The 89,361-nt window shown below is 70.5% G+C and carries 74 protein-coding genes; 35 read left to right on the top strand and 39 right to left on the bottom strand.

Annotation, left to right across the window (positions count from 1 at the left end):
* A partial coding sequence (locus tag CU044_RS15610) for a sensor histidine kinase (protein WP_129769184.1) occupies positions 1-1,478 on the top strand: 1,478 nt, incomplete at its 5' end.
* 4 nt (positions 1,479-1,482) lie between these two features.
* On the opposite strand, the gene CU044_RS15605 is transcribed toward CU044_RS15610, so the two are convergent.
* Together CU044_RS15605 and glgP are read right to left on the bottom strand one after the other, a co-directional pair.
* Positions 1,483-2,718, bottom strand: a complete 1,236-nt coding sequence (locus tag CU044_RS15605) for an alginate lyase family protein (protein ID WP_129769183.1) — start codon at positions 2,716-2,718, stop codon at positions 1,483-1,485.
* A gap of 224 nt (positions 2,719-2,942) precedes the next feature.
* Positions 2,943-5,540: an alpha-glucan family phosphorylase gene (gene glgP, locus CU044_RS15600; protein ID WP_193563979.1), complete on the bottom strand. Its 2,598-nt coding sequence runs from the start codon at positions 5,538-5,540 to the stop codon at positions 2,943-2,945.
* Positions 5,541-6,161: 621 nt separating this feature from the next.
* Here glgP and CU044_RS15595 point away from each other — a divergent pair.
* From CU044_RS15595 to glgB, 4 genes are all read left to right on the top strand, one after another.
* Positions 6,162-8,159: an alpha-1,4-glucan--maltose-1-phosphate maltosyltransferase gene (locus CU044_RS15595; protein WP_129769190.1), complete on the top strand. Its 1,998-nt coding sequence runs from the start codon at positions 6,162-6,164 to the stop codon at positions 8,157-8,159.
* Complete coding sequence (treS, locus tag CU044_RS15590; protein ID WP_129769181.1) at positions 8,156-9,877, top strand: maltose alpha-D-glucosyltransferase; 1,722 nt, start codon at positions 8,156-8,158, stop codon at positions 9,875-9,877. The genes CU044_RS15595 and treS overlap by 4 nt, the downstream gene beginning before the upstream one ends.
* A gap of 247 nt (positions 9,878-10,124) precedes the next feature.
* Positions 10,125-11,630 (top strand): phosphotransferase, encoded by a 1,506-nt coding sequence (locus tag CU044_RS15585; RefSeq protein WP_129769180.1) that lies wholly within the window; start codon positions 10,125-10,127, stop codon positions 11,628-11,630.
* A gap of 164 nt (positions 11,631-11,794) precedes the next feature.
* The gene (gene glgB / locus CU044_RS15580; protein ID WP_193563978.1) at positions 11,795-14,314 is read left to right on the top strand and encodes a 1,4-alpha-glucan branching enzyme; all 2,520 of its coding nucleotides are present in this window, start codon (positions 11,795-11,797) and stop codon (positions 14,312-14,314) included.
* Positions 14,315-14,422: 108 nt separating this feature from the next.
* On the opposite strand, the gene CU044_RS15575 is transcribed toward glgB, so the two are convergent.
* From CU044_RS15575 to CU044_RS15565, 3 genes are all read right to left on the bottom strand, one after another.
* Positions 14,423-15,583, bottom strand: a complete 1,161-nt coding sequence (locus CU044_RS15575) for a glycosyltransferase (protein WP_129769179.1) — start codon at positions 15,581-15,583, stop codon at positions 14,423-14,425.
* Positions 15,584-15,674: 91 nt separating this feature from the next.
* A complete protein-coding gene (locus CU044_RS15570) occupies positions 15,675-16,289 on the bottom strand; it encodes a TetR/AcrR family transcriptional regulator (RefSeq protein ID WP_165371899.1) in 615 nt (204 codons plus the stop codon).
* Between the two features lie 136 nt (positions 16,290-16,425).
* Positions 16,426-18,708, bottom strand: a complete 2,283-nt coding sequence (locus tag CU044_RS15565; protein WP_240045623.1) for an ATP-binding domain-containing protein — start codon at positions 18,706-18,708, stop codon at positions 16,426-16,428.
* Positions 18,709-18,929: 221 nt separating this feature from the next.
* Here CU044_RS15565 and CU044_RS15560 point away from each other — a divergent pair, with 221 nt between their 5' ends.
* Entirely contained in the window at positions 18,930-19,559 is a 630-nt protein-coding gene (locus CU044_RS15560; protein WP_129769177.1) for a GntR family transcriptional regulator, read from the top strand.
* A gap of 86 nt (positions 19,560-19,645) precedes the next feature.
* On the opposite strand, the gene CU044_RS15555 is transcribed toward CU044_RS15560, so the two are convergent.
* The 3 genes from CU044_RS15555 to CU044_RS15545 all read right to left on the bottom strand — a co-directional run bounded on the left by CU044_RS15555 (position 19,646) and on the right by CU044_RS15545 (position 22,969).
* Positions 19,646-20,413: an NPP1 family protein gene (locus CU044_RS15555; RefSeq protein ID WP_129769176.1), complete on the bottom strand. Its 768-nt coding sequence runs from the start codon at positions 20,411-20,413 to the stop codon at positions 19,646-19,648.
* 253 nt (positions 20,414-20,666) lie between these two features.
* Positions 20,667-21,485 carry a carbon-nitrogen hydrolase family protein gene (locus CU044_RS15550; RefSeq protein WP_129769175.1) on the bottom strand — a complete coding sequence of 273 codons (819 nt, stop codon included), beginning with the start codon at positions 21,483-21,485 and terminating at the stop codon, positions 20,667-20,669.
* 158 nt (positions 21,486-21,643) lie between these two features.
* On the bottom strand, positions 21,644-22,969 hold the full coding sequence (locus CU044_RS15545; RefSeq protein ID WP_129769174.1) for an MFS transporter: 1,326 nt from the start codon (positions 22,967-22,969) through the stop codon (positions 21,644-21,646).
* 165 nt (positions 22,970-23,134) lie between these two features.
* On the opposite strand from CU044_RS15545, the gene CU044_RS15540 reads away from it, so the two are divergent.
* Positions 23,135-23,890, top strand: coding sequence for a DUF2848 domain-containing protein (locus CU044_RS15540; RefSeq protein ID WP_129769173.1), 756 nt, complete (start codon positions 23,135-23,137; stop codon positions 23,888-23,890).
* 88 nt (positions 23,891-23,978) lie between these two features.
* Here CU044_RS15540 and trxA read toward each other — a convergent pair whose 3' ends face one another.
* Together trxA and CU044_RS15530 are read right to left on the bottom strand one after the other, a co-directional pair.
* Complete coding sequence (gene trxA, locus CU044_RS15535) at positions 23,979-24,311, bottom strand: thioredoxin (protein WP_129769172.1); 333 nt, start codon at positions 24,309-24,311, stop codon at positions 23,979-23,981.
* The gene (locus tag CU044_RS15530; RefSeq protein WP_129769171.1) at positions 24,308-24,778 is read right to left on the bottom strand and encodes a MerR family transcriptional regulator; all 471 of its coding nucleotides are present in this window, start codon (positions 24,776-24,778) and stop codon (positions 24,308-24,310) included. The genes trxA and CU044_RS15530 overlap by 4 nt, the downstream gene beginning before the upstream one ends.
* 264 nt (positions 24,779-25,042) lie before the next feature.
* On the opposite strand from CU044_RS15530, the gene CU044_RS15525 reads away from it, so the two are divergent.
* A complete protein-coding gene (locus CU044_RS15525) occupies positions 25,043-26,446 on the top strand; it encodes a glycoside hydrolase family 16 protein (RefSeq protein ID WP_129769170.1) in 1,404 nt (467 codons plus the stop codon).
* A gap of 123 nt (positions 26,447-26,569) precedes the next feature.
* Here CU044_RS15525 and CU044_RS15520 read toward each other — a convergent pair whose 3' ends face one another.
* The gene (locus tag CU044_RS15520; protein ID WP_129769169.1) at positions 26,570-27,037 is read right to left on the bottom strand and encodes a MarR family transcriptional regulator; all 468 of its coding nucleotides are present in this window, start codon (positions 27,035-27,037) and stop codon (positions 26,570-26,572) included.
* A 76-nt stretch (positions 27,038-27,113) separates the two neighbouring features.
* On the opposite strand from CU044_RS15520, the gene CU044_RS15515 reads away from it, so the two are divergent.
* Complete coding sequence (locus tag CU044_RS15515) at positions 27,114-27,458, top strand: hypothetical protein (RefSeq protein ID WP_193563977.1); 345 nt, start codon at positions 27,114-27,116, stop codon at positions 27,456-27,458.
* A 35-nt stretch (positions 27,459-27,493) separates the two neighbouring features.
* Here the strand turns inward: CU044_RS15515 and CU044_RS15510 are convergent, their stop codons facing one another.
* Together CU044_RS15510 and CU044_RS15505 are read right to left on the bottom strand one after the other, a co-directional pair.
* Positions 27,494-27,955 (bottom strand): NUDIX domain-containing protein, encoded by a 462-nt coding sequence (locus CU044_RS15510; RefSeq protein ID WP_129769168.1) that lies wholly within the window; start codon positions 27,953-27,955, stop codon positions 27,494-27,496.
* 49 nt (positions 27,956-28,004) lie between these two features.
* Entirely contained in the window at positions 28,005-28,706 is a 702-nt protein-coding gene (locus CU044_RS15505) for a 1,4-alpha-glucan branching protein (RefSeq protein WP_129769167.1), read from the bottom strand.
* Positions 28,707-28,950: 244 nt separating this feature from the next.
* Between CU044_RS15505 and CU044_RS15500 the strand changes: the two genes are divergently transcribed.
* Positions 28,951-30,156 carry a cytochrome P450 gene (locus CU044_RS15500; protein WP_129769166.1) on the top strand — a complete coding sequence of 402 codons (1,206 nt, stop codon included), beginning with the start codon at positions 28,951-28,953 and terminating at the stop codon, positions 30,154-30,156.
* Positions 30,157-30,405: 249 nt separating this feature from the next.
* Here the strand turns inward: CU044_RS15500 and CU044_RS15495 are convergent, their stop codons facing one another.
* Entirely contained in the window at positions 30,406-31,782 is a 1,377-nt protein-coding gene (locus tag CU044_RS15495; RefSeq protein WP_129769165.1) for a cation:dicarboxylase symporter family transporter, read from the bottom strand.
* 136 nt (positions 31,783-31,918) lie between these two features.
* Here CU044_RS15495 and CU044_RS15490 point away from each other — a divergent pair, with 136 nt between their 5' ends.
* From CU044_RS15490 to CU044_RS15470, 5 genes are all read left to right on the top strand, one after another.
* Positions 31,919-33,550, top strand: a complete 1,632-nt coding sequence (locus CU044_RS15490; RefSeq protein WP_129769164.1) for a sensor histidine kinase — start codon at positions 31,919-31,921, stop codon at positions 33,548-33,550.
* A 131-nt stretch (positions 33,551-33,681) separates the two neighbouring features.
* Complete coding sequence (locus CU044_RS15485) at positions 33,682-34,353, top strand: response regulator (protein WP_129769163.1); 672 nt, start codon at positions 33,682-33,684, stop codon at positions 34,351-34,353.
* Positions 34,354-34,507: 154 nt separating this feature from the next.
* Positions 34,508-35,860, top strand: coding sequence for an ABC transporter substrate-binding protein (locus CU044_RS15480; protein ID WP_240045621.1), 1,353 nt, complete (start codon positions 34,508-34,510; stop codon positions 35,858-35,860).
* Positions 35,857-36,738, top strand: coding sequence for a sugar ABC transporter permease (locus CU044_RS15475; RefSeq protein ID WP_165371898.1), 882 nt, complete (start codon positions 35,857-35,859; stop codon positions 36,736-36,738). The genes CU044_RS15480 and CU044_RS15475 overlap by 4 nt, the downstream gene beginning before the upstream one ends.
* A 1-nt stretch (position 36,739) precedes the next feature.
* A complete protein-coding gene (locus tag CU044_RS15470) occupies positions 36,740-37,567 on the top strand; it encodes a carbohydrate ABC transporter permease (protein ID WP_129769161.1) in 828 nt (275 codons plus the stop codon).
* 73 nt (positions 37,568-37,640) lie between these two features.
* Here the strand turns inward: CU044_RS15470 and CU044_RS15465 are convergent, their stop codons facing one another.
* Positions 37,641-38,666 carry an ATP-dependent 6-phosphofructokinase gene (locus CU044_RS15465; protein WP_129769160.1) on the bottom strand — a complete coding sequence of 342 codons (1,026 nt, stop codon included), beginning with the start codon at positions 38,664-38,666 and terminating at the stop codon, positions 37,641-37,643.
* A gap of 395 nt (positions 38,667-39,061) precedes the next feature.
* Between CU044_RS15465 and pta the strand changes: the two genes are divergently transcribed.
* The 3 genes from pta to pyk all read left to right on the top strand — a co-directional run bounded on the left by pta (position 39,062) and on the right by pyk (position 43,969).
* Positions 39,062-41,137 carry a phosphate acetyltransferase gene (gene pta / locus CU044_RS15460; RefSeq protein ID WP_129769159.1) on the top strand — a complete coding sequence of 692 codons (2,076 nt, stop codon included), beginning with the start codon at positions 39,062-39,064 and terminating at the stop codon, positions 41,135-41,137.
* A 61-nt stretch (positions 41,138-41,198) separates the two neighbouring features.
* A complete protein-coding gene (locus CU044_RS15455) occupies positions 41,199-42,464 on the top strand; it encodes an acetate kinase (protein ID WP_165371897.1) in 1,266 nt (421 codons plus the stop codon).
* A gap of 74 nt (positions 42,465-42,538) precedes the next feature.
* Positions 42,539-43,969, top strand: coding sequence for a pyruvate kinase (pyk, locus tag CU044_RS15450; RefSeq protein WP_129769158.1), 1,431 nt, complete (start codon positions 42,539-42,541; stop codon positions 43,967-43,969).
* A 94-nt stretch (positions 43,970-44,063) separates the two neighbouring features.
* On the opposite strand, the gene CU044_RS15445 is transcribed toward pyk, so the two are convergent.
* From CU044_RS15445 to CU044_RS15410, 7 genes are all read right to left on the bottom strand, one after another.
* On the bottom strand, positions 44,064-44,405 hold the full coding sequence (locus CU044_RS15445) for a hypothetical protein (RefSeq protein WP_129769157.1): 342 nt from the start codon (positions 44,403-44,405) through the stop codon (positions 44,064-44,066).
* Complete coding sequence (locus CU044_RS15440; RefSeq protein WP_129769156.1) at positions 44,398-48,195, bottom strand: hypothetical protein; 3,798 nt, start codon at positions 48,193-48,195, stop codon at positions 44,398-44,400. The genes CU044_RS15445 and CU044_RS15440 overlap by 8 nt, the downstream gene beginning before the upstream one ends.
* Positions 48,196-48,307: 112 nt before the next feature.
* Positions 48,308-49,228 (bottom strand): FG-GAP-like repeat-containing protein, encoded by a 921-nt coding sequence (locus CU044_RS15435; protein WP_129769155.1) that lies wholly within the window; start codon positions 49,226-49,228, stop codon positions 48,308-48,310.
* A gap of 297 nt (positions 49,229-49,525) precedes the next feature.
* Positions 49,526-50,872, bottom strand: a complete 1,347-nt coding sequence (locus CU044_RS15430) for a hypothetical protein (RefSeq protein ID WP_129769154.1) — start codon at positions 50,870-50,872, stop codon at positions 49,526-49,528.
* On the bottom strand, positions 50,862-51,410 hold the full coding sequence (locus tag CU044_RS15425; protein WP_129769153.1) for a DUF6114 domain-containing protein: 549 nt from the start codon (positions 51,408-51,410) through the stop codon (positions 50,862-50,864). The genes CU044_RS15430 and CU044_RS15425 overlap by 11 nt, the downstream gene beginning before the upstream one ends.
* Before the next feature lie 104 nt (positions 51,411-51,514).
* A complete protein-coding gene (locus CU044_RS15420) occupies positions 51,515-52,153 on the bottom strand; it encodes a DUF6230 family protein (RefSeq protein ID WP_129769152.1) in 639 nt (212 codons plus the stop codon).
* 618 nt (positions 52,154-52,771) lie between these two features.
* A complete protein-coding gene (locus tag CU044_RS15410; protein WP_129769151.1) occupies positions 52,772-53,755 on the bottom strand; it encodes a tetratricopeptide repeat protein in 984 nt (327 codons plus the stop codon).
* A 183-nt stretch (positions 53,756-53,938) separates the two neighbouring features.
* Between CU044_RS15410 and CU044_RS15405 the strand changes: the two genes are divergently transcribed.
* Positions 53,939-54,544: a TetR/AcrR family transcriptional regulator gene (locus tag CU044_RS15405; protein ID WP_240045619.1), complete on the top strand. Its 606-nt coding sequence runs from the start codon at positions 53,939-53,941 to the stop codon at positions 54,542-54,544.
* 30 nt (positions 54,545-54,574) lie between these two features.
* On the opposite strand, the gene CU044_RS15400 is transcribed toward CU044_RS15405, so the two are convergent.
* The 7 genes from CU044_RS15400 to CU044_RS15370 all read right to left on the bottom strand — a co-directional run bounded on the left by CU044_RS15400 (position 54,575) and on the right by CU044_RS15370 (position 61,054).
* Positions 54,575-55,435 (bottom strand): ABC transporter permease, encoded by an 861-nt coding sequence (locus tag CU044_RS15400; RefSeq protein ID WP_129769149.1) that lies wholly within the window; start codon positions 55,433-55,435, stop codon positions 54,575-54,577.
* Positions 55,395-56,387 (bottom strand): ATP-binding cassette domain-containing protein, encoded by a 993-nt coding sequence (locus CU044_RS15395; RefSeq protein ID WP_129769148.1) that lies wholly within the window; start codon positions 56,385-56,387, stop codon positions 55,395-55,397. The genes CU044_RS15400 and CU044_RS15395 overlap by 41 nt, the downstream gene beginning before the upstream one ends.
* Positions 56,384-56,875 (bottom strand): MarR family transcriptional regulator, encoded by a 492-nt coding sequence (locus CU044_RS15390; protein ID WP_129769147.1) that lies wholly within the window; start codon positions 56,873-56,875, stop codon positions 56,384-56,386. The genes CU044_RS15395 and CU044_RS15390 overlap by 4 nt, the downstream gene beginning before the upstream one ends.
* Before the next feature lie 135 nt (positions 56,876-57,010).
* Positions 57,011-58,705: a methylmalonyl-CoA mutase family protein gene (locus tag CU044_RS15385; RefSeq protein WP_129769146.1), complete on the bottom strand. Its 1,695-nt coding sequence runs from the start codon at positions 58,703-58,705 to the stop codon at positions 57,011-57,013.
* 93 nt (positions 58,706-58,798) lie between these two features.
* Entirely contained in the window at positions 58,799-59,125 is a 327-nt protein-coding gene (locus tag CU044_RS15380) for a DUF3817 domain-containing protein (protein ID WP_129769145.1), read from the bottom strand.
* A 96-nt stretch (positions 59,126-59,221) separates the two neighbouring features.
* On the bottom strand, positions 59,222-59,734 hold the full coding sequence (locus CU044_RS15375; protein ID WP_129769144.1) for a MarR family transcriptional regulator: 513 nt from the start codon (positions 59,732-59,734) through the stop codon (positions 59,222-59,224).
* Positions 59,735-59,755: 21 nt separating this feature from the next.
* Positions 59,756-61,054 (bottom strand): MFS transporter, encoded by a 1,299-nt coding sequence (locus CU044_RS15370; RefSeq protein ID WP_240045618.1) that lies wholly within the window; start codon positions 61,052-61,054, stop codon positions 59,756-59,758.
* A gap of 82 nt (positions 61,055-61,136) precedes the next feature.
* On the opposite strand from CU044_RS15370, the gene CU044_RS15365 reads away from it, so the two are divergent.
* Together CU044_RS15365 and CU044_RS15360 are read left to right on the top strand one after the other, a co-directional pair.
* Positions 61,137-62,135 (top strand): DUF5937 family protein, encoded by a 999-nt coding sequence (locus CU044_RS15365; protein ID WP_129769142.1) that lies wholly within the window; start codon positions 61,137-61,139, stop codon positions 62,133-62,135.
* Positions 62,136-62,209: 74 nt separating this feature from the next.
* Positions 62,210-63,319 carry a glycoside hydrolase family 6 protein gene (locus tag CU044_RS15360; RefSeq protein WP_129769141.1) on the top strand — a complete coding sequence of 370 codons (1,110 nt, stop codon included), beginning with the start codon at positions 62,210-62,212 and terminating at the stop codon, positions 63,317-63,319.
* Positions 63,320-63,361: 42 nt separating this feature from the next.
* On the opposite strand, the gene CU044_RS15355 is transcribed toward CU044_RS15360, so the two are convergent.
* From CU044_RS15355 to CU044_RS15340, 4 genes are all read right to left on the bottom strand, one after another.
* Positions 63,362-65,341: a kelch motif-containing protein gene (locus CU044_RS15355; protein WP_129769140.1), complete on the bottom strand. Its 1,980-nt coding sequence runs from the start codon at positions 65,339-65,341 to the stop codon at positions 63,362-63,364.
* A 3-nt stretch (positions 65,342-65,344) separates the two neighbouring features.
* Positions 65,345-67,228 (bottom strand): cellulose synthase catalytic subunit, encoded by a 1,884-nt coding sequence (locus CU044_RS15350; protein ID WP_240045625.1) that lies wholly within the window; start codon positions 67,226-67,228, stop codon positions 65,345-65,347.
* Positions 67,229-67,412: 184 nt separating this feature from the next.
* On the bottom strand, positions 67,413-67,706 hold the full coding sequence (locus CU044_RS15345; protein ID WP_031091528.1) for an MTH1187 family thiamine-binding protein: 294 nt from the start codon (positions 67,704-67,706) through the stop codon (positions 67,413-67,415).
* Complete coding sequence (locus tag CU044_RS15340) at positions 67,703-68,047, bottom strand: DUF3817 domain-containing protein (protein WP_030351952.1); 345 nt, start codon at positions 68,045-68,047, stop codon at positions 67,703-67,705. Before CU044_RS15340 ends, CU044_RS15345 begins: the two co-directional genes overlap by 4 nt.
* A 214-nt stretch (positions 68,048-68,261) precedes the next feature.
* Here CU044_RS15340 and CU044_RS15335 point away from each other — a divergent pair, with 214 nt between their 5' ends.
* The 4 genes from CU044_RS15335 (at position 68,262) to CU044_RS15320 (ending at position 70,931) form a co-directional block, all read left to right on the top strand.
* Entirely contained in the window at positions 68,262-68,900 is a 639-nt protein-coding gene (locus tag CU044_RS15335) for an AIM24 family protein (RefSeq protein WP_129769139.1), read from the top strand.
* Positions 68,900-69,550 (top strand): AIM24 family protein, encoded by a 651-nt coding sequence (locus tag CU044_RS15330; protein ID WP_129769138.1) that lies wholly within the window; start codon positions 68,900-68,902, stop codon positions 69,548-69,550. The genes CU044_RS15335 and CU044_RS15330 overlap by 1 nt, the downstream gene beginning before the upstream one ends.
* Complete coding sequence (locus CU044_RS15325) at positions 69,547-70,338, top strand: AIM24 family protein (RefSeq protein WP_129769137.1); 792 nt, start codon at positions 69,547-69,549, stop codon at positions 70,336-70,338. Before CU044_RS15330 ends, CU044_RS15325 begins: the two co-directional genes overlap by 4 nt.
* 116 nt (positions 70,339-70,454) lie before the next feature.
* Positions 70,455-70,931 carry a MarR family transcriptional regulator gene (locus CU044_RS15320; RefSeq protein ID WP_129769136.1) on the top strand — a complete coding sequence of 159 codons (477 nt, stop codon included), beginning with the start codon at positions 70,455-70,457 and terminating at the stop codon, positions 70,929-70,931.
* A 67-nt stretch (positions 70,932-70,998) separates the two neighbouring features.
* On the opposite strand, the gene CU044_RS15315 is transcribed toward CU044_RS15320, so the two are convergent.
* A complete protein-coding gene (locus tag CU044_RS15315) occupies positions 70,999-72,615 on the bottom strand; it encodes a HAMP domain-containing sensor histidine kinase (protein WP_129769135.1) in 1,617 nt (538 codons plus the stop codon).
* Positions 72,612-73,274, bottom strand: a complete 663-nt coding sequence (locus CU044_RS15310) for a response regulator transcription factor (RefSeq protein ID WP_129769134.1) — start codon at positions 73,272-73,274, stop codon at positions 72,612-72,614. The genes CU044_RS15315 and CU044_RS15310 overlap by 4 nt, the downstream gene beginning before the upstream one ends.
* Positions 73,275-73,390: 116 nt before the next feature.
* Here CU044_RS15310 and CU044_RS15305 point away from each other — a divergent pair, with 116 nt between their 5' ends.
* Positions 73,391-74,185 carry a PepSY domain-containing protein gene (locus CU044_RS15305; protein ID WP_129769133.1) on the top strand — a complete coding sequence of 265 codons (795 nt, stop codon included), beginning with the start codon at positions 73,391-73,393 and terminating at the stop codon, positions 74,183-74,185.
* Positions 74,186-74,335: 150 nt separating this feature from the next.
* Here the strand turns inward: CU044_RS15305 and meaB are convergent, their stop codons facing one another.
* Both meaB and CU044_RS15295 read right to left on the bottom strand, forming a co-directional pair.
* On the bottom strand, positions 74,336-75,295 hold the full coding sequence (gene meaB / locus CU044_RS15300; RefSeq protein ID WP_129769185.1) for a methylmalonyl Co-A mutase-associated GTPase MeaB: 960 nt from the start codon (positions 75,293-75,295) through the stop codon (positions 74,336-74,338).
* A 66-nt stretch (positions 75,296-75,361) separates the two neighbouring features.
* Positions 75,362-76,561, bottom strand: coding sequence for an acetyl-CoA C-acetyltransferase (locus tag CU044_RS15295; protein WP_129769132.1), 1,200 nt, complete (start codon positions 76,559-76,561; stop codon positions 75,362-75,364).
* A gap of 145 nt (positions 76,562-76,706) precedes the next feature.
* On the opposite strand from CU044_RS15295, the gene mce reads away from it, so the two are divergent.
* The 7 genes from mce (at position 76,707) to CU044_RS15260 (ending at position 86,317) form a co-directional block, all read left to right on the top strand.
* Positions 76,707-77,135: a methylmalonyl-CoA epimerase gene (mce, locus tag CU044_RS15290; RefSeq protein ID WP_030351962.1), complete on the top strand. Its 429-nt coding sequence runs from the start codon at positions 76,707-76,709 to the stop codon at positions 77,133-77,135.
* Between the two features lie 159 nt (positions 77,136-77,294).
* Entirely contained in the window at positions 77,295-81,014 is a 3,720-nt protein-coding gene (scy, locus tag CU044_RS15285; RefSeq protein WP_129769131.1) for a polarized growth protein Scy, read from the top strand.
* Between the two features lie 152 nt (positions 81,015-81,166).
* Positions 81,167-82,105, top strand: a complete 939-nt coding sequence (locus CU044_RS15280) for a cellulose-binding protein (protein WP_030351964.1) — start codon at positions 81,167-81,169, stop codon at positions 82,103-82,105.
* A 122-nt stretch (positions 82,106-82,227) separates the two neighbouring features.
* Positions 82,228-83,232, top strand: coding sequence for an ATP-binding cassette domain-containing protein (locus CU044_RS15275; RefSeq protein WP_129769130.1), 1,005 nt, complete (start codon positions 82,228-82,230; stop codon positions 83,230-83,232).
* 1 nt (position 83,233) lies between these two features.
* A complete protein-coding gene (locus tag CU044_RS15270) occupies positions 83,234-84,013 on the top strand; it encodes an ABC transporter permease subunit (protein WP_129769129.1) in 780 nt (259 codons plus the stop codon).
* A gap of 211 nt (positions 84,014-84,224) precedes the next feature.
* A complete protein-coding gene (locus CU044_RS15265; RefSeq protein WP_129769128.1) occupies positions 84,225-85,433 on the top strand; it encodes an ABC transporter ATP-binding protein in 1,209 nt (402 codons plus the stop codon).
* Positions 85,430-86,317, top strand: coding sequence for an ABC transporter permease subunit (locus CU044_RS15260; protein WP_129769127.1), 888 nt, complete (start codon positions 85,430-85,432; stop codon positions 86,315-86,317). Before CU044_RS15265 ends, CU044_RS15260 begins: the two co-directional genes overlap by 4 nt.
* A gap of 31 nt (positions 86,318-86,348) precedes the next feature.
* Here the strand turns inward: CU044_RS15260 and CU044_RS15255 are convergent, their stop codons facing one another.
* On the bottom strand, positions 86,349-86,678 hold the full coding sequence (locus tag CU044_RS15255; protein ID WP_129769126.1) for an ATP/GTP-binding protein: 330 nt from the start codon (positions 86,676-86,678) through the stop codon (positions 86,349-86,351).
* 211 nt (positions 86,679-86,889) lie between these two features.
* Here CU044_RS15255 and CU044_RS15250 point away from each other — a divergent pair, with 211 nt between their 5' ends.
* Entirely contained in the window at positions 86,890-87,918 is a 1,029-nt protein-coding gene (locus CU044_RS15250; protein WP_129769125.1) for an LLM class flavin-dependent oxidoreductase, read from the top strand.
* A gap of 55 nt (positions 87,919-87,973) precedes the next feature.
* On the opposite strand, the gene CU044_RS15245 is transcribed toward CU044_RS15250, so the two are convergent.
* Positions 87,974-88,366: an SCO5389 family protein gene (locus CU044_RS15245; RefSeq protein WP_129769124.1), complete on the bottom strand. Its 393-nt coding sequence runs from the start codon at positions 88,364-88,366 to the stop codon at positions 87,974-87,976.
* A gap of 212 nt (positions 88,367-88,578) precedes the next feature.
* Between CU044_RS15245 and nucS the strand changes: the two genes are divergently transcribed.
* Entirely contained in the window at positions 88,579-89,250 is a 672-nt protein-coding gene (gene nucS / locus CU044_RS15240; RefSeq protein WP_193563976.1) for an endonuclease NucS, read from the top strand.
* Positions 89,251-89,361: the final 111 nt, after the last annotated feature.

Genomic DNA, 89,361 nt, shown 5'->3' with positions numbered 1-89,361 from the left:
GTCGCTCCCCCTGGTCGGTCGTCCTCGGAGTGGGGCTCCTGGGCGTCGCCGTCCTGCTCTGCCGCGCCTGGCCGCTGGTCTCGCTCGGTATCGCGGTGGCACTGAGCGCCACCGTGAACGCGGAACTGTTCACCGTCTCGTACACCATGGCGCTGGTCGTCTTCGGCTATCTGTCGGGCCGCCGTGCGGCGCGGGCCCGGCCGGCGCCGCACACCTTCGCGGCGATCGCCGCGGCCGGTCTGGTGCTGTCGTCCGTCGCCGACGACGGTCTGTGGAGCTGGTTCACCTTCCTGAGCACCCTGCTCTTCGCGGTCGTCGTGCCCTGGCTGGTGGGCCGGTACGTACGGCAGTACGCGGAACTGGTGGGCGCGGGCTGGCAGCTCGCCGACCGGATGGAGCGCGAGCAGCGGGCGGTCGCGGACCGGGAGCGGCTGCGCGAGCGGTCGCGGATCGCCGGGGACATGCATGACTCGCTGGGGCACGATCTGGCGCTGATCGCCGTACGGGCCGCCGCGCTGGAGGTCGATCCCGCGCTCGGTGACCGGCAGCAGACGGCCGCGGGGGAGGTGCGCCAGGCCGCCGCCGACGCCACCGCCCGTCTGCGGGACATCATCGGCGTCCTGCGCGCCGACGGGGAGGCGGCGCCGACCTCGCCCGCCGGTGAGTCGGTGGCCGCGCTCGTCGAACGAGCCGCGGACTCGGGGGTGGAGGTGACACTGACCGAGTCGGGGCCCCGGTCCCCGCTCGCGCCGATGACGGACCGCGCGGTGTACCGGGTGACGCAGGAGGCGCTGACCAACGCCGCCAAGCACGCACCGGGCGCGCGGGTGGCGGTACGGCTCGTACGGGACGAGGAGTCGGTCACGGTCGCCGTGGTCAACTCGCGCCCCGAGGACGGGTCGCCGGCCCCGGCCTCCGGCGGTACGGGGCTGGTGGGCCTGGACGAGCGGGTACGGCTCGTCGGCGGGACCCTCACCCACGGCCCGGCCGCCGACGGCGGTTTCGAGGTGAGCGCGCGGCTGCCGCTGGCGGCCCGCCACACACCGGTACCCGCCGCCGGGCCCGGGGCGCCCACCTCCGCGCAGGAGTTGGACCGGGCCAGACAGCGGGTACGGCGGGGACTGCGGCAGGCGATCGTGGCCCCGGTGGCGGCGGTCGCCGTCCTCGGTGTGCTGATGGTGGCCTTCGACTTCTACGCCACGTCACGCTCCGTCCTGGACCGCGAGCACTTCGACCGCCTGAGCATCGGCGACACCCGCGCCCAGGCCCGGACGCTGCTGCCCGGCTACACGGTGGACGGCCGGCCCGAAGGTGTCGGCCCCGAGCCCACCGGGGCCGGCACCTGCGAGTACTACCGGACCGAGAGGTGGGACGCGACTCCGCTGTACCGGCTGTGCTTCAAGGACGGCCGACTGTCGGACAAGGCGGTCGTCGTCGATGTCGACAACGAGGAGAACCGCCTGCCGAGCAGCCGCTAGGGCCCTAGTTGGGATTGCTCGCGTTCGTCAGCGTCTCCCAGGCCACGAACAGGTTGTTCGTCCCCGACGGCCGCTGCTGCTCCGTGAGCCGCTGGGTGTTGGTCATCGCGTAGCCCAGCCGGGTGTTGAGCGCGTTGTAGCCGACCTCGGTGATCGGCCCGAGGCCGCGCACCACACTGCCGCCGCAGAGCGAGGACGGTACGGGCTCGGCCTGGAGCTCGTACTTGGCCTGGAAGCCCAGCGCCTGCCGCAGCCGCTCGCCGACCTGCGGGAACAGGTCCTGGCCCTGGAGGCGCGCGGTCTCGTAGACATGGCCGACGGACGAGATGCCGTAGCCGGTGTGCACGAAGTCGCGGCAGGTCTCCTGGGTCAGCCCGGTGATGAACGTCCCCTGGCCCTGCCAGTAACTGACGATCTTGTCCCGGGTGTTGAGGTTCTGGCTCGGGACGGTCTTGGGCAGCGCGCCGTCGGAGGAGAGATAGATGTAGGCGGGCACGCGGACGAGGTACTTGCTGATCGCCTTGTCGTAGCTCGCGCCGTCATCGAGGAAGACGGAGATGCTGACCGCCGCCTCCATCATCGTCAGCTCCCAGTTGCCGTTGGAGTTGGAGCCGTTGATGATCTCGGGCAGGTAGACAGTGCGCAGCATCGTGCTGAACCGGCCGGCGTTCGGCCAGTTCCCGTACACATGCTTGATGATCTCGGCGGCCTTGGGCCACGAGGATCCGGCCCAGCCGGTCTGGAGCGGGGCGTTGCTGTTGGTGTGGTCCTTGATGGAGTTGGACCAGGCGTCCATGAGCTGGATCGCCTTCTGCGCGTAGCGGTCGTCGCGTGTGATGTACCAGGCGAGGGCGTCGGTGTACGCGGCGATCGCGTCCTCGCGCTCGTCGGTGCAGCCGTTGTTGGGGTTGGAGTACGAGCCGCACTCGACGACCGCGCGGGGCTTGGCCGTGCGCGAGAGGCTGGCGTACTTGCTCGCCATCATCTGGTCGTAGGCGCTCTTCCAGGGCTGCGCCCCGGCCTGCACCTTGCCGCGGATGAAGTCGAGTTGGGCGGTGTTGAGGTTCACCCCGGGGTGGGTGAAGCTGGCGGGCGCGGCGGCGACCGCGGCGGTGGCGGGCTTGGCCGGTGCGGCGTCCGGCGCCTTCTCGGCGGAGGCAGGTGCCATGAAGGCGGCGCTGAGTACGCCGGCGAGAGCGGTGGCGAGTCCGAGGACTCTCGGGATGGATCCGGGGCGCATGTGGGGGTGCCTTCCGGTCGCTGGACGTTCCCCAACTCGATTCACCCACATGAATGCGGGCTTGAGTTGTGAACCCGTTGTTGAGTGAGGAACGTAGAACCATCCCATGGACACGTCAAGGTCTGGACCATTGGACGATGCACGGCGGTGGGACACCCGCCGGCCCCGCACGGCAAGGGGCCGGACACCCGGAGATGTCCGGCCCCGGCGCGCGTACGCACACCTCACCGCATCAGCACGCCCGCGCCCTCCCCCGTCGCCTCCGTCGGCAGCGTGACCAGCCCCAGATCCGCGCTGGTGGCGAGCAGCGGATGGGCGGGCAGCACCCGGACCGTATAGCCGTACGGGCCCGTACGGTCCAGGGCGAGCGGACCCTCGTACACCCAGCGGCCGTCCAGGTCGGGCCCGCCGGCCGGCTTGAGCGGGAAGGTCTGGGCGTCCACGATCGTGTCGTCGGAGCCCACCCTCCCCGCGACCGCCTGCACGTCCACATCCTCCGGCCGCAGTTCGCCGAGGCCGACGCTCACCCGCAGCGAGAGCGTGGAGCCCAGCTCGGCGCCACCGCCCGCACCTCCGCCGCCCGCCCCGCCGCCGGCGCCGGTCGCCGCGACCGCCTCGACATGGTCGACCGACACATACGGCCAGAGCGTGCGCGTGCGGTACTTCCAGGCCGCCAGCTCCGAGGCGGTGCCGGCGTCCAGCGCGCGATGGGCGGCGGCGGCCGGGGCGTACAGCCGCTCCACATACTCACGCACCATCCGTCCCGCGAGCACCTTGGGCCCGAGGGACACCAGCGTGCGCCGGACCATCTCGATCCAGCGGTCCGGCAGTCCGCTCCCGCCGCGGTCGTAGAAGCGGGGGGCGACGCGGTCCTCGATCAGTTCGTAGAGCGCGTTCGCCTCCAGTTCGTCCCGGCGGTTCTCGTCGGCGGCCGAGCCGTCGGCGGTGGGGATGGCCCAGCCGAAGTCCGGTTCGAACCACTCGTCCCACCAGCCGTCCAGGACGGACAGGTTGAGACAGCCGTTGAGCGCGGCCTTCATTCCGCTGGTGCCGCACGCCTCCAGGGGCCGCAGCGGATTGTTCAGCCAGACATCACAGCCGGGGTAGAGCTTCTGGGCCATGCCCATCCCGTAGTCGGGCAGGAAGACGATGCGGTGCCGCACCCGCGGATCGTCGGCGAACCGCACCAGTTCCCGCACCAGCCGCTTGCCGCCGTCGTCCGCCGGATGGGCCTTGCCCGCGACGACGATCTGGACCGGCCGCTCGGGGTGGAGCAGCAGGTCCGTCAGCCGCTCGCGGTCACGCAGCATGAGCGTGAGGCGCTTGTACGAGGGGACCCGGCGGGCGAAGCCGATGGTGAGGACGTCCGGGTCGAGGACGCCGTCGATCCAGCCCAGCTCGGCGGCCTCGGCACCGCGCTGGCGCCAGGAGGCGTGCAGGCGCGTGCGCACCTCGGCCACCAACTGCTCGCGCAGGGCGCGCCGTACGGCCCAGACATCGGCGTCCGGGACACGCTCGGCGTCGCCGAGGCGGGCCATCTCGGGAGCCACCCAGGTCGGTGCGTGCACCCCGTTGGTCACGGAGGTGATGGGCACCTCCGACGGGTCGAAGCCGGGCCAGAGCCCGGCGAACATCTGACGGCTGACGGCGCCGTGCAGGGTGGAGACGCCGTTGGCGCGCTGGGCGAGCCGCAGCCCCATCGCGGCCATGTTGAAGAGGTTCGGCTCGCCGCCCGGGTAGGTCTCCGTGCCGAGTCCGAGCACGCGCTCGGCGGGCACACCGGGCAGTTCGCCGTCGTCCCCGAAGTGGCGGGCCACCAGCTCGCGGTCGAAGCGGTCGATCCCGGCGGGCACCGGGGTGTGGGTGGTGAAGACCGTGCCGGCCCGGACGGCTTCCAGGGACGCCTCGAATCCGAGGCCGGTCGCCACCAGCTCGCCGATGCGCTCCAGGCCGAGGAATCCGGCATGGCCCTCGTTGGTGTGGAACACCTCGGGCGCGGGGTGGCCGGTGAGCCGGCAGTACGTACGGACCGCCCGGACCCCGCCGATGCCGAGCAGCATCTCCTGGAGGAGGCGGTGTTCGCTGCCGCCGCCGTACAGCCGGTCGGTGACCTCGCGTTCGGCCGGCCCGTTCTCCTCGACGTCCGAGTCGAGCATCAGCAGCGGGACCCGCCCGACCTGCGCCTGCCAGACGCAGGCGCGCAGCGAGCGGCGTCCCGGCAGGGTGAGAGCGATCCGGGCGGGGGTGCCGTCCGGCTCGCGCAGCAGTGTCACCGGGAGTTCGTTGGGATCGAGGAGCGGATACTGCTCCTGCTGCCAGCCGTCCCGGGAGAGCGACTGGCGGAAGTAGCCGTGCCGGTAGAGCAGCCCGACGCCGATCAGCGGTACGCCGAGATCGCTGGCGGCCTTGAGATGGTCGCCGGCGAGGATGCCGAGGCCGCCGGAGTACTGCGGCAGGGCCGCGGTGACCCCGAACTCCGGCGAGAAATAGCCAATGGCCGCGGGCAGCTCGGCGCCCTGGCCCACCCGTTCCTGGTACCAGTGATCGCCGTGCAGATAGGTGTCGAGACCGGCCGCGGCGGCGGTCAGCCGGTCCAGGAAGGGGCGGTCCCCGGCCAGCTCGGCGAGGCGCGCGGCGGACACCGCCCCGAGCAGCCGTACGGGATCGCGGCCGGTGGCCCGCCAGCCGGCGGGGTCGGCGGATTCGAAGAGTTCACGGGTCTCTGTATGCCAGGACCAGCGCAGATTGCGGGCGAGGTCGCTGAGCGGTTGGAGTGGTTCGGGCAGGACGGGGCGGACGGTGAACCGACGGATTGCCTTCACGTGTTCCACCTTCGCAGGGGACATACGAGCCACAGGGGACGCACCACGTTGTGCGACCCGCCGTCCCTTTGACGGTAGCCCCACCTCACCCTCCGCAACCACGGCGCACACGCGCACTCACCCGGGGGTGTCCGCGCCCTGCCCCCAATTCGTGGCCTGAACCTTGCCGTTAGTAACCGTGCGCCCCGGCGGTTCTTGTACGCCCCAGGACTTAACAATCCGCCGGATTGCCCACCCGAAAAGAGTGGGAAGGCTCCACCGGTACAGCCGGCACGTACGCATGCTCATCGCACCGCACACGAGCGCGTCCCCACACAATTGAGGACGATTCCAGCGCTATTCGAGTGAACGCGGACAGGAGCGGCCATGCCCGCAGCCTCCCAGTCGTCTACCGAGCAGCTACAAAGAACATCAAAACCTCGCAAAGACAGCAGATCTTTCGAGGGAAGCAGATCCTCTGAACCCACACCACCCGATCCACTCGCACCATCAGATCCACTCGCACCCCCGGCCCCAACCGATCCACCGGTCCCACCCACCCGACCCGGTCACCCCGATCGGTCAGCTCCACCCGCCCTGCCTGTCACGCCCGCACAGCACTCAGGTGATCCAGTGAAACCGCTGATTGGTCGCATTCCCGTCCTGGACGTACACCCGCTCGTCGACTGCGGCAGACGCCCCGCGAAGGCGGTGAGCGGTGAGTCCTTCCAGGTCACCGCGACCGTCTTCCGCGAGGGCCACGACGCCGTCGCGGCGAACGTCGTCCTCATGGACCCCAGTGGCCGGCCAGGCCCCTGGACCCCGATGCGTGAACTCGCCCCCGGCACGGACCGCTGGGGCGCGGAGGTCACGCCCACCGAGGAAGGCCGCTGGACCTACACCGTCGAGGCGTGGAGCGATCCGGTCGCCACCTGGCGCCACGCCGCGAGCATCAAGATCCCGGCAGCCGCCGACGAGCACGACATCGCCCTCGTCCTCGCGGAGGGCGCCGCGCTGTACGAGCGGGCCGCCGACGGCGTGCCGAAACGTGACGGCCGGGAGGCCGTGCTCGCCGCCGCGGACACCCTGCGCGACGGGACACTGCCCGCGCGGGCCCGGCTCGACGCCGCGCTCGCCCCCGAGGTCGACGCCGTCCTCGCCCGCCATCCGCTGCGCGATCTGGTCAGCTCCTCGCGCCCCGCTCCCGTGCTGGTGGAGCGCAGGCGGGCACTCTTCGGTTCGTGGTACGAGCTGTTCCCGCGCTCGGAGGGCGCGGTCGTCAAGAACGGCGAGCCGCCGGTGAGCGGCACGTTCAGGACGGCCGCCGAACGGCTGCCCGCCGTCGCCGCGATGGGGTTCGACATCGTGTATCTCCCGCCGGTCCACCCCATCGGCACCACGCACCGCAAGGGCCCCAACAACTCCCTCACCCCCGGCGCCGGGGATGTCGGTGTGCCCTGGGCGATCGGCTCGGCCGACGGCGGCCATGACGCGATCCACCCCGGCCTGGGCACGATCGAGGACTTCGACCACTTCGTGGAGACGGCCCGCGCCCTGCGGATGGAGGTCGCCCTCGACTTCGCGCTCCAGTGCTCCCCGGACCACCCCTGGGTCACGAAGCACCCCGAATGGTTCCACCACCGCGCCGACGGCTCCATCGCCTACGCGGAGAACCCGCCGAAGAAGTACCAGGACATCTATCCGATCGCCTTCGACAGCGATCTGCGCGGTCTGGTCCGGGAGACCAGCCGGATCCTGCGCTACTGGATGACCCACGGTGTACGGATCTTCCGCGTCGACAATCCGCACACGAAGCCGGTGCTCTTCTGGGAGAAGGTCATCGCGAACATCAACCGCACCGACCCCGATGTCATCTTCCTGGCCGAGGCGTTCACCCGGCCCGCGATGATGCGCACGCTCGGCGCGATCGGCTTCCAGCAGTCGTACACGTACTTCACCTGGCGGAACACGAAGCAGGAGCTCACCGACTATCTGACGGAGCTGTCGGGTGAGTCCGCGGCGTACATGCGGCCGAATCTGTTCGTCAACACGCCCGACATCCTGCACGCCTATCTTCAGGAGGGCGGACGGCCGGCCTTCGAGGTACGGGCGGTGCTGGCCGCCACGATGGCGCCCGCCTGGGGTGTCTACGCGGGCTACGAACTCTGCGAGAACACCCCCGCGAAGCCGGGCAGCGAGGAGTACCTTGACTCGGAGAAATACCAGCTGCGGCCCCGGGACTGGGAGGCGGCCGAGCGCGAGGGCCGGACCATCGCCCCGCTGATCACCACGCTCAACCGGATCAGACGGCGGCACCCCGCCCTCCAGCAGTTGCGCGACATCCACTTCCACCACGTCGACAACGACGCGGTCATCGCGTACAGCAAACGGTCGGGCACGAACATCGTTCTGGTGGTCGTCAACCTCGACCCTCACCACACCCAGGAGGCGACGGTCTCGTTGGACATGGAGCGGCTCGGCCTCGACCGGCACGAGACCGCCCCGGTGCGCGACGAGCTCACCGGCGAGACCTATCACTGGGGCAGCTCCACCTACGTGCGCCTAGAGCCGGGCGTCACGCCCGCGCACGTCGTGGTTCTGCGACCGTCCCCGCCGATCGGAGGGTCACCCACATCATGATCGTCAATGAGCCCGTCCACGACACGTTCGAGGACACCCCGGCCAAGGACCGCGATCCCGACTGGTTCAAGCGTGCCGTCTTCTACGAAGTCCTGGTGCGTTCGTTCCAGGACAGCAACGGCGACGGCATCGGCGACCTCAAGGGCATCACGGCCAAGCTGGACTACCTCCAGTGGCTCGGAGTGGACTGCCTCTGGCTGCCGCCGTTCTTCAAGTCACCGCTGCGCGACGGCGGCTACGACGTCTCGGACTACACGGCGGTGCTCCCCGAATTCGGGGATCTCGCGGACTTCGTGGAGTTCGTCGACGCCGCGCACCAGCGCGGCATGCGCGTGATCATCGACTTCGTCATGAACCACACGAGTGATCAGCACGACTGGTTCCAGGAGTCCCGCAAGGACCCTGACGGACCGTACGGCGACTACTACGTCTGGGCCGACGACGACAAGCAGTACCAGGACGCCCGGATCATCTTCGTCGACACGGAGACGTCCAACTGGACCTTCGACCCGGTGCGCAAGCAGTACTACTGGCACCGCTTCTTCTCCCACCAGCCGGATCTCAACTACGAGAACCCGGCGGTGCAGGAGGAGATCATCTCGGCGCTGCGCTTCTGGCTGGACCTGGGCATCGACGGCTTCCGGCTGGACGCCGTGCCGTACCTGTACCAGCAGGAGAACACCAACTGCGAGAACCTCCCGGCCACCCACGAGTTCCTCAAGCGGGTGCGGAAGGAGATCGACGCCAACTACCCGGACACGGTGATCCTCGCCGAGGCGAACCAGTGGCCGGAGGATGTCGTCGACTACTTCGGCGACTACGCGGCGGGCGGCGACGAATGCCATATGGCGTTCCACTTCCCGGTGATGCCGCGGATCTTCATGGCCGTACGGCGCGAGTCCCGCTACCCGGTCTCGGAAATCCTGGCCAAGACCCCGTCGATCCCGACCGGCTGCCAGTGGGGCATCTTCCTGCGCAACCACGACGAGCTGACCCTCGAAATGGTCACGGACGAAGAGCGCGACTACATGTACGCGGAGTACGCCAAGGATCCGCGGATGCGCGCCAACATCGGCATCCGGCGCCGGCTCGCCCCGCTGCTGGACAACGACCGCAACCAGATCGAGCTGTTCACCGCCCTGCTGCTGTCGCTGCCGGGATCCCCGATCCTCTACTACGGGGACGAGATCGGGATGGGCGACAACATCTGGCTGGGCGACCGGGACGCCGTACGGACCCCGATGCAGTGGACGCCCGACCGGAACGCGGGCTTCTCGTCGAGCGATCCCGGCCGGCTCTATCTGCCGACGATCATGGACCCGGTCTATGGCTACCAGGTCACCAATGTGGAGGCGGCGATGGCGTCGCCGTCCTCGCTGCTGCACTGGACGCGGCGGATGATCGAGATCAGGAAGCAGAACCCGGCCTTCGGCCTCGGCTCGTACACCGAGCTGCCGTCGTCGAACCCGGCCGTGCTCGCCTTTCTCCGTGAGGCGCCCTCCCAGCAGGGCGAGGGCGACGATCTGGTGCTCTGTGTGCACAACTTCTCGCGCTTCGCGCAGCCCACCGAACTGGATCTGAAGGAGTTCAGCGGGCGCCATCCGGTCGAGCTGATCGGCGGGGTGCGGTTCCCCGCGATCGGGGAGTGGCCCTACCTGCTCACCCTGGCGGGCCACGGCTTCTACTGGTTCCGGCTGCGCAAGGACACCGCGGTGTAACACCACCGCTCACTCGTTCACGCGGTGTTGACCGCGGTCCCGTGCCGGGCGGTTTCCACCGCCCCGCACGGGGCACGCTCCTCCACATCTAGTTCGATCGATTCGATCAAATTCGTATTGAGTTCGTACGGAATCGATCCGTACGGATCATCCTCACCCGACACGTCCCGCACAGCCGGACAGCCATTGCCGCAATCCGGGACACTCTGCGCATCCTGTGGTGTGCCCGGGGAAAGGACGCGATGCCATGTCGAAGGCTGCATCCACCCGGATTACGCCGCGCCCCGCAACCGCTTCGCCTGTCGCACCGCCCGTCGCACCGCCCGTGTCGCCCGCCCTGTCGCCCGCCGACGCGAGAACGCTGGTCGGCTCGCTCGCCCCGCTGCTCCATGACTGGCTGCCCCGCCAGCGCTGGTTCGCGGGCAAGGGCCGTCCGGTCACCGGCTTCGTGCCGGTGACGGTCACCGAACTGCTGCCGGTGGACGCGAGTGGTCCGGGTCTGCTGCATCTGCTCGTACGGGTCGAGCAGCGCGGCCCGTCCGGGCCGCCGCTGTCGATTCCCTCCTCGCCGTCGTCCACCCCCTCCGGGGTCTCGTCGCCCGCCGGTGACTGCTATCAGCTGCTGCTCGGGGTACGGAAGGCGCTGCCGCCGCGCCTCGCGTCCGCGCTGATCGGCCACGCCACGCAGGGACCGCTGGCCGGCCGTACCGTCTACGAGGGCCTGCACGATCCCCACCTGGCCGAACTGCTGCTGGAACGATTGCGCTCCCCCGGCGCGCTGGGGCCGCTGCGGTTCGACCGGGCGAGCACCGTCCCCGCCGGGCTGAGCGGCCGGCTGCTCGACGCCGAGCAGTCCAACTCCTCCCTGGTCTACGGGGACGCCTACATCCTCAAGATCCTGCGCCGGGTCTTCCCCGGCCCGCACCCCGATCTGGAACTGCCGCTGGCCCTCGCCGCGGAGGGGTGCGAGCGGGTGCCCGCGCCGGTCGGCTGGTTCGAGGCCGCCGACCCTTCCGGCAGCGGTGACGCGCTCACGCTCGGCGTCCTCCAGCCCTATCTGCGCGGTTCCCAGGACGGCTGGCAGCTGGCGCTCTCCTCGCTCGCCCACGGCAGGGAGTTCACCGCGGAGGCCCGCGCGCTGGGGCGGGCCACCGCCGAGGTGCACACCGCGCTCGCCGCCGCGCTGCCGACCGTGACGCTGGGCCGCAGGCAGACCGCGCAGATGGCCGACGGGATGGCCGAGCGCCTGGAGTCGGCGGCGCGCGCGGTGCCCTCGCTCATGCCGTACGCCGCCGGTCTGCGGACCGCCTTCGACGCGCTCGCCGGACTCGACGAGGCGGGGCGCGGCCGGCCCGCGCAGCGCGTCCACGGCGATCTGCATCTGGGCCAGACCCTGCGGACGCCGGACGGCCGCTGGTCGGTCATCGACTTCGAGGGTGAGCCCGCGAGACCGCTCGCCGAACGCCGCCGCCCGCAGCCGCCGGTCCGCGATGTGGCGGGCATGCTGCGCTCCTTCGACTACGCGGCCCGCTCCCACGAGCCATGGCGCCCGGACTGGGCGACGCGCTGCCGGGACGCGTACTGCGAGGGGTACGCGACGGCCGCCGGCACCGACCCGCGCGCGGAGCCCGAGTTGCTGCGCGCGTACGAGACGGACAAGGCGATCTACGAGGTCCTGTACGAGGCGAGGCACCGCCCCGACTGGCTGCCGGTCCCGATGGCGGCGATCCGCCGGCTGGCCGAGGGCGCCTGACGCGTCCGGGCCGGAGCCCGGCGGCCTCCCCCGACTCTCCGCTCCCCCGTCCCCCTCTGTCCCCACCCCGTTCCCGCTCTGTCCCCGCTCTGTCCCCCATGGTCCCGCTCTCTCCACCCGTATCGACCGTCCAGCAGCGAAGCCCAGCCGAGGAGGCAGCCCCCGTGACCCCCCGCACGCCGTCCGACCGTTCGTCCGACAGCTCGTCCCAGCCCGAGCTTCCCACCGCCTCGCTCCCCGTCCCGGCGCCCGCCGCCGAGGCCGCGGCGCGCACCGGTGCGGGTGCGGGCGCGGGCACGTCCGCCGGGAAGAAGGGGAAGAAGCCCGCGCGCCGCAAGGCATCGCAGACCGCGCCCGCGCCGGCCGCCTCCCCCGCCCCGGCCGGCGCCACCACCGCTTCCGCCGCCGCCAAGAAGCCGGGGGCCCGCACAGCGCCCCGGCCGCGGGTGGAGCCGGGTGGCGGCCGTCGGGTACGGGCCGCGCGACCGCTGGGCGACGGTGACCGGGAGCGGCTGCTCTCCGGCTCGCACCACGATCCGCACGGGCTGCTGGGGGCGCATCCCGTGTCGAACGGCGTCGTCTTCCGGACGCTGCGGCCGTACGCGCGCGCCGTCACCGTCGTCACCGAGGGGCCCGAGGTCAGAGCCACGCTGAACGACGACGGCGACGGCTTCTTCTCCGGTGTGCTGCCACTGCGCGCGGTGCCCTCGTACACACTCCGGATCCGCTACAGCGACGCCACGCAGGAGCTGGACGAGCTGGAGGTGCGCGACCCGTACGGCTTCCTGCCCGCGCTCGGGGACGTGGATCTGCATCTGATCGGCGAGGGCAGGCACGAGGAACTGTGGAAAGCCCTCGGCGCCCGGGTCATGACGCACCAGGGCGTCGCCGGCACCCGCTTCACCGTCTGGGCACCCAATGCCCGGGGCGTCAGGATCGCCGGTGACTTCAACTACTGGGACGGGACGAGCCTCCCGATGCGCTCGCTCGGCTCCACCGGAGTGTGGGAGCTGTTCGTGCCGGGGGTCGGCGAGGGCGCGCTCTACAAGTTCGACATCACACGCCCCGACGGTTCGCACACCCTGCGCGCCGACCCGATGGCGCGGCGCGCGGAAGTACCGCCCGCGACCGCGTCCATCGTCACCGAGTCCCACCATGTCTGGCATGACGAGGAGTGGCTCGCGCACCGCGCCGACCGTCCCGTGCACGAGGCGCCGTTCTCGGTGTACGAGGTCCATCTGCCCTCCTGGCGGCCGGGTCTGACCTACCGTCAGCTCGCCTCGCAGCTGCCCGCGTACGTCAAGGACCTCGGCTTCACCCATGTCGAGCTGATGCCGATCGCCGAGCATCCCTTCGGCGGCTCCTGGGGCTATCAGGTCACCGGCTTCTACGCGCCGACGTCCCGGATGGGCACCCCGGACGACTTCCGGTATCTCGTGGACTCCCTGCACCGCGCGGGGATCGGGGTGCTGGTCGACTGGGTGCCCGCCCACTTCCCGAAGGACGAATGGGCACTGGCCCAGTTCGACGGCCGTCCGCTGTACGAGCACAGCGATCCGCAGCGGGCCGAACACCCCGACTGGGGCACGCTGGAGTTCGACTACGGCCGCAAGGAGGTCCGTAACTTCCTGGTCTCCAACGCCGTGTACTGGTGCGAGGAGTTCCATGTCGACGGGCTCCGGGTCGACGCCGTCGCCTCGATGCTCTACCTCGACTACTCGCGCGAGGAAGGGCAGTGGACCCCCAACGAGCACGGCGGCCGGGAGAATCCGGACGCCGTCGCCTTCCTCCAGGAGATGAACGCCACCGTCTACCGGCGCTGTCCCGGGGCGGTGACCATCGCCGAGGAGTCCACCGCCTGGAACGGGGTCACACGCGCCACCCACCATGTCGGCCCCGACGGCTTCGGCGGGCTCGGTTTCGGCCTGAAGTGGAACATGGGCTGGATGCACGACTCGCTGGACTACGTCTCCAAGGAGCCCGTCCACCGCAAGTACCACCACGGCGAGATGACCTTCTCCATGGTGTACGCGTACAGCGAGAACTACGTCCTGCCGATCTCGCACGACGAGGTGGTGCACGGCAAGCGCGCACTGGTCTCCAAGATGCCCGGCGACTGGTGGCAGCAGCGCGCCAACGAGCGCGCGTATCTCGGCTTCATGTGGGCCCACCCCGGCAAGCAACTCCTCTTCATGGGGCAGGAGTTCGCCCAGGGAGCGGAGTGGTCGGAGGGCCATGGGCCGGACTGGTGGCTGCTCGATCCGTCGTACGAGGCGGAGGCCGACCACCGGGGCGTGCGCGATCTGGTCCGCGATCTCAACGCGGTGTACGGCGCGACGCCCGCGCTCTGGCAGCGGGACACCGTGCCCGAGGGCTTCGCGTGGGTGGACGGTGACGCGGGCGAGGACAACGTCTTCGCGTTCCTGCGGTTCGACGCGGACGGTTCGCCCCTGCTGGCGGTCTCGCACTTCTCGCCGGTGGTGCGCCATCAGTACCGGCTCGGTGTGCCCGAGGAGTTCGCCGCCTGGACGGAGGTCCTCAACACGGACGCGGCGCGCTACGGCGGCGGCGATGTGCTCAACGCGGACCCGCTGAAGCCCGAGGCGGTGGCGGCGCACGGCCGGCCGGTGTCCGTCCAGCTGACGCTGCCGCCGCTGGCGACGGTCTGGCTGCGGCCGGTCTGACACCCGGCTCTCCCGGACGGCTCCGGGCCGTTCCGACGGATGACGAGGTGGCGCCGCCCAGGACGTCGGGCGGCGCCACCTCGTCACGTTCCGGCCGGAAGCCCCGGCTCAGGCCGCCGGCACCGGCTCCGCCGCCAGTGTCGCGGCCACCTCGGCGGGGGACGGCATCGCGGCGATCTGGTCGGCGACCGTACGCGCGGCGGCCCGGAAGCCCTGGTCCGCCAGGACGGCGGAGGCGGCCTTGGCGACCCCCTCGGGAGTGGCCGTACCCCCCGGGAGACCGAGTCCGGCGCCCGCCGCCGCCACACGGTCGGCCTGGATGAACTGGTCGGCGCCCTGGGGGGCGATCACCATCGGAATGCCCGCGGCGAGCGTGCCGATCGTGGTGCCGGCGCCTCCGTGGGCCACCACCAGGTCCGTGTCGCGCAGCAGCTCGCTCAGCGGGGTGAAGCCGACGAAGGTCACCCGGTCGTGGTCGACGTCGAAGTCCTCGGCGGACGCGGTGAGGCCCAGGGTGACCCTCAACTCCATGTCCTCCTTGGACAGTTCACGCAGGATCGGGCTGAGCACCTCGGGCGCGGAGAAGACGGTGCCGAAGGTCACCAGCACGCGGGGCCGCCGCTCCGGATCGGCCGGTGCCGCCGTCACGGCCGGGACCGACGGACTCTGTCCGGCCGGCGTCTGCCCGTGGGGTTCCGGGCGCAGCGCCAGCCGTCCCGCCGGAGGCTGCCAGCCGTCCTGCTGCATCGCGGGCGGGCAGGTGTCCAGGTAGTGGGCGGCGGGGCGGGGAGTCACACCGCGTGCGGCGTAGCGGCTCGCGACATTCGCGTCCATGGCCGTGGCGAAGTCGGCCGGCAGGGCGGGACCGTACGCGAGGTTCGCCACCGGCACGTCGAGGGCGGCGGCGACCAACGGGCCGACACAGTCGGCGAGTTCGGTGACGATCAGCTCGGGACGCCACTCCCGGGCGGCGGCCAGCGCCTCGTCCACGGTGAGGTCGACCCGGACTCCGGCGAAGAGCTCGGCGACCACTTCCGGAGCCGGCTCACCCCCCGGCGTCACGCCTGTCCTGCGCGTGAAGTCCGCCACCATCACGTCCATGGCCGGTCCTGCCGGCAGGACGTCGAAGCCTTCCCGGGCCAGTACGGGGGCGAGGCCGCCCGCGGTCAGGAACACCACGTCGTCACCTCGCTCACGGAACGCGCGGGCGAGGGGGAGTTGCGGGAGCAGATGGCCATGGGCAGGAGTGCTTGAGAAGAGTATCCGCATATTGATCAGGGTATTGCTCCACCGAATTCACAGGAGCGGAATCCGGACAGCCCGCCGGGCACACCGGAGCGGTGTCATGGCCGGAGCGGTGTCATCGTCGCAGCAGTGCGGTGGCCAGCCGGCCCGCAAGCCACTCCTCGGCGCGCTGCCAGCTCCACCCCATCCGGCGCAGCCGCCGCCAGGAGCACGGACTCAGGTAGTACCAGAGGATGTCGGCGGCCTCGGCACAGCCGATTCCGTCCCGGAGCGCGTCGAGCTCCGCCAGCCGGCCGGAGATCTCGGCGAGCCGGGCGCGTTCCAGATCGTCCGCGCGCCGGGCCGCCTCTGCTATCAGCGGGTCGGCCGTCTCGTTGTCGTACAGGACCGTCATCGTGCGGACATGGCGGCGGACCGTCTCGCCCGTTCCCCTGACGGCCCATCGGACGGCCTCGGCGCCGTCGGCCGCCGTGCTCACACGGTGGAGCGCGCGGGCTATGGCCGGCTCGGCCGCGCCCCGTTCCATCAGGGCGACGACCAGCCCGGCCTTGGTGCCGAAGGCCGCGTACACGGTGTTGACGGCCACGTCCGCCGCCTCGGCGACACGTGCGACGGTGATCCGCGCGTAGCCGTGCTCCGCGAACAGCCGCTCGGCGGCGTCGAGGATCACCGTCCGGGTCAGCTCGGCGGCCTGGTCCCGTACAGAGGAGCGATAGGGGCGAGTGTTCATCCGGGTCACTTTAGGAGCGGACCCTTCTTCTGGCCATCGCCGCGATGACCGGAGTGGGACTCCGGTGAACAGGGACCGCACGGGGGCGGACCGCGCGCACCGGTGCGCGCGGTCCGCCCCCGTCATGAGCGGGGGCCTACGTCGTCGCCGTCTTCAGCCGGGACGGGACCTCCGCGTCGCGGACGATTCCGAGCCGCTGGGTCGCCCGGGTCAGCGCCACGTACAGATCGTTGGTCCCGCGCGGCGAGCCGTCCATGATCCTCTCCGGGTCGACGACGATCACGGTGTCGAACTCCAGCCCCTTCGCCTGCCGGGCGTCGAGCAGGACGACGGGCCGGGTCAGATCGGGCGCGATGCCCCAGGAGGCGTCGGGCAGTTCGGCCGCGAGGCCGGGCAGCAGCGCGGCAGGGGCGATCACCGCGAGCCGCCCCTCGCCCGGGTGCTCGGCCACCAGTCCGGCCGCCGTACGGGCCAGATCCCCCGGCTTGGCGGAGCGTACGAGCGGCCCCTCGCCTGTCGCGCGCACCGACCTCGGCGGCTCGAACAGCGGGTCCGTCAGGCGCCGCACCTCCGCGGCGACCTCCATGATCTCGGCGGGCGTACGGTAGTTGACGCCCAGCTTGGTCAGCTCCCAGCGCTGCCGCACGTACGGCTCCAGGATCTGCTGCCAGGAGTCGCAGCCGGCCGCGTCCCCGGTCTGCGCGGGGTCGCCGACCAGGGTCATGGACCGGCTCGGGCAGCGGCGCATCAGCAATCGCCAGGCCATCGCGGACAGTTCCTGCGCCTCGTCCACGACGATATGGCCGAAGGCCCAGGTGCGGTCGGCGGCGGCCCGCTCGGCGGCGCTGCGGGTGTCGGCCTCCTCGTGCCGCTCCGCGAACCGCTCGGCGTCGATGATGTCGTGCGCGGCGAGGACCTCCGACTCGTCGTCGTCCCGGTCCTCGAACTCCTGGGTACGGGAGCCGTACGACAGTTCGAGCACACCCTGCGCGTAGGCGATCCGCTCCTGGCGCTCCAGCGCGGCGGCGGCGCGGGCCGCGCTGTCGTCCTCGCCGAGCAGTTCGGCCGCCTCGTCCAGCAGCGGTACGTCGGCGGGGGTCCAGTCGATCCTGGCGTCGGCGCCGGTCCGGGCCCCGGACCGGCGCACGGCGGCGGCGTCCCGTGAACCGAGCAGGGCCCCCGGATCCGCCAGGAAGTCGGAGACGAGCTGCTCCGGGGTGAGCTTCGGCCACAGCGTGTCGATGGCCGCCTGCACCTCGGGACTGGTGGCGATCTCCTTGCCGAGCTGGGCGATGTCCGTCGGGTCGAGGAGGTTGGCACCGCCGAGCGGGTCGGCGCCGATCCGGTCGGCGAGCTGGGAGGTGAGCGCGTCGATGATCCGGAAGGCGAACGTCGGCCGGGCGGGGTTGTGCGGCAGTCCGGTGTCCCGGGCGCGCTGCCGCGCCTCGTACACCGTGTCGCGGTCGAGTACGAGCGTGCCGTACTCGGAGTGCTCGATCTCCATGACAGGACGGGGCAGCGACTGCCGGCCGCGCAGTTCCTCCGCCAGTACACGGGCCATGTCGGCCCGGCCCTTGACCTCGGCCGCCTCGGGGGTGTCCCTACCGGTGGCCCGTACGCCGGGGAACAGCTCCCCCACGGTCGACAGCAGCACGCCGGTCTCACCGAGCGAGGGCAGCACCTCGCCGATATAGCCGAGGAAGGCGGGGTTCGGGCCGACGATGAGCACGGCGCGGCGGGCCAGTTGCTCGCGGTACGCGTAGAGCAGATACGCCGCCCGGTGCAGCGCCACGGCGGTCTTGCCGGTGCCGGGACCGCCCTCGACCACCAGCACACCGCGATGCGGGGCGCGGATGATGCGGTCCTGCTCGGCCTGGATGGTCTGCACGATGTCGCTCATCCGCCCGGTACGCGCGGAGTTCAGCGCGGAGAGCAGTACGGCGTCACCGTCCGGGTCCTCGTAGCCAGTGCGGGTGGTGTCGGTGAGGTCCATGATCTCGTCATGGAGCGCGGTGACGCGGCGCCCCTGGGTGGTGAGATGACGCCGTCTGCGCAGGCCCATCGGGGAATGGCCGGTGGCGAGATAAAAGGGGCGTGCCACGGGGGCCCGCCAGTCGATCAGCAGCGGGGTGCGTTCCGGGTCGTCCCTTCGCATTCCGATGCGTCCGATGTGATGGTTCGTCCCCTCGCCGAGATCGATCCGGCCGAAACAGAGACCGGACTCCACGGCATTCAGCGCGGACACGCGGCCCGAGTGTTCCGCGACACTGATATCGCGCTCGACGCGGGCCTGCCGCACGGTGTTGACCTGGCCGATCGACGCCTCCACGGCGGTCTCGGCCTGCTCCCTCAAGGCATCGAGGCGCTCATAGAGGAGGGAGACGAATTGCTGCTCGTTCTGCAATTCCTCGGTTGACAATTCAGCCCCTGTCCGATACGCTGCTTTCCAGTGACCTGGTCCATGTCATTAATTTCAAGACATGGAAACAATCAATATACGCAGAGCAGCACCCCGGCCGTCAATTCGGTTCCGGGGTTTTTTTGTGCGCTTTTCGTGTGTCCCGCTCCCCTTTCGCGCGCACCATGCCACCGGGAGGATCTGTATACTCGTTGTATGCAACCTTCGCTGTGGGGGAAGTCATGACGTCGGGCAGGGAGAAGGCGTACGCGTTCCTCAAGGAGAACGTACTCACCGACCCGGACAGGCAGGGCGAGTTCCTCTCCGAGCAGGAGCTGGCGAACCGCATCGGGGTCTCCCGTACCCCCATCCGTGAGGCGCTGCTGCTGCTCGCCGCCGAGGATCTCGTACGGCTGGTCCCCAAGCGGGGGGCGCAGATCGTTCCGCTGTCGGGGCGGGAGATCACCGAGCTGATGGAGCTGCGCGGCATCGTCGAGCGGTACGCCGCGGAGCAGGTCATCCCGGGGGACCGGGACGCGCTGGTGGCAGAGCTGACCGGGCTCCTGGAGCGGCAGCGGACCCTGAGCGGGCCCGAGCACGCCAAGGAGTTCATCGCGGTGGACCATCTCTTCCACGCGACGATCGTGGCCGCCGCGGGCAACTCACTGCTCAACCGGCACTACGACGGGCTGCGCAGCCGGCAGATCCGGGCCGGGGTGGTGGCGCTCTACAACCAGCAGGGGCGGCAGGAGTCCGTACTGACCGAGCACCGCGCGATCCTGGCGGCGATCGCCTCCGGTGACCGGCCGGCCGCGCACAGCGCGATCGACGGTCACCTGGAGACGACGCTCAAGGTCCTGCTCGCCGGTTAGACACGTACGCCTCAAGGTCCTGCTCACCGGTGAAGTACGTACGTACCGAGCCGGTCAGGGATGTGCGTACCGTACGGCGTTGTCCGTCAGGCGTTGGGGTCGAACGGGATGCCGACCGGCTTCGCCTTCTCCAGGTGGCCGTTGAAGTTGCCGTCCTTGAGGCCGAAGACGGCGCTGCCGAAGTTGGCCTGGCTCAGCTTGTCGCGGAGACCGGCGGGGTAGCCGTTCCAGCCGACCAGCGTGGGGAACCGCCAGGTGCCGTAGTGGTTCTCCGGCGGCTCGTCGTTGGAGTTCGCGGCGCGGAAGGCGTGCGTCCCGATGCCGTCCTTGTGGTAGACGACCTTGGCGTGCGTGCCGTCCCAGCGGATCTGGTCACGGGTGTGGATGTTGAAGTTGCCGTGGGCGGAGGTGGAGACGTACTGCACCTCGTTGTTCTGCACCCACACCACGACATGCTCCCAGTCGTGACGGTGCCCGCCGAGCCCGCTGCCGGCCACGGCCTGATCCTTCTCGAAGTAGAGGCCGTACATGATCGCGCACCAGCCGTTGTTGCACTTGGACCGCGAGTATCCGTTGGTGTTGTCGAGGTCCCATGAGTCGTGGCACGAACCGTTGACGGCCCCAGTGGTGTTGAGGCCGGGGGCTATGGTTCCGTCGGGGCCGATGGCGGGGGTGGGGTAGCAGCCGTCCGTGTCGTAGTCGAAGGCCGGCTGGAACGTCTGCTCCATCCCGTCCGCGTTGCCGGGCAGGGCCCCGGGGGGATCGGCGAGCGCGCTACCCGGCACGGCGATGACCAGCGCGATGGCGCTGCCGAAGATGAGCGAGACCTTGCGGATGCGCGAGCTTTTCTTCACTGCGTCCTCCTGATCGGCCGCGACGTGGGGTACGCGGTCCGGTTGACATGCCCGGATCACCTTCCCCCGCCCTCGTTGACGCGTCGCGCATCGCCGGATGTCGGAGCGATGAAGGGTCGGCCAATACCGAGGGGGGTGGAGGAGACGGGAGTTACACGCTGAGTGAAGTGTGACGGCAGAGGACGCCGAAGTGAAGCATGCCGAAGGGAAGCCGTCCGAAAACGAGTTGAGTCCGGACGCGCTTCCGCTTCGGTCAACTCGTCTTGTTCAGCCTGCGGTTGGCCAGCACCGGTATGGCACGGCGCACCGCGGCCACCTCGTCCGGATCCACGTCCGCGAGCAGCGTTCCCGGGCCGGCTCCGAGGCTCCGCCGTACGGTCCCGTCGGGTCCGATGATCGCGCTGTGGCCGATCCCGGTGGGGGCGGGCGATGTCGCGGCGCCGTCCGCCGGTCCCGTACCGGACGCCGCCGGATCGGCCTGGCCCACGGCGGCGAGCCAGAGTGTGGCGTCCAGCGCCCGTGCGCGTGTGAGCAGTTCCCACTGCTCGCGCTTGCCGGGGCCGGCGCCCCAGGAGGCGGGGAGCAGGGAGAGCACCGCTCCGGCGTCGGCGTGCGCCCGGAACAGTTCGGGGAAGCGGACGTCGTAGCAGGTGGCGAGGCCGATCCCGATCCCGTCCACCTCGATGGTGACGACCTCGGAGCCGGCCGCGACGGTGTCGGACTCGGCGAAGCCGAAGGCGTCGTAGAGGTGGATCTTGTCGTAGGACGCCTCGACGCCCGGACCCGTGGCGAGCAGGGTGTTGGCCACCTTGCCGTCCGGGGCCGGTGTGAACATGCCCGCGACCACGACGAGTCCGGTCTCCTCGGCGAGCCGGCGCACCGCCGTGGCCCAGGGGCCGTCGAGCGGTTCCGCCAGCGGCGCCAGGGGGGTGCCGAAGCAGGCCATCGCGGCCTCGGGGAACACGACGACGCGGGCTCCCTCGTCGGCGGCGCGGTGGGCCTCGGAGCGGAGGAGCGCGAGATTCCGCTCGGGGTCGGGGCCGGTGGTGAGCTGGCTCAGCGCGATGCGCATGAGGTGGTTCCCTTCTCGGGCGCGGGTGCGGGTGCGGGTGCGGGGTCAGGGGGCGGCGGGTCGGGCGTGCGGATCCGGCGTGCGGGTGCGGTGCGGGGAGTGCGGTACGCCGGGTGCCGGGCCGCGGTGGGGGGTGTACGTGCGTGCCGGTGTACGGGCTACGCCCCCGCGCGGGCGGGCTGTTCCGTACCGTTCAGGTCCTCGTCGTCGGCGGGGTTCCCGTCCCGTCCCAGACACAGGCCGACGATCGTGACCACCGCGGTCACCGCGACATAGAGGGCCAGCGGGATCCATGAGTCGTACGCGTCGAGCAGCGCGGTGAACAGCAGCGGCGCGACGGCTCCGCCGATGACCCCGGCCAGCGTGTACGCGAGCGAGGAGCCGGTGTAGCGCAGGCGCGCGGAGAACTGCTCGGCGATGAAGGCGGCCTGCGGCCCGTACATCAGTGAGTGGATGGCCAGCGCCACCACGACCCCGAGCGCGAGCAGCGGCCAGTTGCCGCCGCTGGTCATCGGGAAGAACAGGAACGGCCATACGCCGGCGGCCACGGCGGAGACGCCGTACAGCAGACGCCGGTTGATCCGGTCGGAGAGGGCGCCGGCCAGCGGGATCAGGAAGACCTGGAACGAGGAGCCGATCAGGACGGCGGCCAGCGCGGAGCCGCGCGACATGCCCAGTTCGCCGGTCGCGTAGGTCAGGACGAAGACGGTGAACAGCGCGTACAGCACGTCCGGGGCGACGCGGCTGAGAATCGCGGCCGTCAGCGCGCGGGGATGCGTGGTGAAGACCTCGCGGATCGGCGCCTCGGGGCGCTTCTGCTCGGCCTCCATAGCCTTGAAGACCGGGGTCTCCTCCAGCTTCGCGCGGATCCACAGCCCGAAGACGACCAGGACGCCGGAGAGCAGGAAGGCCACACGCCAGCCCCAGGAGGTGAACTGGGCCTCCGTCAGCAGGGCTCCCAGGGCGGCGAGTACACCGTTGGCCATCAGGTTGCCGGCGGGCGGGCCGATCTGCGCGGCCGAGGCGAAGAAGCCGCGCCGGCGCGGATCGCCGAACTCGCTGGAGAGCAGTACGGCCCCGCCCCACTCGCCGCCGACCCCGACGCCCTGGGCGAAGCGGAGGATGACGAGGGCGATGGGCGCGGCCACACCGATCGTGGCGTAGGAGGGCAGCAGACCGATCAGGAGTGTCGCGGCCCCGATCAGTACGAGGGTCGCGATGAGGACCTTCTTGCGGCCGATCTTGTCGCCGAGACGGCCGAAGACGAAGCCGCCCAGGGGCCGGGAGACATAGCCGACGGCGTAGGTGGAGAAGGCGAGGAGCGTGCCGGTGGCGGGGTCCTCGGAGGGGAAGAAGACATCGCCGAAGACCAGCGCGGCGGCCACGGAGTAGATGGCGAAGTCGTACCACTCCAGGGCGGTCCCGGTGAGGCTGGCGAAGAAGGCGCGGCGGACCGCGGGCCCGCCGAACGATTGCGTTTCCATTCCCTTACCCCTGCCCGTGTCCATGTCCGTGCTGTTCTTCACGATGTCCGTCCTTGCTGAGGTGCGCTATCGACCTTCCGGCATACTTCTTGTATACAGGTCGTATGCGCAAGCCTTCCGCGCAAAGTTAACCTCGCCGATACCGCGATCGATGTGGAGAAACCCATGGCGCTGCTGACCTTCGAACTGCCCGACGGCACCACCAGGCGCGTCGATGTCGTCCAGGTGCTCAACGCCGGCTACGCCGGACGCAGCCAGGACGATGTCGCCGCGCATGTGGCGGAGCTGGCCGAGCTGGGGGTGCCGGCGCCGTCCGTGACGCCCGCGCTCTACCCGGTCGCCCCGTATCTGGCCCAGCACACCGACCGGGTCAGCGTCCAGCACGGGCGCACCTCGGGCGAAGCGGAATGGGCTCTGGTGGTGGACGGCGACGGGGAACTGCTGCTGACGGCCGCCTGCGACCACACCGACCGTGAGCTGGAGGTGCACGGTGTGGCGTGGAGCAAGAACGCGGGCCCGGACGTCCTCGCCCGGCGCGCCTGGCGGCTGGCCGATGTGCAGGAGCGGCTGGACACGCTGACCCTGCGGGCATGGGTGAGCCACGCCGCCTCCGGGGGCTCCGGGGACGGCGTGGGCTCCGGGGACGGCGTGGGATCTGCGGGCTCGGGCGGCTTCGGGAAGGAGACCGTTATCCAGGACGGCACGCTGGCGGAGCTGCTCACCCCCGGTTACTGGGCCGAGGTGCTGCGGGAGCGCGGTGATCTGCTGCCCGGTACGGTGCTGATCTCCGGCACGATCCCGATGGCCGAGGGCGTCGACCAGTTCGCCGACCGCTGGCGGGTCGAGCTGGGCGACCCGGCCACCGGTGACGTGATCGAGCTGGCCTACGACGTGGTGCGGATGCCGGCGCCCATCGGCTGAGCCCGCGTGGGCGCGGTGGCGCCTTCGGCGCCTTTGGGGAGGGGCCGGGGTGGGACCCGTACGGAATTCCCCCGCTCCCCTCGAAGCGTCAGACCACCTCTTCCAGTTCCTGGAGAAGCTTGCGCTTCGGGCGGGCTCCGACCATGGACTTCACCGGTTCACCCGCGCGGAACACCATCAGCGTCGGCATCGCGAGGACCCCGTACCGGACCGTGACCTCGGGGTTGCTGTCCACATCGAGCTGGACGACCTTGAGCCGGCCCGCCTGCTCCCCTGCCACGGCGCTCAGCACCGGCGCGAGCTGCCGGCAGGGGCCGCACCAGTCGGCCGTGAACTCCACGAGCACGGGGAGTCCGGCCTTGAGCACCTCTTCGTCGAAGTCCGTGTCCGTCACGGCGTCGACACCGTCTATCACGATCATTTCTCTGTCTCTCCTCGATGGTCACGGCCGAATTCACGCGCGCTCGTGTGTGGTGTCAGTTCGCACCGCGGCTCGGGGCCGCCCGGCACCTCCGCCTGGGCCGCCAGCCCGGCCCGCGCCGCCTCGGCCTGCGCGAGTTGCGCCCCGACCTGGGCACGTACCGACTGGAGCTCGCCGATCAGCCCGTCCAGCTCGCCGAGCTTGCGGCGGTAGACGGCGAGCGAGGCGGGACAGGAGTCCCCCGCCGGATGCCCGGCGCGCAGGCACTCCACGAACGGCCGCGTCTCCTCCAGATCGAACCCGAAGTCCTGAAGGGTCCTGATCTGCCGGAGGAGCCGCAGATCGCTCTCGTCGTACGTGCGGTAGCCGTTCACCGCGCGCCGGGCGGGCAGCAGCCCGCGTGACTCGTAGTAACGCAGAGTCCGCGTGGTCGTCCCCGCCCGCTCCGCCAGCTCGCCGATTCGCATGCCTTCGACCGTAATCCTTGACGCCCAGGTCAAGGCAAGGGAGCCGGGGCGAGGCAGTCAAGGCGCGGGGACAAGGCCCCGAGAGAGGCATTGACGGTGTGCCCCGGCGCCGTTACAAGACGTACTGAGAGCGCTCTCAGGCTCCACGCTCCGTCCCCGCTCTCCCGTCCCGCTCCTCGGCACCATCCGCACCGGAGGTGTTCCTTGAGAACCAGTCGCATCAGATCCGCTCCCCGCACGCCCCTCATCGCCACGATCCTCGCCATGGCTGTCGCACTGGCCGGGTTCGTCGGCGTGACCGGCGCCGGTACGGCCCAGGGCGCGATACCGCCCGCGCCCGGCTGGAACCTCCAGTGGGGCGACGACTTCAACGGCGCGGACCGCACTCCGCCCTCCGCCGCCAACTGGCAGACCGACACCGGCCACGGCTACCCCGGCGGGCCGGGCAACTGGGGCACGGGCGAGATCCAGAACTACACCGCGAGCCCGGACAATCTGAGCCTCGACGGCAACGGAAACCTCCGGATCACCCCGCTCAGGGACGGCGCGGGCAACTGGACCTCGGCCCGTGTCGAGACCCACCGCGCCGACTTCAAGGCTCCGGCGGGCGGCACCCTGCGTATCGAGGGCCGTATCCAGATGCCGAACGTGACGGGCGACGCCGCGCTCGGCTACTGGCCCGCCTTCTGGGCCCTCGGCTCGCCGTACCGGGGCAACTACTGGAACTGGCCGGGCACCGGCGAGTTCGACATCATGGAGAACGTCAACGGGATCAACTCCGTCTGGGGCGTGCTGCACTGCGGTGTGAACCCGGGCGGTCCGTGCAACGAGACCACCGGACTCGGCGCCAACCGCGCCTGCCCCGGGGCCAGTTGCCAGTCCGCGTTCCACACCTACCGCTTCGAGTGGGACCGCGCGGTCACCCCCAACGAACTGCGCTGGTACGTGGACGACCAGCTCTTCCACACCGTGCGGCAGAACCAGATGGACGCCGGTACCTGGGCCAACATGACCGACCACGCCGGGTACTTCATCCTCCTCAACGTGGCCATCGGCGGCGCGTTCCCCGACGCGCTCGGCGGCCGGACCCCGACCGCCGCGACCGTCCCCGGCCGCCCCATGCTCGTCGATTACGTGGCGGTATGGACCCGTGGCGGCACACCCCCGACGAACCCGCCGACCGATCCGCCGCCCTCGGGCTCCTCTACGTTGTACGCGCGGACGGGCGCAGGACTCGGCGACTCCGCCGGTTCGGCCGCGTCGGCCGCCCTCGCCGCGGCGGGCGGCGCCAACTACGACGGCACACCGCACACCCCGCAGGTCTTCACCTCCAGCGGGATCACCCGTACGTACAACGGCGGTGCGACACAGTTCGACCTGTTCGTCGACTCGGGAACGTCGGTCGGCAACGGCCAGCAGGTCAGGGTGAGTTACGACCGTACGGGCGACGGCACCTGGGACCGTACGGAGACCTACGCGTACTTCGCGACCGACCCCGTCCCCGGCTATGAGCACTACACCCAGGCCAGGGGCCTGAGGTCGGCCACCGGATCGCACGGCGACCTGGTCAACGGGAAGGTACGGATCGAGGTCTGGAACGCCATCGGCACCGGCGCGAGCACGCTGGGCATCGGCAACCAGTCGGTGATCCGGATCCCGTTCGCCTGAGCCGGCGCGGCGCGGCGCGAGCAGGCCGGTACGGGCCGCCGTATCCGTACCGGCCCGTACCGGCCGGGCAGGGGCCGGTGCGACTCAGCCGCCGGATCGCTGGGCGGCAGCAGCCTCCGCGCCCTAACACGACTCCTCCAGGTACGTGCGCGCCAGCGCGCCGGCGCGTGTGAGCCAGTCGGTGAGTACGGCGATCTCGTCCGGCGAGTAGTCCGCGCAGAGTTCGGCGAGCAACGTGTAGTACGGCCCGTAGACGGCGCGCACCCGCTCGGCGGCGTCCGGGACCGCGGTGACGCGCACCCGGCGCCGGTCGGCGGGGTCCGGTCGGCGGACCACGAAGCCGCCGCGCTCCAGGCGGTTGAGAATGCCGGTCACCGCACCCGTCGTGACATGCGCGCGCGCGGCCAGGTCACCGGCGGTGACGTGGGCACCCTCGGCCTCCATGACATGCGCGAAGCAGACGAGGTCCTTGACGCTCAGCCCCAGATTCCTGGCGAACTCCTGACGGCCGACGAGATTCGTCGCGACGAGATCGTCCAGCGCGCCGATCGCCTCCGCGGCGGAGGCGGTGGGGCGCGGCTTGCCGTCCATTGATATTCCTTAGTACGTAAGATAAATTCCTCACTTGCTAAGACATCATAGGCCCGCAGCGCTGGGAGGCAGGTACGTGAGTGGACACCACGACGAGGGACACACCATCGCGGGATGGGTCGGGTCCGGCGTCGCCATGGTCGGGTCCCTGGCCATCGGTGTGGGCGTCATCGGCTGGCCCCCGGGAATCTGGTGGGGGCTGATAGCCCTGGTGGCGGCGGCGCCGGCCACGTGGGGCCTGCATCTCGCGGGCTGGGGCAAGCCGCCCAACCCGCGAAGCGCCGACCAGCAGGGACTCATGGTGCGGGACCGCTCCGCGCGCGAGGGGCACACGAACTGCCGCGGGTGCCGGCTGGCAGGACGGCGCGGCGCCCAATCCCGCACGGCCGACACCTCCGACGGGAGCGCGCCCCTTCGGTAGGCCCATGGGCGCCGTTCCTGGAATCGGTGGTGGTCTCAGTGCTGGATCAGGCCGCCGACCGGGACGGAAGCGACGTGGCCGGTCGCCGGAAGGGTCTGCGCCAGAGCGAGGCCGATGTCGACCAGCGACGACCTGCGCAGGCCGGCGACGCCGGGGACCGGAGTCCAGACGGACCCGGCGGTTTCGCCGTTCGGCTCGGGCCGGAGTCGGCCGCCGGTGACACGGACCTGGTAGAAGATGCCGACATTCTGGTGCTCCGGTCCGCCGGGGACGGTGCGTTCGGCGGCGGGGATCACCCGTGAGTCCACACCCAGCAGGCGTTCGGCCACCGCGTCGCAGCCGGTCTCCTCGGCGACCTCCCGGATCACCGCGTCGAACGGATCCTCCCCGTGCTCGACCCTGCCACCTGGAAGAGTCCAGGTTCCCGAGACGTGATGGGCGAGCAGCACCCGCCCGTTCTCGACGCACACGGCGTACGCCGCCAGCCGGAAACTCATGCCCGTGCCTCCCCCCGCCGGGCGCTGCTCCGCCGGGCCACCTGGCCGGTCATTCAGGGGCGCCGTCGCGCACGACGGCGTACAGGCCGCGCGCCTTGGCGCCGTCCGGCAGAAGCCAGTCGGCGGTGACGTGGCCAAGGGCCCCTGTGGCGAGGGTGGTTGACTCGACCGGCTCGGGCCGCAGCACGCGGTTCACCCGGATGGTCAGCTGCCCGGCCGGTCCGCTCGGCGACGCGGGCGCGGAGGCGGTCAGCAGGCGCAGATCCGTACCGTGCGGCCCGTTGGTCACGTCCACAGAGCCGATCGGGGCCGCGTGGCCGGCCCCGGCGAAGTGGGCGGTGACGGACGGGTCCGGGGTGTTGTCCACGCTCTGGGCCTGCGGCTCGGCCTCGCCGAGAACGAGAGCGAACAACTGGGCGACGAGAACCGGATCGTGGGCACCGTCGTAGATCCACCGCCGCCCCAGCACGCCGTGCTCCGACGTGCCGATGAGCGCGTGACCGGCGCCGGGGAGCGGTGCTCCGCGGTAGCTGAGGGGCACCTGATAGGTGACCGGCAGGTCTCCGGACTCGTCGGTGACCGCCATGAACTCGATCCCCACCTCGCCCTGCGGGTCGTCGAGCCGGAAGCCTCCGGCCTTGGCCAGCCGTGGCTCATGCCCGCCGCCGAGGTTCCAGGGCTGGGCGGGAAGCCACGAGGCGAGGAGTTCGAGCTTGCCGGGTGTCATGGTGGTGCGGTGGATGACAGCCATGTCTGGCCCCTTTCCCGATGGTTGCGCTCATCCTGCCACCCCGGTCCATCGACGGTGGCGGCGATGGTGGCGGGGATCCATGGCCACCCCGGACGCTTGCCCGTACGCCCCCGTACACCCCTGCACACCCCCGCGCACGCTCCCGCGCGGTCCGTACCCATTTGCCGGTCAGTAGGCATATCCCCGAAATGGGCGAGGTACTTATCCCTCGCCCACAACGTCCGCGCACGTCCGGGAGTACGCGATGACCGAAATCGGGGAATCGACCACCTGTCCGTTCGACTTCAGCACGGGTCTGGACTTCGACCCCTCACTCGGGGACCTCATGTCCCAGGGGCCCGTCACCCGGATCCGGCTGCCCTACGGCGAGGCGGACGCGTGGCTGGTCACGAATTTCGACGGGGTGCGCCAGGTGACGACCGACCCCCGGTTCAGCCGCGCGGGAATCATGAGCCGCGACTACCCCAGGATGACCCCGGAGCCGATCGTCTCCCCCGAGTCGATCAATGTGATGGACCCGCCCATCAGCAGCCGGCTGCGGCGGCTGGCCTCGCAGGCGTTCACACCGCGGCATGTGGACCGGATGCGGCCCGCCGTCGAGGGCATCGTCGACCGGCTCCTCGACGAGATGGAGGAAGAAGGCCCACCGGCCGACCTCGCCGCCCATCTGTCGAACAAACTCCCCCAGCACACCGTCTGCGAGCTGCTGGGCATCGCACCGCCGGACAGGCCGCGGATGCAGGAGTACGCCCACCAGCTGCTGTCCACGGCCCCGGACTCGCGTCAGGCCGCCGCGGACGCCAAGGCGCGGCTGCGTGAGTACTTCGGCGGGCTGGTGGCGGAGCGGCGGCGCACCCCCGGGGACGATCTGATCAGCGCGCTGGCCGCCGCCAAGGACGGCGACGACGTCCTGGACGACAAGGACCTGGCGGTCATGTCGCTGACGCTCATGCTGAGCGGTCATGACACGGCGACCTGCCAGATCAGCAATATCGCGTACCTCCTGCTCACCCGCCCGGAGCTGATGGACCTGGTGCGGAGCCGGCGCGAGTCGCTGACGCCGGTGCTGGACGAGCTGCTCCGGTACATCCCGTTCCGCAAGGGGGTGGGCATTCCGCGTGTCGCGACCGAGGACGTGGAGATGGGCGGGGTGCGGATCCGGGCCGGTGACTTCGTCCATGTCTCGTATCTGACGGCGAACCGCGATCCGGAGCGGTTCGCCGACCCCGATGTCATCGATCCGCACCGTCCGCCCACTCCGCACATGACGTTCGGCTGGGGCGGGCACCGCTGCATCGCCGCTCCCCTGGCCATGGCGGAGCTGGAGGCCGCCATCGGGCGTCTGGTGGATCGCTTCCCCGGGCTGCGGCTCGCGGTCCCGGCCGGGGAGCTGCGCTGGGACACGGAGACGATCCGGCGCTTTCCGCACGAGCTGCCGGTGGCCTGGTAGGCGCCCCCGCCCACTGGAGCCCCCGCCCCCTGGAGCCCTCGCACAGCCCCGCACGGTCCCGGACAGCCGTCCGTACCGCTGCCGTCCGTACCGGTGCCCGATCACATCGGTACGGACGGCAGCGGTACGGAAGGCACCCGGTCGCACAAAACCGACCGGCCGCACGGAAGCGCCTCCGTACGGCCGGTCTTCAGGGGCCGGGGCTGTGGGGGTGTGACCCCGGCCGGGATCATGGTGCGAGTGCGGGGATCAGACCCCGGCCTTGTCCGTCCTGGTGGCGGCGCGCGACTCGGGCACGTCCGTCGAGACGTCGTCCGGCGCGTCCGCCGGACCACCGTGGTGGTCGTCCACCAGGGTCTTCTCGTCGAACGGGATGTGTCCGGCCAGCACCTCGTCCACACGGCCCTTGTCGATCTCCTTGGTCCACGTACCGATCAGGACCGTGGCGACCGCGTTGCCCGCGAAGTTCGTCATGGCGCGCGCCTCACTCATGAAGCGGTCGATGCCGACGATCAGACCGACGCCGTCGACCAGCTCGGGCCGGTGCGACTGGAGGCCGCCGGCCAGCGTCGCCAGACCCGCGCCGGTGACACCCGCCGCGCCCTTGGAGGCGATGATCATGAAGAGGAGCAGCGACACCTGCTCACCGATCGAGAGCGGGTCACCCATGCCCTCGGCGATGAAGAGCGAGGCCATCGTCAGATAGATGGCCGTGCCGTCCAGGTTGAAGGAGTAGCCGGTCGGGACGGTGATGCCGACGACGGGCTTGCTGACACCCAGGTGCTCCATCTTCGCGATGAGCCGCGGCAGCGCCGACTCGGAGGAGGAGGTCGAGAGGATCAGCAGGAACTCGCGGCCCAGGTACTTCAGCAGCGAGAAGATGTTCACGCCCGCGATCAGCCGCAGCAGCGCGCCGAGGACGAGGAAGACGAAGAGCGCGCAGGTGATGTAGAAGCCGATCATGATGATCGCGAGCGACTTCAGGGCGTCGAGGCCGGTCTCGCCGACCACCGCCGCGATGGCGCCGAAGGCACCCACCGGCGCGGCCCACATGATCATCGCGAGCATGCGGAAGACCAGGCGCTGGATGTGTCCGATACCACGCAGCACCGGTTCGCCCGAGGAGCCCATGGCCTGGAGCGCGAAGCCGGCCAGCAGCGCGACCATCAGCGTCTGGAGGACCGAGCCCTCGGTGAAGGCGGAGACGATCGTCGTCGGGATGATGCCGAGCAGGAAGTCCGCGGTGGACTCGCTCGCGCCGCTCGCCTGGGCCGCGCCCGCTTCACGGGTGGCCTCGGTGAGGTGGAGGCCCGAACCGGGCTCCAGGATGTTCCCGACGACCAGGCCGATGGCCAGGGCGACGGTCGACATCAGCATGAAGTAGCCGAGGGCGAGCCCGCCGACCGCGCCGACCTTGGCGGCCTTCCTGACCGACCCGACTCCCAGCACGATCGTGCAGAAGATCACGGGCGAGATCATCATCTTGATGAGGTTCACGAAGCCGGTACCGATCGGCTTCAGCTCGACGGCCACACCAGGAGCCGCGAAGCCCACCAGAATGCCGAGCGCCACGGCGACGATCACCGCGATGTACAGATAGTGGGTACGGTCCCGCCTTGCGGCCACGGGTCCTCCTTGACTCGTCTCCTGCGAATCCCCCGTCCCTGTCCCGAGGGGTCCCGGTGACTATCCACCACCGTGTGACGCCGGTCACCCTTACGTTCATTTCGTTCATATGAATCCGGCCAGGCATTCTTGTTTCATGCATCTGCCGCGCCCCCGCAGTCTCGCCGCCCAGCTCTTCGCGATGCAGGTCGTGCTGGTCGCGGCCGTCGTCGCGGGGTGCGCGGTCTTCGCGTACGTCACCGGTCGCGCCCATACGGACGAGACCGCGCGCAAGCAGGTTCTGGCCACGGCGCACGCGCTCGCCGACTCGCCGTCCGTACGCGAGGCGATCCGTACCCCGGATCCGAGCGCCGCACTCCAGCCGTACGCGGAGCGTGTGCGGCGCGACACCGGCCTCGATTTCATCACGATCATGAACCCGGAGGGGATTCGCTGGACGCACCCCGATCCGGCGCAGATAGGGATGCCCTTCCTGGGCGGCAGAGCGCCGGCCCTGCGCGGCAAGACCTTCACCGAGACGTACACCGGCACGCTCGGCCCTTCGGTCCGTGCGGTCACTCCGGTGCGGGACGGCGACCGGATCACCGGTCTGGTCAGCGTCGGGATCACCGTGGACCGGATCTCCGACGAGATCACCCAGCAGGTCAGGGTGCTGGCCCTGGCCGCGGGCGCGGCCTTGGCGATCGGCGGACTGGGTACGTATGTGATCAACGCGCGGCTGCGCCGGCACACCCACGGGATGAACGCGGCGGAGCTGAGCCGGATGCACGACTACCACGAGGCGGCGCTGCACGCCGTGAGCGAAGGGCTGCTGATGCTCGACGGCGGGCGCAGGATCGCGCTGATGAACGACGGCGGGCGCGAGCTGCTCGGTCTGGACGACTCCGCGGTGGGCCGTCCCATCGCCGAGCTGGGGCTGCCCGCACCGCTCACCGGCGCGCTGCTGGCCTCGGAGCCGAGAGTGGACGAGGCGCATATGACCGCCGACCGGATCGTGGTCGTGAACACGCGCCCGGTGGTCGGCGGTGAGCAGCGCGGTACGGTCGTCACGTTGCGCGACCACACCGAACTCCAGGCGCTGTCCGGCGAGTTGGACTCGGAGCGGGGCTTCACCCAGGCCCTGAGGTCACAGGCGCACGAGGCGGCCAACCGGCTGCACACGGTGGTTTCGCTGATCGAACTGGGACGGGTGGAGCAGGCGGTGGAGTTCGCCACGGCGGAGCTCGAACTGGCACAGGCGCTCACGGACCGGGTGGTGGGCGCGGTCGGCGAGCCGGTCCTCGCGGCCCTGCTGCTGGGGAAGGCGGCGCAGGCCAATGAACGCGGAGTGGAGCTGGAGCTCGCCGAGGACAGCCGGATCGACGACGGCGTCCTCCCGTCGACGCTCCCGGCGCGCGATCTGGTGACCATCCTGGGCAATCTGATCGACAACGCGATGGACGCGGCGCAGGGCGGCGAGGGCGCGCGGATCATCGTGACCGCCCTGGTGGAGGACGACGAGCTGCTCCTGGGCGTACGGGACACCGGGGCCGGGGTCGCTCCCGGCGACATGGACGAGGTGTTCCGGCGCGGCTGGTCGACCCGGGGCCCCGGGCGCGGTCTCGGCCTGGCGCTCGTACGGCAGGCGGTGCACCGCGCGAGCGGGACGGTGAAGCTCGCGGAGGGCCCGGAGGGCGGCGCGGAGTTCACCGTACGGCTGCCGCTGGCCGGGCGTCGGCCGGTCGTCGCCGCCGGGACCGCCGACGACGGGATCGAGGCGGCGCGGTGAGCCCCGGCCCCACGGACCCGACGGGCCCGGCCGGCCATACGGGCCACACAGGCCCCACCGGCCACACAGGCCCGGCCGGCCCCTCGAGCCCGGCCGGCCCGTCCGGTCCCACAGGCCCCGGGGAGACGGCGATCCGTGTCCTCGTGGTCGAGGACGATCCGGTCGCGGCGGACGCCCATCAGCTGTACGTCGGCCGGGTGCCCGGCTTCACCGTCGCGGGCGTCGCCCACTCCCGGGTGGAGGCCGGCCGGCTGCTGGAGCGTACGGACATCGATCTGATCCTCCTCGACCTGTACCTCCCGGACGGGCACGGCCTCCAGCTCCTGCGCAGCCTGCGGGCCGGCGGGCACCACGCGGATGTCATCGCGGTCACCTCGGCGCGCGACCTCGCGGTGGTACGGGAAGGCGTGTCGCTCGGGGTCGTCCAGTACGTACTGAAGCCCTTCACCTTCGCCACCCTCCGCGACCGGCTCGTACGGTACGCGGAGTTCCGGGCGGCGGCCGGCGAGGCGAGCGGCCAGGAGGAGGTGGACCGCGCGCTCGGCGCGCTCCGGGCGCCGCAGCCCTCCTCGCTGCCGAAGGGGCTGAGCGCCCCGACGCTGGAAGCGGTGACCCGTACGCTGCGCGCGTCGGCCGGCGGACTCACCGCCACCGAGGCCGGGACCAGGGTCGGGATCTCCCGGATCACCGCGCGCCGCTATCTGGAGCATCTGGTCACCAACGGGCGGGCGCAGCGCAGCCCGCAGTACGGGCAGGTCGGGCGCCCGGAACTGCAGTACCGCTGGCTCCCCGCGACCCACTGACCGGTCCGCCCTCCCCGCGAGCCGTACCGGAAGCGCCCCCGTCACCGTTACGCCGGGGCGCCAACTAATCGACCCTGCAAGGGGATTGACCTTGGTAATGGCCCAGTCCTACGGTCGCCGGGCAGCCCACTGTGGCTCAGAGGAGGTCGTGCCCGTGCGCCCCACCGCCCCGCTCATCCTCGTCGCCGTGCTCGCCGCCGGTTCGCTCACGGCGTGCGGCGGCGGTTCAGGAAGCGATCCCGACACCATCAAGGTCGCCTACAACCGCTCCACGGACAACAAGATCCGCTTCAAGGACAACTATCTGGAGTCCGTGAAGCGGCAGTTCGAGAAGGCGCATCCGGGCAAGAAGGTCGAGCTCATCCCGATCCAGGCCCCGGACAACGACTACGCCACCAAGGCGCAGCAGATGATGCGCTCCCCGAAGACCGCCCCCGATCTGGTCTACGAGGACACCTTCCGGATCAACTCCGACATCAAGGCCGGCTATCTGCGCCCGCTGGACGACTACCTGGCGAAGTGGGCCGACTGGGACCAGTTCGTCGACACGGCGAAGTCGGCGGCCAAGGCCGAGGACGGCAGGACATACGGGGTACCCGACGGCACCGACACCCGCGGCCTCTGGTTCAACAAGGAGATCTTCGCCAAGGCGGGTCTGCCCGCCGACTGGCAGCCCAGGAACTGGGCGGAGATCCTGGACGCGGCCCGTACCGTCAAGCGGAAGGTCCCCGGGGTCATCCCGCTCAACGTCTACACCGGCAAGGGCCTCGGTGAGGCCGCCGTGATGCAGGGCTTCGAGATGCTCCTGTACGGCACGGGCGCCGACCCGCTCTACGACGCCTCCGCGAAGAAGTGGGTGGCGGGCGGCCAGGGCTTCCGGGACGCGCTGGGCTTCGTACAGACGGTGTTCGGCGAGAAGCTCGGCCCGGATGTCTCCGACGCCCTCGACCCCAACCTCGGCACGCGCGTCGCCACGGAGTGGTTCCCGGAGGGGAAGCTGGCGATCTCGCTGGACGGATCCTGGATGGGCCAGAACTGGATCAACAAGGGCCCCAAGGAGTGGCCGGACTGGTCGAAGGATCTCGCGCAGACACCGATGCCGACACAGCACGGCCAGGCGCCGGGCAGGGTGTCGATGTCGGGCGGCTGGGCGTGGGCGATCCCGTCGAAGGCCCAGAACCCCGATCTCGCCTGGGAGTTCGTCACAACACAGCAGACCAGGGAGAACGCGGCCGAGTGGGACATCGTGGGCGCGCAGATCGCCGTACGGAAGGACGTGGCGGCCGACCCGCGCTATCTCTCGTCCATGCCGGGCATCGAATTCTTCACCGGGCTGGTCGAGTTCACGCACTACCGCCCGGCGCTGCCCGTCTATCCGCAGGTCTCCACGGCGATCGGTGAGGCGATGGAGACGGTGACGACGGGGGACGGCTCACCGGAACAGGCGGCGAAGGAGTACGACGACCAGCTGAAGACCCTCACCGACGGCGCGGTGGTCAGCAGGTGAGCACCGCGCACGCGGGCCGCGGCCAGGGGCGGCTGTGGCGCTGGGTGCCACTGGCGCCCGCCACGCTCCTGCTGGTGCTGTTCCTGGCCGGCCCCATCGCCTACTGCGTCTGGATCGCCTTCACCAACGCCCAGCTGACCGGCTCGTCCTCCTCGGACTTCGTGGGCCTGGCGAACTTCCGCCGGGCGTTCAGCGACGAGAACTTCCGCAACGCCGTCTGGCTGACGCTGGTGTTCACCTTCGTCTCCTCCATCGTCGGCCAGAACACCCTCGGACTCGCCCTCGCCGGCCTGATGCGGGCCGCGTCCCGCCCGGTCCGTACGCTCACCGGCGCCCTCGTCATCGCCGCGTGGGTGCTGCCCGAGATCGTCGCGGCGTTCCTGCTCTACGCCTTCTTCCGCCGCGAGGGCACACTCAACGCGATCCTGGACTGGCTCCAGCTCCCCTCCCAGAACTGGCTGTACACCCTGCCGATCCTGGCGGTGTCCTTCGCCAACGTCTGGCGCGGCACCGCGTTCTCGATGCTGATCTACTCCGCCGCGCTCTCCGAGATCCCCAAGGACGTCACCGAGGCGGCACAGGTCGACGGCGCGAGCGGGGTGCGCAGGCTCTGGCACATCACCCTGCCGATGATCCGCCGCTCCATCGGCACGAACCTGATGCTCAACACGCTCTCCACCCTCTCCGTCTTCGGCCTGATCTGGGCGATGACGCGCGGCGGCCCCGGCAACCGCAGCCAGACCCTCCCGGTCTTCATGTACGACCAGGCGTTCCAGAAGAGCCTGATCGGCTACGGAACGGCGGTCGCGCTGCTCCTCCTGCTGGTCGGCTCGCTCTTCTCCCTCGTCTATCTGCGACTGATGAGGGTGGAGGTCTGACGTGCTGAGCCGACGCGCCCGCACCCGCCTCTCGGCGGACGCCGCCCTGCTCCTGACCGCCGCCGCGTTCGCCCTGCCGCTGCTCTGGCTGACGCTCGCCTCGGTCGACGCCGACGCGGATCTGCGCGTACGGGTCCCCTCGTCGCTCACCGGCGACAACTTCAGCGCGGTCCTCACCGACGAGATCACCTTCACGCCGATGCTCAACAGCCTGGCGCTGTGCGGCAGCGCGACGATCCTGACCGTGGTCTGCGCGGCACTGGCGGCGTACCCGCTCTCCCGCTACCGCTCGCGCTTCAACCGGCCGTATCTGCTGACGATCCTGTTCACGACCTGCCTCCCGATCACGGCGATCATGGTGCCGGTGTACGGACTGTTCGTCCAGGTCGACCTCATCGACACCACGTACGGCACGTCCCTCTTTCTCGCCACGTCCCAACTGCCGTTCTCCATCTGGCTGATGAAGAACTTCATGGACGGGGTGCCGACGGTCCTCGAAGAGGCGGCCTGGACGGACGGGGCGTCGAACTTCCAGACGCTGACGCGGGTGGTGCTGCCGCTGATGGGGCCGGGGGTGACCGTGGTGACGATCTACACCTTCATCCAGCTGTGGGGGAACTTCTTCGTACCGTTCATGCTGCTGCTCACACCGGACCAACTGCCCGCGTCCGTCTCGATCTTCACGTTCTTCGGCAACTACGGATCCGTGATCTACGGGCAGCTGGCGGCGTTCTCGATCCTGTACTCGGCGCCGGTGCTGATCTTGTACGTGCTGATCTCCCGGCGTCTGGGGGGCGGGTTCGCGCTGGGCGGCGCGGTGAAGGGGTGACGGTTCGCCGTCCGGCGGGGGCGCGGGGTGCCAACCGTTCCGGGCTCGGTCTTTCCGGAGGCGAACCGAGCCCTTAAAAAACAGACTCCGCCTCGAACATCCTGTTCTCCGGCACCGTCTTGAGCTGCGTCACCGCCTCCGCCAGCGGCACCATCTCCACCGCCGTCCCCCGCAGCGCCGTCATCCGCCCGAACTCCCCCCGGTGCGCCGCCTCCACCGCGTGCCAGCCGAACCGCGTCGCCAGCACCCGGTCGTACGCCGTCGGCGTGCCCCCGCGCTGCACGTGGCCCAGGATCACCGGCCTGGCCTCCTTGCCGAGGCGGCGCTCCAGCTCCGCCGCCAGTACGTTGCCGATGCCCCGGAAGCGCTCGTGGCCGAACTGGTCGATCTCGCCCTTGCCGTACTCCATGGAGTCCTGCGCCGGATGCGCGCCCTCCGCGACGCAGATGACCGCGAACTTCTTGCCCCGCGAGAACCTCGCCTCGACCATTTTGACCAGGCTGTCGACCTCGAAGGGCCGCTCCGGCAGGCAGATCCCGTGCGCGCCGCCCGCCATCCCGGACTCCAGCGCGATCCAGCCCGCGTGCCGGCCCATGACCTCGACGACCATGACCCGCTGGTGCGACTCGGCGGTGGTCTTGAGCCGGTCGATCGCCTCCGTCGCGACCGTCACGGCGGTGTCGAAGCCGAAGGTGCGGTCCGTGGAGTGGATGTCGTTGTCGATGGTCTTGGGGACACCGACGACGGGCATCCCGGCGTCGGAGAGCAGCCGGGCGGCGGTGAGCGTGCCTTCGCCGCCGATCGGGATGAGCGCGTCGATGCCGTACCGGCGGGCCAACTCGGCGCAGTTCTCCGCCGCTTCGCGGAGCCGGCCGCGCTCCAGCCGGGCCGAGCCGAGGATCGTACCGCCACGGGCCAGGATGCCGCTGACGGCGTTCAGGTCGAGCGGCCGGAAGTGGCCGTCGAGCAGCCCCTTGAAGCCGTCCTCGAAGCCGATGACCTCGTCTCCGTGCCCGGTCATGGCCCGGTGCACGACCGAACGGATCACTGCGTTGAGGCCCGGACAGTCGCCGCCTGCGGTGAGAACTCCGATACGCATCGTGCTGTGTCTCCTGCTCGCTAGTGCTCGCCAGTGCTGGGTTTGTCCGGGAAAGGAGAGCCCCGGGCTTGAGCGGTCCGATCCTCCCACGGGTGATCGGGGTCACGTGCCGACCGCCCGGACGGCGATCGTGGCTCCGGCGGTTTCGCCGGGCGGTGCCCGGATACCCGGTCAAGGGGGTCCGTTCGACCGGCTGGACCGGTCCGACCTGCGGTTTTCGGGCGCCGGGCGGCATCTCGTACTCCCCGGGCGGCCTAACCACCCCCGGAGGTATTGTCAAGAGGGCATTGCCACCCTAACGGGAATTGCAGTTCACAGGAGCCGGGATCTCCCTACGGCCGCGGGGCCGCCCCGTCGGAGCGGGACGTCCCATGAGCAGGGACGGGAGAGCACACGTGACGCGCAGCGTGTACGTGACCGGGATCGACCGCGGGGACGGCCGCCAGGTCGTGGAGCTGGGAGTCATGGAGCTGCTGACCCGGCAGGTGGACCGGGTGGGGGTCTTCCGTCCGCTGGTCCATGACGGCCCCGACCGGCTCTTCGATCTGCTGCGGGCCCGCTACCGGCTGTCACAGGATCCGGCGACGGTGTACGGGCTCGACTATCACGAGGCGTCCGCGCTCCAGGCCGAGCGGGGCACCGACGAGTTGGTCTCGCGGCTGGTGGAGCGGTTCCACCAGGTGGCGCGGGAGTACGAGATCGTGCTCGTGCTCGGTACGGACTTCGCGGCGACGCAGCTGCCCGACGAGCTGTCGCTCAACGCCCGGCTCGCCAACGAGTTCGGGGCGTCGGTGATACCCGTGGTGGGCGGCAAGGGGCAGACCGCCGAGTCCGTACGGGCCGAGGCGCGCAACGCCCATCGCGCGTACCAGGTGCTGGGCTGCGATGTGCTGACCATGGTCGTCAACCGGGTGGCCGCCGAGGACCGTGAGGCGATCGCCGAGGGGCTGGCGGACCAGCTGCCGGTCCCCTGTTACGTCCTGCCGGACGAGCCGGCGCTGGCGGCCCCGACGGTGGCCCAGATCACCGCGGCCCTGGGGGGCACGGTGCTGCTCGGGGACGATTCGGGTCTGGCCAGGGACGCGCTGGACTTCGTCTTCGGCGGTGCGATGCTGCCGAACTTCCTGGGCGCGCTGACCCCCGGCTGCATGGTGGTCACGCCGGGCGACCGCGCCGATCTGGTCGTGGGGGCGCTCGCCGCCCACTCCGCGGGCACACCGCCCATAGCGGGGGTACTGCTCACGCTCGACGAGCGTCCCGGGGACTCGATACTGACCCTGGCCGCGCGGCTCGCGCCCGGTACGCCGGTGGTCTCGGTGCCCGGCCGCTCCTTCCCCACCGCCGCCGAACTCTTCGGTCTGGAAGGGAAGTTGAACGCGGCGACGCCACGCAAGGCGGAGACCGCGCTGGGGCTGTTCGAGCGGCACGTGGACACCTCCGCGCTGCTGGCCCGGATGTCGGTGGCCCGCAGCGGCCGGGTGACGCCGATGATGTTCGAGCACGAACTGCTGGAGCAGGCGCGCGCGCACCGCCGCCGGGTCGTCCTGCCCGAGGGCGCCGAGGAACGGGTATTGCGCGCCGCCGATGTGCTGCTGCGCCGCGATGTGTGCGAGCTGACGCTCCTCGGCGACACGGACGTCATCCGGAAGAAGGCGGCCGACCTCGGTATCGATCTCTCGGCGACGCAGCTGATCGATCCGGCCACCTCGGAGCTGCGGCAGCGCTTCGCCGAGCGGTACGCGGAACTGCGGGCCCACAAGGGCGTGTCGGTGGAGCTGGCGTACGACATGGTGGCGGACGTCAACTACTTCGGGACGCTGATGGTGGGCGAGGGGCTGGCCGACGGCATGGTCTCCGGGTCCGTGCACTCCACGGCCGCCACCATCCGCCCGGCCTTCGAGATCATCAAGACCAGGACGGACGCCTCCATCGTCTCGTCGGTCTTCTTCATGTGCCTCGCCGACAAGGTGCTGGTGTACGGCGACTGCGCGGTGAACCCGGATCCGGACGCGGCGCAGCTCTCGGACATCGCCGTCCAGTCCGCCGCCACCGCCGCCCGCTTCGGGGTCGAGCCGCGGATCGCGATGCTCTCGTACTCCACGGGTACGTCGGGCTCGGGCGCGGATGTCGACAAGGTGCGCGAGGCCACCGAGCTGGTGCGCGGGGCGCGGCCGGATCTGCGGATCGAGGGGCCGATCCAGTACGACGCGGCGGTCGAGCCGTCCGTCGCGGCGACCAAACTGCCCGAGTCGGAGGTGGCGGGCCGGGCGACGGTGCTGATCTTCCCGGACCTGAACACCGGCAACAACACGTACAAGGCCGTGCAGCGCTCGGCGGGCGCCGTGGCCGTGGGCCCCGTACTCCAGGGGCTGCGCAAGCCGGTCAACGACCTTTCGCGCGGGGCGCTCGTGCAGGACATTGTGAATACGGTGGCGATCACGGCGATCCAGGCGCAGGGCGAGAGCGTGTGAGCCCCGCCGCCCCCGCGACGACCCCACGCAGGACCACGACTCCACGCAGCACCACGACCCCATGACTACGACAGAAGGCCGACAGCCCGTGACCGCGCACTCCCCCGCCACCCGTGTCCTCGTCCTCAACTCCGGTTCCTCATCGGTGAAGTACCAGCTGCTGGAGATGCGGGACGGCGCCCGGCTCGCGGCCGGCCTGGTGGAGCGCATCGGTGAGGAGACCTCACGGCTCGTGCACACCCCGCTGGCCGAGGGGCTCGGCGGGAAGCGTGAGCGTACGGGGAGGATCGCCGACCACGCGGCGGCGCTGGAGGCCGTCGCGGAGGAACTGGCGCGCGACGGGCTGGGGATCGACTCCCCCGAGCTGGCGGCCATCGGCCACCGGGTCGTCCACGGCGGGCTGCGGTTCAGCGAGCCGACGGTCATCGACGACGACGTGCTGACGGAGATCGAGCGGCTGGTGCCGGTGGCGCCGTTGCACAATCCGGCGAATCTCACCGGTATCCGTATCGCGCGGCGGCTCCGTCCCGATCTGCCGCAGGTCGCGGTCTTCGACACCGCGTTCCACACGACGATGCCGGAGTACGCCGCGCGGTACGCGATCGACACCGCGACGGCCGACGCGCACCGTATCCGCCGCTACGGCTTCCACGGCACCTCGCACGCGTATGTCTCGCGGAAGACCGCCGAGTTGCTCGGCAGGGATCCGTCCGAGGTGAACGTGATCGTCCTGCACCTCGGCAACGGCGCGTCGGCGTCCGCCGTCGAGGGCGGGCGGTGCGTGGACACCTCGATGGGGCTGACGCCGCTGGAGGGGCTGGTGATGGGGACGCGTTCCGGGGACATCGATCCCGCGGTCACGTTCCACCTGAAGCGTGTCGCCGGAATGTCCGTTGACGAGATCGATGAACTTCTGAACAAGAAGAGCGGTCTGGTCGGCCTCTGCGGGGACAACGACATGCGGGAGATCCGCCGCCGGGTCGACGCGGGCGACGAGCGGGCCGCGCTCGCATTCGACATCTATATCCACCGGTTGAAGAAGTACATCGGCGCCTACACCGCGGTGCTCGGGCGGGTGGACGCGGTGGCCTTCACGGCGGGTGTGGGGGAGAACGCGGCGCCGGTGCGGGAAGCTGCCGTCGCAGGTCTGGAGAGTCTGGGCCTGGCGGTGGACGCGGAGCGCAATGCCGTACGTTCCGACGAGCCGCGGATCATCTCGCCGGAGTCGGCGGGGACCGTGGTGGCCGTGGTCCCGACGGACGAGGAGCTGGAGATCGCGCGGCAGACCTTCGCACTGGTCGGCGAGGATCGAACGGTCGACGCCTGAGCGGCCACCCGCCCATTTGTACTTTCCACCAGACGGAATATTCCGCATCGAAACAAACCGATAGGATCCGCCTCATGCGCCGTTCCAAAATCGTCTGCACACTGGGCCCCGCCGTCGACTCGTACGAGCAGCTGAAGTCGCTCATCGAGGCCGGTATGAATGTGGCCCGACTCAACATGAGCCACGGGAGCCACCCGGAGCACCAGGAGCGGTACAACCGCGTGCGGAAGGCGGCCAAGGACACCGGCCGCGCCGTGGGTGTCCTCGTCGACCTCCAGGGCCCCAAGATCCGTCTGGAGACCTTCGCCGAGGGCCCGGTCGAGCTGGTGCGGGGTGATGAGTTCACCATCACCACCGAGGATGTCGCCGGCGACAAGTCCATCTGCGGCACCACCTACAAGGGCCTGCCGGGCGATGTCTCCAAGGGCGACCAGGTCCTGATCAACGACGGCAACGTCGAGCTGCGGGTGGTCGAGGTCGACGGCCCCCAGGTCAAGTCCATCGTCATCGAGGGCGGGGTGATCTCCGACCACAAGGGGATCAACCTGCCGGGCGCGGCGGTCAATGTCCCCGCCCTGTCCGAGAAGGACATCGAGGACCTGCGCTTCGGTCTGCGGATGGGCTGCGACATGGTCGCGCTCTCGTTCGTCCGTGACGCGCACGACGTGCTGGACGTCCACAAGATCATGGACGAGGAGGGCCGCCGGGTCCCCATCATCGCCAAGGTCGAGAAGCCGCAGGCGGTCGCCAACATGGCGGCCGTGGTCGCGGCCTTCGACAGCGTCATGGTGGCGCGTGGCGACCTGGCCGTCGAGTACCCGCTCGAAAAGGTCCCGATGGTGCAGAAGCGGCTGATCGAGCTGTGCCGCCGCAACGCCAAGCCGGTGATCGTGGCGACCCAGATGATGGAGTCGATGATCACCAACTCCCGCCCCACCCGCGCCGAGGCGTCCGATGTCGCGAACGCGATCCTGGACGGCGCGGACGCGGTCATGCTCTCCGCCGAGTCCTCGGTGGGCGCGTACCCGGTCGAGACGGTCAAGACGATGTCGAAGATCGTCGTCGCGGCCGAGGAGGAGCTGCTCTCCAAGGGCCTCCAGCCGCTGGTCCCGGGCAAGAAGCCGCGTACCCAGGGCGGTTCGGTGGCCCGCGCCGCCTGCGAGATCGCGGACTTCCTGGGCGGCAAGGCGCTGGTCGCCTTCACCCAGTCCGGCGACACGGCCCGCCGCCTCTCCCGCTACCGCGCGGCCCAGCCGATCCTGGCCTTCACGACCGACGAGTCGACGCGCAACCAGCTCGCCCTGAGCTGGGGCGTGGAGTCCTTCATCGTGCCCTGGGTGAGCAGCACGGACGAGATGGTCGATCTGGTCGACGAGGAGCTGCTGAAGCTCCAGCGCTACAACGAGGGCGACGCCATGATCATCACGGCGGGCTCCCCTCCCGGCGTCCCCGGCACCACGAACATGGTCCGCGTCCACCACCTGGGCGTCGGCGGCCGCGACTGAGGCGTCCGCCCGACGGACTTCCTCGTCCAGTACGACTGTGGGCCGCGCCCTTGAGAGGGCGCGGCCCACAGTCGCTCCGTCGTACGGGCCCGGATCAGTCCTCGTCCACCGGCCGCGGATCCAACTCGACGAGCAGCGAACCCAGTTCACCGCGCGCGTGAGCCATCTCCAGGACGCGCGTCATCGCGGGAACCCCCGCGTACCGGGTGATCACCAGATCGGGGCACTGGAACTGGAGACGTTCGTACTCCTCCGGTTCGCTGTCCATCCACCGCTCGATCGCGCCGAGCGTGAGGAACGTGGCGCTGTAGCGCGTTCCGTCCGGGAGCGTGACCAGGACGTCGACGTTGTCGACGGTGTCCTCGTCGTCTTCGCCGCCGAGCATGAAGACGGCGTCGAAGTGCTCGGTCCTGACACGGTGCAGCGGATCACCCATAGATCTTCTTCAATCTCTTGATGACGTTGTCCTCATTCCCCTTGTTCGCCTTGGCGACGATCAGCCAGCCGTCCTCGGTCCGCTTGACGAACAGCCTGGCACCCTTGCGTGAGCGGAAGTAGATGATGCCCGTACCGGTCAGGCTCTTGTACTCCCCGCCCGGCATGTTGCCGTTCTTCAACTGGCTGAACATATTGTCGAAATCGGGCTGGAGCGCCTCATTCGCCGCCTCGCGAGCCGCCTTGGTCAGTGCCTTGTCGTCGCCGATGGCGGAGCGCATGCAGACGGCGGGCTTGCCGGCCGAGGCCGCCTGCCCCGAAGCCGTCTTCGCGCCGGGCGCGCCGACCGTGCGTGACGAGAATCCGACGACGCTCCCCGCGAGATCGAGCAGACAGGAGGCTCCGGCCCCGGCCTTCCTCGTCTCCTCGATGACGTTCCGCAGCCGGTCGAGCGTGCGCTTGGCGTTGACCGACTTGTCGAGGAACCTGGCGACCCCACCGCCGATCTTGATGACCGCGCTGGTGACGGCCGGGATCTTGCCGACAAGGACGACGAAGCTCACGGCGTTGAGCAGCGTCCATAGGCAGCCTTCGATATCACCCTTGGTGAAGCACTCCTTGGCGTCGGTCCAGCCGACCAGGTCGATCAGGATCTGGCCGCCATTGGCGATGACCCAGTCCTTGAGATCCTGGCCCGCCAGTGCCTTGGCCATGCGGAACTCGTCCACGCACACCTGGCCGCACGCGGCGAGCAGCAGCGCCTCGTCGTCCTGGCTCATGTCCGGACCGGTGTCCACCGAACCGGCCTCGATCCGGATCGCGCGCTCCGCCGCGTCGCTCTGTCTCTGCTCCTCCTCGGCACGGTCGGCGGCCCGATCCGCCTCGGTGGCGTAGTTCTGCGCGTCCGAAGCCGCGCCCTCGGCGACAACGGCGTCCGCCTCCGACGTCGTGGCGACATCATCCGCCGTGTTGGCGTCCGCCTCCGCCGCTGACGCGGCGGCGCGAGCTCCGACTGCGTCCTTCTCCGCCTCGGTCGCGGAGGAATCCGCAGCTGCCGCCTCGGACGCGGCCTGGCCGGCCGCCACCTTTGCGGCGAGAGCGTCCTCGTTGGCCTGCCGGTCGTATTCGACCGTATTCGTCTCAGCCTTCTGTGCCGCTTCCGCGGCCTTCTTGGCCTCGGCCGCCGAGACCCGCGCCTGTTCGAGCGAGGCGACCGCCCTGGAAGCCCAGTCCGCGGCACGGGCCGCGGCCTCCGCCGCCGACTTGGCATCGGCGCTCGCCTTCGACGCGAGCGCGGCCGCCTCCACCGCGGCCTTCTTCGCCTGCTCCGCCTTGGCCTTGGCCAGGGCGGCCTGCTGCTCGGCGAGGGTCTTGGATGCCTGCCCGGTCAGCACGGCGAGACCCGCCGAGGAGTCGGTGTCCTTGTACGGTGATCCGAGTTCGATCGCGTCGTTGGCGGGCTCAATGACCTGCGCGGCCGAGTCCCGTGCCGCGACAGCCGCCTGAGCGGTGGCGAAGGCGAATCCGGCGGTGCGGATCGACGCGGCCTGGGCGAGGACGGACTCGGTCTTCGCGGCTGCCGCGTCCTGCCGGGCCTTGACCGCCTTGGCGGCGGCTTCCTTCGACAGGGCCTCGGCCTTGGCCACGTTCTCCGACGCCGCCTGCGACGCGTCGATGGCCTCAGCGGCCGCCGCGTGTGCCTTCTTCACCGCGGCACCGGTCCTCGCCGCTGCGGCGGCGGCACCATCTGCGGCCGACTGCGAACGGGCAGCCGCGCCTTCCGACCGGGTGGCGGCGGCGCGAGCGGAGACCGACGCCGCGGTCGCGTCATCGGCGGCGGAACGCGCCGACGCGGCATGTCCGGCCGCGTCGTTCGCCGCCGCGCGCGCCTCCGTCGCGGCCTGGCGGGTCTCCGCGGCGGCAGCCGTCCCCGCGGCTGCCGCCGCGGCTGCCTCCAGCGCTTGCGCCCGCGCCTCGGTCGCCTGTTTGTTACGTTCCGCCGCCAGTGCCGCGTCACGCGCCTCCATGGCACGCACCGAGGCCTGTACAGCCTCGTCGCTCTTGTTGTCGGCGGCATTGCCCGACGTTCTCGCCGCGGAGAGAGCATCCGCCGCGGCCTTTCGTTCCGCCACCGCGCGTTCTTCCGCGGCCTGGGCCTTCGCCCGCTCGCTGTCGGCACGACGTCGCTCTGCGGCGGCCACATCCCGCTCGGCCTCGGCCGTCCCACGTTTGGCCTTGGCATCGGCCGCGGCGACCTTCGCGGCCTGCTCAGCCGCCTCTGCCTTCCCCTGGGCGGCCTTCGCCTTTGTGGCATTGGCCGCGGCCTCCTTGGCCTGAGCCGCGGCGCCTTCCGCGGCGGCCTTGGCCTGAGCCTCGGCCTCCTCCGCGGCCTTGCGCCGGAATTCCGCCTTCGAGGCGTGCGCCTGCGTCTCCGCCAACGCCATCAGTGTCTTGCTGTCGGCCGCCGACGCACGGGTCGCGTTCGACGCGGTCTCGGTGGCCTTGAACACCGCCTGAGCGGCTGCCGCCGAGGCCTTGGCGATCTGAACGCCCTGCTGGCCGTACATCAGACCGCGGCCGCGCGGCTGGCCCGCGGCGTCCGCGATCGTGTACGCCTCCTGCTTCGCTGTCTCGGCCTTCGTCGCCTCCGTCTGCGCGGCGAGCGCGGCACGGCCCGCGACGAAGACCCGGCCCTGTGCCCGGGCCCGGGCCTTCTCTATGTCTGTCTTGACCTTCGCGAACTCGGCGGCGGTCGGGTAGTCCGTGTTGCTACTGGACTGCTTCAGCCAGTAGGCCTGCCAGTCGGACAGTCGGCTGGCGATGATCGACTGAGCGAGCGCCTCGCCCAGAGCCTGGGTGGCCATCGCCAGATGACGCGAAGCCTTGGACTCGGCTGTCATGATCGCTTCACGCTGCCGGCTCTGCCCCGCCAGCTCGGACTGCCACTCGGTCGACGCGACGATGACCTCGGTGCGCAGAACGTTGTACGGGTCCGGCGGATTCTCCGTCGAGCACGACGCGAAACGGGACTTCAGGGCCTCGACGTCGAGGCGGAACTCCATTGAGTCCGGCTCGGGCGCCGACGCAGGGAATCCACCGTGCTGCAGGAAGATCCGCGCGTCGTCGGCGTACATCGGGTGCATGAACGTCATGTCTTCCCAAGCGCGCCACCCCTCGTAGTCCTCGTGGGGGAAGACGTCCGGGTACCGGACGGCGGCGATCGCGTTGGCCGCGTTCACCGAGTCCTGACTCGCGAGCGGGGTCTGGTCCTCGTGGTAGAGGTCGTACTCGGACTTCCAGTACTGCCCGGCGAGCCAGGTGGTCAACGCGGTGGTGTTGAACGGATTGTCGTCGTCCTCGATCCACTCGAAGCCGACAGTCGTGTAGCCCGGCGGAATGGTGGTCGATGGGACGTCGAGGGACTGCTCCCACACGTCGTCCCGGCTCCGGAGCTCGTCGCCTTTCGCATCGGCCCATGCCTTGTCCTTGGCGAAGGCAACGGCCAGCGGGGTTTTGCCGTCCCACCACAGCTCGCTGTCCGCTGCCGTGTGGAGGTCCTGTTCAGTGCCGTTCAGCCCGGTACGCGCGACGGACTTCAGCTCCTGGCCGCCCTTGCGCGACATGAGGTTGAGCAGGCACTGCTCGGCGCGTGTGGTCGCTGCGGCTTCCAGGTCATACCCGTCTGGAATGTCTGCCGCCGCCGCGAGCCGCGTCTGTTCCGGCAGTGAAGGGAGTTGATTTCCCGTGATCGTGACGGCCAGCGCCGTCGCCAGGACCGTGGTGGTGAGCAAGTGTGGCCATCTGCCGAGTGCACGGCGCCTGCTTGAAGGCAAGCTTCTACGCATGAGTGGTCAACCGGTCCTTTTCTGGAAGAAATTCGGGAATCGGAAGGAAGAAACCCACTCAGAAGAGGGTGTTGAAGGCGGTCCAGCCAGTGGTGCCGATCTGGACCCTCGCCGCGAAGGGGGCGCTCGCGTTGCCTGTTCCCTTGAAGAGCCACAACGCACCGGCCGGGTCGACAGCGATGAGGTCCGCCTTGCCGTCACCGTTACTGTCGCCCGTGGAGACGAGAGTCTTGTACGTGGCGGTGCCCCAGCCGGTACCGACGGTGACGCGCGCACCCAAGGCCGCGTCCGCGGTGGCGTTTCCGGTGCCCGGGTAGATGTAGAGCGTGCCGGTCGTGGACCGGGCGATCAGGTCCGACTTGCCGTCGCCGGTGTAGTCCCCGCGACCAGTGAGGACATCCATGCCGTTCCAGCCGGCGGTGCCGATTCTGATACGGGCGAGGAGCATGCCGTCGGCCTTGCCCTGATAGAGCCAGAGCGCTCCCGCGGCGTCACGTCCGACGATGTCGTCCTGGGCCGTTCCGCCCAGGTTTCCCGGCGACATCAAGAGGTTGAAGATGTCCCAGCCGTTTCCGACGATCTTGGTTTCGCTCCCCCGCTCAGCGGTGTAGTAGAGCGTATTGGCCATCCGGAAGTAGAGATCGCTGCCCGCGCCGTTCTCCGACTGCCCAGCCTGCACCAGGGCGGTGGCCTCACCGAACCCCCCGCCGAGGTCGACGGCCGCCTTCACACCTCCGGTGCCATTGGGCTCGTAGTCGTAGAGATGGCCGTTGGACTTGCGGCCGAAGAGGGAGAGCGTCTTGGGGCCGGTGACCGCGGCGGCCGACTTGACAACGGCCACCTCGCCGGAAGCGGCGGGTTCGGAGGACCATGGCGCGTGAGGCAAGGCGGTCACCGTCCCGACGGCCAGCGCGGCGGCGGCCAGGGTCACGGCGCTCACGACCACTCGGCGCGTCGTACGACTGAGTTGTCCGAACATGAGCGGGAGAAGTCCTCACACGAGTGAGTGCGTGGCCATGCGAGGGTTGAGCCCGCAGACCGCGCCCCCCGACGCCCACACATCGGGCCGGGTGACCGCGACCAACTCACTCTAGGTACAGAGACCGTCACTGTGAAGAATTCGTGGCGAGAATCTCGAGATGATGGTCACATATTCTTAATATTGCATTCGATGGACCCGACCCCCGGAGCCGCGTGAGCCGCGGGAATGGCTGTGGCCCGCACCAACTGTCCGGTGCGGGCCACAGTCCTCCCCGCGGCTCACGGGGGATCCGTGTCAGTTCGTGAGGTAGTTCTGGAGGCCGGGGACCGTGAGCGTGCCGCCGAACTGGCCCGCCTGGGTGACCTCGACGTCGGTGAAGAAGGCGAACGGGATGTTCAGCGGGGGCGGGGTCTCCGGGCTGAAGGTGATCGGGATGAGGCCGAAGAGGTTGCCCTTCAGCCGTTCCGTGTACATCGTCACCTCGCCGTCGCGGATCGTGGACGTGGAGCCTTCGCGCGCCTGCACATGGCCCGTCCTGCCCAGGGGGTAGACGACGGTCTGGTGCAGGTCCTTGATGTCCACCGAGGTGGAGGTGAACTTCAGCGCCTTCTTGACCTTGCCGCTGCCCGTCCGCACCTCGACGATGCCCTTGTAGTCCAGGCCCCGCAGGGTCAGCAGCGAACTGTGCAGCGTCCACGGGTCGTCGGGCAGGAGCGGGAGGCCCTGCTCCTCCTCGGCCGCGGCGAGGGCCTCGGGGTCGGCCGTCGGGCAGGGGAAGCGCTCCTTGCCGTCCGCGCCCTCGGGGATCTCGTCGTCCTTGTGGGCGTCGAGACCCTTGGCGTCCTCGTCCAGCTCCTCGACCTCGGCACCGACCTTGCCCGCCGCCTCCCTGATGGCGTCCTTGGTTCCGTCGGCGGCCGTATCGCCCGTGCCCTTGCCGTCCGTGCCCTTGCCGTCCGTGCCCTTGCCGTCGGCGGAACCGTCCGGCTTGGAACTCCCCGGCTCGGACGTCGGCTTCGTGGACGGATCGGCGTCCGGCTTCCCCGTGGTGGAGGCGCTCGGCTCCGGGCCGCTCGGCTCGTCCTTGTCCGGTACGCCGAGGAGGTCTCCCAGCGCGTCTCCCAGCCCCAGCGGGTCCAGCGGGTTCCTGGACTTCGTGGGGGTCGGTCCCGGCGCCGGTCCGGACGGCGCGTCGGCGGGCTCCCTGGAGTCCGGATCCCCGGAGTCCGAGGAACCTGAATCCCCGGAATCCGGTGCCGAACTCCCGCTCGCCGTCGGGTCCGGTGTCGCCGACGGCGATTCGCCCGGTTTCGGCGACTCCGTCGACTCCGGCCCCGACTCCGACGCCGACGGCGTCGACGTGGGCGACTCGGACGCCGACGCGGACGGCTCGTCCGAGCGGGTCACGCACGGACCCGGCGCGAACGGGATGTCCTTGCCGTCGTCGGCCAGCGCGAGCCGGGGCGTGAGCCCCATGCCCACGAAGACGGCCGTCGGCATCGCCGCCAGCGCCATCGCCTTGCCCGCGGGTATCTGAAGCTTGGTCAGGAGCGACTTTCTCGGGGCCGCGTGACGCGGCCCTCTTCTCACCCGGGAATCATCGCCTCCGGCCGCGACTCGTTGCGTGTCGTCACCCCGCACTGTTCCTCCCGCCGTTGGCATGGGCAGTCGTATCCGTCACGTTCGGGTCCTCCCCGTCGCGCGGACCGGGGAAGAAGGGGTCGCCGTCGCCGTCGGGCTCCGGTGCCCCGTGGGGGGTGTCGAGCTCGGCCGGCGCCGGCCTGACCCACTTGTCAGGGGCCCAGGAGATCGAGAGCGCGCCGCCGACCATGGCGAGCAGGAAGCCCAGCAGGAAGCCGCCGATGTTGGAGACCGGGATCGACACCAGCGCCAGCAGAATGGCGGCGACACCGGCGAAGACCCGGACGATGGCCTGGAACCACATCGTCAGGCCCAAGGTCACCAGCAGTACGCCGATGATCAGCGAACCCGCTCCGGCCGTGGTGGACATGGCCAGTGTCAGGTTTCCGAAATGGAGTTGGGCATAGGGGAAATAGGCGATCGGCAGTCCGCCGAGAAGAGTGAACAGGCCCGCCCAGAACGGCCGGGCGCCTCGCCAGGCGCGGAACCGAAGCCGCCAGTACGTGAATCCGCGGGAACCTGTGGACTCGGCGCTCATGGAAAACAGCTCCCTGGAAAGCGGTATGCGGTGGTGCGATCAGAGACGGGGGGACGAGCGGGCCGGACAGTCCGGGGACCGCCCGGCCCACCCGCCGGCGGTGCCTAGTAGCACTCGTATTTCTTGGGGTCGCCGACCTTGAGCCTCAGATTGAGGTCAGGCAGCTTGAACGTGCCCGCGGTGGTCGCCCACGCGGTCTGCTCGACATCCCTCAGAACGGCCTCGTCGGCCTGCTGGGCGAAGCCGAACTTGTTCGCCGTCGTTCCCGGCTGGATGCCGGGGGACTTGGTGGAACCGGCCGCCACACCGATGTCGATGTTCTTGAACTCCGCGTCGGCGTCGAGCGATTCGACGTCGAGGTAGAGGTTCTCCGCATCGATCTCCGTGCCCTTGTCACCGGCCTTGAGAACCAGCGTCACACTGGTGCCGAGCAACGGCAGCGGGGTGACCACGGACTGGCACATGTTCGTGATCTGGGCGGTCTTGAACCCGGAGACAGCCACCGGGTGCGAGGCCTTGTTGCCCTTGGAGTCGAACCCCTCGGCGACGCCGCCGTACTGCACGAAGTTCTGGCCGACCAGCTTGTCGGCGCTGACCTTGAAACTCTGCCCCGACACGCTGAACGACGCCGCCAGCGCCCCCTGTGCGAGCGCGACACCTATCGCTGCCGTCGCGGCCACGCTCGGCACCATGACGACGGCGAACCGCTTCCATCTGGTCCCGCCACGTACTTGGGACTCCATGAATTTCCTCCTTCTCGGACGTACATCTCCGGATCGGGTGAGACCCCGTCCTGGGATGGGAGAAGTGCTACGTCCTCGGGAAGGAGAGCGCCCGTGCCCGAGGCGCCAACCGCGTCCGGAACCACCGGCGATCACCCCCGAGCGACAACCACTGGCCACGCCTTCGCGCAACCTCTGGACAGGCCCTGCCGGGTAGGCAGGAACCCCCCTGTCCGGGCCGGCGGACGCTGCCGCCGGTCCGCTCGGTGGGGACCCAGGCCCGACGGCGCGGCTGGCTGCCGTGCTGGTGCGGAATTGGACCGAGCGTCGCCGATCGTGGTGCATTCGCGCCCGGGACACAAGGGGGTTCGTTACTGGCTAGTAACGGCCCGATAACCAGCGGGCGACCCGCCGGCATCGGGCAGCCACACAGGGTGTGGCCCCACGGTGCGGCAGAAGCGGCGATTGCCACGCATAGCGGGACAGAACAAGGGGGGCGATTTACTGCGAGTAACAGCAGCCGCTTTTACCAAGTTTTGGTAAAGCGCGGCCACTGTCATCGTCGCTTCGCCGAATCCACGAGCACGCCAGGGAGTTGGCGACCGGGAAAACGGCGAATACCTCAACTACCTCAACGCATCAGAAAAGGACCCTCGCCAGAGCCGAACGCGCCGCCGTCACCCTGGGGTCGTCCCCGCCGATCACGTCGAACAGCTCCAGCAGCCGTACCCGCGCCGCCTCCCGGTCGTCCCCGGCCGTCCGGCGCACGGCCTCGACCAGCCGGCCGAAGGCGTCCTCCACATGTCCGCCGACCAGATCGAGATCGGCCGCCGCGATCTGCGCCGCCACATCGCCCGGCTTGTCCGCCGCGTCCTTGCGTACCCGCGCCTGGTCCATGTCCTGTACGCGTGCGAGCAGTTCGGCCTGGGCGAGGCCGAGCCTGGCCTCCGAGTTGCCGGGGTCGTCGGCCAGCACGTCGCGGTACGCCTGCGAGGCGGCGGCGAAGTCGTTGGCGTCCAGCGCGCGTACGGCCGCCTCCAGCAGGGCGTCGTACGGTCCCACCGGTTCGACGGCCTCCTCCTCGGCGCCGTCCGCCGCGTCCGTCTCCGCGCCGGGGTCGACCGCGATCCCGGTCAGCCCGAAGCGCTCCTCGCCGACCTGGATCAACTGGTCGAGGGTCTGCCGGATCTGGGTCTCCGGGGCCGCGCCCTGGAAGAGCGGCAGCGCCTGTCCCGCCACCACCGCGAAGACCGCGGGGATGCCCTGGATCCCGAACTGCTGCATCAGCATCTGATTGGCGTCGACGTCGATCTTGGCGAGGACGAACCGGCCGCTGTACTCGCGCGCCAGCCGTTCGAGCACCGGGCTGAGCTGCTTGCACGGCTCGCACCACTCGGCCCAGAAGTCGATGACGACCGGGACCTCGGTGGACCGCTGGAGGACATCGCGCTCGAAGCCCGCCTCATCGACGTCGATCACGAGGCTGGAGGGGGGTACGGCACCGGTGCCGCCCTGACGGGCCGCTTCGGCGCGGGCCTGCTCCGCCTTCGCCTTGGCCTCACCGGCCGCCTTCACCGCGGCGAGGTCGACGACGCCGCTCATGGACATGTTCCTAGGCTGCATGAGTACATCCTCCCCCCTCCGCGCACACTTCTGAAAAGCGGTACGCGCACCACCGCGTGACGGGCCGGCCGCTCCCCGCTTTCGCTACGCGTCGTAGCGTAACTGCCGGGCGGTGCGACGGGGAAGATCCATCCGGTGAGCTGACTCACAGCGCATGCCCTACCGGCCGGTATGGTCGCCGTCATGTCCAGTCGAAGGGGGCGCCCCCGCAGCGCCGATGCCGACTCCGCCATCCTGGAAGCGACCCGGGCCGCACTGGGTGAGCTGGGCTGGTCCAAGCTGACGATGGGCGACGTGGCGACCCGGGCGGGCGTCGCCAAGACCACGCTCTACCGGCGGTGGACGGCCAAGAGCGAGCTGGTCGTGGACGCGGTCGCCGTCCTCTTCGACGAGCTGGAGCTGCCGGACCGCGGCAGCCTGGCGGCCGATGTCGAGGGCGTGGTGCTCCAGTTCGCGGCGCTGCTGGAACGGCCCGAGACCAAGACGGCGCTCATGGCGGTGATCGCGGAGTCCACCCGGGACGAGGCGCTGCGGACCCGTATCCGCGCCTCGATCGTCGACCGCCAGAAACGACTGGTGGCGCTGGGCCGCGAGCGCGCCCAGGCCCGCGGTGAACTCCCCCGCGAGCCGGACGCCGCGAAGGCGGCCCGTACCGCGGACCTGATCTTCGACGTGATCGCCGGCGCGGTGGTCCACCGCACCCTGGTCAGCGCGGAGCCGGTCGACCAGGAGTGGGCGCGTACGTTCACGGCCCTGCTGCTCGACGGGCTGGCCGCCGCGCAGAGCTGAGCGAGCCGGGTCCGGCGCACCCGTGCCGCGTCATCGCGCCAGCCGCCCCAGCAGCGACGAGGCCGCCGCGATACCCACGGCCGCCGCCAGCACCAGGACGCCGAAGTCGAGCAGCAGATGGGACGGCGTACCGAGCAACAGCCCGCGCAGCGCGTCGACCTGGTAGCTCAGTGGATTGATCTTGCTGACCACCTGGAGCCAGCCGGGCATGATCGCCACCGGATAGAGCGCGTTCGAGGCGAAGAAGAGCGGCATGGTGATGGCCTGGCCGATGCCCATGAGCCGGTCGCGCGTCAGCACGATCCCCGCGATCGTCATCGACAGACAGGAGAAGAACGCGGAGCCGAGGACCACCACGACGGCCACCCCGAGCAGCCGCAGCGGGTTCCAGGTCAGACCGACGCCCAGGGCCGCGGCGATGACGATCACCACCACCGCCTGGATCAGCGCCTTCACCCCGGAGGCGAACGCCTTGCCGCTGATGAGCGCGGCTCTCGGGGTCGGGGTGACCAGCAGTTTGGTCAGGATGCCGGCGTCCCGCTCCCAGATGATCATGATGCCGTAGAAGATCGCGATGAACATCGCGGACTGGGCGATGATGCCGGGCGCGAGAAAGTCGATGTACGGGATGCCGCCGGTGGGGATGGCCTTGATCCGGGTGAAGGTCTCACCGAAGATCAGCAGCCACAGGGCGGGCTGAACGGCCCGGGTGTACAGCTCGGTCCGGTCGTGGCGCAGCTTCTGCAGCTCGACCACGCACATCGCGACGACCCTGGCGGGCAGCACGCGCCAGCCGGTACGGGCACGGGGCGGTACGAGCAGCAGGTCCAGCCGGCCGGGGCCGGTCTCCTCAGCCGACGCGGGTCGCGGTGCGGCGGGTGCTCCTGACATCACGGAAGTCGCCTCCCTCCTCGTCGAGGCCGCTGCCTGCCACGTCCCTGAAGACGTCCTCCAGCGTCGGCAGCGCGCCCTTCTCGCCCGAAGCGCCGCCTGAAGCGCCGCCGGAAGCACCGCCCGACGCGTTGCCGGAAGCGTCGCCCGGGGTGCCCGCCGCCGCCCGGCGCTCGCCCAGCTCGGCCCGCAGCTCGCCCGGGGTGCCGAGCGCGTGAATCCGCCCGCGGTGCATCAGCGCGACGCGGTCGCAGTACTGATCGGCCTCGTCCATGTAGTGCGTGGTCACCAGCACGGTCATGCCCGTGGCGTGCCGTACGGCGTTGATGTGCTCCCAGACGCTGGTACGGGCGATCGGGTCGAGGCCGATCGTCGGCTCATCGAGCATGAGCAGTCTCGGCGCGCTGACCAGCGCCTGGGCGAGTTCGAGCCGGCGGATCATGCCGCCGGAGTACGTCTTGGCCATCCGGTCGGCCGCGCCGGTCAGATCGACGGCCGCCAGCGCCTGCGCGACACGTTCGGACCGTTCGCGGCGCGGGACGTCGAAGACGCGGGCGAACAGCGTCACGTTCTCGCGGCCCGTCAGCGAGGCGTCGGCGGACAGCTGCTGGGGGACGTAGCCCAGCAGGCGGCGTACCGCCATCTTCTCCTTCGCCGCGTCGTGGCCGAACACCCGCACCATGCCCGCCGGGACGGGCAGCAGAGTGGTGATGCAGCGGATCGCGGTGGTCTTGCCCGCGCCGTTCGGACCGAGCAGCCCGAAGACCTCGCCGGCGGCGACCGAGAGGTCGAGGTCCTGGACGGCCTTGGTCTCGCCGAAGGCGTAGTCCAGTCCGCGGCAGCTGACGGCGTCGGGCCCGGCGGGGTCCGGACGGCCGGCCGCCGGAGGAGCGGCGCCCGCGGGCCGCGCTCCGTCCGGGCCCGCGTCGCCGGTGAACGGTGTGTCGGTCATGTTCCCTCCACTCCCTGTCCCCCCGCTTCCTCCGCTGCCGCTCCCCCCTCCTCACGCAGGTTCGCGGCGAGCCTGCGCAGCGCCGGGAGGGCCGCCGCCAGCGCCTCGCGGTCCTCGTCCGACAGATGCTCCACCTGCTCGCGCATGAGCGCGCGCCGGCGGACGTCCCATTCGCTCAGCCGCGCCTCCACCGCCGGGGTGGGCAGCAGCCGCGCGGAACGCCGGTCGTCCGGGTCGGTCTCACGGAGGAGATATCCGGCCCGGCTGAGCTGATTGACCAGGGTGGAGACCGAATTGCCGGCGAGATACAGCTCCTTGGCGGCGTCCGACACCCGGATCCCCGGACGGGCCGAGACCAGCCGCAACAGCTCGATCTGCGCGCCGCGCAGCGGCGGTACGGGAAAGCCCTCACGCAGCCGCCGCCGCATCATCCGCTGGACGCCCGCGAGGACGACGGCGAGCGAGTCGGGGAACTCCTCCGTGGCCATTCCCTCATTTTAGCTCTCACTCAGAGGTATTCACGAGGAGAGGGACGCACGGGGAGAAACAGCGGACGGCCGCCCCCGTCGGCCTCGACCGGGGACGGCCGCCCGCACCGCGTACGGCCTCCAGAAGCCGGGGGCTCAGAAGCCGGGCGGCTCCGTGTACGTCCCCCACTCGTCGCGCAGTACCCCGCAGATCTCGCCGAGCGTCGCCTCGGCCCGTACCGCCTCCAGCATCGGAGCGATCATGTTCGAGCCGTCACGGGCGGCGCTCAGCATGGCCTCCAGGGCCGTACGGACCCGGGCGTCGTCCCGGGCACCCTTGCGCTCGGCCAGGACCTGGACCTGGTCGCGCTCGACCTCGTGGCTGACCCGCAGGATCTCCAGATCGCCGGTGACCGAGCCGTGGTGGACATTGACGCCGACGACCCGCTTGTCACCCTTCTCCAGCGCCCGCTGGTACCGGAACGCGGACTCGGCGATCTCGCCGGTGAACCAGCCGTCCTCGATACCGCGCAGAATGCCGGAGGTGACGGGACCGATCGGGTGCTGCCCGTCCGGGTGGGACCGCAGACCGCGCTCCTTGATCTGCTCGAAGATCTTCTCGGCGTCGGCCTCTATCCGGTCGGTCAGCTGCTCGACGTACCAGGAGCCGCCGAGCGGATCGGCCACATTGGCGACGCCCGTCTCCTCCATCAGTACCTGCTGGGTACGGAGCGCGATCTCGGCGGCCTGCTCGCTCGGCAGGGCGAGGGTCTCGTCCAGCGCGTTCGTGTGCAGGGAGTTCGTACCGCCGAGAACGGCCGCCAGCGCCTCCACCGCCGTCCGCACGACGTTGTTGTACGGCTGCTGCGCGGTGAGCGAGACACCCGCCGTCTGGGTGTGGAAGCGCAGCCACTGCGCCTTGTCGGTCCGCGCTCCGTACACCTCCTTCATCCAGCGCGCCCAGATCCGGCGGGCCGCGCGGAACTTGGCGATCTCCTCGAAGAAGTCGACATGCGCGTCGAAGAAGAAGGAGAGACCGGACGCGAACGCGTCCACGTCCAGCCCCCGGCTCAGTCCCAGCTCCACATAGCCGAAGCCGTCCGCGAGGGTGTACGCCAGTTCCTGCGCGGCCGTCGCCCCGGCTTCGCGGATGTGGTAGCCGGAGACCGACAGCGGCTTGTACGCGGGGATGGAGGCGGCGCAGTGCTCCATCAGATCGCCGATCAGACGCAGATGGGGCTCGGGCTGGAAGAGCCACTCCTTCTGCGCGATGTACTCCTTGAAGATGTCGGTCTGGAGCGTGCCGTTGAGGATGGCCGGATCGACGCCCTGGCGCTCCGCCGCGACGAGATACATGCAGAAGACCGGGACCGCAGGACCGCTGATGGTCATCGACGTGGTGACCTCGCCGAGCGGGATGCCGTCGAAGAGGACCTCCATGTCGGCGGCGGAGTCGATGGCGACCCCGCAGTGGCCGACCTCGCCGAGCGAGCGCGGGTCGTCGGAGTCGCGGCCCATGAGCGTCGGCATGTCGAAGGCGACGGAGAGCCCGCCACCGCCGTTGGCCAGGATCTTCTTGTAGCGCTCGTTGGTCTGCCGGGCGTTGCCGAATCCGGCGAACTGGCGGATGGTCCAGGTCCGGCCCCGGTAGCCGGTGGGGTGCAGCCCCCGGGTGAAGGGGTACTCCCCCGGCCAGCCGATCCGTTCGAAGCCCTCATAGGTGTCGCCGGGCCGGGGCCCGTAGACCGGCTCCACCGGGTCACCGGAGAGCGTGCCGAAATCCGCGTCGCGCTTACGAGCCTTGTCGTAGCGGGCCTGCCAGCGCCGGCGGCCCTCCTCCATGACGTCCATACCTTCAAATTTACTAGGACGTCCAAGTAAATGTCGATGCCAAACCGCCCGCGGCTCGCGCGGGCGGGCTGGAATGGTGCCCGAGCGGGCCCGTCAGGCCTTGGCCGTGGCGGGCTCGCGGTCCGTGACCAGCGGCCGGGCCTCGCGGGTGATCTTCGGCTCGACGAAGAACGACGCGACGGGGATACAGCCCGCGGCCAGCACCCAGAGGAGCTTGCCGAAGGGCCACTTCGCCTTGGTGCCCAGGTCGAAGGCGAAGACGACGTACACGATGAACAGCACACCGTGGATCTGGGAGATCAGCATCGTGTCGCCGGTGTCGAATCCGTACTTCAGGATGATCGCCACCGTGAAGACCAGCAGCCATACGGCGGTGACGTACGCCATCACCCGGTAGCGGGACAGCACGCTCTGTTTCATGGCATCGAGCGTATCCCGGCCCCTTCCGGCGCCTGCGGGGCCCCCGGCCCTCGGACCGTCCTCGCCCCGCGGCTCCCGGCTTCCCGGCTTCCCGGCTCAGCCCGCGTCGTCGAAGTCCCTGGCCGCCACCCGCAGCGGGCGGAGCATCGCGAAGATCTCCACACACTCCTCGGCGTCGTACGCCCCGAGCCCGAAGTCCATCTCCGCCAGATCGCGGGTGGCCGACTCCACCACCTCGCGGCCCTTGTCCGTGATGGACGCGAGCGTGCCGCGGCCGTCGTTCGGATTGGGCCGCTTGTCGACCAGGCCGGATCTCACCAGCCGGTCCACGGTGTTGGTGACCGAGGTCGGGTGGACCATCAGCCGCTCGCCGATCTTGGACATCGGCAGCTCGCCCTCCTTGGAGAAGGTGAGCAGCACCAGCGCCTCGTATCTGGCGAACGTCAGCCCGTACGGCTTGACCACCGCGTCCACGCCGGCCAGCAGGATCTGCTGCGCGCGCATGATCGAGGTGATCGCCGCCATGGACGGCATGGGCCCCCAGCGCTGCTGCCAGAGTTCGTCGGCGCGGGCGATGGGATCGAAGGGAAGGCTGAGCGGTTTCGGCACGGCTCCGACCCTACCCAGAGGTCACCAGGCGGACGGCCCTGTCTCGGATTTCGGTCGTACGATCTGATCCTTCGCCCGCCGCTCCGGTCCGTGCGGCGCGGTGCGGTGGACCTCCCGTACCAGGACAAGACAGCAGAGCGTGCCGATAACGCCCGCCCCCGCGACGACCTGATGCACGGGCAGGAACTCCGCGGCCAGCCCCGCGGCGGCCATGCCGAGCCCCTGGATCGTCATCAGACCGGCCGTGAGCAGCGTCATGGCCCGGCCGCGCAGTTCCTCGGGGACCGCCGCGACGAACCACTGGTCGAGGCCGATGACGTACGCGGCCCCCGCTCCGGCCAGGGCGAGCGCGGCCAGCGCCCAGCCGAGTCCGGGCTCGGCCCCGTACACCAGCAGTGGCAGCAGGCCGAAGCCGGCGACCGGCAGGACGAGACGGGAGCGGGCACTCGGGGAGAGGGCCGTACCGACGTACAGCTCCGCCACGAGGTGTCCCACGGGCATCGCGCACATCAGCAGTCCCAGCGCGGCGGGGCCGAGGCCGAGGGAGTCCGCGTACGGTGCCGCCAGGGCCTCGGGCGCGACGACGAACATCGCGGGCACCCAGAAGAGCAGCAGCAGCGCCCGCGTACGCCGGTCGCCGAGCAGCAGCCGGGCCCCGCCGAGCGAATCCCTCAGCAGCGCGCCACCCCGGCCGGCCGCCTGCCCGGCCTCCTGCCCGGTGGCGCGGGCGGGCCGGTCGCGGGTCCCGAAGCGCAGCAGCGCGGCCGAGCAGAGGAACGTACCGACGGTGACGCAGATCGCGCCCCGCGCGGGCACCGCGGCGAGCAGTACCCCGCCCACCCCGAACCCGGCGAGCTGCGCGCTCTGCGAGACGATCCGCAGCAGGGAGCGGCCGAGTACGTACAGATCGCCCTCGCCGAGGATGTCGGTCAGCGCGGCCATCCTCGTCCCGGTGAAGACGGGCGCGATCGCGGCGACGACACAGCGCAGGGCGAGCAGCCCGGCGATCGGTGTGCCGGGCAGCACCATCACCCCGACGCACGCGGCGCACAGCAGATCGCAGACCACCAGCACCCGCCGGGCGGGATAGCGGTCGGCGACCCCGGCGAGGAGGGTCCCGCCGACGAGGTACGGAAGCAGGCCGAGGGCGAAGGTGAGGGCGCTGAGCAGCGGGGATCCGGTGAGGTCGTAGACGAGGAAGGTCAGCGCGATCTCGCTGACGACCACGCCGAGCAGTGAGAGGAGGTGCGCGGCGAAGACGAACCGGAACTCGCGGACGGCGAAGACGGCGCCGTACCCCCGGGAAGCGTTCTTGGGCATGGAGGCAGACTGGCGGGACAGCCGATCCCGGGACAGACATTCGGACGAGTCCGAATCTTCGGCACAGGGGGCCGTACGCGCCATGCCGTTCCAGCTTCACTTCGACGAGAGCGATCTGCTCCGCTGCCGGTTCGCCGTCTCACCGCTCTGGGAGACGCAGGAGGCGGTCCGTACCCTCGCGCGCCCCGAGCGGCACGGCTACCACCTGCCGTGGCTGCGCGGGATCCGGACCGCGGCGGCGGCGATCGACCTCGCGCCGTTGCATCTCCTGATGCCCGAGCGCGGGCACAACCCGGACTTCCTCAGCCGTCCGCCGTCGGTCCCGCTCCCCACCTTCGAGGAGGAGATCGCGGCCGTCCGCGCCACCGACCCGGAGCTGGTCAGGACCGACATCACACTGGCGCTCGCGGACACCCCGGGCGCCGCGGCGAGCCCCGAGGGCCGGGCGATGACGGCGGATCCGGCAGGGGCCCTGCGGAAGCTCGCAGGACTGCTGGAGCGGGTGTGGCACGAACTGGTCGAGCCCCACTGGCCCCGGCTGCGCACCCTGCTGGAGGCCGATGTGGCGTACCACTCGCGGCGGTTGGCGGAGAAGGGACTGCACGGGCTGCTGGGGGAGCTGAGTCCGCAGCTCGGCTGGACCGACGGCTCCACGCTGACGATCACGGGGACGCACGGCAGCCACACGCGGGTCCTCGGCGGCGACGGGCTGATCCTGATGCCGAGTGTGTTCTGCTGGCCGAACGTCGTCAGCGGTTATCTGCCGCCGTGGCAGCCGGCCGTGATCTATCCGGCGCGCGGCATCGGCGGCCTGTGGACACGACCGTCGGACCGTACGCCCGAGGCACTGGCCCGGCTGCTGGGCCGGGCGCGGGCGGACGTCCTGTGCGCGCTGGACGAACCGGCCGGGACGACGGCGCTCGCGCGACTGCTGGGCCTGGCCCCGTCCTCCGTGTCGGCGCACCTCTCGGCGCTGCGCGGGGCGGGGCTGCTGGCGTCGCGGCGCTACGGACATCAGGTGCTGTACGAGCGGACGCCGCTCGGTATCGCGCTGTCGGTGTCGCAGAGCGCGACCGACTGAACATTATGTAACGATATGCCGGTATTGCTATTCCCGTCGTCGCCCGTTGCCCAGTCGTCTTCCGAGGGGGCTGGATGTCCGGCCGCAGACCACACCGCCCGCACGCACCGCACCGCACGCGCGCACCGCACCGGCGCCCGTGCCCGCTCGCCTCGGCCGCCCTCGCGGCGGCACTCGCGCTGACGGCGGCCGGCTGCTCCCCCGAATCCCGTCAGGACTCCGTCGAGCGGACGGAGCGGGCCGAGCGGGCCGGCCGGACCGGCTCCTCCGCGCTCCGGGGCGAAGTCCCCACCGCGTCCTCGCCGTTCTGGGTCGATCCGGAGAGCGACGCGGCCCGCCAGGTCAGGGAGTGGGAGCAGCAGGGACGCAAGGACGACGCGAAGGCGCTGCGGCGGATCTCCGAGCGCGCGGTGGCCGACTGGCCGGCCGGTGACAACCCCGAGCCCGGGATCCAGCGGGCCGTGCGCGGCGCGAAGGCCGCCAAGCGCACGGCCGTCTTCGTGGCGTACAACATCCCCCACCGCGACTGCGGGCTCTACTCCGCGGGCGGCGCGCATGACGGCGAGTCGTACCGCGACTGGATCGGCTCCTTCGCCGCCGCCCTCGGCGACGCCGAGGCCGTCGTGATCCTGGAGCCGGACGCCGTTCCGCATCTGACGGACGGCTGCACCCCGGCGGAGTACCACGACGAGCGGTACGAGCTGCTCGCCCACGCCATCGGCAGGCTCAAGCGGCAGCCGCACACCCGGGTCTATCTGGACGCCGGCAACCCGGACTGGATCGCCGACCCCGCCAAGCTCACCGAGCCGCTCCGGCGGGCCGGGATCGCCGCGGCCGACGGCTTCTCGCTCAATGTGTCCAACTTCCAGACGACCGACGCGGTCAAGGCGTACGGCACGCGGCTCTCCGGGCTGCTGGGCGATGTCCACTTCACCATCGACACCAGCAGGAACGGCGCGGGTCCGCTGCGCGGCGACAGGGACGAGGCGTGGTGCAACCCGCCGGGCAGGGCACTCGGCTCGGCGCCCACCACCAACACCGGCAACGAGCTGCTGGACGCCTATCTCTGGATCAAGCGCCCCGGCGACTCGGACGGCCCCTGCCGCGGCGGTCCCGCGGCCGGTACCTGGTGGCCCGACTACGCGCTGGGCCTCGCCCGCCGAAGCGAGGACACCACCGCTTGACGGCCTGTCCGGCCGGACAGGCCCCGGGCCATGTCCCCGGGCTCAGTCCACCCGGACCCACTTCGCCTCGGACGGGACACCGGCGGAGTCGGTGACGAAGAGCATGTACCAGCCGGGCGGTACCAGCGCCCGGTCCTTCGGCACCTCCACCGTCACCGCGTCCTTCGTCCTCGTCAGCGCCAGTTCGACCGAGCGCTGCTCGACATCCGTCGTGTGCGTCACGGCGCTCGGCCGCATCAGCCTCGCCTTCGCGATCCGGTCGGGACGGGCGGCGCGGAAGGTGGCCCGGCCGTTCCCGTCGACCGCCTGCGGCCCCTCCCCCAGCGCCGGTCTGTTCCCACCGGCTCCGTCGCCCTGGAGGTAAGGGGGCGTGTAGATCTCCACACGCTGCTCGAAGGTCCCGAGCCTGGTGTTGTCGGCGTCGCGGAAGAGCGGGTCGGATCCGAACGTGACCACACGTCCGTCGGGCAGCAGCAGCGCTTCCGAGTGGTAGTTGCGCCCCACGGTCGGGTCGGCGGCCGGCCGGAAGGTGTTGGTCCTCGGCTCGTAGAACTGCGCCTTGAGGATGTCGCTGGCGCTGCGACCGCGGTAGTCGGAGGAGCCGCCGGTGGTGAACACCGTGTCGTCCGGGAGCAGCACACTGCTCAGATAGCGCGTGCCCTTCGGCAGCCTGGGCCCCTCCTGGAAGGCCGGGCTGTCCCGGGTGAGGTCGACGATCGCCGTGCGCGCGGTGGCCTTGGAGGACTCACCGACGCCTCCGCCGCCGAGCAGCATCACCCGCTGGTCCTGCGCCGGCGGCAGCATCAGGGAGGCCGAGGTCTCCGTCTGGTCGGTATCGGTGAGCCCGCCGACCTCGGTGAAGGTGTTCTTCGTGAGGTCCCAGATCCCCGGCCGCCGGCCCTTGTCGGCGGGCCCGTACCCCGCGTTGGAGCCCGAGTAGAAGAGCTTGCCGCCCTTGGTGAGGAAGAGCGCGGGATAGGTAGGGAAGTAGCGGGTGGGGCCCTTGGACCACTCCTTGGTCCTCGGGTCGTAGAGCTCGTTGTCCCCGGTGAGTACGGCGCCGACGTCATCGAGGCCGGAGACCGCGAGCACCCTCCCGTCGTCCAGGGTCACCAGCGTGGGGTACCAGCGGGCCTCCTTCATCGGGTTCACGGGCAGGTACTTCTCGGCCGTGGGGTCGAATTCGTACGCGGATCTGATGCCCTGGAAGTCCTGCTTCTCCGTGGTGAGTTTCTGTGCCAGGCCGTAGAGATTGTCCGCGTCCTTGCCCTTGAGCCCGACGATCTCGTACTGCGCGGCCTGGGTGGTCAGTCCCCGCGGCCCCTTCTCTGCCGCCTCCACGAACACCCGCGCCTCGCCGGCCGTCACCTTCGTACGCCAGGGCAGCATCCGGCCGCCCTTGCCGTACCCGACCTTCAGCTCCTTCTTCGCCCGGGGCACCGTGACATCGAACTTGCTGATGAACTCGACGCCCGAGGGGGAGCGGAAGCGGGTGCCCTTCTTGAAGGTGTGGGCCCGGTCCGGGTTCTCGTTCTTGACGCGCATCCGGCCGCCGGCCCGCTCCACCTCGCCGTCGAGGACCTCGTAGCGCGCCGTGCCGCCCGCCACCAGCAGCCGTCCGTCGGGGAGTTGGGAGTGGCCGGAGCAGAAGAAGTCCTCCGGGGTGGGGATCTTCTTGAAGGAGTTGTCGGCCGGGTTCCAGAGGATCGTGTCGAACGACCCTTCGTCGAACTTCTTCTGGTTGTTGCCGGAGCCGGCGATGATCAGCACCTTGCCGGTGTGCAGCAGGGCCGCGTGGATCGCGTTCGTCCGGTATTCCTTCGGGACGTCGAGGATCTCCCAGGAGCCGTACTGCCGCTTGTAGCCCGGCTGCGCGATCTTGTACGCGTGGTACTTCTCCTCGGCGAACGAGAAGGCAGCGGGGGCGTTGAGGGCGGCCAGCACCACCAGTGCTCCGCCGCCGAGCAGTGTCCTCTTGAACTTCTCCGACGGCCTGTTGCGCGGCCGGTACCGCTGGGGCATGGGTCAGTTCCCTCCTGTCATCGTCGCAGGCGTCACGGATGGCACAGACGTCACGGCCGACGCGGCGTAGGCCGACGCGGGCTCCAGGTCCGGATCCAGGTCCGGGACCAGGTCCAGGTCCGCGTCCAGGTCCAGGTCCGCGTCCGGGTTCTCGGCGGCTTCCACGGACGTACGGACGGACGCCGGTACGGTGTCGCCGGCGCGCCCGGCCCGCAGCGTCCAGCACCAGACGCCGACCGGGGCGAGCGCGATCGCCAGTGCCAGGACCGCCCAGGTGCGCATCGCCGCGTGCGTATGGCCCAGGACCACCGACGCGACGAGCGAGGCGGCCAGCACCACGGCCCAGAAGAGATGGAGCCGGAAGGTCATCAGCCGGTCGGGGCTCGCCCGGCCGCCCTTGGGGGTGACCACGAACCGGCCGCGGGTGCGGAGGAGCGCCGAGACCAGCGACCGGAGATAGACCGGCGCGGAGAGCGCGGACATCGCCATTCCGGCGAGACCGCCCGAGCCGCGCGGCTCGTGGGGCGAGACGTTGTGCCGCCGGTTCCAGAGGTAGAGCCCTATCTGCAGCGCGGCGGCATCGCTGTAGAGCATCAGCAGGACCGAGGACGAGACCTGGGTGCCCGAGGCGCCGGACCAGAGGAAGAGAACGCAGCTGAGAATGCCGAGGAACCAGTTGACGGCGGTCATCGGGTAGTAGACGAGCATCAGCGTGTAGCTGAGCAGCCGTCCGGGCGGCACCCGGAACGGCGCCTTCCAGTACTGCTTGAGCAGCGTCTCGTACGTCCCCCGCGACCAGCGCAGCTGCTGCGTGAAGAAGTCGGTCCAGGAGGCGGGGCCCTCGCCCACGGCCAGGACGTCGGGGGTGTAGACGGAGCGCCAGAACCGGCCGGTGACGGGGTTCCTGGTGCGGTGCAGCTCGAACCCGGTGGCCATGTCCTCGGTGATCGAGTCGTACAGCCCGCCTATCTGCAGGACCGCCCTGACCCGGACGACGTTGTTCGTACCGACGAACATCGGGGCGTGGTAGCGGTTGCCGGCCCGCTGGATCAGCGCGTGGAAGAGGAACTGCTGGGACTCGGCGGCCTTGGTGACCGGTGAGCTGTAGTTGCCGTACACCTGCGGGCCGACGACGAAGGCGGTGTCCGGGTCACGGAAGTAGCCCATCATCCGCTCCAGGAAGTTCGGGAGCGGTACGTGGTCGGTGTCGACGGAGGCGAAGAAGTCGTACTCCTCGCCGTGCGCGGCCAGCCAGGCGTTGTAGTTGCCGTGCTTGGTGCGCGCCTTGTGCACGCCCTTCCGGCGGTTCCACTCCGGTATGCCGTGCCGGGTGAAGTGGCGGACCCCCAGCTCCTCGCAGAGCGCCCTGGCGGCGGTGTCGTCGCCCTCGTCCAGCAGCCAGATGTCGAGCGGGCCGCTGTGGCGCAGCCGTACGGCTCCTTCGAGCGTGGCCCGCACCATGGCGAGCGGTTCCTTGCCCGGGACGTACGTGGTGAGGAACGCGACGCGGGTGCCGGGTTCGGCGGGGACGGGTATGGGGTCCCTGGCGACCATCGTGGCGTGGGCGACCGACGTGACGTTGACGAGCATGAAGAGGGCGATGAGCCCGATCGAGCCGAGCATCACATGATCGAGGACCACCAGCAGGCGGTCGCCGCCCTCGCGCTCGGTGCGGTGGGTGGGCCAGACGAGATAGACCAGCAGGGCGCCGGAGAGCAGCGGCGCCAGAGCCATCAGCAGGACGGCTCTTATTCGGTGGGGTTCCCGCGCGAGCAGACTCCGGTAGCGCACCCGGTAGGCCACGGCCCGGTCCGGTTCCGTGAGCGGACCGGCCAGGCAGCTGTGGACGTCATAGTCGTAGTCGTACTCGGAACCCTCCGGCCGCACGGATGCCTCCAGCTGTCGCACCAGATTGATATCCCCACAAAAGGGGACATTGATCGGCGTGTCGACTGGAGGCGTCCGTGCGGGCGGTGCTGTGCGCGGAGGTTACTGCGTACGGGTTGACGCGGGGCGGTACGGATGGGCGCGGCGCGGTGCGGGTCGAGGCGGGTCGCGGGAGAGACGGGGCTCAGCCGGCGAGGTGGCGCTCCACCGTCTCGACCTTCGAGGTGAGACCGTCCGTGACCCCCGGCCGGATGTCGGCCTTGAGGACGAGCGAGACGCGCCCGGCACGGGCCTCGACCGCGGCGACGGCCCGCTTCACGACGTCCATCACCTCGTCCCACTCCCCCTCGACGGAGGTGAACATGGCGTCCGTACGGTTGGGCAGCCCCGACTCGCGGACGACACGGACGGCGTCGGCGACGTACTCCCCGACGTCCTCCCCCACGCCCAGCGGGCTCACCGAGAAGGCGACGATCATGCGCTCACCGTACCCTCGCGGCGCGCGCGGGAGGCGATGACCGCGTCGTCGGCGGCGCGCTTGAGCTTGCGCTCGGCGAAGAAGCCGCCGGCCGGCAGGACCGAGAGCACGAAGTAGAGGGCCGCGGTGCCGAAGGACCACTTGGTGCGGTTCCAGGCGTCCAGCCAGAAGACCACGTACAGCACGAAGAGCAGACCGTGGACGGCGCCCATGACGGGGACCGCGTTGAAGTCCGTCGTGCGCTTGAGCACCGAGCAGACGAGGAGCAGCAGGAACGACACGGCCTCCGGGGCGGAGACCAGACGGAGGCGATGGAGGGAGGAGGCGGTCTTGATGTCCACGGGGAGGCACCTTCGGCGTCGGGGGCAGACGTGATCTTGTGAATGTGTGCACAAGCGCGGTCTCATTGTGGCAGCACGGCTTTGCCCGACCGTTATCAGGGTCCGGGTCGGGGGCGTGTCGGGGCTCGGGGCGGGGGCGTACCGGGGTCCGGTCGGGGGTGATCGCGGACCATGGGCCCTGTTCCCTGTCAGTGCCGCCCGTTACCTTCGATCCGTGGCTCAGTTCCGACTGCAAGGCAGCAAGGTGCTCGCCGTCGACATGACCGGCGACGCCGTCAAGGCGAAGAACGGCTCGATGGTCGCGTACGACGGCCGGATGGCGTTCAAGAAGATGTCCGGCGGCGGTGAGGGTCTGCGCGGGATGGTGACCCGCCGGCTCACCGGCGAACAGATGACCGTGATGGAGGTGAAGGGCGAGGGCACCTGCTATTTCGCCGACCGCGCGAGCGAGATCAGCCTCGTCTCGCTGCACGGCGACAAGCTCTTCGTCGAGGCGAGCAATCTGCTCTGCGCGGACGCGGGGCTGCGCACCGGCACGTCGTTCACCGGTCTGCGGGGCGGGGCGACCGGGAGCGGCCTGTTCACCACCACCGTCGAGGGCATGGGCCAGGCCGCGATCATGTCGGACGGCGAGGCGGTGATCCTGCGGGTGACCCCGCAGTACCCGCTCCACGTCGACCCCGGCGCGTACATCGCCCACCAGGGCAACCTCCAGCAGAAGTTCCAGTCCGGCGTCAACTTCCGTACGTTCATGGGCGAGGGATCGGGCGAGGCCTTCCAGATCCGCTTCGAGGGCGACGGGCTCGTCTACGTCCAGCCCAGCGAGCGGAACACGATCGGGGGCGATGTCTGATGCCGTTCCGCGAGATCAACTCGAAGATGGTCGAGGCGACGGTCCTGCCCGGCCAGAAGATGTTCAGCCAGCGCGGCGCGATGCTCGCGTACCGCGGCGATGTCAGCTTCACCCCCAACATCCAGGGCGGCCAGGGCGGTCTGATGTCCATGATCGGGCGCCGGGTGGCCGATGAGGCGACCCCGCTGATGACGGTCGAGGGCAGCGGCACGGTCATGTTCGGCCACGGCGGCCATCACATCCAGGTCATCAATCTGGCGGGCGACACCCTGTGCGTCGAGGCGGACCGGCTGCTCGCCTTCGACGGGACCCTCCAGCAGGGCACGATGTTCATGGGCTCGCAGGGCGGGGTCATGGGCATGGTGCGCGGACAGGTGACAGGACAGGGCCTGTTCACCACCACCCTCAAGGGCCATGGCGCGGTCGCGGTGATGGCGCACGGCGGGGTGATCGAGGTGCCCATCACCCCGGGCCGGGAGATCCATGTGGACCCGCAGGCGTATGTCGCGCACCACGGCGACGTACGGAACAAGCTGTCCACGGCCCTCGGCTGGCGCGACATGGTCGGACGCGGCTCCGGCGAGGCGTTCCAGCTGGAGCTGAGCGGCAGTGGCGCGGTGTACGTCCAGGCGTCGGAGGAGAAGCTGTGAGCACGCCCGTGATCCATGACCCGATGACGCTGCCGAGCGACGACAACGTCAACGCGTACACCTTCTGTGTGGAGTTGAAGGGGAGCCAGTGGTTCCTGCAGAAGGGGAAGATGATCGCCTACTACGGGCAGATCAACTTCGACGGCATCGGCCACGGCCGGTTCGAGCGGCTGCTGCGTACGAGCTTCCACTCACCGCTGCACGCCAGTGACTGGGTGGTGGCGGAGGGCAGCGGCAAGATGCTGCTCGCCGACCGCGCCTTCGACGTCAACTCGTTCGATCTGGAGGACGGCAATCTGACGATCCGGTCCGGGAATCTGCTGGCGTACCAGCCGACGCTGGCGCTGAAGCAGTCGATCGTGCCGGGCTTTCTGACGCTGATCGGTACGGGGAAGTTCGTGGCGGCGTCCAACGGGCCCGTGGTCTTCATGGAGCCGCCGCTGCGGGTGGACCCGCAGGCGCTGGTGGGCTGGGCGGACTGCCCGTCCCCCTGCCACCACTACGATCATGGCTATATGTCCGGAGTGCTGGGCGGTCTCAGGTCGTTGACGGGGATCGGCGGTACGTCGGGCGAGGAGCATCAGTTCGAGTTCGTCGGGGCCGGGACGGTGCTGTTGCAGTCGACGGAACTGCTGATGGCGGAGCAGCCGTTGGGCGCGATCACGCCGGAGCCCGGGGTGCCGGGCGGCGGCGCCCCCTCGGGACACTCCGGGCATCAGGGATCGCAGGGTTCCACGCCCCGGATGCCGGGGCAGCTCGGCGATCTCCAGCGTCGCTTCGGTCTGTGAGCGGTAGTCTGCGGAGTGTGACGTCGAACGCCTGCGCCCCCGGCCGGATGACCGGGTGCGCGGTGTCACACCCGGACGCTTCGTACAGATTTCAACTTCTTAGGTAGAATCCATACATGGAGACCGAGACCGCCACCCGCTGGCTGACCGACGCGGAGCAGTGCGCCTGGCGCACCCATCTGGATGTCAACAAACTGCTGACGCACCAGCTGGAGAAGGACCTCCAGCCGTTCGGCCTGACCATGAACGACTACGAGATCCTGGTGAACCTCTCGGAGTCGGCGGACCGGCGCATGCGGATGAGTGACCTCGCGGCCACCACGCTCCAGTCCAAGAGCCGGCTCTCCCATCAGATCACCAGGATGGAGACCGCGGGGCTGGTCCGCCGGGAGAACTGCGAGTCGGACCGGCGCGGGCTCTACGCGGTCCTGACGGACCAGGGGATGGAGACCATGCAGAAGGTCGCGCCGCACCATGTCGCGTCCGTACGGAAGCACTTCATCGATCTGCTGACGCCCGAGGCGCTGGCGGAGCTGCGGGCGTCGCTGACGCCGGTGGCCGAGCAGTTGCGCGGACGGCGCGGCAAGAGCTGAGCCGATACCGGGGCTCCCGGTTCGAGGGCCCGGCCGCCGGAGCGCTCCGGCGGGCGGGCTTCCCGGCTCAGTCGGCGCGACCGGTGTCGTCGGCGTCGGCGCCGCTGCCGGGGTTGCCGGTGCTGCCGGGGTCCGCGTCGTCCGGCCTGGGCAGGCGCAGCTCGAACAGGGCGCCGCCCTCGGGAGCCCGGCCGACCGTGAGCGTGCCGTCATGGCGCGCGGCCACATCGCGCGCGATGGCCAGACCGAGACCGGCGCCACCGTCGTCACGGCTGCGCGCGTCGTCGAGCCGTACGAACCGCTCGAAGATCCGCTCGCGCTCCGCCTCCGGCACCCCGGAGCCGTCGTCGGCGACCGCGAGCACCACCTGACCGCCCGACCGGTACACGGACGCGGTGACCGACGCGTGCGCGTGGCGCTGGGCGTTGTCGAGCAGATTCCCCAGCACCCGGGCCAACTGGCCGCGTGATCCGGCCGCTTCGAGCCCCGGACGGACATCGAGCGTGACCGGGATACGGTCCGCGGTCCGCTGCGAGACCTCCTCACGGACCATCGCGCTCAGGTCGAACCGCGCCCGCCCCGGCCGCTCCCCCGCGTCCAGCCGGGCCAGCAGCAGCAGATCGGCGGCGAGTTGCTGGAGCCGTACGGTGTCCGCGACCGCGCCCGGCACGTCCAGCAACTCCGGGTGGGCGTCGCCCACTTCGAGCTGGGTGCGGAGCGAGGCGATGGGGCTGCGCAGTTCGTGCGAGGCGTCCGCGACGAAGCGGCGCTGCCGCTCGACGGCGGCCTCCAGCGCCGTGAGCGTCTCGTTGGTCGTACGGGCCAGCCTGGCCACCTCGTCGTCCGTGGCCGGCTCGGGCACCCGCCGGGAGAGATCCGTCGAGGCGGTGATGGCCGCCATCTCGCGCCGGATGCCCTCCACGGGCCGGAACGCCCGCCGGGTCACCAGCCAGGTCACTCCCCCGACGACCAGCAGCAGGACGGGGAGCCCCAGCAGCATGGAGACGGTGGTCGTGCTGACCGCGGACTCCCGGTCCGCGAGGGAGGCGCCCGCGTGGACGACGACCGTCTCGCCCGCGCGGTCGGTCACCTCGACCGCGGCGAAGCGGTAGTCGCCGGTCGTGCCGTCGACCGTCGCGCTGCCGTCGGTGTAGGAGGTGCGGTCGCCGATCTCGCCGACCGCGGGATCGTCGTCCCCGCTCGCGTCGTCGTCCCCGCCCTTGTCGTCGCCCCCGTTGTCGTCCGCACCGCTGTCGTCGTCGGCGGTGTCATCGTCGTCGCCCGGGGCCGCGGTGCCGCCCGGGGCGGGGCTCGCCGCGGGGCTCGTGGCGGGGCTCGTGGCGGGGGTCACCGCGGACACCCCCGTACCGCTGATCCGCTGGAGGTCCTCGCTCGCCCTGAGCAGCCGGCCGCGCTCGTCCGACACCTGTACGGGGTGTCCGGTGTCGTCCGGCAGGTCGAGCCGCGCGTACGACGTCTGGTCCGGTACCAGGGAGGCGATGTCCAGCGCGACTTCGCGCGCCGCCGTGTCGGCGCTCCGGCCTGCCTGATCGGTGAGGTTCGAGCGGAGCGAGAGGACGACCGCGATCCCGGCGGCCACCAGCGCGACCGCCACGACGGCCGTCGCGCCCAGCGCGGCCCTGGCGCGTACGGAGGACGCGAACCGGCGCCCGCGCGCGATCATGACGCGACCAGCCGGTACCCGGCGCCGCGCACCGTCTGGATGGCCGCGGCGCCGAGCTTGCGCCGCAGGGCGCTGATGTAGACCTCGATGATGTTGGGGTCGCCGTCGTAGGCGAAGTCCCAGACGTGCTCCAGGATCTCCGGTTTGCCGACCACCTCGCCGGCCCTGACCGCCAGTTGTTCGAGCACCGCGAACTCCTTGGCGGTGAGTGCCACTTCGGTCCCGTCCCGGAAGACGCGGCGGGCGGCGGTGTCGACGGTGAGACTCCCGATCCGCAGCACGGGCGAGGCACCGGACGAGCCGCGGCGGCGCAGCAGGGCCTTGACCCGGGCGACGAGCACGACGTACGAGAACGGCTTGGTCAGATAGTCGTCGGCGCCGGTGTCCAGCCCCTCCGCCTCGTCGTACTCGCCGTCCTTCGCGGTGAGCATCAGGATGGGTACGTCATGACCGGCCGCGCGCAGGGCGGCGCAGACGCGGTAGCCGTTCATGCCGGGCAGCATGATGTCGAGCACGACCAGGTCGTACACGCCCTCGCCCGCCCGGTACAGCCCTTCGAGGCCGTCGTGGACGACGTCGACGGCGAAGCCCTCGGCCCTCAGCCCCTTGGCGAGCGACACCGCGAGCCGCTTCTCGTCCTCCACGATCAACAAACGCATGGCCCCAGCTTCCCAAACGGAACCTGAAGATCACTTCAGGTGGCTTCAGGCTGGCTTCAGCTTCCCTCCGCCACATTGAAGTCGTTCCACACGGACCGACTCGGGGAGGACCCCTCATGAAGCGCAATCTCGTCATCGCAGCCATCACCGCGGCGGCACTGATCGGCGGCGGCACCTACACGGCGGTCGCCATGGGAGGCGACGACAGCCGGGGAGCCACGGGGACGGCGACGCTGCCCGCGCCGGTCGCGCAGCTCGGGGTGGTGTCGGACGACTCCGGGAACGACGTCCTCGACGACTCCCGGGACGACGGGGACGGCGGGAAGGACGACGGCAGGGACGACGGCAAGGACGACCGTGCGCCGGTGAAGCGGCAGCCGGCCGGCGGGAACGGTACGGGCCTGACCGCGGGCGAGGCCGCCGCCGCGGCCCTGAAGGAGCACCCGGGCGCCGTGGCCTCCGTCGAGCGGGACGACGACGGCGACCGCCACTGGGAGATCGACCTGTTCGGCAAGGACAACCGCTGGCACGAACTGCGCGTCGACGCGGCCACCGGCGCGGTGCGGGTGGACCGCGACGACGACGGGGACGACGACCGGGACGACGACCACGGCGACGACCGCGCCGCGCTGCGCGCCGCCTCCGTGGACGTCCAGCGCGCGGTGGCCGCCGCCCTCGCCTCCGCACCCGGGACGGTGACCTCCGCCGAGATCGACGACGACCACGACGGCCGCTGGGAGATCGACGTACGGGGCGAGGACGGCCGTACGCACGAGCTGAACGTGCACGCCACGACCGGCGAGGTCACCGTGGACCGCGACGACGACGGCCGGGACGACCACGGTGACGACGACGGCCGCGGCGGCCATGACGACCGCGATGACCACGACGACGACCGTTACGACGACTGAGACGTCCGCTGAGACGTCCGCCCGGACGGCTGAGCCGCCCCACCGGCACGGTCACCCGCGCCTCCGCCCGGCCACCGCGGCCGGGCGGTTCGGTGCGTCAGGGCCGTACGTCAGCCCCGTACGTCGGGCCGATCAGTCGGGCCCGGTGCGTCAGGCCCCGTCCGTCAGGCCCGCCACCAGCTCGTCCGCCGCCGTGTACGGGTCCAGCTCCCCCGCCACGATCCGCTCCGCCAGCGCGCCGAGCCGCCGGTCCCCGTGCAGATCACCGATGCGCTCGCGGAGCGTGGTGACCGCGATGGTCTCCACCTCGCGGGCCGCGCGGCGGGCGCGGCGGAGAGCGAGGGCGTCGTGCTCCTCCAGCCAGGCGCGGTGCTTCTCCAGGGCCTCCACCACCTCGTCGATGCCCTCGCCCCGCGCGGCGACGGTCTTGACGATGGGCGGGCGCCAGTCGCCGGGCCCCCGCGATTCGCCGAGGCCCAGCATGTGGTTGAGCTCGCGGGCCGTCGCGTCGGCGCCGTCACGGTCCGCCTTGTTGACCACGTACACATCGCCGATCTCCAGGATCCCGGCCTTCGCCGCCTGGATGCCGTCGCCCATGCCCGGCGCGAGCAGCACCACCGAGGTGTCGGCCTGCGAGGCGATCTCGACCTCCGACTGGCCGACCCCGACGGTCTCCACCAGGATCACGTCGCACCCCGCCGCGTCCAGCACCCTGATCGCCTGCGGCGCGGCCCAGGCCAGTCCGCCGAGATGGCCGCGGGTGGCCATGGAGCGGATGTAGACACCGGGGTCGGAGGCGTGCTCGGACATCCGGACGCGGTCGCCGAGCAGCGCTCCGCCGGAGAAGGGGGACGAGGGGTCGACGGCCAGCACCGCGACCCGCTTGCCCGCCTTCCGGTACGCGGAGACCAGCGCGGAGGTCGAGGTCGACTTGCCGACACCGGGCGATCCGGTCACACCGATGACATACGCGTTGCCAGCGAGCGGTGCCAGCGCGGCCATCACCTCGCGCAGCTGCGGGGACGCCCCCTCGACCAGTGAGATCAGCCGGGCCACGGCCCGCGGCCGGCCCTCTCGCGCCTGAGCCACCAGCTCGGGGACGTCCTGCATCACAGCTCCGTTCCTTCGGTCCGTACCCGTACTCGCACCCGCACCGCTGCGTTCCCGCCCGGGTTCCTACCCGGCCACGCGCACGATCAGCGCGTCGCCCTGGCCGCCGCCACCGCACAGCGCCGCCACGCCGGTCCCGCCGCCGCGCCGCTTCAGCTCCAGCGCGAGATGGAGGACGAGCCGGGCGCCTGACATGCCGATCGGGTGCCCGAGGGCGATCGCGCCGCCGTTCACATTCACCTTTTCCGGGGAAACCCCGAGGTCCTTCATTGACTGCACCGCGACGGCCGCGAACGCCTCGTTGATCTCGATGAGGTCGAGGTCGTCGACGCCGATGCCCTCCTTCTTCAGGGCGTGCTGGATCGCGTTCGACGGCTGGGACTGGAGCGAGTTGTCCGGGCCCGCCACATTGCCGTGCGCGCCGATCTCCGCGATCCACTCAAGACCCAGCTCCAGGGCCTTGGCCTTGCTCATCACCACGACCGCCGCCGCGCCGTCGGAGATCTGCGAGGACGTGCCGGCCGTGATCGTGCCGTCCTTGGAGAACGCGGGCCGCAGTCTGGCCAGGGACTCCACGGTCGTCTCGGCGCGGATGCCCTCGTCCTGTGCGAAGAGCACCGGGTCGCCCTTGCGCTGCGGGATCTCGACGGGCGTGATCTCGGCCTCGAAGACACCGTTCTTCTGCGCCGCCGCGGCCCGCTGGTGCGAGAGCGCGCCGAACTCGTCCTGCGGGGCGCGCGCGATGCCCAGCCGGGTGTTGTGCTTCTCCGTCGAGGCGCCCATGGCGATGTCCTCGAACGAGTCGGTCAGTCCGTCGTACGCCATCGAGTCGAGCATCTCCATGGCGCCGTACTTGTAGCCCTCCCGGGACTTCGGGAGCAGGTGCGGGGCGTTGGTCATCGACTCCTGGCCGCCCGCGACCACCACCTCGAACTCACCGGCGCGGATCAGCTGGTCGGCCAGCGCGATCGCGTCGAGTCCGGAGAGACAGACCTTGTTGACGGTGAGCGCGGGGACGCTCATCGGGATTCCGCCCTTGACCGCGGCCTGGCGTGCCGGGATCTGCCCTGCCCCGGCCTGGAGTACCTGGCCCATGATCACGTACTGCACCTGGTCGCCGCTGATCCCGGCCCGGTCCAGTGCCGCCTTGATCGCGAAGCCGCCCAGCTCCGCACCGGAGAAGGACTTCAGCGAGCCCAGGAGCCGCCCCATGGGGGTGCGGGCGCCCGCGACGATCACAGATCTGTTGGTGTTCGTATCCGACATGAGACGCGATCCCCTTTGCGTACAGCTTGAGGAGTGAACGAGGGTTTACTTTCAATGTACTGAGCGGTTCTCCCACGGGTCACCAGGCAGCGCGTGTGATCGCGCGCACGTTGCGTAATCACCGCGGTGACGCTGCACTGTCTCCATGCTGACGCGAATCGACCACATCGGAATCGCCTGCTTCGACCTCGACAAGACCGTCGAGTTCTACCGGGCGACCTACGGCTTCGAGGTCTTCCACACCGAGGTCAACGAGGAGCAGGGCGTCCGGGAGGCCATGCTCAAGATCAACGAGACGTCCGACGGCGGGGCTTCGTACCTTCAGCTCCTCGAATCCATCCGGGAGGATTCGGCCGTCGGGAAATGGCTGGCGAAGAACGGCGAGGGCGTTCACCACATCGCGTTCGGTACGGCGGACGTCGACGGTGACGCCCAGTCGGTCCGTGACAAGGGCGTACGCGTTCTGTACGACGAGCCGCGCACCGGGTCCATGGGCTCCCGCATCACGTTCCTCCACCCCAAGGACTGCCACGGCGTACTCACAGAACTGGTCACCTCCCGCCCGGAGCACTGACCTTAAGGATTCCCGGCCCGGTAGAGTGGGGCGCTCCGGGCCGGGGCCGGGCCGGGGCCGCGCCCCTGCCGAAGATCTGTCACCATTCCCCGGGGGGCCGTTCGCCGCGAACGGTGCTCAATTGGGCAGTTGCGACCAGGGGACGGATGGGACCGCGCAGTGCGGGGCTACGAACGCCAGGAGAGCCACCGAGCTGACGACGACCACCTCTCGCGGTTCGAAGCCGAGATGGACCGGCTGAAGACCGCGCGGGAGAAGGCCGTCCAGCACGCCGAGGACCTCGGTTACCAGGTCGAGGTCTTGCGCGCCAAGCTCCACGAGGCACGCCGTACGCTGGCGACCCGTCCCTCGTCGTACGACAGCGGGGACCTCGGCTATCAGGCCGAACAGCACCTGCGGAACGCCCAGATGCAGGCGGAGCAGATGCGCGCGGACGCCGAGCGCGAGCTGCGGGACGCGCGCGCCCAGACGCAGCGCATCCTCCAGGAGCACGCCGAGCACCAGGCCAGGCTCCAGGCCGAGCTGCACGCCGAGGCCGTCCAGCGCAGGCAGCGGCTCGACCAGGAGCTGGCGGAGCGCCGGCAGACCGTCGAGTCGCATGTCAACGAGAACGTCGCCTGGGCCGAGCAGCTGCGTGCCCGTACCGAATCCCAGGCCAGGCGGCTGCTCGACGAGTCCCGCGCCGAGGCGGAGCAGTCCCTGGCCGCGGCCCGCGCGGAGGCCGCCCGGGTCACCGAGGAGGCGCGGCGGCGGCTGGGCGCGGAGTCCGAGACGGCCCGCTCGGAAGCCGAAGCGATCCTGCTGCGCGCTCGCAGGGACGCCGAGCGGCTGCTGAACGCCGCCTCCGCGCAGGCGCAGGAGGCCACCAGCCACGCCGAGCAGCTCCGTACGTCCACCACCGCCGAGGCCGACCAGGCCCGCCAGCAGGCCGCCGAGCTGGGCCGCGCGGCCGAGCAGCGGATGCAGGAGGCGCGGGAGCGGCTGCGCGAGGCCCGCGCCGAGGCGGAGAAGGTCGCCGCGGAGGCCAAGGAGGCCGCGGTCAAGCGGCTGGCCGCCGCCGAGTCGCAGAACGAGCAGCGCACGCGCACCGCCAAGTCGGAGATCGCGCGGCTGGTCGGCGAGGCGACACAGGAGGCCGAGGCGACCAAGGCCGAGGCCGAGCAGGCGCTCGCCGACGCCCGCGCGGAGGCCGAGAAACTGGTCGCGGAGGCCGCGGAGAAGGCCCGTACGGTCGCCGCCGAGGACACCGCGGCCCAGCTGGCCAAGGCGGCCCGTACCGCGGAAGAGGTGCTGACCAAGGCGTCCGACGACGCCAAGGCCACCACCAGGTCCGCGAGCGAGGAGGCCGAGCGGATCCGCCGCGAGGCCGAGGCCGAGGCGGACCGGCTGCGCGGCGAGGCCGCGGAACAGGCCGACCAGCTCAAGGGCGCGGCCAAGGACGACACCAAGGAGTACCGCGCCAAGACGGTCGAGCTCCAGGAGGAGGCGCGCAGGCTGCGCGGCGAGGCCGAGCAGCTGCGGGCCGAGGCGGTCGCGGAGGGCGAGCGGATCCGCGGCGAGGCGCGCCGCGAGGCCGTCCAGAAGATCGAAGAGGCGGCCAAGTCCGCCGAGGAACTGCTGACGAAGGCCAAGGCGGACGCCGACGAGGTGCGCTCGGGCGCCACCACCGAGAGCGAGCGGGTACGCACCGAAGCCATCGAGCGCGCCACGACGCTGCGCCGGCAGGCCGAGGAGACCCTGGAGCGCACCCGCGCCGAGGCCGACAGGCTGCGCGCGGAGGGCGAGGAGCAGGCCGAGGCCACCACGGCCGCCGCCGAGCAGGCCGCGGCCGAGCTGCGCGAGGAGACCGAGCGGGGCGTCGAGTCCCGTAAGGCCGAGGCGGCCGGCGAGCTGACGCGGCTCCACACGGAGGCGGAGCAGCGGCTGTCCTCCGCCGAGGAGGCGCTCACCGACGCCCGCGCCGAGAGCGAGCGGATCCGGCGGGAGGCCGGCGAGGAGACCGACCGGCTGCGCGCCGAGGCCGCGGAGCGGATCCGTACGCTCCAGGCGCAGGCCGAGCAGGAGGCGGAGCGGCTGCGTGACGAGGCCGCGGCCGACGCCTCGCAGTCGCGCGCCGAGGCGGAGACCGCGGCCGTACGGCTGCGCTCCGAGGCCGCCACGGAGGCCGAGCGGCTCAAGACCGAGGCACAGGAGAGCGCTGACCGGATCAGGACCGAGGCCGCCGCCGCCGCCGAGCGGGTCGGCACCGAGGCCGCCGAGGCGCTGGCCGCCGCGCAGGAGGAGGCGACCCGCCGCCGCCGCGAGGCCGAGGAGACGCTGACGGCCGCCCGCGCGGAGGCGGAGCAGGAGCGCGAGCGGGCCCGCGAGCAGAGCGAGGAGCTTCTCGCGTCGGCCCGTAACCGGGTCGAGGAGGCCCAGACCGAGGCGCAGCGGCTGGTCTCGGAGGCGGACTACCGCGCCACGGAACTGGTGGCCGCCGCCGAGCAGACCGCCCAGCAGGTACGGGATTCCGTCGCCGGTCTCCAGGACCAGGCCGAGCAGGAGATCACCGGGCTGCGGGCCGCCGCCGAGCACGCGGCGGAGCGGACGAGGACGGAGGCGCAGGAGGAGGCCGACCGGCTGCGCGCCGACGCGTACGCCGAGCGGGAGCGCGCCGCCGAGGACGCCAACCGGATCCGGCTGCGGGCCCAGGAGGAGGCGGACGCCGCGCAGGCGCTCGCCGAGCGCACGGTCGGCGAGGCGATCGCGGAGGCGGAGCGGCTGCGTTCGGACACCGCCGAGTACGCGCAGCGGGTACGGACCGAGGCGTCGGACTCGCTCGCCTCGGCGGAGCAGGACGCGGCCCGTGCCCGTGCCGAGGCCCGCGAGGACGCCAACCGGATCCGCGGCGACGCCGCCGGCCAGGCCGACCGGCTCATCGGGGAGGCCACGAGCGAGGCCGAGCGGATGCGCGCGGAGGCCGCCGAGACGGTGGGCGCCGCGCAGCAGGCCGCCGAGCGGCTGCGGATCGACGCCGAGCAGTTCAAGCGGGAGACCGAGGCCGACGCGGAACGGCTCAGGAGCGAGGCCCAGGAGGAGACGGACTGGCTCCTGGACGAGGCGCGCAAGGACGCGGCCAAGCGCCGCTCGGACGCCGCCGAACAGGCCGACCAGCTCATCAACAAGGCCCAGGAAGAGGCGCTTCGGGCCGCCACCGAGGCCGAGACGCAGGCCGATAGGATGGTGGGGGCCGCCCGCACGGAGGCGGGCCGTATCACCGCGGACGCCACCGTCGAGGGCAACTCCCTGGTGGAGAGGGCCCGTACGGACGCGGACGAGCTGCTCGTCGGCGCGCGCAGGGACGCGACGGCCGGCCGGGAACGGGCCGAGGAGCTGCGCGTGCGCGTCGAGGCCGAGATCGAGCAACTGCACGAGCGGGCCAGGCGCGAGACGTCCGAGCAGCTGAGAACCGCGGGCGAGCGCGTCGACAACCTGATGAAGGCGGCCAACGAGCAGCGCGCGGAGGCCGAGGCGAAGGCCAAGGAGCTGGTGGCCGAGGCCGGTTCGGAGGCGAGCAAGGTCCGTATCGCCGCCGTGAAGAAGGCCGAGGGGCTGCTCAAGGAAGCCGAGCTGAAGAAGGCCGAACTCGTCAGGGAGGCCGAGAAGTTGCGTGCGGACGCCGCCCAACAGGCCAAACAGACCGTCGACGAGGGCAAACGCGAACTCGACGTACTGGTCCGCAGACGGGAGGACATCCAGGCCGAGATCTCCCGCGTTCAGGACGTACTCGAAGCGTTGGAGTCGTTCGAGGCACCTGCCGTGCCCGCGAAGGACAACCCCGTCAAGGCGGGTGCGGCGGCGGGTACCACCCGTTCGAGTGGAAAATCTTCCGATAGCTAGTGCCGCGACGCGGCCGACATGGCCGGGAGAGGCACTTGCCACTCAAAAGGCTGGACATTCTCCATATCAAACCTGCATCGGCTCGATGACACGCCGCTTCGGCCCCTAGGATTCCCTCTATCACCTCACCGGTCTCATTCGACAGGAACCCCATGAGCGACACTTCCTCCCCATTCGGCTTCGAGCTCGTGCGGCGTGGTTACGACCGCGGTCAGGTGGACGACCGCATTACCAAACTCGTCGCCGACCGTGACAGTGCTCTGGCCCGCATCACCTCTCTGGAAAAGCGCATCGAGGAGCTGCACCTCGAAACGCAGAACGCCCAGGCCCAGGTCAGCGACGCGGAGCCGTCGTACGCCGGCCTCGGCGCCCGCGTCGAGAAGATCCTCCGCCTCGCCGAGGAGGAGGCGAAGGACCTGCGCGAGGAGGCCCGCCGCGCGGCCGAGCAGCACCGTGAGCTGGCCGAGTCGGCGGCGCAGCAGGTGCGCAACGACGCCGAGTCGTTCGCCTCGGAGCGCAAGGCCAAGGCCGAGGACGAGGGCGTCCGTATCGTCGAGAAGGCGAAGGGTGACGCCGCCACGCTGCGCTCGGAGGCGCAGAAGGACGCGCAGTCCAAGCGTGAGGAGGCCGACGCGCTGTTCGAGGAGACCCGCGCCAAGGCCGCCCAGGCCGCCGCGGACTTCGAGACGAACCTCGCCAAGCGGCGTGAGCAGTCGGAGCGCGATCTGGCGTCGCGTCAGGCGAAGGCCGAGAAGCGTCTGGCCGAGATCGAGCACCGCGCCGAGCAGCTGCGTCTGGAGGCCGAGAAGCTGCGTACGGACGCGGAGCGCCGGGCCCGTCAGACCGTCGAGACGGCCCAGCGTCAGTCCGAGGACATCGTGGCGGACGCGAACGCCAAGGCCGACCGGATCCGCAGCGAGTCGGAGCGCGAGCTGGCGGCGCTCACCAACCGCCGCGACTCGATCAACGCCCAGCTGACCAACGTCCGCGAGATGCTGGCCACGCTGACCGGTGCCGCGGTGGCCGCCGCCGGCACCCCGGCCGACGACGAGCCGATCTCGCGCGGCGTCCCGGCCCAGCAGTCCCGCTGACCCACGGCGGCCGTCCGGCCGGGAAGGTTCTTCCGGCCGGACGACGATCGTGATCAGTACGCACGCGAGGCCCCTCGCCACTCCGGTGGCGGGGGGCTTTGTGCCGTCCTAGGTTGGTCCGCATGATCGAGGTCCACGGGCTCACCAAACGCTTCGGCCGCACGGTGGCGGTCGATCGGCTCTCCTTCCGGGTGAGACCGGGGGTGGTGACGGGCTTTCTGGGCCCCAACGGCGCGGGCAAGTCGACCACGATGCGGATGATGCTCGATCTGGACAATCCGACCGGCGGTTCGGTACGGATCGACGGCAGGCGCTACCGCGAGCTGGCCGAGCCGCTCAAGCACATCGGGGCGCTGCTGGAGGCCAGGGCCATGCACGGCGGGCGCACCGCGTACAACAATCTTCTCTGTCTGGCGCAGAGCAATCGCATCCCGGCGAGCCGGGTGAGCGAGGTGCTGGACATGGTCGGACTGAGCGCCGTCGCGAAGAGGAAGCCGAAAGGTTTCTCTCTCGGAATGGGGCAGCGGCTCGGGATCGCCGCGGCGCTTCTGGGCGATCCCGAGATCCTGATGTTCGACGAACCGGGGAATGGTCTGGACCCCGAAGGCATCCACTGGGTACGCAATCTGATGAAGGCTCTGGCCCGCGAGGGACGCACGGTCTTCGTTTCCAGTCATCTGATGAGCGAAATGGCGCTGACCGCCGACCATTTGATCGTGATCGGCCAGGGCCGGCTGCTGGCGGACACCTCGATGGCCGACTTCATCCGGGAGAACTCCCGCGGTGACACGCGGCTGCGTTCGCCGGAGCGCGCGCGGCTCGAAGACATCCTGCGCGACGGGGGGTTCACCGTCGTCGAGGCGGAGGGCGACGTACTGGAGGTCGACGGGGCGTCCACCGAGGAGCTGGGGGAACTGGCCGCGCGGCACGGGATCGTGCTGCACGAGCTGAGTTCCCGGCGCGCCTCGCTCGAAGAGGCGTTCATGCGGATGACGGCGGAGTCGGTGGAGTATCACGCCCGCGCGGAACCGCGGTGGGGCGAGGACCGCCGAGGCGTCGACCCGCAACGCGAGGACCGGCGGGGCGAGGACCCGCGAGGCGAGGACCGGCGGGGCGAGGGGGTCTGACATGGCATCGGTGCCGGCGGTCCTCCGGTCCGAGTGGACCAAGATCCGTACGGTCTCCTCCACCACCTGGACGCTGATCAGCGCCCTGGTGGTGACCGTCGCCCTGGGAGCCGCGCTGTCCGCGGTGCTGAACTCCCAGTTCGGTGATCTCTCCCTGGAGGAGCGGGCCACCTTCGACCCGACGTACACCAGCTTCTCGGGAATGGTTCTCGGCCAGCTCGCGATGGTGGTCTTCGGGGTGCTGGTGGTCGGCTCCGAGTACACCTCGGGCATGATCCGCACCTCACTGGCCGCCGTACCGCGACGCGGCACGTTCCTCTTCTGCAAGATCCTGGTGGCCGGGGTGCCGGCGCTGGCGGTCGCGGTGCTGACCGGGTTCCTGGCGTTCTTCGTGGGCCAGGCGCTGCTCGGCGCGCACGGTACGGCCATCGGCGAGCCGAACGTGCTGCGCGCGGTGATCGGCAGCGGGCTGTACATGACGCTGATCGCGCTCTTCTCGATGGGGGTCGCGGCGATGCTGCGCAGCTCCGTCCTCTCGCTCGGCATCCTGATGCCGTTCTTCTTCCTGGTCTCGCAGATCCTGGCGGCCGTTCCCGGCGCCAAGGAGGTCGCCCGGTACTTCCCCGACCAGGCCGGCCGCCAGATCACCCAGGTCGTCCCCAACGCGGTGAGCTCCAGTCCGGCCCCCTACGGGCCATGGGGCGGTCTCGGGATCATGGCCCTGTGGGTGCTGGCCGCGCTGGCGGGCGGCTACGCGGTCACGCGGAAGCGGGACGCGTAGGCTCATGGCGAGGGGATACGGCTCCCCACGGCGTTTCACAGCGGTTCGCGGCATTTCGCGGCACCTCGCACGAGGAATTCACCCGGCGACTCCCCGCCGTAACGACTTGGCTGGAACCGTCAAGGCACGGATATCCTCGTAACTCTTACGGGGGCTTTAGGTCAGGAACGGCCACTGCCCCGACGACCTGACCTGTCGATGGGGCTGGAGAATGATCGAGGCAGTCGGCCTGACGAAGCGCTACGGCGCCAAGACGGCCGTGTACAACCTTTCCTTCCAGGTACGGCCCGGATACGTCACCGGGTTCCTGGGCCCCAACGGTTCCGGCAAATCGACCACGATGCGGATGATCCTCGGGCTGGACCGGCCGACCGCCGGACAGGTACGGGTCGGCGGGCATCCCTTCCGGCAGCTGCCGAACGCACCGCGCCAGGTGGGCGCGCTGCTCGACGCCAAGGCGGTGCACGGCGGGCGCAGCGCGCGCAATCACCTGCTGTCGCTGGCCCAGCTCTCCGGGATCCCGGCCTCGCGGGTCGACGAGGTGCTCGGGGTCGTCGGCCTCCAGGACGTGGCCAAGAAGCGCTCCAAGGGCTTCTCGCTCGGTATGGGCCAGCGGCTCGGTATCGCGGCGGCGCTGCTCGGCGATCCCCAGGTGCTGCTGTTCGACGAGCCGGTGAACGGTCTCGACCCCGAGGGGATCCTCTGGGTCCGGAACCTGATGAAGCAGCTGGCCTCCGAGGGCCGTACCGTCTTCGTCTCGTCCCATCTGATGAGCGAGATGGCGGTGACCGCCGACCATCTGATCGTGATCGGGCGCGGCCAGCTGCTCGCCGATATGACGATCAAGGACTTCATCTCGGCCAACTCGGCGGACTTCGCGCGGGTGCGTACCCCGGAGACCGATCCGCAGCGGCGCGAGAAGCTGACCACGGCGCTCGCCGAGGCGGGCGGTCAGGTGCTCTCCGAGCCGGACGGGGCGCTGCGGGTCACAGGGCTGCCGCTGCCCCGGATCAGCGATCTGGCGTACGAGGCGGAGGTGCGGCTGTGGGAGCTCTCGCCGCACCAGGCCTCGCTGGAGGAGGCGTACATGCGGATGACCCAGAACGCTGTGGACTACCGTTCGACGGCCGACGCGCTGGCCGGCTTCGAGCCGCCCCACCAGCCCGGCTACGGGCCCCCGCAGGGCCCCGTGGCGCCCGTCGTCCCGGAGGTGCCGCAGCAGGGCTGGTACGCCCCGCCGCCGCCCGGAGCCAACCCGTACGCGGGCGCTCCCCCGGCCTCGGCCCCGACGGCCGCGCCGGCACCGGCGGCCCCGACACCGGCAGCCGCACCGGCACCGGCGGCCGCGCCGCCGGCCGCTCCCGCGACGGCCCCCGCCGCAGACATGACGAAGCGCGACAGCAACGAGGACGCCCGATGACGACCCCGTACCAGCAGCCTCCGCAGCCTCCTCAGTCCCAGGCGCCACAGCAGGCCCCGCAGTGGCAGGGCGACGGCCTCTCCTCCGGTTACACCTCGCCGATCCCGGCCCGCCGGGCCCATCTCGGCGACGCCCTGGCCTCCGAGTGGACCAAGCTCCGTTCCGTGCGGTCCACGATGTGGACCCTCGGCGTGATGATCGTGCTGATGCTGGGCGTCGGACTGCTCACAGCCCTGGTGGTCTCCAGCGTCTCCGGCGAGCCGGAGGTCCCGGGTGGCCAGGAGGTGCTCTCCCTCGGCTTCTTCGGTGTGCTGCTCGGCTCCATGTGCGTGATCACGCTGGGCGTGCTGACGATCACGTCGGAGTACGGCACAGGCATGATCCGTACGACCCTCACCGCCTGCCCGAGCCGGGGCAGGGTGCTGGCGGCGAAGTCGCTGGTCTTCTTCCTGCTGGTCTTCGTGATCTCACTGGTGATCACCATGACGGTGTCGGCGCTCCAGCTCTCGATCCTGGGCGCGGAGTCGCCCGCCGGTGCGGACTGGCTGCGGGCCACGGCCGGGGTCAGCCTCTACCTGGCGACGCTCGGGCTGCTCTCGCTGGCGGTCGGCACGCTGATCCGGCACTCCGCCGGGGCGATCACCGTCATGATCGGTGTGCTGCTGGTGCCGCTGGTGCTGGCGATGTTCATGTTCTCGGATTCGCTCACAGCGGTGCGCGAGGCGCTGTTCGACTACTCGGTCCCGAACCAGCTGTCGGCGTTCTACGAGAGCAGTGCTCGCGTCACCGGGCCCTCGGGCTGGGAGCCGCTGTGGATCCTGCTGGGCGTGACGGCGGTCGCGATGCTCGCGGCGTTCTTCTCGCTGGACAAGCGCGACGTCTGAGCCGTCCCGCGTCCCCGCTTCGGGGCGCCGCTCAGTACTTCGGCGCGTTACGGGACCGCTGCACCCGTGTGGTGCGGCGGTCCTTCGCGTTCCAGCACGCCTGGTGCCAGTGCCGCCGGTCATCGACCCCGCCGTACTCGGGCCAGGCCACCACGTGCGGCACCGCGCCGGGGATCTCCTGGTCGCAGCCGGGGCAGCGGTAGCGCTTGCCCGCGGCGCTCGCCCCGGCGACATGGCGCACCGACCAGCTCTCGCCCTGCCAGAGCTCCGACCGCTGGAAGCCTCCGTACCGGTCGCCCGCCTCGCCTGCTCGCTCGGTCGGGTTCTCGCCGCCTCGGGGGCGGTTGCGGCGCGGGGACACAGGACACCTCACGGGGCAGACAGCACGGTTCCGTTCCAGCCTACGGCCCACGACATGGGGTACACGTACCTCGCGGCGTGAGTCCGCCACGCGCGCGGAAGGCACTGACCGGACAATCGCAAGAATTTGCAGACCGGACCGTGCCTTTGGCACGTGTCAGGCGTTGTTGCCCGTAGGGGGAGTCGCGTCGGCCGCAAGGAGGCAGAAGGCGATGCGTGTTGGAGCTTTTGTACTGGCCGCCCAGTTCCCGGGCCAGGGACAAGGGGAGGCACTGCACCGTGCGGTGCGGACCACGGAGCTGGCGGAGGAATCCGGGCTCGACTCGGTCTGGCTCGCCGAGCACCATTTCGTGCCGTACGGCGTCTGTCCGTCGGCGGTGACCCTGGCCGGGGTGCTGCTCGGCCGGACCCGCCACATCCGGGTGGGTACGGCGGTCAGCGTGTTGCCGAACGTACATCCGGTGGCGCTCGGCGAGCAGGCGGCGCTGCTGCATCTCGTCTCCGGCGGCCGGTTCACGCTCGGCGTGGGGCGCGGCGGGCCCTGGGTCGATCTGGAGGTCTTCGGCACCGGCCTGCGGGCCTACGAGGAGGACTTCCCGGAGTCCCTCGCCCTGCTGCTGCGCTGGCTGCGCGAGCCGCGCGTGGGGGCATCGGGGGAACGCTTCAGCTTCCGCGAGGTCGCCGTCGTACCGCGCCCCGACGAACTGATCGAACCGAGCACGGGGCCCGAGACGCTCATGGCCTGCACCTCGCCCAGGAGCGTCGAACTGGCCGCCGCGCACGGCCTGCCGATGCTCCTCGGCATGCACTGCGGTGACGAGGAGAAGGCGGAGATGGTCGCCCTGTGGCGTACGCACGCACGCGCGGCGGGTCGTCCCGCTGACGAGATCGCCGGCGCCGCGCATGTATCGGCCGGGGTGGCGCAGATCGCCGACAGCCGCGCGGAGGCGAGCGAGACACTCGTCAAGGCCATGCCCGGCTGGCTGCGCCAGGGCCTCGGCGCCCATGTCACGGTCGACGACAGAATCCGGGCGATGCGCGACCCGGTGGAGTACACCGAACTGCTCTGCGACCTCCATCCGGTGGGCCCGCCCGAGCTGGCCGCGGACCGGCTGGCGGCCACCGCGGAGCGCACCGGCATCACCCGCTTCGCCCTGCTCATGGAGGGCTCGGGCGATCTGGCGACGACGGAGGAGAACGTACGGCGGCTGGGCGCGGACGTACTGCCCCAACTCGCCTGAGGGACGCTGCCGCTCCGACACCGTCGGACACGGTGCGGAGCGACAGCAAGAGGCGTCAGCAGTCCCGGAGTTCGGGTGACTGGTTGAGCAACTGAGCCCTCACCGAGGTGAATCGGGTCAGCCGCTCGTCGACCGAGGAGTCCAGCGGGAACACCGCGACGCGGTGGCAGTTCTGGAATGCGAGACGCACCCCGAAGTGACGCTGCAGCGCGCCGCGAATGGCATCACTCGCGAGTGCGCGCAGCAGCTGACCACGTGCTTGCTCGTCCGGCGGGGGCGTCTGGTTGTCGGCGAACTGTCCACCGTCCACCTTCAGCTGTGCCACCAGAGAACTGATCATCTCCCATGCGTAAGGCAGGGAGGTCCGGACGCAGTCGACGAAAGCCGCTTCGTCGACCTCGCCTCGCTCGGCCTGATCCAACAGCGCCGGTGAGACGTCGAGCGACATGGGTTCTCCTCTCGCGACCCCGGGAGGCGGGGTCTTACGGGCAGGGAAGGAGGGGACGACGACGCAGCGTGCACGACCGGCGACCTCCTGCATCCACGTTAGGCGCGCTGTCCGGACCACACCAGCAGAATGGGAACACAACCGGCCAATAACGAAGGGGGCTTCCGGGGCGAATCGCGCGCGGTGGCGGCAGTCGAGTAGCGTTGCCGACCATGCGTCTCGTCATTGCCCGCTGCTCCGTCGACTACGCGGGCCGGCTCACCGCCCACCTGCCCTCCGCACCCCGTCTCATCCTGGTCAAGGCCGACGGCAGTGTCTCGATCCACGCCGATGACCGGGCGTACAAACCCCTCAACTGGATGTCACCGCCCTGCACACTGAAGGAAGGCGCCGACGCGGACGCCGGCGTGTGGACCGTGGTGAACAAGGCGGGCGAGAAATTGATCATCACCATGGAGGAGGTCCTCCATGACTCCTCGCACGAACTGGGCGTTGATCCCGGCCTCATCAAAGACGGCGTGGAAGCACACCTCCAGGAGCTCCTCGCCGACCGGATCGAGACGCTCGGCGAGGGCTACACCCTGATCCGCCGCGAGTACCCGACGGCGATCGGCCCGGTGGACATCCTGTGCCGTGACGCGGACGGCGTGACGGTGGCGGTCGAGATCAAGCGCCGCGGCGAGATCGACGGCGTGGAACAACTGACGCGCTACCTGGAACTGCTGAACCGGGACCCTCATCTGGCGCCGGTACGGGGGGTGTTCGCGGCGCAGGAGATCAAACCGCAGGCGCGGGTGCTGGCGACGGACCGGGGCATTGGGTGTGTGGTGCTGGACTACAACGGCATGAGGGGCATCGAGGACGACAAGCTGCGCCTGTTCTGACGGATCGCCTCCGGCGGGGGGGTGCCCCTATGGGTTTCGTCAACCCGTGGGGGCGGGTTGGGGTTCGTAGAAGGTGCCGTCTCGGAGCATGGCGAAGAGGACGTCTGCTCG

This window comes from Streptomyces sp. L-9-10 (assembly GCF_004151105.1).
Lineage (GTDB): Bacteria > Actinomycetota > Actinomycetes > Streptomycetales > Streptomycetaceae > Streptomyces.
Note: the sequence above shows the minus strand (reverse complement) of the source record. Positions and strands in the feature narration are given on the sequence as shown.

Excerpts from the sequence above, each read along its gene's own strand:
- CU044_RS15605 (WP_129769183.1), bottom strand. The coding sequence starts at position 2,718 with ATGCGCCCCGGATCCATCCCGAGAGTCCTCGGACTCGCCACCGCTCTC.
- treS (WP_129769181.1), top strand. The coding sequence starts at position 8,156 with ATGATCGTCAATGAGCCCGTCCACGACACGTTCGAGGACACCCCGGCC.
- CU044_RS15585 (WP_129769180.1), top strand. The coding sequence starts at position 10,125 with ATGTCGAAGGCTGCATCCACCCGGATTACGCCGCGCCCCGCAACCGCT.
- CU044_RS15575 (WP_129769179.1), bottom strand. The coding sequence starts at position 15,583 with ATGCGGATACTCTTCTCAAGCACTCCTGCCCATGGCCATCTGCTCCCG.
- CU044_RS15570 (WP_165371899.1), bottom strand. The coding sequence starts at position 16,289 with ATGAACACTCGCCCCTATCGCTCCTCTGTACGGGACCAGGCCGCCGAG.
- CU044_RS15560 (WP_129769177.1), top strand. The coding sequence starts at position 18,930 with ATGACGTCGGGCAGGGAGAAGGCGTACGCGTTCCTCAAGGAGAACGTA.
- CU044_RS15550 (WP_129769175.1), bottom strand. The coding sequence starts at position 21,485 with ATGCGCATCGCGCTGAGCCAGCTCACCACCGGCCCCGACCCCGAGCGG.
- CU044_RS15545 (WP_129769174.1), bottom strand. The coding sequence starts at position 22,969 with ATGGAAACGCAATCGTTCGGCGGGCCCGCGGTCCGCCGCGCCTTCTTC.
- CU044_RS15540 (WP_129769173.1), top strand. The coding sequence starts at position 23,135 with ATGGCGCTGCTGACCTTCGAACTGCCCGACGGCACCACCAGGCGCGTC.
- trxA (WP_129769172.1), bottom strand. The coding sequence starts at position 24,311 with ATGATCGTGATAGACGGTGTCGACGCCGTGACGGACACGGACTTCGAC.
- CU044_RS15530 (WP_129769171.1), bottom strand. The coding sequence starts at position 24,778 with ATGCGAATCGGCGAGCTGGCGGAGCGGGCGGGGACGACCACGCGGACT.
- CU044_RS15525 (WP_129769170.1), top strand. The coding sequence starts at position 25,043 with ATGGCTGTCGCACTGGCCGGGTTCGTCGGCGTGACCGGCGCCGGTACG.
- CU044_RS15520 (WP_129769169.1), bottom strand. The coding sequence starts at position 27,037 with ATGGACGGCAAGCCGCGCCCCACCGCCTCCGCCGCGGAGGCGATCGGC.
- CU044_RS15510 (WP_129769168.1), bottom strand. The coding sequence starts at position 27,955 with ATGAGTTTCCGGCTGGCGGCGTACGCCGTGTGCGTCGAGAACGGGCGG.
- CU044_RS15505 (WP_129769167.1), bottom strand. The coding sequence starts at position 28,706 with ATGGCTGTCATCCACCGCACCACCATGACACCCGGCAAGCTCGAACTC.
- CU044_RS15500 (WP_129769166.1), top strand. The coding sequence starts at position 28,951 with ATGACCGAAATCGGGGAATCGACCACCTGTCCGTTCGACTTCAGCACG.
- CU044_RS15490 (WP_129769164.1), top strand. The coding sequence starts at position 31,919 with ATGCATCTGCCGCGCCCCCGCAGTCTCGCCGCCCAGCTCTTCGCGATG.
- CU044_RS15465 (WP_129769160.1), bottom strand. The coding sequence starts at position 38,666 with ATGCGTATCGGAGTTCTCACCGCAGGCGGCGACTGTCCGGGCCTCAAC.
- CU044_RS15455 (WP_165371897.1), top strand. The coding sequence starts at position 41,199 with ATGACTACGACAGAAGGCCGACAGCCCGTGACCGCGCACTCCCCCGCC.
- pyk (WP_129769158.1), top strand. The coding sequence starts at position 42,539 with ATGCGCCGTTCCAAAATCGTCTGCACACTGGGCCCCGCCGTCGACTCG.
- CU044_RS15445 (WP_129769157.1), bottom strand. The coding sequence starts at position 44,405 with ATGGGTGATCCGCTGCACCGTGTCAGGACCGAGCACTTCGACGCCGTC.
- CU044_RS15435 (WP_129769155.1), bottom strand. The coding sequence starts at position 49,228 with ATGTTCGGACAACTCAGTCGTACGACGCGCCGAGTGGTCGTGAGCGCC.
- CU044_RS15425 (WP_129769153.1), bottom strand. The coding sequence starts at position 51,410 with ATGAGCGCCGAGTCCACAGGTTCCCGCGGATTCACGTACTGGCGGCTT.
- CU044_RS15420 (WP_129769152.1), bottom strand. The coding sequence starts at position 52,153 with ATGGAGTCCCAAGTACGTGGCGGGACCAGATGGAAGCGGTTCGCCGTC.
- CU044_RS15410 (WP_129769151.1), bottom strand. The coding sequence starts at position 53,755 with ATGCAGCCTAGGAACATGTCCATGAGCGGCGTCGTCGACCTCGCCGCG.
- CU044_RS15405 (WP_240045619.1), top strand. The coding sequence starts at position 53,939 with ATGTCCAGTCGAAGGGGGCGCCCCCGCAGCGCCGATGCCGACTCCGCC.
- CU044_RS15400 (WP_129769149.1), bottom strand. The coding sequence starts at position 55,435 with ATGTCAGGAGCACCCGCCGCACCGCGACCCGCGTCGGCTGAGGAGACC.
- CU044_RS15395 (WP_129769148.1), bottom strand. The coding sequence starts at position 56,387 with ATGACCGACACACCGTTCACCGGCGACGCGGGCCCGGACGGAGCGCGG.
- CU044_RS15390 (WP_129769147.1), bottom strand. The coding sequence starts at position 56,875 with ATGGCCACGGAGGAGTTCCCCGACTCGCTCGCCGTCGTCCTCGCGGGC.
- CU044_RS15385 (WP_129769146.1), bottom strand. The coding sequence starts at position 58,705 with ATGGACGTCATGGAGGAGGGCCGCCGGCGCTGGCAGGCCCGCTACGAC.
- CU044_RS15380 (WP_129769145.1), bottom strand. The coding sequence starts at position 59,125 with ATGAAACAGAGCGTGCTGTCCCGCTACCGGGTGATGGCGTACGTCACC.
- CU044_RS15370 (WP_240045618.1), bottom strand. The coding sequence starts at position 61,054 with ATGCCCAAGAACGCTTCCCGGGGGTACGGCGCCGTCTTCGCCGTCCGC.
- CU044_RS15365 (WP_129769142.1), top strand. The coding sequence starts at position 61,137 with ATGCCGTTCCAGCTTCACTTCGACGAGAGCGATCTGCTCCGCTGCCGG.
- CU044_RS15360 (WP_129769141.1), top strand. The coding sequence starts at position 62,210 with ATGTCCGGCCGCAGACCACACCGCCCGCACGCACCGCACCGCACGCGC.
- CU044_RS15355 (WP_129769140.1), bottom strand. The coding sequence starts at position 65,341 with ATGCCCCAGCGGTACCGGCCGCGCAACAGGCCGTCGGAGAAGTTCAAG.
- CU044_RS15345 (WP_031091528.1), bottom strand. The coding sequence starts at position 67,706 with ATGATCGTCGCCTTCTCGGTGAGCCCGCTGGGCGTGGGGGAGGACGTC.
- CU044_RS15330 (WP_129769138.1), top strand. The coding sequence starts at position 68,900 with ATGCCGTTCCGCGAGATCAACTCGAAGATGGTCGAGGCGACGGTCCTG.
- CU044_RS15320 (WP_129769136.1), top strand. The coding sequence starts at position 70,455 with ATGGAGACCGAGACCGCCACCCGCTGGCTGACCGACGCGGAGCAGTGC.
- CU044_RS15315 (WP_129769135.1), bottom strand. The coding sequence starts at position 72,615 with ATGATCGCGCGCGGGCGCCGGTTCGCGTCCTCCGTACGCGCCAGGGCC.
- CU044_RS15310 (WP_129769134.1), bottom strand. The coding sequence starts at position 73,274 with ATGCGTTTGTTGATCGTGGAGGACGAGAAGCGGCTCGCGGTGTCGCTC.
- CU044_RS15305 (WP_129769133.1), top strand. The coding sequence starts at position 73,391 with ATGAAGCGCAATCTCGTCATCGCAGCCATCACCGCGGCGGCACTGATC.
- meaB (WP_129769185.1), bottom strand. The coding sequence starts at position 75,295 with ATGCAGGACGTCCCCGAGCTGGTGGCTCAGGCGCGAGAGGGCCGGCCG.
- CU044_RS15295 (WP_129769132.1), bottom strand. The coding sequence starts at position 76,561 with ATGTCGGATACGAACACCAACAGATCTGTGATCGTCGCGGGCGCCCGC.
- mce (WP_030351962.1), top strand. The coding sequence starts at position 76,707 with ATGCTGACGCGAATCGACCACATCGGAATCGCCTGCTTCGACCTCGAC.
- CU044_RS15280 (WP_030351964.1), top strand. The coding sequence starts at position 81,167 with ATGAGCGACACTTCCTCCCCATTCGGCTTCGAGCTCGTGCGGCGTGGT.
- CU044_RS15275 (WP_129769130.1), top strand. The coding sequence starts at position 82,228 with ATGATCGAGGTCCACGGGCTCACCAAACGCTTCGGCCGCACGGTGGCG.
- CU044_RS15270 (WP_129769129.1), top strand. The coding sequence starts at position 83,234 with ATGGCATCGGTGCCGGCGGTCCTCCGGTCCGAGTGGACCAAGATCCGT.
- CU044_RS15265 (WP_129769128.1), top strand. The coding sequence starts at position 84,225 with ATGATCGAGGCAGTCGGCCTGACGAAGCGCTACGGCGCCAAGACGGCC.
- CU044_RS15260 (WP_129769127.1), top strand. The coding sequence starts at position 85,430 with ATGACGACCCCGTACCAGCAGCCTCCGCAGCCTCCTCAGTCCCAGGCG.
- CU044_RS15250 (WP_129769125.1), top strand. The coding sequence starts at position 86,890 with ATGCGTGTTGGAGCTTTTGTACTGGCCGCCCAGTTCCCGGGCCAGGGA.
- CU044_RS15245 (WP_129769124.1), bottom strand. The coding sequence starts at position 88,366 with ATGTCGCTCGACGTCTCACCGGCGCTGTTGGATCAGGCCGAGCGAGGC.
- nucS (WP_193563976.1), top strand. The coding sequence starts at position 88,579 with ATGCGTCTCGTCATTGCCCGCTGCTCCGTCGACTACGCGGGCCGGCTC.